This is a genomic window from Saccharopolyspora mangrovi, from assembly GCF_035320975.1.
Classification (GTDB): Bacteria; Actinomycetota; Actinomycetes; order Mycobacteriales; family Pseudonocardiaceae; genus Saccharopolyspora; species Saccharopolyspora mangrovi.
This window is the reverse complement of record NZ_JAWLNX010000013.1, coordinates 1-112936: the sequence shown is the minus strand read 5'-3', so window position 1 is coordinate 112936 and position 112936 is coordinate 1. Positions and strand designations below refer to the sequence as shown.

Annotated in this window: 115 protein-coding genes, 4 tRNA genes and 2 pseudogenes (1 of these 121 cut by a window edge); 72 read left to right on the top strand and 49 right to left on the bottom strand. The window is 68.5% G+C overall.

From position 1 onward, the window contains the following. Window positions 1-177: the 3' portion of an FAD-binding oxidoreductase gene (locus R4I43_RS19325; RefSeq protein ID WP_324267051.1), read on the top strand. It extends 1191 nt beyond the left edge of the window; 177 of the gene's 1368 nt are visible here — the last part of the coding sequence; its start codon lies beyond the left edge, outside the window; the stop codon is at window positions 175-177. 32 nt (window positions 178-209) lie between these two features. On the opposite strand, the gene R4I43_RS19320 is transcribed toward R4I43_RS19325, so the two are convergent. Further along, window positions 210-1301, bottom strand: coding sequence for an EAL domain-containing protein (locus R4I43_RS19320; protein ID WP_324267050.1), 1092 nt, complete (start codon window positions 1299-1301; stop codon window positions 210-212). A 514-nt stretch (window positions 1302-1815) separates the two neighbouring features. On the opposite strand from R4I43_RS19320, the gene R4I43_RS19315 reads away from it, so the two are divergent. Continuing rightward, a complete protein-coding gene (locus tag R4I43_RS19315; RefSeq protein WP_324267049.1) occupies window positions 1816-2541 on the top strand; it encodes an SDR family NAD(P)-dependent oxidoreductase in 726 nt (241 codons plus the stop codon). 94 nt (window positions 2542-2635) lie between these two features. Here R4I43_RS19315 and R4I43_RS19310 read toward each other — a convergent pair. From R4I43_RS19310 to R4I43_RS19300, 3 genes are all read right to left on the bottom strand, one after another. Then, a tRNA-Ser gene (locus R4I43_RS19310) sits at window positions 2636-2721 on the bottom strand. An 88-nt stretch (window positions 2722-2809) separates the two neighbouring features. Continuing rightward, window positions 2810-3301 carry a nucleoside deaminase gene (locus R4I43_RS19305; protein WP_324267048.1) on the bottom strand — a complete coding sequence of 164 codons (492 nt, stop codon included), beginning with the start codon at window positions 3299-3301 and terminating at the stop codon, window positions 2810-2812. After that, entirely contained in the window at window positions 3298-3786 is a 489-nt protein-coding gene (locus tag R4I43_RS19300; RefSeq protein ID WP_324267047.1) for a tRNA adenosine deaminase-associated protein, read from the bottom strand. Before R4I43_RS19300 ends, R4I43_RS19305 begins: the two co-directional genes overlap by 4 nt. A 122-nt stretch (window positions 3787-3908) precedes the next feature. On the opposite strand from R4I43_RS19300, the gene R4I43_RS19295 reads away from it, so the two are divergent. Beyond that, complete coding sequence (locus tag R4I43_RS19295) at window positions 3909-4880, top strand: prephenate dehydrogenase (RefSeq protein ID WP_324267046.1); 972 nt, start codon at window positions 3909-3911, stop codon at window positions 4878-4880. A 203-nt stretch (window positions 4881-5083) separates the two neighbouring features. Here R4I43_RS19295 and R4I43_RS19290 read toward each other — a convergent pair whose 3' ends face one another. After that, complete coding sequence (locus R4I43_RS19290) at window positions 5084-5284, bottom strand: antitoxin (protein WP_324267045.1); 201 nt, start codon at window positions 5282-5284, stop codon at window positions 5084-5086. 213 nt (window positions 5285-5497) lie between these two features. Here R4I43_RS19290 and R4I43_RS19285 point away from each other — a divergent pair, with 213 nt between their 5' ends. The 4 genes from R4I43_RS19285 (at window position 5498) to R4I43_RS19270 (ending at window position 8405) form a co-directional block, all read left to right on the top strand. Then, on the top strand, window positions 5498-6181 hold the full coding sequence (locus R4I43_RS19285; protein ID WP_324267044.1) for a TetR/AcrR family transcriptional regulator: 684 nt from the start codon (window positions 5498-5500) through the stop codon (window positions 6179-6181). A 26-nt stretch (window positions 6182-6207) separates the two neighbouring features. Next, window positions 6208-7386, top strand: a complete 1179-nt coding sequence (locus tag R4I43_RS19280; RefSeq protein ID WP_324267043.1) for a cytochrome P450 — start codon at window positions 6208-6210, stop codon at window positions 7384-7386. 45 nt (window positions 7387-7431) lie between these two features. Further along, window positions 7432-7902, top strand: a complete 471-nt coding sequence (locus tag R4I43_RS19275; RefSeq protein ID WP_324267042.1) for a YbaK/EbsC family protein — start codon at window positions 7432-7434, stop codon at window positions 7900-7902. Between the two features lie 311 nt (window positions 7903-8213). Continuing rightward, on the top strand, window positions 8214-8405 hold the full coding sequence (locus R4I43_RS19270; RefSeq protein ID WP_324267041.1) for a hypothetical protein: 192 nt from the start codon (window positions 8214-8216) through the stop codon (window positions 8403-8405). Window positions 8406-8469: 64 nt separating this feature from the next. Here the strand turns inward: R4I43_RS19270 and R4I43_RS19265 are convergent, their stop codons facing one another. Further along, window positions 8470-9456, bottom strand: a complete 987-nt coding sequence (locus R4I43_RS19265; protein WP_324267040.1) for a GlxA family transcriptional regulator — start codon at window positions 9454-9456, stop codon at window positions 8470-8472. 43 nt (window positions 9457-9499) lie between these two features. Between R4I43_RS19265 and R4I43_RS19260 the strand changes: the two genes are divergently transcribed. Beyond that, a complete protein-coding gene (locus R4I43_RS19260) occupies window positions 9500-10756 on the top strand; it encodes an MFS transporter (RefSeq protein ID WP_324267039.1) in 1257 nt (418 codons plus the stop codon). 112 nt (window positions 10757-10868) lie between these two features. On the opposite strand, the gene R4I43_RS19255 is transcribed toward R4I43_RS19260, so the two are convergent. Continuing rightward, window positions 10869-11666 carry a DUF3800 domain-containing protein gene (locus R4I43_RS19255; RefSeq protein ID WP_324267038.1) on the bottom strand — a complete coding sequence of 266 codons (798 nt, stop codon included), beginning with the start codon at window positions 11664-11666 and terminating at the stop codon, window positions 10869-10871. Between the two features lie 114 nt (window positions 11667-11780). Continuing rightward, entirely contained in the window at window positions 11781-12572 is a 792-nt protein-coding gene (locus R4I43_RS19250; protein WP_324267037.1) for an SDR family NAD(P)-dependent oxidoreductase, read from the bottom strand. Here R4I43_RS19250 and R4I43_RS19245 point away from each other — a divergent pair. Beyond that, window positions 12571-12879 carry a hypothetical protein gene (locus R4I43_RS19245; protein ID WP_324267036.1) on the top strand — a complete coding sequence of 103 codons (309 nt, stop codon included), beginning with the start codon at window positions 12571-12573 and terminating at the stop codon, window positions 12877-12879. The genes R4I43_RS19250 and R4I43_RS19245 overlap by 2 nt on opposite strands. Before the next feature lie 212 nt (window positions 12880-13091). Here R4I43_RS19245 and R4I43_RS19240 read toward each other — a convergent pair whose 3' ends face one another. Further along, window positions 13092-13937 (bottom strand): PhzF family phenazine biosynthesis protein, encoded by an 846-nt coding sequence (locus R4I43_RS19240; RefSeq protein WP_324267035.1) that lies wholly within the window; start codon window positions 13935-13937, stop codon window positions 13092-13094. Between the two features lie 83 nt (window positions 13938-14020). Here R4I43_RS19240 and R4I43_RS19235 point away from each other — a divergent pair, with 83 nt between their 5' ends. The 5 genes from R4I43_RS19235 to R4I43_RS19215 all read left to right on the top strand — a co-directional run bounded on the left by R4I43_RS19235 (window position 14021) and on the right by R4I43_RS19215 (window position 19897). Then, window positions 14021-14905: a LysR family transcriptional regulator gene (locus tag R4I43_RS19235; protein ID WP_324267034.1), complete on the top strand. Its 885-nt coding sequence runs from the start codon at window positions 14021-14023 to the stop codon at window positions 14903-14905. Window positions 14906-14960: 55 nt separating this feature from the next. Further along, a complete protein-coding gene (locus tag R4I43_RS19230; RefSeq protein WP_324267033.1) occupies window positions 14961-15596 on the top strand; it encodes a DinB family protein in 636 nt (211 codons plus the stop codon). An 809-nt stretch (window positions 15597-16405) separates the two neighbouring features. After that, window positions 16406-17590 (top strand): hypothetical protein, encoded by a 1185-nt coding sequence (locus R4I43_RS19225; protein ID WP_324267032.1) that lies wholly within the window; start codon window positions 16406-16408, stop codon window positions 17588-17590. A gap of 452 nt (window positions 17591-18042) precedes the next feature. Continuing rightward, window positions 18043-19347 (top strand): hypothetical protein, encoded by a 1305-nt coding sequence (locus R4I43_RS19220; protein WP_324267031.1) that lies wholly within the window; start codon window positions 18043-18045, stop codon window positions 19345-19347. Window positions 19348-19705: 358 nt separating this feature from the next. After that, a complete protein-coding gene (locus R4I43_RS19215; protein WP_324267030.1) occupies window positions 19706-19897 on the top strand; it encodes a helix-turn-helix domain-containing protein in 192 nt (63 codons plus the stop codon). A gap of 68 nt (window positions 19898-19965) precedes the next feature. On the opposite strand, the gene R4I43_RS19210 is transcribed toward R4I43_RS19215, so the two are convergent. After that, window positions 19966-20871 carry a glycosyltransferase gene (locus tag R4I43_RS19210; RefSeq protein ID WP_324267029.1) on the bottom strand — a complete coding sequence of 302 codons (906 nt, stop codon included), beginning with the start codon at window positions 20869-20871 and terminating at the stop codon, window positions 19966-19968. Then, complete coding sequence (locus tag R4I43_RS19205; protein ID WP_324267028.1) at window positions 20868-21719, bottom strand: GntR family transcriptional regulator; 852 nt, start codon at window positions 21717-21719, stop codon at window positions 20868-20870. The genes R4I43_RS19210 and R4I43_RS19205 overlap by 4 nt, the downstream gene beginning before the upstream one ends. Before the next feature lie 133 nt (window positions 21720-21852). Here R4I43_RS19205 and R4I43_RS19200 point away from each other — a divergent pair, with 133 nt between their 5' ends. From R4I43_RS19200 to R4I43_RS19145, 12 genes are all read left to right on the top strand, one after another. Continuing rightward, window positions 21853-22224 carry a hypothetical protein gene (locus R4I43_RS19200; protein WP_324267027.1) on the top strand — a complete coding sequence of 124 codons (372 nt, stop codon included), beginning with the start codon at window positions 21853-21855 and terminating at the stop codon, window positions 22222-22224. A gap of 201 nt (window positions 22225-22425) precedes the next feature. Next, the gene (locus R4I43_RS19195) at window positions 22426-22845 is read left to right on the top strand and encodes a hypothetical protein (protein ID WP_324267026.1); all 420 of its coding nucleotides are present in this window, start codon (window positions 22426-22428) and stop codon (window positions 22843-22845) included. Window positions 22846-22933: 88 nt separating this feature from the next. After that, window positions 22934-23167, top strand: coding sequence for a hypothetical protein (locus R4I43_RS19190; RefSeq protein ID WP_324267025.1), 234 nt, complete (start codon window positions 22934-22936; stop codon window positions 23165-23167). Window positions 23168-23270: 103 nt separating this feature from the next. Then, window positions 23271-23519: a hypothetical protein gene (locus R4I43_RS19185; protein ID WP_324267024.1), complete on the top strand. Its 249-nt coding sequence runs from the start codon at window positions 23271-23273 to the stop codon at window positions 23517-23519. Next, window positions 23519-23698 (top strand): hypothetical protein, encoded by a 180-nt coding sequence (locus R4I43_RS19180; RefSeq protein WP_324267023.1) that lies wholly within the window; start codon window positions 23519-23521, stop codon window positions 23696-23698. The genes R4I43_RS19185 and R4I43_RS19180 overlap by 1 nt, the downstream gene beginning before the upstream one ends. Before the next feature lie 96 nt (window positions 23699-23794). After that, window positions 23795-25261 carry an FtsK/SpoIIIE domain-containing protein gene (locus tag R4I43_RS19175; RefSeq protein ID WP_324267022.1) on the top strand — a complete coding sequence of 489 codons (1467 nt, stop codon included), beginning with the start codon at window positions 23795-23797 and terminating at the stop codon, window positions 25259-25261. 140 nt (window positions 25262-25401) lie between these two features. Beyond that, window positions 25402-25929 (top strand): GGDEF domain-containing protein, encoded by a 528-nt coding sequence (locus R4I43_RS19170; RefSeq protein WP_324267021.1) that lies wholly within the window; start codon window positions 25402-25404, stop codon window positions 25927-25929. A gap of 11 nt (window positions 25930-25940) precedes the next feature. After that, complete coding sequence (locus R4I43_RS19165) at window positions 25941-26129, top strand: hypothetical protein (RefSeq protein ID WP_324267020.1); 189 nt, start codon at window positions 25941-25943, stop codon at window positions 26127-26129. A gap of 11 nt (window positions 26130-26140) precedes the next feature. After that, window positions 26141-27004: a hypothetical protein gene (locus tag R4I43_RS19160; RefSeq protein WP_324267019.1), complete on the top strand. Its 864-nt coding sequence runs from the start codon at window positions 26141-26143 to the stop codon at window positions 27002-27004. A gap of 115 nt (window positions 27005-27119) precedes the next feature. After that, complete coding sequence (locus tag R4I43_RS19155) at window positions 27120-28493, top strand: replication initiator (protein ID WP_324267018.1); 1374 nt, start codon at window positions 27120-27122, stop codon at window positions 28491-28493. Between the two features lie 2 nt (window positions 28494-28495). Then, complete coding sequence (locus R4I43_RS19150; RefSeq protein ID WP_407691270.1) at window positions 28496-28678, top strand: helix-turn-helix domain-containing protein; 183 nt, start codon at window positions 28496-28498, stop codon at window positions 28676-28678. 1 nt (window position 28679) lies between these two features. Then, window positions 28680-29873 carry a tyrosine-type recombinase/integrase gene (locus R4I43_RS19145; protein WP_324267017.1) on the top strand — a complete coding sequence of 398 codons (1194 nt, stop codon included), beginning with the start codon at window positions 28680-28682 and terminating at the stop codon, window positions 29871-29873. A 104-nt stretch (window positions 29874-29977) separates the two neighbouring features. On the opposite strand, the gene R4I43_RS19140 is transcribed toward R4I43_RS19145, so the two are convergent. The 4 genes from R4I43_RS19140 to R4I43_RS19125 form a co-directional block, all read right to left on the bottom strand. Continuing rightward, window positions 29978-30050: transfer RNA gene (locus R4I43_RS19140), tRNA-Arg, on the bottom strand. A 40-nt stretch (window positions 30051-30090) separates the two neighbouring features. Next, window positions 30091-30180, bottom strand: a tRNA-Ser gene (locus R4I43_RS19135). Between the two features lie 80 nt (window positions 30181-30260). Continuing rightward, complete coding sequence (locus R4I43_RS19130) at window positions 30261-32237, bottom strand: acetoacetate--CoA ligase (protein ID WP_324267016.1); 1977 nt, start codon at window positions 32235-32237, stop codon at window positions 30261-30263. Between the two features lie 66 nt (window positions 32238-32303). Beyond that, window positions 32304-32990 carry a dienelactone hydrolase family protein gene (locus R4I43_RS19125; RefSeq protein WP_324267015.1) on the bottom strand — a complete coding sequence of 229 codons (687 nt, stop codon included), beginning with the start codon at window positions 32988-32990 and terminating at the stop codon, window positions 32304-32306. Window positions 32991-33306: 316 nt separating this feature from the next. On the opposite strand from R4I43_RS19125, the gene hisC reads away from it, so the two are divergent. Beyond that, the gene (gene hisC / locus R4I43_RS19120; protein ID WP_324267014.1) at window positions 33307-34356 is read left to right on the top strand and encodes a histidinol-phosphate transaminase; all 1050 of its coding nucleotides are present in this window, start codon (window positions 33307-33309) and stop codon (window positions 34354-34356) included. Between the two features lie 224 nt (window positions 34357-34580). Here hisC and R4I43_RS19115 read toward each other — a convergent pair whose 3' ends face one another. The 4 genes from R4I43_RS19115 to R4I43_RS19100 form a co-directional block, all read right to left on the bottom strand. After that, on the bottom strand, window positions 34581-34946 hold the full coding sequence (locus R4I43_RS19115) for a hypothetical protein (RefSeq protein ID WP_324267013.1): 366 nt from the start codon (window positions 34944-34946) through the stop codon (window positions 34581-34583). Between the two features lie 50 nt (window positions 34947-34996). Then, window positions 34997-35800, bottom strand: coding sequence for a L,D-transpeptidase family protein (locus tag R4I43_RS19110; protein ID WP_324267012.1), 804 nt, complete (start codon window positions 35798-35800; stop codon window positions 34997-34999). A gap of 264 nt (window positions 35801-36064) precedes the next feature. Further along, window positions 36065-36835, bottom strand: coding sequence for an ABC transporter permease (locus tag R4I43_RS19105; protein ID WP_324267011.1), 771 nt, complete (start codon window positions 36833-36835; stop codon window positions 36065-36067). Next, window positions 36832-37803 carry an ABC transporter ATP-binding protein gene (locus R4I43_RS19100; RefSeq protein WP_324267010.1) on the bottom strand — a complete coding sequence of 324 codons (972 nt, stop codon included), beginning with the start codon at window positions 37801-37803 and terminating at the stop codon, window positions 36832-36834. Before R4I43_RS19100 ends, R4I43_RS19105 begins: the two co-directional genes overlap by 4 nt. Before the next feature lie 167 nt (window positions 37804-37970). Between R4I43_RS19100 and R4I43_RS19095 the strand changes: the two genes are divergently transcribed. Together R4I43_RS19095 and R4I43_RS19090 are read left to right on the top strand one after the other, a co-directional pair. After that, window positions 37971-38399, top strand: coding sequence for a MarR family winged helix-turn-helix transcriptional regulator (locus R4I43_RS19095; RefSeq protein WP_324267121.1), 429 nt, complete (start codon window positions 37971-37973; stop codon window positions 38397-38399). 50 nt (window positions 38400-38449) lie between these two features. Then, window positions 38450-38534 (top strand) — tRNA-Ser (locus R4I43_RS19090). Between the two features lie 133 nt (window positions 38535-38667). On the opposite strand, the gene R4I43_RS19085 is transcribed toward R4I43_RS19090, so the two are convergent. Together R4I43_RS19085 and R4I43_RS19080 are read right to left on the bottom strand one after the other, a co-directional pair. After that, the gene (locus R4I43_RS19085; RefSeq protein WP_324267009.1) at window positions 38668-39990 is read right to left on the bottom strand and encodes a glycerophosphodiester phosphodiesterase family protein; all 1323 of its coding nucleotides are present in this window, start codon (window positions 39988-39990) and stop codon (window positions 38668-38670) included. Between the two features lie 346 nt (window positions 39991-40336). Further along, a complete protein-coding gene (locus tag R4I43_RS19080) occupies window positions 40337-42649 on the bottom strand; it encodes an ATP-binding protein (RefSeq protein WP_324267008.1) in 2313 nt (770 codons plus the stop codon). Between the two features lie 720 nt (window positions 42650-43369). On the opposite strand from R4I43_RS19080, the gene R4I43_RS19075 reads away from it, so the two are divergent. Next, window positions 43370-43705, top strand: a complete 336-nt coding sequence (locus R4I43_RS19075) for a hypothetical protein (RefSeq protein WP_324267007.1) — start codon at window positions 43370-43372, stop codon at window positions 43703-43705. Window positions 43706-43786: 81 nt separating this feature from the next. Here R4I43_RS19075 and R4I43_RS19070 read toward each other — a convergent pair whose 3' ends face one another. Further along, window positions 43787-44266: a hypothetical protein gene (locus R4I43_RS19070; protein ID WP_324267006.1), complete on the bottom strand. Its 480-nt coding sequence runs from the start codon at window positions 44264-44266 to the stop codon at window positions 43787-43789. Window positions 44267-44391: 125 nt separating this feature from the next. Then, entirely contained in the window at window positions 44392-44505 is a 114-nt protein-coding gene (locus R4I43_RS34325) for a ribbon-helix-helix protein, CopG family (RefSeq protein ID WP_407691274.1), read from the bottom strand. 399 nt (window positions 44506-44904) lie between these two features. Here R4I43_RS34325 and R4I43_RS19065 point away from each other — a divergent pair, with 399 nt between their 5' ends. From R4I43_RS19065 to R4I43_RS19040, 6 genes and pseudogenes are all read left to right on the top strand, one after another. After that, window positions 44905-45531: a maleylpyruvate isomerase family mycothiol-dependent enzyme gene (locus R4I43_RS19065; RefSeq protein WP_324267005.1), complete on the top strand. Its 627-nt coding sequence runs from the start codon at window positions 44905-44907 to the stop codon at window positions 45529-45531. Between the two features lie 1377 nt (window positions 45532-46908). Further along, entirely contained in the window at window positions 46909-47217 is a 309-nt protein-coding gene (locus R4I43_RS19060; protein WP_324267004.1) for a hypothetical protein, read from the top strand. A 265-nt stretch (window positions 47218-47482) separates the two neighbouring features. Then, a complete protein-coding gene (locus R4I43_RS19055) occupies window positions 47483-48100 on the top strand; it encodes a pentapeptide repeat-containing protein (protein ID WP_324267003.1) in 618 nt (205 codons plus the stop codon). 3 nt (window positions 48101-48103) lie between these two features. Beyond that, window positions 48104-48601: a YunG family protein gene (locus R4I43_RS34570; RefSeq protein WP_456115129.1), complete on the top strand. Its 498-nt coding sequence runs from the start codon at window positions 48104-48106 to the stop codon at window positions 48599-48601. A gap of 158 nt (window positions 48602-48759) precedes the next feature. Further along, window positions 48760-49308: pseudogene (locus R4I43_RS34565) on the top strand (MFS transporter); the annotation flags it as partial. Window positions 49309-49402: 94 nt separating this feature from the next. Continuing rightward, on the top strand, window positions 49403-49960 hold the full coding sequence (locus tag R4I43_RS19040; RefSeq protein ID WP_324267000.1) for an MFS transporter: 558 nt from the start codon (window positions 49403-49405) through the stop codon (window positions 49958-49960). Window positions 49961-50385: 425 nt separating this feature from the next. On the opposite strand, the pseudogene R4I43_RS34315 reads toward R4I43_RS19040, so the two are convergent. The 3 genes and pseudogenes from R4I43_RS34315 to R4I43_RS19025 form a co-directional block, all read right to left on the bottom strand. Next, window positions 50386-50820 (bottom strand): annotated as a pseudogene (locus R4I43_RS34315) (GNAT family N-acetyltransferase); the annotation flags it as partial. Continuing rightward, window positions 50817-51503: a helix-turn-helix domain-containing protein gene (locus R4I43_RS19030; RefSeq protein ID WP_324266998.1), complete on the bottom strand. Its 687-nt coding sequence runs from the start codon at window positions 51501-51503 to the stop codon at window positions 50817-50819. The gene R4I43_RS19030 and the pseudogene R4I43_RS34315, both read right to left, overlap by 4 nt. A 72-nt stretch (window positions 51504-51575) precedes the next feature. Then, window positions 51576-52349: a sporulation protein gene (locus tag R4I43_RS19025; RefSeq protein ID WP_324266997.1), complete on the bottom strand. Its 774-nt coding sequence runs from the start codon at window positions 52347-52349 to the stop codon at window positions 51576-51578. A 183-nt stretch (window positions 52350-52532) separates the two neighbouring features. On the opposite strand from R4I43_RS19025, the gene R4I43_RS19020 reads away from it, so the two are divergent. The 4 genes from R4I43_RS19020 to R4I43_RS19005 all read left to right on the top strand — a co-directional run bounded on the left by R4I43_RS19020 (window position 52533) and on the right by R4I43_RS19005 (window position 54786). After that, entirely contained in the window at window positions 52533-53420 is an 888-nt protein-coding gene (locus R4I43_RS19020; RefSeq protein ID WP_324266996.1) for an LLM class F420-dependent oxidoreductase, read from the top strand. Window positions 53421-53471: 51 nt separating this feature from the next. Next, window positions 53472-53690, top strand: coding sequence for a helix-turn-helix domain-containing protein (locus R4I43_RS19015; RefSeq protein WP_324266995.1), 219 nt, complete (start codon window positions 53472-53474; stop codon window positions 53688-53690). Between the two features lie 81 nt (window positions 53691-53771). After that, window positions 53772-53960 (top strand): hypothetical protein, encoded by a 189-nt coding sequence (locus R4I43_RS19010; RefSeq protein WP_324266994.1) that lies wholly within the window; start codon window positions 53772-53774, stop codon window positions 53958-53960. Between the two features lie 181 nt (window positions 53961-54141). Further along, complete coding sequence (locus tag R4I43_RS19005) at window positions 54142-54786, top strand: dihydrofolate reductase family protein (RefSeq protein WP_324266993.1); 645 nt, start codon at window positions 54142-54144, stop codon at window positions 54784-54786. A gap of 1 nt (window position 54787) precedes the next feature. On the opposite strand, the gene R4I43_RS19000 is transcribed toward R4I43_RS19005, so the two are convergent. Beyond that, window positions 54788-55468: a TetR/AcrR family transcriptional regulator gene (locus R4I43_RS19000; protein WP_324266992.1), complete on the bottom strand. Its 681-nt coding sequence runs from the start codon at window positions 55466-55468 to the stop codon at window positions 54788-54790. A gap of 228 nt (window positions 55469-55696) precedes the next feature. Between R4I43_RS19000 and R4I43_RS18995 the strand changes: the two genes are divergently transcribed. The 3 genes from R4I43_RS18995 to R4I43_RS18985 all read left to right on the top strand — a co-directional run bounded on the left by R4I43_RS18995 (window position 55697) and on the right by R4I43_RS18985 (window position 56781). Beyond that, window positions 55697-56017: a hypothetical protein gene (locus R4I43_RS18995; protein WP_324266991.1), complete on the top strand. Its 321-nt coding sequence runs from the start codon at window positions 55697-55699 to the stop codon at window positions 56015-56017. A 159-nt stretch (window positions 56018-56176) separates the two neighbouring features. After that, window positions 56177-56584 (top strand): hypothetical protein, encoded by a 408-nt coding sequence (locus R4I43_RS18990; protein WP_324266990.1) that lies wholly within the window; start codon window positions 56177-56179, stop codon window positions 56582-56584. Then, window positions 56554-56781 (top strand): hypothetical protein, encoded by a 228-nt coding sequence (locus R4I43_RS18985; protein WP_324266989.1) that lies wholly within the window; start codon window positions 56554-56556, stop codon window positions 56779-56781. Before R4I43_RS18990 ends, R4I43_RS18985 begins: the two co-directional genes overlap by 31 nt. Before the next feature lie 55 nt (window positions 56782-56836). On the opposite strand, the gene R4I43_RS18980 is transcribed toward R4I43_RS18985, so the two are convergent. After that, window positions 56837-58348, bottom strand: a complete 1512-nt coding sequence (locus tag R4I43_RS18980) for a M28 family metallopeptidase (RefSeq protein ID WP_324266988.1) — start codon at window positions 58346-58348, stop codon at window positions 56837-56839. Window positions 58349-58498: 150 nt separating this feature from the next. Between R4I43_RS18980 and R4I43_RS18975 the strand changes: the two genes are divergently transcribed. Then, entirely contained in the window at window positions 58499-59476 is a 978-nt protein-coding gene (locus R4I43_RS18975; protein ID WP_324266987.1) for an NAD(P)H-quinone oxidoreductase, read from the top strand. A gap of 170 nt (window positions 59477-59646) precedes the next feature. Here the strand turns inward: R4I43_RS18975 and R4I43_RS18970 are convergent, their stop codons facing one another. Continuing rightward, window positions 59647-60846 carry a cysteine desulfurase-like protein gene (locus tag R4I43_RS18970; RefSeq protein ID WP_324266986.1) on the bottom strand — a complete coding sequence of 400 codons (1200 nt, stop codon included), beginning with the start codon at window positions 60844-60846 and terminating at the stop codon, window positions 59647-59649. Window positions 60847-60991: 145 nt separating this feature from the next. Between R4I43_RS18970 and R4I43_RS18965 the strand changes: the two genes are divergently transcribed. The 5 genes from R4I43_RS18965 to R4I43_RS18945 all read left to right on the top strand — a co-directional run bounded on the left by R4I43_RS18965 (window position 60992) and on the right by R4I43_RS18945 (window position 67751). Next, window positions 60992-61519 (top strand): bacterial proteasome activator family protein, encoded by a 528-nt coding sequence (locus R4I43_RS18965; protein ID WP_324266985.1) that lies wholly within the window; start codon window positions 60992-60994, stop codon window positions 61517-61519. 106 nt (window positions 61520-61625) lie between these two features. After that, window positions 61626-62489 (top strand): galactan export ABC transporter permease subunit Wzm/RfbD, encoded by an 864-nt coding sequence (gene wzm / locus R4I43_RS18960; RefSeq protein WP_324266984.1) that lies wholly within the window; start codon window positions 61626-61628, stop codon window positions 62487-62489. Window positions 62490-62506: 17 nt separating this feature from the next. Further along, a complete protein-coding gene (wzt, locus tag R4I43_RS18955; protein WP_324266983.1) occupies window positions 62507-63325 on the top strand; it encodes a galactan export ABC transporter ATP-binding subunit Wzt/RfbE in 819 nt (272 codons plus the stop codon). Then, window positions 63322-64233, top strand: a complete 912-nt coding sequence (glfT1, locus tag R4I43_RS18950; protein WP_324266982.1) for a galactofuranosyltransferase GlfT1 — start codon at window positions 63322-63324, stop codon at window positions 64231-64233. Before wzt ends, glfT1 begins: the two co-directional genes overlap by 4 nt. 215 nt (window positions 64234-64448) lie before the next feature. Beyond that, window positions 64449-67751: an arabinosyltransferase domain-containing protein gene (locus tag R4I43_RS18945; RefSeq protein WP_324266981.1), complete on the top strand. Its 3303-nt coding sequence runs from the start codon at window positions 64449-64451 to the stop codon at window positions 67749-67751. Between the two features lie 327 nt (window positions 67752-68078). Here R4I43_RS18945 and R4I43_RS18940 read toward each other — a convergent pair whose 3' ends face one another. Next, on the bottom strand, window positions 68079-68516 hold the full coding sequence (locus R4I43_RS18940; protein ID WP_324266980.1) for a GtrA family protein: 438 nt from the start codon (window positions 68514-68516) through the stop codon (window positions 68079-68081). Between the two features lie 175 nt (window positions 68517-68691). Here R4I43_RS18940 and R4I43_RS18935 point away from each other — a divergent pair, with 175 nt between their 5' ends. From R4I43_RS18935 to R4I43_RS18895, 9 genes are all read left to right on the top strand, one after another. Beyond that, entirely contained in the window at window positions 68692-69006 is a 315-nt protein-coding gene (locus R4I43_RS18935) for a hypothetical protein (RefSeq protein ID WP_324266979.1), read from the top strand. Between the two features lie 8 nt (window positions 69007-69014). Continuing rightward, window positions 69015-70367, top strand: a complete 1353-nt coding sequence (locus R4I43_RS18930) for an FAD-binding oxidoreductase (RefSeq protein WP_324267120.1) — start codon at window positions 69015-69017, stop codon at window positions 70365-70367. Further along, entirely contained in the window at window positions 70364-71125 is a 762-nt protein-coding gene (locus R4I43_RS18925) for a decaprenylphospho-beta-D-erythro-pentofuranosid-2-ulose 2-reductase (RefSeq protein WP_324266978.1), read from the top strand. The genes R4I43_RS18930 and R4I43_RS18925 overlap by 4 nt, the downstream gene beginning before the upstream one ends. Window positions 71126-71558: 433 nt before the next feature. Beyond that, window positions 71559-72383: a class I SAM-dependent methyltransferase gene (locus R4I43_RS18920; protein WP_324266977.1), complete on the top strand. Its 825-nt coding sequence runs from the start codon at window positions 71559-71561 to the stop codon at window positions 72381-72383. A 109-nt stretch (window positions 72384-72492) separates the two neighbouring features. After that, window positions 72493-75669, top strand: a complete 3177-nt coding sequence (locus R4I43_RS18915) for an arabinosyltransferase domain-containing protein (protein ID WP_324266976.1) — start codon at window positions 72493-72495, stop codon at window positions 75667-75669. A 135-nt stretch (window positions 75670-75804) separates the two neighbouring features. After that, entirely contained in the window at window positions 75805-78792 is a 2988-nt protein-coding gene (locus R4I43_RS18910; RefSeq protein WP_324266975.1) for an arabinosyltransferase domain-containing protein, read from the top strand. A 2-nt stretch (window positions 78793-78794) separates the two neighbouring features. Beyond that, the gene (locus R4I43_RS18905) at window positions 78795-79811 is read left to right on the top strand and encodes a glycosyltransferase family 2 protein (protein WP_324266974.1); all 1017 of its coding nucleotides are present in this window, start codon (window positions 78795-78797) and stop codon (window positions 79809-79811) included. Then, window positions 79798-80196: a GtrA family protein gene (locus R4I43_RS18900; RefSeq protein WP_324266973.1), complete on the top strand. Its 399-nt coding sequence runs from the start codon at window positions 79798-79800 to the stop codon at window positions 80194-80196. The genes R4I43_RS18905 and R4I43_RS18900 overlap by 14 nt, the downstream gene beginning before the upstream one ends. Next, entirely contained in the window at window positions 80193-81488 is a 1296-nt protein-coding gene (locus R4I43_RS18895; RefSeq protein WP_324266972.1) for an NAD(P)/FAD-dependent oxidoreductase, read from the top strand. The genes R4I43_RS18900 and R4I43_RS18895 overlap by 4 nt, the downstream gene beginning before the upstream one ends. Window positions 81489-81563: 75 nt before the next feature. Here the strand turns inward: R4I43_RS18895 and R4I43_RS18890 are convergent, their stop codons facing one another. From R4I43_RS18890 to glf, 5 genes are all read right to left on the bottom strand, one after another. Further along, on the bottom strand, window positions 81564-83138 hold the full coding sequence (locus R4I43_RS18890) for an alkaline phosphatase D family protein (RefSeq protein ID WP_324266971.1): 1575 nt from the start codon (window positions 83136-83138) through the stop codon (window positions 81564-81566). A 142-nt stretch (window positions 83139-83280) separates the two neighbouring features. Then, window positions 83281-84351, bottom strand: coding sequence for a decaprenyl-phosphate phosphoribosyltransferase (locus tag R4I43_RS18885; protein ID WP_324266970.1), 1071 nt, complete (start codon window positions 84349-84351; stop codon window positions 83281-83283). Beyond that, entirely contained in the window at window positions 84344-84916 is a 573-nt protein-coding gene (locus R4I43_RS18880) for a phosphatase PAP2 family protein (RefSeq protein WP_324266969.1), read from the bottom strand. Before R4I43_RS18880 ends, R4I43_RS18885 begins: the two co-directional genes overlap by 8 nt. 22 nt (window positions 84917-84938) lie before the next feature. Next, window positions 84939-86894, bottom strand: coding sequence for a glycosyltransferase (locus tag R4I43_RS18875; RefSeq protein ID WP_324266968.1), 1956 nt, complete (start codon window positions 86892-86894; stop codon window positions 84939-84941). A gap of 1 nt (window position 86895) precedes the next feature. Further along, window positions 86896-88086: a UDP-galactopyranose mutase gene (gene glf / locus R4I43_RS18870; protein WP_324266967.1), complete on the bottom strand. Its 1191-nt coding sequence runs from the start codon at window positions 88084-88086 to the stop codon at window positions 86896-86898. Between the two features lie 310 nt (window positions 88087-88396). Here glf and R4I43_RS18865 point away from each other — a divergent pair, with 310 nt between their 5' ends. Both R4I43_RS18865 and R4I43_RS18860 read left to right on the top strand, forming a co-directional pair. Beyond that, window positions 88397-89638 (top strand): glycosyltransferase 87 family protein, encoded by a 1242-nt coding sequence (locus R4I43_RS18865; RefSeq protein WP_324266966.1) that lies wholly within the window; start codon window positions 88397-88399, stop codon window positions 89636-89638. Window positions 89639-89771: 133 nt separating this feature from the next. Next, window positions 89772-90830 carry a peptidoglycan recognition protein family protein gene (locus R4I43_RS18860; RefSeq protein ID WP_324266965.1) on the top strand — a complete coding sequence of 353 codons (1059 nt, stop codon included), beginning with the start codon at window positions 89772-89774 and terminating at the stop codon, window positions 90828-90830. Window positions 90831-90881: 51 nt separating this feature from the next. On the opposite strand, the gene R4I43_RS18855 is transcribed toward R4I43_RS18860, so the two are convergent. Continuing rightward, a complete protein-coding gene (locus tag R4I43_RS18855) occupies window positions 90882-91694 on the bottom strand; it encodes an HAD family hydrolase (RefSeq protein WP_324266964.1) in 813 nt (270 codons plus the stop codon). A 118-nt stretch (window positions 91695-91812) separates the two neighbouring features. On the opposite strand from R4I43_RS18855, the gene R4I43_RS18850 reads away from it, so the two are divergent. Both R4I43_RS18850 and R4I43_RS18845 read left to right on the top strand, forming a co-directional pair. Next, window positions 91813-92685, top strand: a complete 873-nt coding sequence (locus tag R4I43_RS18850) for an LLM class flavin-dependent oxidoreductase (protein WP_324266963.1) — start codon at window positions 91813-91815, stop codon at window positions 92683-92685. 57 nt (window positions 92686-92742) lie between these two features. Further along, the gene (locus tag R4I43_RS18845) at window positions 92743-93369 is read left to right on the top strand and encodes an endonuclease (protein ID WP_324266962.1); all 627 of its coding nucleotides are present in this window, start codon (window positions 92743-92745) and stop codon (window positions 93367-93369) included. Between the two features lie 99 nt (window positions 93370-93468). On the opposite strand, the gene serS is transcribed toward R4I43_RS18845, so the two are convergent. Genes serS through R4I43_RS18830 form a run of 3 tightly spaced genes read right to left on the bottom strand, consistent with a single transcriptional unit; the run spans window position 93469 to window position 96605 of the window. Continuing rightward, window positions 93469-94731, bottom strand: coding sequence for a serine--tRNA ligase (serS, locus tag R4I43_RS18840; protein ID WP_324266961.1), 1263 nt, complete (start codon window positions 94729-94731; stop codon window positions 93469-93471). Window positions 94732-94780: 49 nt separating this feature from the next. Next, on the bottom strand, window positions 94781-95947 hold the full coding sequence (locus R4I43_RS18835; RefSeq protein WP_324266960.1) for a glutathionylspermidine synthase family protein: 1167 nt from the start codon (window positions 95945-95947) through the stop codon (window positions 94781-94783). Window positions 95948-95951: 4 nt separating this feature from the next. After that, window positions 95952-96605, bottom strand: a complete 654-nt coding sequence (locus R4I43_RS18830; RefSeq protein WP_324266959.1) for a hypothetical protein — start codon at window positions 96603-96605, stop codon at window positions 95952-95954. A gap of 148 nt (window positions 96606-96753) precedes the next feature. Here R4I43_RS18830 and R4I43_RS18825 point away from each other — a divergent pair, with 148 nt between their 5' ends. Both R4I43_RS18825 and R4I43_RS18820 read left to right on the top strand, forming a co-directional pair. Beyond that, window positions 96754-97755: a septum formation family protein gene (locus R4I43_RS18825; RefSeq protein ID WP_324266958.1), complete on the top strand. Its 1002-nt coding sequence runs from the start codon at window positions 96754-96756 to the stop codon at window positions 97753-97755. Window position 97756: 1 nt separating this feature from the next. Then, window positions 97757-98107, top strand: coding sequence for a metallopeptidase family protein (locus tag R4I43_RS18820; protein ID WP_324266957.1), 351 nt, complete (start codon window positions 97757-97759; stop codon window positions 98105-98107). Here the strand turns inward: R4I43_RS18820 and R4I43_RS18815 are convergent. From R4I43_RS18815 to pheA, 3 genes are all read right to left on the bottom strand, one after another. Further along, window positions 98104-98682 (bottom strand): TIGR03086 family metal-binding protein, encoded by a 579-nt coding sequence (locus R4I43_RS18815; RefSeq protein ID WP_324266956.1) that lies wholly within the window; start codon window positions 98680-98682, stop codon window positions 98104-98106. The two genes, R4I43_RS18820 and R4I43_RS18815, sit on opposite strands and share 4 nt — an antisense overlap. Window positions 98683-98811: 129 nt before the next feature. Further along, on the bottom strand, window positions 98812-99459 hold the full coding sequence (locus R4I43_RS18810; protein WP_324266955.1) for a histidine phosphatase family protein: 648 nt from the start codon (window positions 99457-99459) through the stop codon (window positions 98812-98814). Further along, entirely contained in the window at window positions 99456-100379 is a 924-nt protein-coding gene (gene pheA / locus R4I43_RS18805) for a prephenate dehydratase (RefSeq protein WP_324266954.1), read from the bottom strand. Before pheA ends, R4I43_RS18810 begins: the two co-directional genes overlap by 4 nt. A gap of 174 nt (window positions 100380-100553) precedes the next feature. Here pheA and R4I43_RS18800 point away from each other — a divergent pair, with 174 nt between their 5' ends. The 3 genes from R4I43_RS18800 (at window position 100554) to R4I43_RS18790 (ending at window position 102431) form a co-directional block, all read left to right on the top strand. Next, window positions 100554-101168, top strand: a complete 615-nt coding sequence (locus R4I43_RS18800) for a macro domain-containing protein (protein WP_324266953.1) — start codon at window positions 100554-100556, stop codon at window positions 101166-101168. A gap of 76 nt (window positions 101169-101244) precedes the next feature. Then, window positions 101245-101736, top strand: coding sequence for a DoxX family protein (locus tag R4I43_RS18795; protein WP_324266952.1), 492 nt, complete (start codon window positions 101245-101247; stop codon window positions 101734-101736). Between the two features lie 56 nt (window positions 101737-101792). Further along, window positions 101793-102431, top strand: coding sequence for a response regulator transcription factor (locus tag R4I43_RS18790; protein WP_324266951.1), 639 nt, complete (start codon window positions 101793-101795; stop codon window positions 102429-102431). A gap of 187 nt (window positions 102432-102618) precedes the next feature. Here R4I43_RS18790 and rsrA read toward each other — a convergent pair whose 3' ends face one another. Next, window positions 102619-102939 carry a mycothiol system anti-sigma-R factor gene (gene rsrA, locus R4I43_RS18785; RefSeq protein ID WP_324266950.1) on the bottom strand — a complete coding sequence of 107 codons (321 nt, stop codon included), beginning with the start codon at window positions 102937-102939 and terminating at the stop codon, window positions 102619-102621. Next, window positions 102936-103607, bottom strand: a complete 672-nt coding sequence (locus tag R4I43_RS18780) for a sigma-70 family RNA polymerase sigma factor (RefSeq protein WP_324266949.1) — start codon at window positions 103605-103607, stop codon at window positions 102936-102938. The genes rsrA and R4I43_RS18780 overlap by 4 nt, the downstream gene beginning before the upstream one ends. Before the next feature lie 226 nt (window positions 103608-103833). Between R4I43_RS18780 and ybaK the strand changes: the two genes are divergently transcribed. Further along, window positions 103834-104310: a Cys-tRNA(Pro) deacylase gene (gene ybaK / locus R4I43_RS18775; RefSeq protein WP_324266948.1), complete on the top strand. Its 477-nt coding sequence runs from the start codon at window positions 103834-103836 to the stop codon at window positions 104308-104310. Window positions 104311-104592: 282 nt separating this feature from the next. Here ybaK and R4I43_RS18770 read toward each other — a convergent pair whose 3' ends face one another. From R4I43_RS18770 to R4I43_RS18760, 3 genes are read right to left on the bottom strand one after another with little or no spacing between them, the layout of a single operon-like run. Then, entirely contained in the window at window positions 104593-105204 is a 612-nt protein-coding gene (locus R4I43_RS18770) for an alpha/beta hydrolase family protein (protein WP_324266947.1), read from the bottom strand. Then, window positions 105201-105917 carry an SOS response-associated peptidase gene (locus R4I43_RS18765; RefSeq protein WP_324266946.1) on the bottom strand — a complete coding sequence of 239 codons (717 nt, stop codon included), beginning with the start codon at window positions 105915-105917 and terminating at the stop codon, window positions 105201-105203. The genes R4I43_RS18770 and R4I43_RS18765 overlap by 4 nt, the downstream gene beginning before the upstream one ends. 20 nt (window positions 105918-105937) lie before the next feature. Beyond that, the gene (locus R4I43_RS18760; RefSeq protein ID WP_324266945.1) at window positions 105938-106693 is read right to left on the bottom strand and encodes an SOS response-associated peptidase; all 756 of its coding nucleotides are present in this window, start codon (window positions 106691-106693) and stop codon (window positions 105938-105940) included. Between the two features lie 128 nt (window positions 106694-106821). On the opposite strand from R4I43_RS18760, the gene aroA reads away from it, so the two are divergent. From aroA to R4I43_RS18745, 3 genes are all read left to right on the top strand, one after another. Then, window positions 106822-108090: a 3-phosphoshikimate 1-carboxyvinyltransferase gene (gene aroA / locus R4I43_RS18755; RefSeq protein WP_324266944.1), complete on the top strand. Its 1269-nt coding sequence runs from the start codon at window positions 106822-106824 to the stop codon at window positions 108088-108090. Between the two features lie 16 nt (window positions 108091-108106). Further along, window positions 108107-109114, top strand: coding sequence for a ribosome small subunit-dependent GTPase A (gene rsgA, locus R4I43_RS18750; protein ID WP_324266943.1), 1008 nt, complete (start codon window positions 108107-108109; stop codon window positions 109112-109114). A gap of 131 nt (window positions 109115-109245) precedes the next feature. Beyond that, entirely contained in the window at window positions 109246-110103 is an 858-nt protein-coding gene (locus R4I43_RS18745; protein ID WP_324266942.1) for a hypothetical protein, read from the top strand. 4 nt (window positions 110104-110107) lie between these two features. Here R4I43_RS18745 and R4I43_RS18740 read toward each other — a convergent pair whose 3' ends face one another. Then, the gene (locus tag R4I43_RS18740) at window positions 110108-110605 is read right to left on the bottom strand and encodes a DUF6912 family protein (protein ID WP_324266941.1); all 498 of its coding nucleotides are present in this window, start codon (window positions 110603-110605) and stop codon (window positions 110108-110110) included. Further along, complete coding sequence (locus R4I43_RS18735; RefSeq protein ID WP_324266940.1) at window positions 110602-112038, bottom strand: WS/DGAT/MGAT family O-acyltransferase; 1437 nt, start codon at window positions 112036-112038, stop codon at window positions 110602-110604. The genes R4I43_RS18740 and R4I43_RS18735 overlap by 4 nt, the downstream gene beginning before the upstream one ends. An 81-nt stretch (window positions 112039-112119) precedes the next feature. Here R4I43_RS18735 and R4I43_RS18730 point away from each other — a divergent pair, with 81 nt between their 5' ends. Then, entirely contained in the window at window positions 112120-112881 is a 762-nt protein-coding gene (locus R4I43_RS18730; protein ID WP_324266939.1) for a TrmH family RNA methyltransferase, read from the top strand. Window positions 112882-112936: the final 55 nt, after the last annotated feature.

Sequence of the window (112936 nt, the reverse complement as noted above, 5' to 3'; positions counted from 1 at the left end):
TACTACGCCGAGACCGCTCCGCACTCCGAGGAAGGCGGCTACATCAACTTCATGGCCGCCGACGACCAGGGGCGCGTCAAGGCCAACTACCGGCAGAACTACGACCGCCTCGCCGAGACCAAGCGGCGCTACGACCCGGACAACCTGTTCCGCCTGAACCAGAACATCGTCCCCTGACCCCGGTCGACGCGACCGGGCGAGTGAAGCGCTCAGGTGCGCGGGCGGAACTCGCCGCGGGTTCCGAGCACCGCTCGGAACTCCTGCTCGGGTACTGCGGGCGAGAAGAGGAAGCCCTGGTAGTGGTCAACACCCAGGGCGGCCAGGACTCCCAGCTGTTCCCGCGTTTCCACGCCCTCGGCCGTGCACACCATCCCCATCGCGTGAGCCATGGTCGTCACGGCCTGCGCCACGGCGTGGTCGGCGGCATCCGCCGCGATGCTGGTGACGAATCGGCGGTCGATCTTGATGATCTGGGCCGGCAGGTCCCGCAGACGGGCCAGCGATGAGTAGCCCGTGCCGAAGTCGTCGATGGCGAACCGGGCCCCCCGTTCGACGAGGAGCTCCATCGCCGCCTGGTGGTGCGGCCGCAGATCGACCAGGTCCGTCTCGACGAGCTCCAGCACCACCCGGTTCCAGTCGAGCCCGGACTCGGTCACCGCCTCGTCGACGGCCTCCACGAAGTTCTCGTCGCCGGGCACCAATCCCGACAGGTTGATGCTGACCGGCAGTGGGCGGCCGCCCACGAGCGGCCAGTCGGCGACCTCCCGCAACGCCGTGCTCAGCACCCACCGGTCGAGGTCGGGCAGCAATCCGCCACGGCGTGCCGCGGGCAGGAAGTGACCGGGTCCGAGCAGGCCGAACCGGGGGTGCTGCCACCGCGCGAGAGCCTCCGCATGATGGACGGCGCCGTCGGCCGTGACGATCGGCTGGTAGTGCAAGACCACCAGGCGCACGATCCGGAACTGGTACTCCACGGGAACGGGATCGCGCTGCTCGGCGAGCGGTGCCAGCGAAGCGCGCACCACCTCGCGATCTTCGGGGAGCACCGCGTCGACGTAGTCCTCCAGCGTCAACATCCGACCTGCGGGAACACCGAGCAGCTCGTGCGAGACCTCCGACAACGCGACCAGGTCGGTGGCCGGGTCCCACTCCCACGTCCCGATGCGGGCAGCGCGCTGCACCTCCTGGAGGGAAGAGGCTTCGACGCGAGCGGCGCTCTCCGTGTCGGCCAGCGCCGTGAGCCGGGCGTCGGCGGACTCCGCGCCCGCCACCTCATCGGACACGTCGAGCAACGCGGTCACGAGGAACGCCCGGTCTTGGTCATGCGGCCAACTCAGGCACCGCACCCTGGCCGCACCCGGCCCCGCAGGCACAGCACCGGCCCCTGCCGCACCGCCAACTCCCCACCAGCACCGACGCGGGCTGATCGAACAGCTCCGCCGCCTGCTGCGTGACGTGGACGATGTGCCCATCCGCGTCCGTCAACACCGCCGGAGCCTCCGGGAGCGGCAGCGACTGCTTCTGGATGCGCTCGCTCATCTCTTCGCGGTCGTCTCCCCATGCGCCAAGACGTGCACAGCGATGTGCGTGAGGTCAGCGGCGGCACCAGGCCGCCTCATCTGCGGGCCCCGATCGCGTGAGCGGGAACAACCGCAACCCGCCCCAGCCTAGCCGCGAGGAACTACCACCGCTTTCGACCACGGAGGACGTGACCCTTCGGAGAAGACGGCACATCGGCGTCGGGAGCGCTGGACACCGGTACTGCCTCTCGGTAATATCCTTTAGACCTAAAGGATTCTGATGAGGAGATCAACTGTGGGTCGAATCGTGCTCGTCACCGGCGGCGGGAGCGGACTGGGCAAGGCGGTGGCCGCACGGTTCCGCGCGAGCGGTGACACCGTGATCATCACCGGGCGGAACGCCGACCGGCTCGCCCGGACGGCAGCCGAGATCGACGTCCGGCCGATCACCTGCGACGCAGCGGACCCCTCGCAGGTGGCGCAGATGGCGGACGAGCTGGGCCCGGACCTCGACGTGCTGGTCAACATGGCGGGCGGCAACACCGACCTGGACCGGCCCGAAGCGCAGAACCCCTCGCTCGAGCAGGTGATGACCGCGTGGCGGGCGAACCTGGACGCCAACGTGCTCACCGCGGTGCTCACCACCACGGCCGTCCTCGACAAGCTTCGACCCGGTGGCTCCGTCATCACCGTCGGTTCCATCGGCGCCGAGCACGCGGCGAGCTCGTACGGTGCGGCGAAAGCGGCGCTGGCGGCGTGGACCGCAGGGCTGTCGTCGGAAGTGGGCCCCCAGGGGCTGACGGCCAACTCGATCGCCCCCGGCTACATCGCCGAGACCGACTTCTTCCGGGGAAAGCTCAGCGAGCAGCGGCGGACCGCGCTGATCGACGCGACCCACAACGGGCGAGCAGGGCACCCGAGCGACATCGCTGAGACGACCTTCTTCCTGGCCTCCGAGGGCGCGCGCCACATCACAGGGCAGACCTTGCACGTCAACGGGGGCGCCCACACCACCCGGTGAGCCGCCACCAGACGCGCTCGAACACAGCGGGGGTTTGGAAGTCCGACGCACGCAAAAGGGCCGGCTCCCGAACGGGAACCGGCCCTTTGCCGAGCGGTAGCGGTGGGATTCGAACCCACGGTGGCTGTTAACCACACGCGCTTTCGAGGCGCGCTCCTTAGGCCGCTCGGACACGCTACCGCCGATAAGGCTACCGGCCGCCTGCTCGATCCCTGCAAAGGGGGTCCACCTCGGCCCGGCGAGGAACGTCTTCCCTGGTCACCGGCGCTCAGGCGCCGGGAGGGGTGGAGCGGTGGGTGGTGAAGAACGATTCCAGGAGGGCTGCGGACTCGTCGGCGAGGACGCCGCCAACGACCTCCGGGCGGTGGTTGAGGCGGTTGTCGCGGACGACGTCCCAGAGCGACCCGACTGCTCCGGTGCGGGGTTCCCAGACGCCGAAGACGACTCGCGCCACGCGGGACAGCACCAGCGCCCCGGCGCACATGGTGCACGGTTCGACGGTGACCGCGAGCGTGCAGTTCTCCAGCCGCCAGCCGTCGCCGTGGGCCTTGGCCGCGGCGCGCAGGGCGAGGATCTCGGCGTGCGCGGTGGGATCGCCGTCGGCTTCGCGCTGGTTGCAGGCCTCGGCGAGGACCTGGCCGTCGGCGTCGGCGACGACGGCTCCGATGGGCACATCCCCTGTGGACGGTGCGTGCGCGGCCACCCGCAACGCGGCCCGCACCAGCTCGACGTCGCCGGCGCGGGCCTCGGTGGTGTTCACCGGTACATCTTCTCCAACAGCTTCGAGAAGTCGTCGCCGAACCCGCAGCGCTGGGCGATCATCTCCAGCTGCTCGTCCGGGTAGAGGTCGACCTCCTCGATGATGACCAGCAGCTCGCCCTCGGGAAGGCCCAGGTCGGACAGGACCGCGAGGTTGCCCTCCGGCCAGACCTCCTCGTCGTCCTCATCGGGAGGATCGATGCGCAGCAGGTCGAGCACGTCCGCGGCGATGTCGTAGTCCAGCGCCGCGGCGGCGTCGGACAGCAGCAGGTCCACACCTCCGGGAACCGGCCTGATCAGCACGAAGAACTCGTCGTCCACATTGCACATTCCGAACACCGCGCCGGTGGAACGCAGCTCGCGCAACGCCGTGATCGAGGCGTCCAGGCCGGTCAGCACCGAGTTGTCCATCGCGCTGCACCGCCACCGCCCGTCCTCGCGCACCACGGCGACGGCGAAGCCTGCGACCGGCTCCTGCACCGTCATGGAGACACCGTAAAGCGTACGAAGGCCACCCGAAAGCACTATTGCGGTTGTCGTAACCATCTGGGGTCGGATTGCGCTCAACCGGGTGCGTGCGAAGCGGCTTCGTCGGGCAGGATGGACGGATGCGTGCCGTGTGCGTGATCGGACTGGGACTCATCGGCGGATCCGTGCTGCGGGCCGCGTCCGGAGCCGGGCGCCCCGCGTGGGGTGCCACCGCGTCGGAGGCGGATGCCGCAGCAGCTCGCGACGAGGGTTTCGAGGTGCTCGAAACCGGCGCCGCGCTGCGACGGGCAAAGCAGGAGGACGCGTTGGTGGTGATCGCGGTGCCGCTGACGGCGGTCCGCGAGGTGCTGCGGGCGATCGCCGAGAACCACCCGGGTGCCTGGCTCACCGATGTGGTCAGCGTGAAGGACCCGGTCGATTTCGAGGTCCGCAAGCTCACCCCGAACGCCCGCTACGCCGGAGGTCATCCGATGGCGGGAACTTCGGCCTCCGGTTTCGCGGCCGGCTCGGCCGAGCTGTTCCAGGGCGCGGCCTGGGCGGTGACGATCGAGGAGGCCACGACGATCGAGGCGTGGCGCGAGGCGGCGCAGCTGGCGCTGGACTGCGGCGCCCACGTCGTGCCGACCGGCGCGGCCGCCCACGACGACTCGGTGGCCCGGATCTCGCACCTGCCGCACCTGTTCGCGGCCATCCTCGCGACGGTCGGCGCGGACGGCGGCCCGCTGGCGCTGTCGCTGGCGGCGGGCTCGTTCCGGGACGGAACCCGAGTGGCGGGCAGCGACCCGGAGCTGGTCCGCGCCATGACCGAGGGCAACAAGGCGGCGCTGCTCGACGCGGTCGACGACGCCCTCGGCCGGCTGGGCGCCACGCGCGGTTCCCTCGCCTCCACCGGCGGCCTGAAGTCCACACTGGATTCCGGCCACGAAGCCCGCGAGCGCCTCGACGCGCTCACCACCGGCGAAGGCACCACCACCTCCACGGTCCGCCTCCGCCCAGAAGCCCTCCCGCGCCTCCGGGACCTCGGCGAACTCGGCGGCCGAGTGACCGGGATCGAAGAGGACCAGGCAACAACCCAAATCCCCATCACCTGACCAACCTCAGGCGAGCACCGGAGGTGCTTTCGCAGCACCCCACCTGAGCCGCTGACACCGCCAAGAGCACCCGAAACGCAAAGAAGAGGTCGCCCTGTGCGTTGGGGCGACCTCTTCTATGCTGCGCTGCGACCACTGGTGGGGACGGCTCTCGCCTGGTCCCGCCGCCAGCCTCGGCCGGAGCGCCGGTGTCTTGAGTTGTCCTACTGGCCGGGTTCCGGCGGGGGCTGCTCCTCGCCTCCGCCGACGAAGCCCTTGCCCTTCTCCACCGCCTGGTCGACCTGGTCTTCGTGACCGAACTTGTCCTTGGCCATGTCGCCGGCCTTGTCCATGCCCTGCTCGACCTTGTCGCCGTGTTCTTCGCCCAGGCCCTGCAGCTTGTCCTTGAAGTCTCCGAAGCCCATCATGCTCCTTCCCAGGCCTTGTGGAAAAGGCTTGTCGCCTGCTCCCGGCGAAGCTAAGCCCCCTCGCCCGTTCCTGCTCAGCGCAACGCCCCGCCGAGGCACATCCCTTGACTCCTTCGAGTGATGTCTTGTGCGCGCGCCTCCACGGGGCTACCTTGAAGTGACCCGGTGACCAGATTTGCAATTCTGGTCAAGGAGTCACGGAGGACGCCCATGACGCAGCCAGCCGACCGAGCCGACCGCATCCTCGACGCGGCGGCCGAGCTCATGGTCCGGCTGGGCTACCGCAAGGTCACCATCGACGACATCGCCCGCCGCGCCGAGATCGGCAAGGGCACCGTCTACCTGCACTGGCGCACCAAGGAGCAGCTCTTCGAGGCGCTGATCATGCGCGAGTCGATCGGCGTGCTGACCGAGCTGACGGAGGCGATGCGGGCCGACCGCACCGAGGTGCTGCCGCACCGGTTCTTCCGCCGCAGCTTCCTGCTCGCCATGCGCGACCCGCTGATGAAGGCCCTGGTCACCGGCGACACCGAGCTGCTCGGCAGCGTCAAGCGGTCCGCGCACCTCGGGCAGACCCAGCGCTTCAGCGACCGCTACCGCGAGCTCATCTTCAAGCACCGGCTGCTGCGCGATGACGTGCCGGACGTGTACCTGGCCGTCACCGCGACCGCGACCGGTTTCCACCTCACCGACAACATCAACCCGGACTTCGCCGCCCTCGACGTCGAGGCCAAGGCTGACGCGCTGGAGCACACGATCCGCAGCGCGTTCGAACCGGACGGCGATCCCGATCCCGAATCGCTGGCCACCGTCGCCGACGAGATCGGGAGCCTCTTCGACGAGCTCAACGCGCAGTTCCGGGAGTGGATCTACACACCACCGCGCAGCGGCTGAGATCCGGCCGCGATTGGGGGCACGACATGACCGCACTGGCCGACACCTGGGGGATCAACGCGGCGCAGTTCTGGCTGCGCGGCGAACGACCCGACCGCGAGGTCCGCTACGACGAGACGACCGGCATGTGGGAGGTCCACGGGTACCCGGAGATCCTGCGGGCGCTCAGCGACCCGGCGACGTTCTCCTCCCACACGCAGCGGCTGATCCCGGAGGCGAGCGGGTTCACCGAGGGCAACCTGACCCAGCTCGACCCGCCGGACCACCAGAAGCTGCGGAAGGTGGTCAGCCACGCCTTCACGCCCAAGGTAGTCGCCGACCTGGAACCGCGGATCGCCGAGCTCACCCGCGAGCTGATGGACCGGATGCAGGGGCGCGCGGAGCTGGTCGTCGACCTGGCCTACCCGCTGCCGGTGACCGTGATCGCCGAGCTGCTCGGGGTGCCCGCGAGCGACCGCGATCAGTTCAAGCGGTGGGTGGACGGGATGTTCAACTCCACCAACAAGGTCTCGATCAAGGACCGCTCCCCGGAGGACGAGGAGTACTTCGCCGAGGCGATGGCGCAGGTCGGCGAGCTCACCGCCTACCTGGCCGGGCACGTCCGCGAGCGCCGCGCGAAGCCGCGCGAGGACCTGCTGACCAAGCTGGTGGAGGCCGAGGTGGACGGCGTGCGGCTCGGCGACGCCGAGATCACCAACTTCGGCATGGTCCTGCTGGTCGCCGGGCACATCACGACCACGATGCTGCTGGGCAACACGCTGCTGTGCCTGGACGCGCACCCGGACCAGTTCGAACGGGTGCGGGACGACTGGTCGCTGGTGCCCTCGGCGATCGAGGAATCGCTGCGGTTCCTCAGCCCGTTCGCGGCCGTGTCGCGGGTGACCGACGAGGAGACCGAGCTCGGCGGGGTCCGCATTCCCGCCGATCAGCTGCTCCTGCTGTGGATCGCGGCCGCGAACCGGGACCCGCGGCAGTTCGCCGAGCCGAACGCCTTCGACGTCACCCGCGACCCGAACCCGCAGCTCGGCTTCGGCCGCGGCATCCACTTCTGCCTCGGCGCTCCCCTGGCCCGCCTGGAGGGCAAGATCGCCCTGAACCTCCTGCTGGACCGCTTCCCGCGACTGCGCACCGACCCGGACGACACCCCGCAGTTCCTCCCCAGCCCCAACATGACCGGCGTCAGCAAGCTCCCCCTGCTGCTGTAGGAAACCGCTGGCCGTCGTGCCGCGCGGATCAATAGTCTGCGCGGCATGAGCAACACCACGGATGCGTTCACCGCTCGGTTGCGCGAGCTCGGGGCCCACGGCGAGGTCGTCGAGTTCGAGGTCGAGCTGCCCACGGCTGCGGCGGCGGCCGAGGAGTTGGGCTGCGAGGTCGGGGCGATCGCCAACAGCCTGGTGTTCACCGCGGACGGCGAGCCGCTGCTGGTGATCGCCAGCGGTGCGCACCGAGTGGACACGCGCGGGCTGGAGCGGTCGCTCGGGATCCGCAAGATCCGGCGGGCCAGCCCGGAGTTCGTCGTGGAGGCGACCGGGCAGCCGGTCGGCGGGGTCGGCCCGGTGGGGCATCCGCAACTGATCCGGACGGTGGTGGACCGCGGGCTGGCCTCGCACCCGACGGTCTGGGCCGGGGCCGGGGCCAAGCACGCGATGTTCCCGACGAACTTCGACGAGCTGCTGCGGATCACCGGCGGATCCCCGGCCGACGTCGGCCGATCCTGAACGCCACCGTCAGGGGACGCTCTGGACCTCGTGTGCACGCGAATCGGCCGACACGCCGGTGGGTGCAGGTCCAAACCACCCGTTCGGATTCCGAATTCACCACTCGTTGTGACAGTACATTAAGATCTTCCATCCGCCAGTCGGATTAAGCTGCGGAAAACTACAATTCGGCCCGCGAACACTTTTCGGTGACGTCCAGGCGATGAATCTGCGGCCGCCGAGGATGGCAGGTAAAAATTGATCTGCCTGGCTACGGGTCAGCCAGATCCGTGATTCATGCCAGATAATCCGATCCGGAAGGACACACAATTATGCGTTCGCTGTCTCGCACCATTGTTGTCGGAGCCCTCTCCCTGCCCCTCGCCTTCGCCGGCGTCGGCCTCGCGGCCGCCGAGGACGACACGTCGAACTGCGACGACTTCTCCTGCGCCTATGTCTCGGACACGGACACTTCAGTGGAGGACGACTCCACCTCCAGCCTCAACTTCGGCATCGCGGGCTGAGCTCTTCGAGACTGAGGTCCCGCCGGCCACACCCGGCGGGACCTCACCACGTTCTCTCACCGGATTATCCTCGGAAAGCCGCGCGATAAGAACTCGGAGACACCCCGAGCCCGGCTTGCAGGTGCTGGCGGAGTGAAGCTGCGGCTCCGAAGCCGGTTTCTGCGGCAATTTTCTCGACCGGCAGGTCTGTTTCCTCCAATAGTTGCCGCGCGCGCTCCACCCGTTGCCGGGTCAGCCATTGCAGCGGAGAAATGCCGACTTCTTCTCGGAAACGGCGGGTGAAAGTGCGCACGCTCAGCGAGTCCTGCGCTGCGAGTTCACGAAGCGTGAGCGGCCGGTCGAGGTGTTCTATCGCCCACGCGCGCGCCCGCGCGGTCGTCGAGACCTGCGGCTCCGGAACCGGGCGGCGGATGTACTGCGCCTGGCCGCCCTCCCGGTGCGGTGGGACGACCGTGGTGCGCGCGACCTCGTTGGCCACCGCGGCGCCGTGATCGCGCCGGATCAGGTGCAGGCACAGATCGATGCCGGAAGCCTCGCCCGCCGAGGTCAGCACGTCCCCGTCGTCGGTGTAGAGCACGTCCGGCTCCAGCTCGACCTGCGGGAACAGCCGGCGGAAGTGGTCGCAGGACTTCCAGTGCGTGGTCGCCCGCCTGCCGTCGAGCAGCCCGGCGGCGGCCAGCACGAACGCCCCGGTGCAGATCGACGCGATCCGCGCGCCGTTCGGGATGCGGGCCAGCGCTGCGGCGAGGTCCGGCGGGAGGCGCCCTTCGGTCTCGGTCTCGTCCGGCTCGTGGCTGGCGGGCAGGACCACGGTGCGCGCGTCGGCGAGCGCCTCCGGCCCGCGTTCGACGTGGATCGGGAAGTCCGCGTCGGTCCGGATCATCCCGGGGACGAGCGCGCAGGTCACGACCTCGTACAGCGGTTCACCGGTCGAGGACCGGGCACTGCCGAACAGCTGGTGCACCAGGCCGAGCTCCATCGGCATCACGCCGTCGCGGACCAGCACCGCCACCCTCGTCGTCATGGCCCGATCCTTGCACATGTTGGCCATCGGGCCACTCGTGCCCGCCGGCGCCGAACCGCAGGGTGGGGCCATGCCTTTTCATCGAGCCTCGTGGGTCGCCGCCGTGACCGCCCTGGTGATCATCGGAGCCGGCGCCTGCGCCACGACCGCGGGACTGCTGGTGACGCCGCTGCACCACGAGTTCGGCTGGCCGCACGGCGCGATCAGCGCGGCTGCCTCGGTGAACCTCGTGCTGTACGGCTTGACGGCGCCGTTCGGCGTCGCCGCGATGGACCGCTTCGGCATGCGCCGGGTGGTCGCCGCCGCCCTGCTGCTGATCGCCTCCGGCGCGGCGCTGACGACGCTGATGGCCGCGCCCTGGCAGTTCGTCCTGGGCTGGGGAGTTCTCGTCGGGACCGGGTGCGGCGCACTGGCGACGACCTTCGCCGCGCTGGTGGCGGACCGCTGGTTCGCCGCCCGGCGCGGCCTGGTCGCGGGCGTGCTCACGGCCGCGACGGTGTTCGGCCAGTTCGCGCTGCTGCCGGTGTTCTCGCTGCTGGTCGACGTCGACTGGCGCGCGGCGACCGGTGCGCTGGTCGCGGTCTCGCTGCTGGTCGCGCCGCTGGCCTGGGCGGTGTTGCGGGACCGTCCCGCCGACGTCGGCCTGCTGCCCTACGGCGCGACTCGCCCGGAACCGCCAGCCGCATCCCCGTCGGTGGCTCGCGCGGTGCGGGCCGTCCCGCTGCGCAGCGGCGCGTTCTGGCTGATCGCAGGCACTTTCGCTATCTGCGGCGCGTCCACCAACGGCATCATGTGGACCCACTTCACCCCGGCTGCCCACGACCACGGCATGCCGACCGGGGTCGCGTCCTCGCTGCTGGCGGTCATCGGCGTGGTCAACGTGCTCGGCACGGTCGGGTCGGGCTGGCTCACCGATCGCCTCGACCCGCGCCTGCTGCTGACCGGCTGCTACGCGCTGCGCGGCATCTCTCTGGCGCTGCTGCCCGGCCTGTTCGGGCCCTCCGCGCATCCCGGGATGCTCGCGTTCGTCGTGGTGTTCGGCCTGCTCGACGTGGCCACGGTCCCGCCGACGATCGCCCTGTGCCGGGAGCTCTACGGCTCCGACGGCCCGATCGCCTTCGGCTGGATCAGCGTCGCCCACCAGCTCGGCGCCGGAACCCTGGCGCTCCTCGGCGGCCTCACCCGAGACCTCACCGGTACCTACACCCTCCTCTGGCCCGCCGCAGCCACCCTGTGCCTGGCTGCAGCGGCGCTCGCCACCCGGATCCCCCACCCCGCCGAACCCCCCGCTCGGGCGACCTGCGCGCCTAGCCCAATCGGGCGGTGAAGACGTGGAGCGCGAAAGGGGCTCGACCGGAGCGCCCGAGGGCGGCTACAGTGCTGGTATCGGCTCTTCAAGAGCTTGCCAAGGATTGCCCGCGGTGCTGCCACCGCTCTCCTTAAGTGGATCGGCCCTTGGAAGCTCTTGGGGAGCCGATCTCTTTGCTGCAGCCCGTGCACGGGAACCAGTCGTTCGTCCGGACGAGCTCGTATCGGGGCATACTCCTGATCCCCATCGGGATCGCGCACGAATCACGCTTTCGGATCTGAGGCCAGATCTTCAGCAGGTACGCGGACTCGACGTAGCCGAACTCACCAGCAGGCCAAGTGGCCGCCTTGAGGAAGCCCCCGTACAGGTCCGCTGCCTGACTTTCGACGTAGCTGCGAGCAGAAACCCAGCGAAGCCCCTGCTCCAAGTGAAACGGGACGCGCTCATCCTTCGTCGCTTCTCGCCGGATGTCAGCGTCGGTCGTCCGGTGGTCGTGCCCCTTGACGTGCCCGAAACGCGTCCACACCCGCGGATTTCCCTTCCAGTCACGTGCGGCCCACAGCACGGACTTGTACGTCTGGTAGGCGACGTAGTTGTAGAACAGCGTGGGATCGTCACGGTAGGTGCCCGGCCAGAGCTCACCTTTGATCGCGTACACGTAGCAGACGCGCAGGCCTTCGACAGCACCGAGAACTTCTGCCGCTCGCCGCCGCCGATCATGGGTCTTGACGTGATCCTTCCACGACATCACCGCAGACTCCGGCACTCTGAAGTCACGCCTGAGCAGCCCGATCGCCTCGCGCGCGTTGGCAACGCCGTCGTCATCCAGAACGATCGCGGCCATGCCGAAGATCGGACTGGAACTCGCTGATGCGCCCCGGTCGCCGGTCTCGTCGATGTAGGCATGAACACGGGGCGCACTCGACATGGACGCAAGGATACGATCAATATCACTGTGCGTGATCACCTCTGTTCGAGTGATCTTGAACCGAACGACGGGGCGATGCGAGCGCCCGGTGCGGGGCCCGCATCGCCGTTGTGGTCAGGCGGCCTTGTTCATGCCGCCGTCGATGATGTGGTCGGCGCCGGTGATGTTCGCCGCGCGCGGTGACGCCAGGAACGCGACGAGGTCGGCGATCTCCTCCGGTTCGCTGACCCGGCCGCTGGAGATCGACATCATCTCCGGCAGCAGCCGATCCATCACGTCCTCCCGCGTGGTGCTCGCCTGATCGGCGAACACGTCCGCGAACGCGCCCGGGTCCGTCCACATCGGAGTGCGCACGGGACCGGGAGAGACCGTGTTGACGCGGATGGCGGGTGCGAGCTCCTCGGCCACGGCCTTGGTGAAGTTGCCCAGCGCTGCCTTCGCCGCGCAGTACGGCGCGATCATGCCCGCGGGCAGCCTGGTGTTCAGCGAGCCGATCGTGACGATCGCGGCTCCTGGACGACCGCGCATGGCGGGCACGGCGCTGCGCACGGCCCGCACCGCGCTGAACAGGGTCACGTCGAAGATCCGCTGCCACTGCTCGTCGCTGAACTCGTTGATCGACGCGGCGGGTTCGCTCGCGCCCACGTTGTTCACCAGGACGTCCACCCCGCCGTACCGGTCGACCGCGACGTCGATCAGCTCGGCGGCTCCGCCCGGCGAGGCGAGGTCGACCGGGACGAACGTCACCGAGCGCTCGGCGCACAGCCGCTCCAGCTCCTTCGTGGTGTTCCGCGCTCCCACCACGACGTGCGCCCCCTCGGCCGCCAGCGCGGATGCGGTGGCGAGTCCGATCCCCTTGCTGCCGCCGGTGATCACGCAGACCTTCTCATGCATGTTCAGCTCCATGACCACCACTGTGCGGTTCCGCGAACCCGACCGCTGGCGGATTTCGGGCATGACGGTCGGCTCCTTTTCCGCGCGTGGCATGACGCATCGCCGGTCTCGCCCGTATCGTCCAGTTATGCGTAACTCGAAACTCCGGATCGTCACGGCCGTCGCCGGCGCCGTCTTCGCGCTCGGCGCGACCGCCGGCTGCGACTTCGCCCAAGGCCCGCAGCAGGAGGACCAGCAGGAGCAGCAGGACGGCGACCAGCAGCAAGATGGCGACCAGCAGCAGGACGGCGAACAAGAGGGCGGCGAAGACGACAACTGACCGAGCCGGTGCGGAGGACCCGCAGTTCGCGGGTCCTCCGCGCCCCCCCGCGGGCCCCCCAGCCAGGGGCCCCGGCGCACCCCCCCCCCCCCCCCCCCCCCCGCGCCCCCCCCCCCCCCCCGCCCGCCCCCCCCCCCCCCCCGCCGCTCGTCGCGCCCAGCTCGTGCCCGCGTCGACCACGCGGTCGCCGCCGGGACGTCGGGCGTGCGAGGTCAGCTCGACGGGATCGGCACGGCTCCGCCGATCACCGTGACTCGCGGGTCGTCGGGGCTGACCTGCGCGGTGATTTCGCTCCGGCGCCCCATGTCCTCGCCCTGGATGATCGTCAGCCGCCGCGGTTCGGTCACGCGACCGAGGGCGCGCAGGTAGCCGCCGAGGGCCGCCGCCGCAGCTCCGGTCGCCGGATCCTCCACCACGCCTCCGACCGGGAAGGGGTTGCGGGCGTGGAAGGTCTGGTCGTCCTGCCGCCAAACCAGTTGCAGCGTGGTCCAATTCCGCTCGAGCATGAGCGCTTTGAGCACGTCGAAGTCGTAGTCCAGCTCCGCCAGGCGTTCCCGGTCGCGCACGACCAGCACCAGGTGCTCGTTGCCGCCGAAGGAGACGTGCGGCGGGAAGGTGCTGTCGAGGCCTTCGGCGCTCCACCGCAGCGCTTTGAGCGCATCCCGGACTTCGACGTCGGTGGCGGGACGGCTCGTGGTGGGGACGCTGCGCAGACCGGCCTGGACCGCACCGGAGGAGCCGGTGGTGGTGCTGATCGCGATCTCCCCCGCCGGGGTGTCGAAGAACAGGTCCCCGACGGTCGTGCGTTCAGCGAGCGCGACGGCGGTGGCGATGGTGGCGTGGCCGCAGAAGGCCACCTCGGCGAGCGGGCTGAAGAAGCGGAGGTCGAACCGTCGCGGCCCGGTGGGCAGGGCGAACGCCGTCTCCGAGTAACCGACTTCTGCGGCGATCTGCTGCATCCGGGTTTCGTCCAGATCCCTCGCGTCCAGCACGACCCCGGCTGGGTTGCCGCCGGTGGGGGTCGTGGTGAACGCGGCGTAGCGGTGGATTTCAGCCATGCACCCACTCTCCACCGGACGCGGCATTCACACAAACGATGACTTTCGATGCCACCGATCGAAGATGTCGATAAGCTCTCCCGGTGGACACAGACCTGCTGCGTACCTTCCTCGCGGTGGCGCGCCACGAGAGCTTCACCGCCGCAGCGACCGAGCTGAACCTGGTCCAGTCGACGGTGACCAGCCGGATCAAGGGGCTGGAGAAGGCGCTCGGCACCCGCCTGCTCGACCGCCTCCCGGACGGGGCCCGGCTCACCGAAGCCGGACGTCGCGCAGCTGACCACGCGCACGCCGTCCTCGACGCCGAACGCCGCCTGGTCGAGGACACCGCCTTCTCCGAGCCCGCCGGCGAGGTCGTCGTGGGCGCGCCCGAATCGGTCTGCGCCTACCGGCTTCCGCGAGCCGTTGCCGCGCTGCGCCAGCAGCACCCCGGCATCGCGGTCCACCTGGTCCCGGCCGGAACCCGCGAGACCTTCCGGGGAGTCCTGGACGGGAGCTTCGGGCTCGGACTGATCCTCGACCAGGCCGCGGCCCCGAACCCGCTCACCCTGCGACGAGTCGGCGCCGAGCCGATCGCGCTCGTCGCCGCCCCGGACCACCCGAGCACCCGCGAGGACATGACCTGGCCGAAACTGGCCGAGCAGTCCTACTTCCTGCTCGAAGAGGGGTGCAGCTACACCGACGACTTCGTGCGCGAACTCGAGCGGCGCGGTGGAACCCGGCCACAGATCACCAGGTTCGGCAGCATCGAAGCCGCTCGCTCGTGCGTCGAGGCAGGTCTCGGTCTCTCGGTCCTCCCGGAGGTCTCGTGCGCCGACGCCCTCCAGGGCCACCGCCTGCGGTCCCTCCCCCACCCACCGCGCCCCGACGCGCCGCTGGCGTTCGTCCTCGACGAGCGGAGGTGGCGATCCCCGGCGGTGGAGGCGATCACCCGGACCATCACCGAGTCCTTCCGCACCGACCGTTGAGCACCGGCGCAGGAATTCGATCGCGCTGATCCGGTGGTGGTGGGAACATCCGGGCATGCCGGTCGCGAGGGTTGCACTGCTGCTTCGCCAGCTCGACATCACGTGGGCGCTGTTCGAGCACCACGCCGAGGGCCTCGACGACGCGCAGTGCCTGTGGGTGCCCGCCGATCACCACTGGACGGTCCGGCCTGACGAGAGCGGCAACTGGATCGCCGATTTCGCCGAGACGGAGCCGGATCCGGTTCCCGCGGTCACGATCGGCTGGATCACCTGGCACATCGGGTACTGGTGGTCGACCGTGCTGGAATGCCTCGCCGGAGATGTTCAAGCGATGCGCGCCGTCAAGCACTGGCCCGGCAACGCGCGCGCCGCGGTGCAGTGGCTGCGCGACCTCCACGACCGGTGGCGGGAACACCTGGGTGGCCTGACCGACTCGGACCTCGACTCAACGGACCTGACCGCCCAACTCCCGTGGGGCGCAGGCATGACCCTCGGCGAGGTGGCCCGGTTGGGTCAACGTCGAGCTCACCAAGAACGTCGCCGAGATCGGCACCCTGCGAATCCTCCAAGGCGCGCGGCAAGCTCCCTGACCCCCGGGAGATCGCCGCGGGGAAATGCCAGGGACCCCGGACAGCAAGAAACCCCCTGCGAGAGGGGGTTTCTGCTGTCTCGACCAGACGTGCGCCCGTAGGGATTCGAACCCCAAACCTTCTGATATCCAATCGGCCCACATCCCACCTTTTTCGTCATTTCTCACTGGCTACCAAAGACTGGCCGTTACCAGCACAGATGCATGATCCACAATCATCCTGGAAGGACCGAAGTTTGCCGTCTTTTTCGGTCCACTTCGGTTGATTAGTGGCAATAAGGTGGCATTCGAGCTAGGACCCATTTATCGGGGCGAGACCGCATTGGCGGGGACCAGCTGAGTGACCACCAGACCGGGCTTGCCCGATCGGTTAGTCAGCTCGAAGGTGGCTAGCGCCCACCAGTCCCCGACGCAGGTCTGGTGCCAAGCTAGCAGGACGCCGGGGACGGTGGCGGCGACGTTGCTGCCGGCCGCTCGTACGCGGAGCGGAGTGTTGCCGTAGCCGACGCCGCGTTGCGGTGGGAGCACTTGAATCAGGCGGACCCAGATGGGTTGCGGGGTGTCCGGCCGTCGCCGTGTGCCCTGCCAACCGTCGCCACCCTCGTTCGCCACCTGGTGCCCGCTCCGACGTGAAGTTTGGTTGGGTCGGCCAGAGAGGTGCAGCGACCGACCCACGCCGAGCCTTCTGGATCTTCCCCAGCCTCCAGCCCGACACCCAGAGGGTAGAACACACGTGCGAATGATCGCCAGTGTGTCACCGGCCTTGGCTGCAAGCGATGGTTTCCGGTTCACATGCACGTGATGCGCCAGTTGGGTGAATTCTCGTTCGTGGTCAACGAAGAAGTACGAAATTCGCCCACCGCCGTGAGCTCCGACAGTAACATCGCGCGCGAGGGTAGAGGAGTCGCGGCTTGCAGGTATTTTTTCAGTTTTTAAATGCAGTTTGGAATGGTCTGGGGTTTCTAACTGTTCTGGCAGTTGTAAATTTCTTTGTTCTGTTTTTCATTGCCATAGGCGTAGCGTCGGATCGGTATTCCAAAAATAAGTTAGATAAGGTTCTCGATCGGGCGTTAGCTGCGGCTTTGGCTATTGGGGCGCCGATAGCTTCATGGATAGTTGTGTTTCCGGCAATTCAGGGGGTTAAGGCGACGCCTGTGAGTGAGGTGAGACCTTGGATCGGGGCGCTCGGGTTCGCGTTCGCGTTGATCTGCGCGGAGGTGTACATGATTACAATCGCCATAAGCTGGAACCGGTCCATTATTCATCATGATTCCCAGCTTCGTCTGTGGATCGAGCCGCAGAATGAGAAGGAAGCCAAAGTAAAAATCGGACAGCTCCTGCGAGTCTCTTTTTTGCTGCGAAACTCGTGGGTGCCCTTTGCTTTGGCCTCCGCCCAAATGGGTATCATTTTTCTAGTCCTGCGATACGGTCGGCCAGCCACCGAGCTTACCAAGCTGGCCCTTATGTCGATCGTCCTGCTGGGTCTAGTGGCTGCCATTTCCTTGCCGCGACTTTTGGCTACAATAAGCCCGTCCGAAGGGGTGGCCAGCCATTGCCTAGCGTACTTCGTTGGAAAGTTGCCGAAGCCGTTGCTGTTCGAAATGTCGCCTGTAGGAGCATCGAGGTGGCGCACGTCAAACCACAAACATGGATTCTATTCGGCGAAATACCTGCTTCGTTCATTAAATGGGATCCGGAACAAGATCCCTCAGGAGATTTTCGGCGAACTCGATGACACGTACAGAAAGATTGGAAATAGACTTGCAGTAGAGTCATTGATTCTCGGCGACGGCGCGGTTAACAAAAAGTATGGAGACATGTGTGCGTCGCTTCTTGCGTTGGTTGCAAATTCCAATCTTGTGGAAACTCGCGACGCAGCTGCCCGTTTGGTGACTGTTGATGATGTAAAACTCAGCAAGCCTGCTTCGCGATTCTCGAAGGTGGCCGTGAAGCTGGATGGTTTTATGCAGCGTCATTCGCGAGTGCTAATGGCCGCCCTGGGGGTTGTCGTGGTTATGGGTTTGTTGGCGACTGGGAAGCTTGGAGAAGTACTTAACTTCGGGCGCGATTTGGTACTTCAGTCTGGCGCCAAATAGTCTAAAGTTTTCATGTTCTAGTAGATCTGTAAGAACGGGACCACAAGCCGGTGAGCGCCTTCGGGGCTGGCACTTTTGTGCTTGCTGGAGTAGTGAGGCGACCAGCTCGGCAGCGCGCCCAGCACTGTGCTCTGAGTTTGCCCAGGTGAACGATGGCCTGTGGTTGGGAACCGCGGTTGCGTTGGCACTGCTTCGGGCGTGCTCCTGCGGGGTCGCCTGCCACCGCTGGCGCCAGGGTGCGGCTGCCGACCTTTCCGCTCGCGCCCGGCCGCCGCCGCCTGGCCGGGACCGGCGAAGCCGCACGCCCGGTCAGGCGGCCGGCCTGGCCGGGCTCGCATACAGGAAGGTCGGCAGCTGCACCTTGGCTCGCATACAGCGGCAGGCGGCCCCGCAGGGGCCGCCCTTGATGAAGTAGAGAAAGTCTAAACACGCTGGAACACGCTGGCCGCAGCATGGGCTCGAAGTACCTGCGCCTGGGCCTTGGAGGGCAGCGCGTCCCCAAGCATGGACTCGTCCACCCGAGTGAACTCGTTCTCCCTGAGACTGCAGGCGCGGAAGTACCAGTATTGTTTCACGCGGTTTGGCCGGGAAAAGAGGAGCGGATTCACCAAGTGCATCATGCAAGTCTTGCAGTTTCGATTATCTTCTTCTACTCCGCCTTGTTTGCATGCAACTACGCTGTTCTATCGACGTTGGCCGAGTGGTCGGGACGCGCTCTTGTTCGGGATGGACTTGGCGGATGGGCACGCCGGATTCCGCCAGTTCGGGAAATTGCACTGGTACTCGCTATGGGTGCTTGCCCTGCCGTTATATTTCTTCAAATCTTGGTCGTTCGCTACCCGTCTCGCGAGGTATTAGTTGGCGCTGGCGTTACCGCCCTTCTATTTCTGATCGCATTCCCGTTTGATGCTGCATATCTTACGCCATTGCGGGAATTCAGAGCTGGTCAATGGAACTCCAAAGCATGGGAATATTGGCTTGATGGATCGAAGCGCGACAAAGCTATTCGATGTGTTCGTGACGCTATTGTGTGGAGGCATGTAGGGCGGTGCAATTTTCTGGCACTCTGCGCACTGGCGGTACCAGTAGCCGCCCCCTACATTACAGGTTCGCGCAGTTTTTCCCTGGATCGGAAGCTTTTATTGAGTGACGATGGTGTGAGGATTGTCGGAGAAATACTTCTATTTTGGATAGCATCGATGCTGGTGAGGAGAGTTGCAGCTGAAAAGCGACTGGCCGAAGCATGCCTCTATCGCCCGGATCCGCCGACTGAAGACGAGCCTCCATTGGTCGGCGTATCTAGGTGGCGCTTGCCGAATCAGGAACAGTCATTTTTGGTTGCTACTCTGCTGGAGCGACTTCTTCCCCGCCTTCAGCCCTTCTATTCAACTGGGCACTTCCAAGAGATTTCGGTAGCCTACTTGAATTTGGCAACACACTTGCGTGAGGAGTCGTCCAGAGCTCCCCAACAGATAGTTCGCACAGACATGCTGCGTATGATGGCAATCACGATCGTCACGAACGAGAACCTTCTGGGGACAGCCCGCCGCATATCTCGACTGACGCCTTGCTATCACGAAGAATTTTCCCCTGTTTCAAGGTTCGCACGGTTCGTTAACCGAGTAAATTCGACGCTTGAGCAAAACGCAAAATCTATTGGATTGCTCCTCGTCTTGATCGTCGTTGCATATTATTTGGCGACCGGCCAGGGAACGCAACTCGTAGACTTCCTGAAATCACTCGCCAGCATATCGTGAACGTCACATAGACGGCTTCCGTCTTCTACTGTGCAGATATCGACGTGCCGATCTTATTTTTCAGGTCGTTGTGCGGAGTAGGCGAGTGCGATCGTGTGTGTGTTCTCGACGTGCCAGGCCATACAATCGAGTCCAATAGAACCGAGGCTCGCCAGCACAAGACCACAGCGTCGTCCGCCGATGGGACATGTCCACCATGTACGGCCGTCTACGACGGCTCCGTCAAGTTCGAGCTCCCAGCCCCCAACGTGGATGTGCGGCACGCGGCAATCGTACGTAAACGCGACATTCGTGGGTATATGTAGTCAGGCGCGGCATTCGACTGGCTTAGCGGCTAAACTGCGGCGAATGTAGGCGAGTGGCCTCTAACTACGTCTCGACCGGCGAAGCGGCGAAGGCGATCGGTGTTGACCGTCGGACGCTTCAACGCTGGGCGGCCGAGGGTGCTGTCGAACCCGCGCTGGTGACGAACGGAGGGCACCAGCGATGGGATGTAGAGGACCTGAAGGAGCAGCTACGGCAGAAGCGGCGGAGTTCCCTGCAGGAGTAGATCCGGCTCCGAAGTAGCAAAACGGCGCCGTTCGAGAGCGAACGACGCCGTTTCATGTTGGTCGGCGACTACCCCGCCGTGTTCCCCTCCAGGCCTCGGCGAAGCTCATCGAGTGACCTCTTGAGCAGCGCACGTTCGAAGTCCTGCGGATCGTCCTCGTCCGGCTTGTACTCAGCCATCGCGTGGTGGACGTTCTCGTACCACTGCCGGAGCGTGTCTGCTCGCTCGTCGGCAAGACGACCATCGGCCACGGCGTGCCGGATGACCACCTCGAGTTCCTGGCCCATGAGGTCCGGCTTCGGGCGCTGTGGGTTGACCCAGTCGTCGGCGAGAACCGGGCGCAGCCTCGTCGCGTGGCGATTCCAGTGGAACAGCAGCTCCAGGTCCACTGTGAAGTCATCCGGAAGCTCGCCTGGCCAAAGCTCCCGCACGGCAGCACGTTGCCCCGACCACGGCGTCGAGCCGACTCGCGGAAGGATCTCCGGAAACAGGGCACCGGCCACCGGAGCGAAGAACCCGTGGAGCCAGAGCTGCGGGTACAGGGGACGCCAGTACAGGTCCGAGACCACGGCGTCGGCGAGGCCGTGCAGCACCGGCTTCGCAAGTAGCGCTCCCAGCGGTGGATCTCCGAAGTACTGAAGATCGCCATCGATGAGGCAGATGACATCGCCGTCCGTGGCCTTGATGCCGGCCGAAATGGCGGCACCCTTCCCCGCTGGCGACTCAACGACCTTGGCTCCCGCCTTGGCTGCCAGGTCCGCGGTTTGATCGGTGCATCCGCTCGCGCTGACAGTGACATCGCCGTTCACTCCGAGAACGTCGAGACCGGCGAAGGAGTCGGCCACCACTTGGGCGATCGTGGCCTCTTCGTTGTGGGCAGGGATCAGGACGCTCACGCTCATGTCGCGCTTGGACAGCGTGCGCTCCTCGACCAGCTCAATGCCGAGAGCCGGGTCGATCGAAGGTCGATTCATGCGTCACCTGCCGCTTTGAGCTGTTCGGGTGTCCAGGGCTTCAGCTCCTCGGTGATCGTGAGCTCGGTGGTGTCGGCCGGATACCGGGCCTCGGAGTACTCGGCCACGCGGTCCTGAGTATCGATCGATCGGCTCAGTACGTGCAGCATCGGCGTCCCTGGATTCATCCCCCACGCGGCTCGTTCACTCGGTGTCGGCTGCACTGAGAACACCGTCCGTGTGAACCGAGCCAGCTCGATCCCAACCGTGTACAGCTGGTGCTGGTGCCCGCCGGGCCACGGCTCGTTCTTGGCGTCAAGCAGTGCGGGATTGCCCTCGATCAACGCCTTGGGGATGTACGACACGCTCCAGGAAACCCGGAGCCCGGTCTGGTTGTGCACCATTTCGTACACGCGCTGGATCAACGGGGTGCCCGGCTCGACGCCCAAGATCTCCGCTTGCTCTGCGTCGGCCTCCACCTCTGTGTACGTGGCGCGAGAGTCCGTCTCGTCAATCGAGATGCCGGCCGTTAGTTCGATGGCGCCCGTCTCGCGGCGTTCCGCCTCGGGCCGCAGGACCAATTCCTTCTGCTGCTGCGTCCACCCGTCCGACAGGTAGATGTTGTGGCGCTTCTTAGGCGCCTGGACGGTCGCAGGCTTGCCGCGCCCACCGGGAACGACCAAGCCCTCATCGCGCAGGAGCGCCAACGCAGCCTCGGCGGTCGCCTTGGCCACGTCCCACTCCGACGAGATCACGCTGAGGCTCGGCAGCGCATCGCCTGGTTTGAGCTCTCCTGACTGGATCGCCGATCGCAGCTGGTCGGCGATGCGGTCCCGTACTGGGACAAAACCGCTGGTCTCTGGGGGCATGCGGCCATTAGACCACACCTCTTCATAGTTTCCTAGGAAACCCCCTTGCGGATCGCTTGGAGGTGGGGTTAGAGTGGTCGCAACGTTCCTAGGAAACTAGGAACCTAGGACATCAACCAGTGGAGGCATAGAGATGCTGAAGAACATTCCGGTGAACATGCAGGGCCACAGCCTGATGGTGAGCCAGCCCCCGGCGCTGAAGATGCGGGTGAACGAGCAGACCGGACAGACGGAGGCCGCCGTCGATTACCAGGGCAACAGGCAGTTCGTGGTGTCCCTGATCGCCCGACCCAAGCCGAAGCCCGGCGAGTTCGAGCGCAAGGGTGAGGAGATCCGGGTGACTCTGACCGCCGACCCCGGCGAGGGTTTCACTCCGGGGAAGTTCGTCGAGCTGATCGACGCGATGGTCAGCCACTGGGAGCGCAACGGCCGCTCGGGCCTCTCGTTCAAGGCTGCTGGCCTGAAGCCGGTCGACGCTGAGGTCGCGGTCGAACCGGCCGCCTGATCTTCAGTCTGATTCACCGCTCAATCTGATTTCTTTCAAGCCTTTTCTGGCTGCCTGTTGTTTGAGAATTCCATAGTGGGCCGAGCTATGCCCGAAACCGGTGGAAATTGCCACCGGGAGGGCCTTATTGACCCCCGGCCGTCTGCGGATGCTCCGGGGGTCTTTATGGCCTTTTGTTCAACGGGCGACACCGAAAGGGGCGTGAAGTACATGGGTGAAGATCTGGTTCGACTTGAGTTTCCGAGAGGCACCGTTGAGCGGGCAGAGGAGGTGTTCTGCTGGTACCAGGAGATGTTCTACGAGACGCTCACATCGGATTCGGCCGAGGTGCGAGAGGCGTTTGAGCAGGGGTGGCAGCTGACTCAGCGACTGTTCCGAATTGCGGCAGTTGAGTTGTTTTATGCCCGTCCGTGCGATTGTCAGGGCGAGTGTCCGCCGTTTGTGGCGGCCCTTGAGTTTCCGAGGTCCTGGGTGGACCAGGTGATGAGATTTTCTGACTGCGAGCCGCGCAACGAGGAATTCCGGCGGGTTTGGCGGCTGTCAGCCGCAGAGATGTTCAAAGCAATTCGGGCGCGAGTGGCGTCCGGGATTTCTGAAAGGGAGCGTACGGAATGTCTTTGAAGTATTGCCCGGCGTGCCACTGCGACAAGTGGCTCTACCGGCACACGCACGATCAGTACTGCTCGGATCGGTCCTGGGCGGTGTGGCTGTGAACAAGGTTCTGCGAGACGCAGCTCTGGAAGATCTGCGGCGGCTGTCCACCGAGCTTACGGAGGCGTTCGCGACTGCCGGAGATGTGGCCTACGCGGTGGATGTTCCGGGTGGTCCGAGTTCCTGTGGGGCTGCGCTGCATGAGGTGACCAAGCAGCTCTACGACTCGCTGCACACCGTCACGACCGTGATCCGCAGGGTTGAGGAACAGGGGGATGAGTCCGATGAGTGAGCTGTTCAACGCGTCGATGGGTTTTCACGGTTCGGGCTGCGTCGGCGGCCGGTGACCAGGTTTTCCCGGGACGGTCCCGGGTGAAAGGGAAGGGTGATTGCTGGTGGAGATTTCGAAGCAGCTGTTCCGGCGTAATTCGCGCGGGGTCAAGCGGCTGTCGGCGATTGGTTCGCTGATGGATCAGCTGAACCAGGACGTGAACAAGATCGAATTCCTCGATGGCGAGTTCGTCGAGGACCGGCATTACGCGGAGGCCCAGGAGTTGGCCGCTGCGGTGGCGAAGGCGGCAGATGCGGTGCGTGAAGGCATCGCCGAGCACGGTGGATCGAGTGTTGCGAAGGAGTACAAGTAATGGCCAACGGAGACGGTGTGACCGGCACGGTGCGCGAGATCGACGCGACGATGCTGGAGCTGACCAAGACGGTGACCAACTTCGGCGTTCCGAAGGGCCTCGGAGGTCCGCTGAACACGCTCAAGCGGGCGGTGGGCGACCTGGTGGCTCACCTGGAGATGTCGCAGCGCAGAAGCTAACTGAACAACCCCAAGCACGGCAGGGCACCGGATTCCCACGGCGGGAGTCCGGTGCCCTTCTTCATGAAAGGGCACACAGCCATGCGGGATACACGAGTGGGCACGGAGAAGACCCCGGCGCGGGTGGTCGGCGGCTGGATGTGGCGGCATCCCCGCACGATGGGCACCACGGCGGTGCTGACCCCGACGGGTGTGATGGTCGGCTACCAGACGATGTTGTGGGCCGCTGGGATCGCGGTGCTGATGGGTGTGTCCTGGCGCCTGCTGGATGCCCCGACCTTCGACCGCTTCGCCGGTCGGCTGCTGCGGGCCTGGTGGAGACGCTGGGTGATCTACCAGCGCCAATGGATGCGCGTGGTCGCCTCCTGCGGGCTGGTCACCTCCGATCACCGAGGTGATCAGCTGGTGCCGAAGCTGGTCGGGGTGCGCTCGAACTGGGTGTGGGACTCGCTGCACATCCGCATGGCCAAGGGCCAGGAACCCGAGGACTACGGCCAAGCCCTCGATCGGCTGGCGAACTCCTTCAAGGCGCACGCGGCCTCGATGCGCATCCTCAAGCCCGGCAAGATCGCCCTGGACTTCCAGCGGCGCGAGCCGTTCAACGAGATGGCGATCCCGCTCCCGGCCATGCCGGAATCGATCGATGCGGTGGACCTGCGCAAGCTGGAGATCGGCCGGGATGAATTCGGCCGGCCGTTCCACCTCGACCTACTCAAGCGCGACATCCACGTCCTGCTGGCCGGGGAGACCGGCGCGGGCAAGGGCTCGTGGCTGTGGGGCATCCAGCGGGCGCTGGCTCCGCTGATCCGGGCTGGTCACGTCCGGCTGTGGGTGATCGACCCCAAGGGCGGCATGGAGTTCGGCGGCGGACGCGAGATGTTCCATGACTTCGCCGAGTCCGACCGCGAAGGGCTTGAGCTCATGCGCAGGTACGTTGCCGAGCTCGAGAAGCGCAAGTTCGACCTCGGTCGCCAGGGCATCCGCGACACCACCCCGTCGCGGGAAACACCGCTGGACGTGCTGATCTGCGATGAGCTGGCCGCGATGACCGCCTACAGCGACCGGGACATCCGGGTGGAGTTCCACCAGCTGCTGTCCAAGGGCCTCACGCAGTACCGGGCGGTGGGCGGCCGGATCATCGGCGCGACGCAGGAGCCCACCAAGGACGTCGTTCCGATGCGCGGGCTGTTCCCGACCAAGATCGCGCTGCGGGTCGATGCGGCCTCGTATGTCGACATGTGCCTCGGCGAGGGGATGCGGGACCTCGGCGCGTTCGCCGACAAGATCCCTGCCTACCTGGCCGGTGTCGCCTACGCCAAGACCGACGGCCGCAAGGAACCCCGGCGAGTGCGGGCGGCCTTCAGCACCGATGACGACATCGCCGAGCTGGTGGCCTTCTGCACCGAACTGGGCAACGTCACGCCGATCCGGCCGGAAGTCAAGCTGCCGGACGGCACGGTCACCAACCCCTACCAGGTCGACTTCGAGGACTTCGAAGACGACGAGTTCGAAGAGATCGAGCAGTTCGAAGGCGAAGACGACGGCGACGAAGAAATCGCCTGATGAGGCTTCAACAGCCTTGATGACCAGGATTTTTTGCGGCCCGCCCGAGAACTCTTGGCGGAGTCGGGCGGGCCTTACCTCGAATGGAGGCAAGACCCATGCTGGCACAACTCGCTTTGGGCGTCACGACAGTGACCACGGTGGCGGCCACCGGCTACGCCTGGCGCTACCGGCAACGCACCCTCACCGACCCGCTCACGGGGCTGGCCAACCGAGCGGCCCTGCAGATGGCCTTCCGGCGGCATCGCCGCACAGGACCGGTTGCTGTCGCTGTGGGTGACATGAACGGGTTCAAGGCGTTCAACGACACCCACGGACACCGCTTCGGCGACCAGGTGCTCATCGAGGTCGCCCGCGTGCTGGCACGGGAAACAAGCCGCGGCGAACTGCCCGTCCGGCTGCACGGTGACGAGTTCGCCGTCCTGATCCCCGGAGTCAAGGACCAGGCCACGGCCGAACACCGGGTGCGGCAGCTCCAAGACGCCATCGCGCAGATCACGACCATCGACGGGCAGCCGGTCGAGGTCTCGATGGCGCTGGGCGTGATGACGATGCCGGCCGAATCGGCAGACCTCAGCCGCCTGCTCGGGTCGGCTGATGACCGGATGTACGGCGACAAACACATCAACCGCTCGCGCACTGAGATTGCGATTCCTCAACCACAGTAAGGATATTCACCATGCACATCATCCACGTTGAACTGACCGGCAAAGGCGTCCTGATCAGCCTCGGTCTGCTTGCCTTCGTACTCGCCGTGCTGGCACTCGTGTGGCTGGTGTTCAGCCCGGCCGTCGCGATCGGCATCGGGATCGGCTTAGTCCTGCTGGTTAAGGGCCTCATCGCGCTGTTCAGCCCTGCGAAGCAGTAGGAGGCACCACCATGCCTGAACCCGAACAGCCCGAGACCGAGGACTCCGGCCACGACGGGCGGACACGGCGAGTACGCAAGCTCGGCGACCGGATCTCCGAGGCCCGCCGCCTGCGGGGCCTGATCCGCGACCCGGACCTTCAGGCCGTGGAGATGGAGCGCAACGGGCGGCGGACCCTCGCCGGTCTGTGGTTCTTCCTGGCGCTGGGGCTGGTGTTCACCACCACGGGTGTGCAGCAGTTCCTCGCTGGGAAGGCCACACCGGCTGATCCTCTGTGGTGGGCGGCATGGACGGTGGAGCCGATGTTCGCCGGGCTGCTGATCGTGCTGCTCAACTTCGAGGCGGTCATCCTCGCCCACGGTGTTTCACCTGATCACCAATGGTGGTCGCGGCTCAAGCGGGTGTTGCTGACCTCGACGCTGTTGATGAACGTCATCCCGCAAGTGCTTCCGCTGCTGCGGGGCCGGTGGGCGGAGTTCAACGCGGGTTCGGCGGTCGTGCACGCGATCATCCCGGTGATCGTCTACGGCATCGCCGAAGTCATCCCGGTCATCCAGGCCCGGCAACGGCAGGTCATCTTGGCCGCCTACGCAGCCACCGACCCACCCGTTCCGGAACGCCCAGAACGACCGGTCAGTACGGCCGTCGCACCGTCGGCTCCGGCTGCTCCTGCGGCGACAACCCCGGTTGTCCGGAAGCCGCTGAACCTTCCGGCGGACATGGTGGCCGAGATCAAGCAGGCCTGGAGCCAGGCAGCGGAACAGGGCCGGGAGCTCACCGCGACCGATGTCCGCAAGACCCTGCGGGTCCCGGAACCGGTGGCCGAACAGATCCTGACCGAACTCAAGACCAACAACGGGCACGCCTTCACCTGAACGGCGTTGCCCCACAACTGAACACCCGATCCTGCTCAACCCGTGCTCGGCGAAGGTCTCTCCGAGCTGCGGGTTCGCCGGGCCTTCGCCGGGCACCTGCCTCGTGGAGGTCGCCTTGGCATTGCCCGAAGTACCGAGCATCGACCGCCTGCAACGGCGGCTTCAGGCCACCGACTACTCCCGGTGGCGCTCCATGGTGGAAGCCACCGGCGGATGCGCCCACCCGGTCCGGCTGTCCGGACACTGGATGATCACCGACAAGACCACCGGAACGGTCCTGACCAGCCCGGACGGCAACCCGGCGATGAGGTCCGGACACCTCTTCGCCCCCTGCGGCAACCGCCGCGAGAGCGTCTGCCCCGCCTGCTCCGACCGCTACGCCGCCGACGCCTTCCACCTCGTGCGAGCCGGGATGACCGGCGGCACCAAGGGCGTGCCGGACACCGTGGCCGACAAACCGCGGTTGTTCGTCACCCTGACCGCCCCGAGCTTCGGGCCGGTCCACAACCGCCGCACCTCGGCCAACGGCAAGCAGGTTCCGTGCCGCTGCGGGCGCTACCACCACGAGCACGACCCGGCCATCGGCCAGCCCATCGACGCTGCCGCCTACGACTACACCGGGCACGTCCTCTGGCAAGCCCATGCCGGGAAGCTGTGGAATCGCTTCACCATCTACCTCCGGCGGCATCTCGCCCGCGCGGCCGGCATCTCCGTCAAGGAGTTCAAGGACCACGCCCGGCTGTCGTATGCCAAGGTCGCCGAATTCCAGCGGCGCGGAATCATCCACTTCCACGCCGTGATCCGCCTCGACGGACCCGAAGGCGCCTCTGACGCCACCCCGACGTGGGCCACGCCGGAACTGCTCACCGATGCCATCCACGCCGCGCATGCTGCGACTGCCGTGGAGGCTCCGGAGATCGGCGGGCGTGACCGTCTGCTGGTCTGGGGCGAGCAAATCGACATCCGCCCCATCCGCGCGGTGGACGCCGACCAGGTCGAAGACGACCACGGGACGATCACCGATGACCGGCTCTCGTCCTACGTGGCCAAGTACGCCACGAAGGGCACGGGCAAGTCCGAGGCCGCCGACCGGCCGATCCGCTCCCGCGAGCACATCGAGCTCCTGACCGCCAGCGAGCACCACAAGCAGATCATGCGCACCGCGTGGGACCTCGGTGACCTCGAAGAACTCGACGGCCTCAACCTGCGGCGCTGGTGCCACATGCTCGCGTTCCGAGGGCACTTCCTGTCCAAGTCGCAGCGCTACTCCACCACGTTCAAGCAGATCCGCGGCGACCGCCAGACCTGGCGGCTGGAACAGAACCTCGACGAGCTGGGCGTGACCGCCGACAGCATCGCGGTCGTCAACAACTGGGAGATGACCGGCGTCGGCCACCACAGCCCCGAAGAGAAGGAGCTCGCGCTGGCGATCGCCGAACGCAAGCGCCAAGCCCGACAAGACCGCTACGCCAACGAGAGGAAGGACTGACCATGATGCGCAACCTGTGGGGGCCTGAAGACGTCGCGAACTACCTCGGCGTTCCGCTGAACACCGTCTACCAGTGGCGTTGCCGGGGCTACGGTCCGGCTGGCCGCAAGATCGGCAAGTACGTCCGGTACAAGCCCGAGGACGTCGAGCGATGGTTCGAGTCGATGGCAGAGGGGGTGATCTGAGATGGGACGGCTGGCGCTGCCGCTGGGCAGCATGGGCGAGATCCGGGTCAAGGCCTCTGGCGCGGGGTGGACGGCGCGCTGCAAGTACCGGCACGAAGATGGCTCGTACTCCGACGTCCGGCGCACGCGGAAGAACAAGGAGCAGGCGAAGCAGGCTGTGCGAGACGCCGTGAAGAACATCACCTCGCGGTCCCTGAGTGCTCAGATCACCGCACAGTCCTTGTTCTCCGACGTCGCGGACCTGTGGCTCGAGGAGTTCCGGACGGATGCTGAGAACGGGATCTACTCGCTGTCGTCTGTGGACACCTACAGCGATACCTACCGCAACCACGTCAAGCCGCAGCTGGGAAACCTCCGGCTGTTCGAGGTCAAGACCCCGGTGGTCAATTCCCTGTGCCAAGCCAAGCTCAAGGCCAACAGCCTGAGCCTGGCCAAGCACGTCAAGGCGGTCATCAGCAACGTCATGACCTACGCGGTCCAGGCCGGTGCTGTCGACGAGAACCCGGTGCGGCAAATCGCTCCGCTGACAGAACGCCGAGCGAAGACCAAGAAGAAGAAGCCACGTGCGCTCACTGCTGACGAGTTGGTGGACTTCCTCGGCAAGCTCGACGCGGACGAACAAGCCCGGGGCAAGGACCTTCCCGACCTGGTGCGCTTCGTCACCGCGACCGGCGAACGTGCCGGTGAAGCCCTCGGGGCGCACTGGGAGGACTTCGACGCTGAGGCTCAGAAGCTGCGGATGGGCGGCAACCTCATCCAGGCACGCGGCAAGGGAGCTGTCCGGAACAAGGGCAAGAGCGAATCGTCGGCCGAGCGCGACATTCCGCTGCCTAGCTGGGCGGTGGCGATGCTCGCCGAGCGACGCGCCAAGCTGGGAGAGGTCGATCCGGGCAAGCCGATCTTCACCAACTCCCGGGGCGGCTACCTCAACTTCGCCAACCTCACCAACCGCGTGTGGCTGCCCTTCCGCAAACGAGCGGGCTACGAGTGGGTCACCTTCCACACCCTGCGGAAGACGTTCGCGACGCTCCTTGACGGGGCTGGACTGACCGCCCGCGAGATCGCCGATCTCCTGGGCCACTCGAACCCGTGGACCACGCTCAACACCTACATGGGCCGCGGTCAGGAGTCGCGCCGCAGCGCCGAAGTGCTCGACGAGCTCGTTCGCTCGGACGACGAGCAAAAGTGGCAATAATGTGGCACCGGGGGTTGCGGCGAGATCATCACGCCACCCCCACAGGCCCTCGAGTAGCAAGAAACCCCCAGGTAACTGGGGGTTTCTGCTGTCTCGACCAGACGTGCGCCCGTAGGGATTCGAACCCCAAACCTTCTGATCCGTAGTCAGATGCTCTATCCGTTGAGCTACGGGCGCTTGTTCAATTGTCGGGTCCCACCCTAGGGTAGGGCCCTTGCGGAGGCTCCGGGATTTGAACCCGGGAGGGGGCGTAACCCCCAACCGCATTAGCAGTGCGGCGCCATAGACCAGACTAGGCGAAGCCTCCCGGCGTCCTTCGCGGCCACCGGAGAAAACTTTACACACCCCCTCAACGCCCTCGAACAGGGGGGTCCCTTAATCGTCCGTTCACCCCTCCGCGGTGTTGCTGAGCTGCACAAACGGATCCAGCGCCGACGGGTTCTGCAGGGCGTCGCGGCTGACGGCCCGTTCCGGCGGGGTGCCGGCGAGGATCTTCTTCACCGGGACCTCCAGCTTCTTGCCGTTCAGGGTGCGCGGGACCTCGTCGACGACGATGAAGCGGTTCGGGACGTGGCGCGGCGACAGCTCGGTGCGCAGGGCGTCCTTGAGGTCCCCGACCACCTCGTTCAGCTCCACCCCCTCGGCCAGGACCAGGAAGCACAGCAGTTCGCCGTCGGTCTCGCCCGCACCGGAGGTGTCGATCACCAGCGAGTCGGCGATCTGCTCGAAGCCCTCCACGACCCGGTAGAACTCGGCGGTGCCCATCCGGATGCCGCCGCGGTTGAGAGTTGAATCACTCCGCCCGTAGATCACCAGCGAGCCGCGGTCGGTCATCCGGACCCAGTCGCCGTGGCGCCAGACGCCCGGGAAGGTGTCGAAGTAGGCCTCGCGCAGGCGGCTTCCGTCCGGGTCGTTCCAGAAGAACACCGGCATCGTCGGCATCGGCTTGGTCAGCACCAGCTCGCCGACCTCCTCGTGCAGCTCCTCGCCGAACTCGTCGTAGGAGGCCGCCGCCGCGCCCAGCAGCGGGCAGGAGATCTCGCCCAGCCACACCGGGACGTCCGGGCTCGCACCGACGAACGCCGTGCACAGGTCCGTGCCGCCGGACACGCTGGCGATCTGCACGTCCGCGCCGACTGCGTCGGCGATCCAGCGGAAGCCGTCGGTGGTCAGCGGAGCGCCCGTGGAGCCGACCGCGCGCAGGGCCGAGAGGTCGAAGTCGTCCTTCGGGCGCAGCTCCCGCTTCAGGCAGCTCTGGATGAACGGGGCCGACGTGCCGAAGAAGTTCACCCGGTAGCGGGCGGCCAGCTCCCACAGCGCCGACAGCGACGGGTATCCCGGGCTGCCATCGAACAGCACCAGCGTGGTGCCCGTCAGCAGGCCGCCGACCAGGAAGTTCCACATCATCCAGCCGGTGGTGGTGAACCAGAAGAACCGGTCCCCCGGCCCCAGGTCGCAGTGCAGGCCGATGGCCTTGAGGTGCTCCAGGACCATGCCGCCGTGCCCGTGCACGATGCCCTTCGGCAGTCCCGTCGTGCCCGACGAGTACAGGATCCACAGCGGGTGGTCGAACGGCACCGGGGTGAACTCCAGCGCCGCGCCCCGGTGGTGGACCAGCAGCTCCGACCAGTCCAGCGCGCCCGGCAGGCCGTGCTCCTCGCCGAGGTAGTCGATCAGGACCGTCGCGGCCAGGCCGGGCATCTCCGAGCGCAGCTGGTCGACGGTTTCGCGGACGTCGAAGCGGCGCCCGCCGTAGCAGTAGCCGTCGACGGCGATGAGGACCTTCGGCTCGATCTGCACGAAGCGGTCGGCGACCGCGCGGGCGCCGAAGTCCGGGGAGCACGACGACCAGGTGGCGCCCAGGCTCGCGGCGGCCAGGAACGCCACCAACGTCTCCGGGCTGTTCGGGGCCAGCGCGGCGACCCGATCACCCGCACCGACGCCCAGCTCGGCCAGGGCGAAGCGGGCGGCGGCGACCCGGTTGCGGAGCCCGCCGTAGGTGATCTCCTCGCTGCGGCCGTCCTCGCGGACGAAGACCACCGCCAGGTCCTCGTCGGCCTTGCCCTCGCCGTCGCGGAGCGCGTGCTCCGCGTAGTTCAGCGTCGCGCCCGGGAACCAGCGGGCGCCCGGCATGACCTCCTCCGGCAGCACCTGCTCGGCGCGGTCGTGAAAGGTGACGTCGAAGAACTCGGCGATCGCCGACCAGAAGCCGGGCAGGTCGGCCACCGACCACTCCCACAGGGCGCGGTAGTCCGGCAGGTCGAGCCCGCGCTCGTCACGCAGCCAAGTGCGGAAGGCGGCCATCCCGCTGGCGGCCACTCGTTCCGGACTCGGTTCCCACAACAGCTCCGGTGCGGTCGTCATGGGCTACTTCCTAACCCACCGGAGGCCCTCCCTGCCAGGGCGGACGTCACCCGTGATCACGACGTTTCAGCGGAGGTGCAGGTCGAACCAGTTCCGCGCGCGGCGCCACGCCTCAGCGGCGGCATCGGCGTCGAGGTCGAAGCGGTGCCCGGCGCCCGGGTAGCGGAAGACGTCGGTGGCGACCTCGGCCGCGTCGGTGACCTCGCGGAGCTTGTCGACCTCACCGGTCTCGACGTCGTCGCCGTAGAGGCCCAGCCACGGGCACGCCAGCTCACCGGCGACCTCCACCAGCGGCGGGAGCGCAGCCGACAGCGGGTCGAGGATGCCGGAGCCGCCGACGCTGACCGCGGCGCCGAGCGAACGGCTGGACGCGACCACCAGAGCCGCGGAGCCACCGATGTCGAAGCCCATGATCCCCTGCCGGTCGGCAGGAACGCCCCGGTCGGTGAGCCAGAGGAACGCGGCGTCGGTGTCGGCGAGGACCGATTCGCCGGAGAGCTTGCGCACCTGCTCGTGCTCGCACTGATCGTCGGCGAGCTCGTCGGTGCCGTCGCGGTGGTAGAGGTGCGGGGCGACGGTGAGCCAGCCCTCCTCGGCCAGCGAGCTGCAGAGCTTGCGCACCCGCTCCGTGATTCCGCGCGCCTCGTGCAGGAAGACGAGACCGCCGCGCACCACGTTGTCGGGCTCGGCGACGGTCAGCCGCAGCCCCGTGCCGTCGGTCAGCGCGATCGTCTCGGTACGGGTTTGGATCATGTCCGCAGGTAACCACAGGTAAGTGAACACCCGGCAACAGCGTCATCCATACGGACCAACACGTGCCCGAAGGGAGTCGCGCTCCCGGCGAACGATGACAACGAGCATTGGCATCGGGCAGTTCTGGTCAAGAACCGCACCGTGATCGATGTCCCCTTCGCCCGGTCAGCTCTCACCGAACCGCCCCTCCTGGGCGTCCGCTCACCGGGGCGCGCTCTGCGCTGCGGCGACCGAGGCGGGAAGGGGACAGCGGTGGTGTGGCGGCGGAGGACGTCGGGTTAACGTCCTCGGTGACGGATCGAGGTAGGAGATTTCGATGAGCGTGCGCACCCGTGCCGACCTGGAGCAGTTGCCGCCCTACGTGGCCGGCCGAACCGTGCCGGGGTCGATCAAGCTGGCCAGCAACGAGGTCTCCGAGGGCCCGCTGCCCAGCGCGGTGGCTGCGATCAACCAGGCCGCGACGGAGGTCCACCGCTACCCCGACATGGGGGTGAGCGCGCTGACCGAGGCGCTCGCCGCGCACTACGACGTCGCGCCCGAGCAGGTCGCGGTCGGCTGCGGCTCGGTCGCGCTGTGCGAGCAGCTGGTGCAGGCGACCTGCACCGCCGACGACGAGGTCGTCTTCCCGTGGCGGTCGTTCGAGGCCTACCCGATCATCACCCAGGTCGTCGGGGCCAGGCAGGTGAAGGTGCCGCTGACCGGCGAGCACGCCCTGGACCTCGAAGCGATGCTGGCGGCGATCACCCCGGCGACCCGGCTGATGTTCGTGTGCACCCCGAACAACCCCACCGGCACCCTTGTGCGCAAGGCCGAGCTGGACGCGTTCCTGGACCGCGTGCCCGGTGACGTGCTGGTGGTCCTCGACGAGGCCTACTTCGAGTTCGTCGACGACCCGGACGCGCCGGACGGCGTGGAGATCACCCGCGTCCGCGACAACGTCGTGTCGATGCGGACCTTCTCGAAGGCCTACGGCCTGGCCGGGCTGCGCGCCGGTTACGCGATCGGGCCGGTGAACGTCGTCGAGGCGCTGCGCAAGGTCACGATCCCGTTCAGCGTCAACGCGCTCGCCCAGACCGCCGCGATCGCCTCGCTGCAGGCCCAGGACGAGCTCCGCCGCCGCTGCGCCGACGTGATGTCCGAGCGGGCGCGGGTGCACCGCGAGCTGGTCGCGATGGGCTACGAGGCCCCGGAGACGCAGGCCAACTTCGTGTGGCTGCCGTTGGGTGAGCGCACCAGCGCGTTCAACGAGCACTGCCTGGAGAACCGGGTCGTGGTGCGGGCTTTCGCCGGTGACGGTGCCCGCGTGACCATCGGGCGGCCGGACGAGAACGACGTGTTCCTGGCTGCGGCGAAGTCCTTCGGCTGACGAAAGCGCTTCTCCCAGAAAGAGCAACGGTGGTGACCGGCGAAGAGAGGGGGAGTACTTCGCCAGCCACCACCGCTGCGATCGTGGTCGCTTGAGCCGAAACGACCACTGTTACGCGTAGCGATCTACGCAGCACCGGAATGTAGTGGCGGGCCGGGTCTGCCGCTACAAAAGCGACAGGGGTCCACCCGTTCAGGTGGCCGACCCAGCCATCCGGGTGTAGTTCAGCCAGTCACCGCGTGGTGGCCCTGGACCGCGACCGGGGCCGGGGCCTCGGGCAGCGACTTGCTGGAATCCACGGACGGCTCCTCGGCCGGGGATTCGTCGGTGGGCGGCTCCTCGCCCGGGCCCTCCTGGATCGGGGCGTTCGCCGAGCACACCACGTTCTGCGGGGACGCGACCGGCACGACGGCACCGAGGATCGCGATGTTGTTGCCGCACAGCTGGATCGGCAGCACGCTCGCGTTGTTGTCGTTGCCGATGTTGATGCCGTCGTTGTCGGTGCTGTCGGCGAAGGCCTGAGAACCGCCGAGGACCATGCTCGCGGTGCCCACGGCCAGCGCGCCCGCCATGTAAGCCGATTTGCGCATAGATCGCTTCCTCTTCCTTGTTTCTCGGGGGAACTCCACCAGCGGCGGGGTCACCGCAGGTGGACGAGCGTGCCCAGTGGCAGCGTCGCCAGCAGGCGCAGCGCGTCGGCGGGGACGCGGACGCAGCCGTCGCTGCTGGCCTGGCCGAAGACCGCGGGGTCGGGCCAGGTGTGCAGCGCGACCGTGCCCGGTCCGCCTCCGTACGTGCTGAAGGTGTTGGAGTGGATGCCCAGCGGCAGGATGATCGGGCTGAACTTGGTGACGGTCTCCTCGATCGCCGCCATGATGTAGGTCCGGCCGCGCGGCGTCGGCGAATCCGACGCCCCGACACCGACCACCCACTGCCCGATCACGCCGCCGTCGCGGCGCACCGTGAGCCGCCGCGCGTCGACCTCGACGTCGACCGCGTAGGGCGTGCGAGCGCGCTGGGTCTGCTCGTCCTCCAGCACCCAGCCGGTGGTGCCGTTGGGCCGGGAGGGCAGCAGGACCTGCGCCCACTTGCCGCGCTCGGCGATGACCGGCACCCACGTGGGGTTGTTGAGCTGCTTGGCGGGCAGCTTCGCGAACACCGGCCCGTCAGGCGACTGGTGCACCGCCACGTCCGAGAGCACCCGCAGCACCACTCCCTCGGTGTCCCCGCCAGGTGCGGGATCGGCGGGAGCGGTGGGGAATTCCGTGAACGTGGTGGCGTCGGCCTGCATGCCGAGGTCGGCCTTCGCCATCGCGTACGGAGGCCGTTCGGTGGGAGCGGTGCCCGCGCACCCGGTCAGCGCGACGCACGCCAGGCCCAGCGCGGCGGCCGTGAGGGCCCGCACGACGCGGGCGGTGCCGCCGGCTGTGCGACGTAGGCTCATCATCGGCTCCTGGCCCGTTGGCGCTGTGGTCCTCCGGGCCGAAACGCCTTGGAGCGCCCGGAGGTGGGCAGCTGATCCGAGAGATCAAATGCCGACGGGAAGCTATCCGGGCGTCCTCGCACCACCGAACCGACCCGGGTCCGCCACTGGACCCCGTTTCGGTCTCTGATCAGGGAAAACAGGTTCTCCGTGCCGTCGACCGGAGGTCGTTACTGATACCTGATCACCTGATCGTGTGGATCTTTTCCCTCGGCCGAGCGATGCCTAGTCGAGTGCGCGGCGCAGGAAGAACCGAATTCCCAGCGCTCCGAACAGCGCCGTCGCGAACAGCAGCGCCAGCACGCACACCCACGGAGCCATGTGCGGGATGCCCGGCAGCAGCGCCCCGCGCATGCCCTCGCTGACGTAGGTCAGCGGGTTGATCGCGCACAGCACCTGGAACCAGCGCAGGTGCTCCAGCTGCGCCCACGGGAACTGGGTGGCGCCGGTGAACATCAGCGGCGCCAGGATCACCGCGAACATGATGTTGATGCGCCGCGGCGGCACCGCTGCTCCCACCGTCAACCCGACGGCCGCGCCCGAGGCCGAACCGAGCACCATGCACAGCAGCGCGAACGGCACACCGCCCAGTTCCCAGTCGATCCTGCCGAGCATCCACATCCCCATCGGCACCATCAGCACCGCCGCGAACAGGCCGCGCAGCGCGCCGAAGAGCATCTTCTCCACCGCAACCCAGCTGATCGGCAGCGGCGCCAGCAGCCGGTCCTCGATCTCCCGCGAGTACGAGAAGTCCAGCACCAGCGGGAACGAGGTGTTCTGCAGCGACACCAGGAACGCGTTGAGCGCGATCATGCCGGGCAGCAGCACCTGCGCGTAGCCGGGCTGGGTGTAGCCGAGCTCGCCGAGGACCTTGCCGAAGATGAACAGCAGCGCCACCGGCTGCACCAGCACCTGCGCCAGGAAGCTGGGCAGCTCCCTGCCGGTGACGAAGACGTCCCGCCCGAGGACGGCGAGGAACGCGCGGACCGAGCTCATCGCAACTCCCGGCCGGTCAGGTCGATGAAGACGTCTTCGAGCGTCGCCGAACCCAGCGAGAGGTCGCTGACCGGGATCCGGCGCTCGTGCAGGGTCTGCGCGATCGGCCCCACCAGCCCGGCTGGCTCGGACCCGACGTAGAGCCGCAGCCGCAGCTCGGCGGCGTCCTCGGGGCTGATGACCTCGACCCGCTCGACGCCTGCGATCTCGGCGAGCAGGTCGGAGATCTTCTCGGGTTCGTTGCCGTCGGGACGCACCGTGGCGTCGAGGGTGCCGCTGCCCGGCAGCGAGCGGATCAGCGCCTCCGGGGTGTCCAGCGTCAGCAGCTTGCCGTGGTCGACGACGCCGACGCGGTCCGACAGCTTCTCGGCCTCGTCCATGTCATGCGTGGTGAGGACCACCGTGACCCCCTCGGCCCGCAGGTCGTTGATCCGGTCGTGGACGAACAGCCGGGCCTGCGGGTCCAGGCCGGTGGAGGGTTCGTCGAGGAACAGCACCTCGGGTTTGTGGATCAGCGCGCGGGCGATCATCAGCCGCTGCGCCTGACCACCGGAGAGGTCGTCGACGCGGGCCTTGGCCTTGTCGGTCAGGCCCATCCGGTCCAGCAGCTCGTCGGCCAGCCGATGCCGTTCGGGACGCGGAACGCCGTGGTAGGTGGCGTGCCAGACCAGGTTCTGCCGCGAGTTGAGCGAGCGGTCGAGGTTCACCCGCTGCGGCACGACGGCGACCTTGCTGCGCGCGGCAACCGGGTCCGCGGCCACGTCCACCCCGGCGACGACGGCCTTCCCGCTGGTCAGCTGCACCCTGGTGGTGAGGACGCCGACCGTGGTGGTCTTGCCCGCCCCGTTGGGCCCGAGCAGCCCGAACACCTCGCCCGCGCGCACCTGGAAGGAGAGGCCGTCGACCGCGTTGGACCTGCTCTTGGGATACCGCTTGACCAGCTCGCTGACCTCGACCGCGACCAACACATCGACCCCCTGGCTCGGTGTTCGATGCTAGTCGCGCGAAGTGGAGGACCGGCAATCGATTTTTGTCCAGAGGTTTCCGTCACGGCCCGCAACTCGTCCGACCTCGGTAACCTGACCGGGTGAGCGAGGCGACCGAGCAGTTGACCCCTTGGCTGGGCGAGACGGAGATGACGGCCTGGCGCGCCTACATCGTGGGCAGTGCGCTGCTGGAGCACCGCCTCAACAGAGAATTGGCGATCACCCACGGCCTGTCGATCGCCGACTACGAGATCCTGGTCTCGCTGTCGGAGGCCCCGGACATGCAGATGCGGATGAGCGAGCTGGCCAACTGCATCGCCCACTCCAAGAGCCGCATGTCGCACCAGATCCGCCGGTTGGAGAAGGAAGGCCTGGTCCGCCGCCAGGAATGCCCGGAGGACGGCCGAGGCGTCCTCGCGGTCCTCACCGAGGACGGCCTGGCGAAGCTGCGCGGAGCCGCCCCGGACCACGTCAAGGGCGTCCGCGAGCACATGATCGACCTCCTGGACCCGGACGAGCAGAAGACCCTCGCCTCGGTCTTCAGCCGCCTCACCGCCCACCTCCGCAGCCTCGAATGACCCCGGCCCGGCTGTAGGCCGACCATCCGGAGTTGGCTACGCTGCGGCGTGGAAGCGTGGCAGAGCGGCCGAATGCACTCGCCTTGAAAGCGAGCGTCGCGAGAGCGACCGCGGGTTCGAATCCCGCCGCTTCCGCTCAGCTGACCAGCACGAACAGGACCCGGCGGGGATCTTTCCCGCCGGGTCCTGTTGGCCGTGGTAGCAGTTTTGGTAGCAGTTGCGCCCTGTCAGGCCGTCCGGAAGGCCGGCCTTTCGTTGTGGCCTCGGCTTACTTGAGGTCGAATTGGAAGAGGTCGAGGTTGAAGTTCGGCGCGACGTTCTGGTCGATCTTCACGACGAACTCGTGCTTGCCTGCTTCGAAGTGGCGAGTCTGTATCGGTTGCAGGTCGAATGCCCGGCGCGCGTCTGTGGTGTTGCCGATGTCGTAGTCGTCCGTGGCTCCGTTCGCCCAGGTCATCGCGATGCGTCCGGCGGGGACGCCGCTGGAGGCCAGTCGTGCGGAGACCTCGTAGCTTCCGGGCCTGGGAATGTCGACTGTGTATTTGATCCACTCGCCGGGCTGAATGGAGCTCACCGCGATCGCGCCTTCGATGTCGCAGACGTCGACATCGCCTTCCGTGCCGCAGGTGTTCGGGTCGAGGTCGTGGTAGCCGACGCCCTCACCGCCGGGCGCGTGATCCTCCGCCTGGACCCGCACCGTGCGGTTTCCAGGTTGGGCTTCCCAGCGGCGCATGTCACCGCCGTTGCGCCAGTAGTGCAAGCCTTCGATCTCGTCGGTCTGGATCATCGACGCGTCGTATTCGCTGACCACTGTCTCCCAGCCGAGCCTCGCGTCCCGCCGGGAGTCCTCGTCTGTGCTCTGAGCGGCGAGATCGTTCCACATCGTGTTGATCCACACGCGGCTGTCCCGCTGGATCTTCTCCAGCAGGCCGGGCTGGACCTGAGGATCGGTGGGCTGGTCGAACACGATCTCGTAGGCCACCGGCTGACGGCCGGGGAACGTCCCGACGACGTTCGCGTTTTCGTCCTTGAGGATGTGCATGTAGAGGATCTCGGGGTCCTTGGCCATGAAGTCGGCCGCTTCCTGCACGGTCGGACTGCCCTTGAAGAGGCCGTGATTGACCGTGCCGGTGGCTTTGAGCACCCGGTACATGTCCTCGTGGATGCTCCAGCCCTTGTCCAGGTTGACCATCGCGCGGCCCTTGACCGCGAGCATGGCCTCTTCCAGGGTCGGGACCGCGTGCGAGGTCAGGGCGGTCTGCTCCCCGCCCAGGTGTTCCTTCAGCCGTAGCTGCTTGATCTGCGCCAGCGTGAGATCGGAGACCTTGCCCGATCCGTTCGTCGTGCGATCGACCGTCTCGTCGTGCATCAGCACCAGGTGACCGTCGGCCGTCTTGCGCACGTCGATCTCGACGATCTCGGCGCCATCGCGGACGGCCTCGTCGATCGCGGCGAGGGAGTTCTCGGGGTAGTCACGCCAGGCTCCGCGGTGAGCGGCCGCCATCAACGGCGCGTCGGCGGAATGATTCAGCAAGTCCCGGTGGATCCGCTCGATCGGCGCGGTCTGGCTCGCCGAGGACGGTGCAGCCACCACGGATCCGGTGGGGACGATGATGCTAAGCGCGACGGCGCCTAGCGCCACACGGTGACGGGCGGACGAAGTGCCCACGGAAAGCTCCAATCTGACGAAAGCGGAGCAACCCTTTACCGAGCAAGTAAACGTATCCTGAACGACTTTGGCTGAATACTCCGCACATAAATGAACAGTGAGCCTTTTTCCGCTTGCCGGGAAAAGGCTTTCTGGCTAGACGGACTGGCTGCGGAGATGAGTAGAGCGCTCGTTAGACGAATGACTAGATCAACTCTGTCAACACAACAGGCACCGGCGGGGATCTTTCCCGCCGGTGCCTGTTGGTCGTGGTAGCAGTTGCGCCCTGTCAGGCCGTCCGGGACCGTGCGACTGTCTCTCCGCCCGAGCCAGAATCGTCGGCCGCCGGCTTCCACAGCAGCCCCCCGACGCTGTGGGCCACGTCGCGGCGGATCGCAGCGGTCACGTGTTGGTACCTGGCCGCCATCGCGGTGTTGGACCACCCCATGACCGTCCGCTCCGGGACTCCGAGCACTTTCGTGGGTTCATCGAGGGCTGCCAGCTGTTGCTGCACGCGGTCGGCGTCGCCGGTTCGATATTGCTTGTGGTAGAGCGTGAGGGCTAGCTGCCAGCTGTGTCGTGCTTGATCGTGGGTGCCCATAGCTGTCTGGGCCTGGCCGAGGCGATCGAGCACGTCGCTTTCTGCGTAGGTGTGGTTGAGTTCCTGGAATCGCATGAGCGCTTGTTCGTAGCGTTTGATGGCCTGGCTGTGGTCGCCACTGTGGTGGGCGATGTAGCCGAGGCTCTCCAGCGTGTGCGCCTCGCCGAGGCGCTCGTTTCCGCGGCGGAACAACGTGAGGGCGGCTTCGCAGTGGGCGTGGGCCTGGTCGTGGTGGCCAAGTCGAGCGTGGAAGTAGCCCACCAAGTTGAGCGCTGGGGCTTCCTCATTCGAACCCTGGATGGTTTGGACGAGTTCGAGCGCTTCGCCGGCGTGCTCCAAGGCTTGCTGGTAATTGCCTTGCTGTCCCCATGCCCACGCCAACACGCGATGGATGTTCGACCGCTCACCGATGTCACTGGTAAGGGCCAGGCCTTGCTGGAGATGGCCGATAGCTTCTGCCGATCTGTCCACGCGTGTGCACGCGTTACCGAGAACTCGCCGGACTCGGGCTTGCACAGCTGGATCCCGCAATTCGTCGGCAGCGGTCAGCGACGCGCGCCATGCAGCGAGCTGGTCATGACGGTGCCCGCGCCTGTAATGGAAAGTTGCCAGCGTCCACGCGACTTGGCACACGGCCGTGTGCCAACCGCGGTTGAGGGCCAGTTGTTGCATCTCAAGTAGACAGTGGTGCTCAGTCTCCAGCCATGTCCAGGCTGTCGCGTCATCTCGGAGTGTCTCGGAAGCGGAACCGGAAGCGGGCGGTGCGATCTCGATTTGGGTGCGTCCAGGCTTGATTCTCTGGTCGGCGGCGTGCGCGGTATGCAGGTAGAACTCGACCAGCCGCTTTAGCTCCAGTTCGCAATTGTCATGGAACTGATGGGCTTGTTCGGCTGCGTACAGGCGAATGAAGTCGTGCATCGTGTAGCGGCCAGGGCGGTGTTGCTGAACGAGGGACACTCGCTCCAACGCCTTGAGGTGGGCACTGGTTTGGCGTGTGGTGAGACCGGTGAGGTTGGCGGCGGCGGGCAGGCTGATGTCCTGGCCGGGGACTACGCCGAGCAGCCGGAATACGGTCGCCTGCTCTGACGTGAGCGCAGCGTAGGACCAGGACAGCACTGCGCGCGGGCTTATGGCCGGGTCGCCTTCATCGAGGGCATCCAGTCTGTTGGCGCTCTCCTCGAGTTCCGTTGTGAGGACCTCTAATGGCATCTGCGGTTCGAGAGCGGCGCGGCTCGCAACAATGCTCAAGGCAAGGGGTGACCCGCCACAGTAGGTAATCAGCTCGTCGACCACATCCTGTGGTTCGGCAGCCAGCCGCTGCTGGCCGAGACGATGGGCCAAGAGATCCTGTGCTTGTTGCTCATCCAGCACATCCACTGCGACTGGTCGGGCGCCATGCGCGATGACCAAGCCTGCAAGCCGATCACGGCTGGTTACGAGCACAGTGCAGGTCGCGCTTCCAGGCAGCAACGGAGCGACCTGACTGGCGTCGCGGGCATTGTCCAGCACGATCAGTATGCGGCGTCCAGCGACAAGGCTGCGGTAGAGAGCTCCCTGGCCGTCGATCCCCATGGGAATTGCAGCTGGTTCCACCCCCAGAGCGTCGAGGAAGCCTCGCACAGCGACTGCCGGGGGCATAGGCGTGCCCGAGGGAGCGAATCCCCGCAGGTCGACGAACAGCTGACCATCGGGAAAGGAATCGGCATTCAAGTGGGCCCAGCGCAGTGCGAGGGAAGTCTTGCCGATGCCGCCGGCTCCGCTGATCACGGAGATCGCAGCCGTTGCCGGGCGATCGGTGGTACTTCCGAGTGCGTTGGTCAGCGCGTCGAGTTCGGACGAGCGCCCGCTGAATACCCAAGGCGCGGCAGGGAGCTGGAGCGGGATGCCCCGTTTAGGGGCTGCTGGATTGAAATGGACGTCGCCGTGAATGGTGTCGGCCTGCACGATTCCGTGAGCGACGGTGTCGCTCAGCTGGTTGTGGACGCCATACCTACCAGACATGACGATCAGTGTGACGTGCAATAGCCTGGACCAGCCACCGCTTCAGACGAAACAGCGAAGCCGAAAATTATGGCCCAGTCCGCTCGGTGAGCGGCGCAGTAGGTCAGATACAACGTCGTGCGGCCTGCGTAGACCCTGATCGTGTTCGGTGAGTCCCGACCCGTCAGACCTACCAGGAACGCGGTCGCCTCGACATGGATGTCGTAGGACTCGGCGTTCACCACGACCCAGTTGACTGAGCTGTCTGCGGCCACTGCCCGCGCCGCGTGAAAGATCACGACGAAGGTCTACCGCGCGATCAGTGCCTCACAGCTCCCGGATACTTACCTGCCACACGACCGGGACACCAAGATCGCTCATGTGGCTGAGGCCAGAACCGACCTCCAGATAACGAAACTGATCACACCGTTCCAAAGAGCCTTCACAGCGCCAGCCTGCGCCCAGCCCACCAGCCTCAGCCAAGGCCTTTCGCCCCTTCACCCAGCCACTCACCTCCGTTGAGGCTGGTTCGGGCCTGCCTGGGCGGGCGGAAGGGCGGCCAGGCCTCTGGCCGCTCACCAGTCCACTGACATCGACGATGACCCGCCCCCAGGCAGGCCCATTCAACAGCGAAGAAAAGCTCACCGGCCGAGCTGCGGAACTCGAAGGCCGCCACTAATCCGGGGCGACACGTACCCCCATGAGCAACCTCCGGTGGCGGTGGCGCGAGAAGATTGCTGCATGATCTCAACGAACCTGATCGACACCGAGCGCGCGGCACTCGATCGGGCCGCGCAGCGCCAAACCACCAAAGCGCTTGCTGAGACGCTGGCCGAGGCCGACCGGTTGGGACTGCCACCCCTGACCTGGACCATCTCGCCGGGCCTGTCCCGCACACTGGCTGGTCGTGTACCGGACGTCGACCCCGACCCGCACGCGACCCTGCGGGCATGGGCGGCCTTCGGCGACCTGGGGATGCCGAAACCGCACCCCGCGGTCGGTCACTGCCCGCACGACGAAGAGGTCGTCATCTCGGTCGCGTACGACCCCGAGATCCAGGACCCATCGCAGCGCTGATCCCCGGCCGATTCCGCCGGCGAGCTGCGCTCACCTCCACACCGGTCGGTGCAGAGGCAAAGCGCTCGCCGGGTCAGGAGGTCACGGGGTCCAGGGCTTGGCGTAGGTGTTGTAGCGATGCCGGAAAGCACCGGCGAGGCGGATGGACACGGCCCGGACCTGTTCTGCCCAGGCGTCGAACACCTGCAGCGGCGAGGTGCTGGTGTGCTCGTTCCACAGGCCCACCACGGACTCGCGCGCGATGATCTCGCTTAGCACCGACCGGACGGGCTCGCTGCAGCCGGCGGCGACGTTGAAGGCGATGAGCGGCAGGTCCATCGCGTCGCCGAAGGCATCGCTGTTCACGTACGGCTCCTCCAGCCATTCGCCAGCGCCGGCGATGTGCTGACCCAGCCCGTGTAGTGCGAGTCGCTCCTCGGCGGCATCCAAGGCCTTCTTCTGGTCCTCGGTGTGATGCCGCACCCCGCACTTGTTGTCGTCCTCAGACCAGACCAACAAGCTGGCCAGGTCAATCAGCTGCGTCAGGTCGGTGCGCACGTCGTGCCTGGTTCCAAGATCCATATGCAGAGCGTAACCCTGATAGGTGACACTCCGTGGCGGTTTCCGTCGTACCCCGGGACACCCGCTGTCTCAGCAACGCTCTCCACAGCCGGTGTCGCCTTGGCATTCGCGCTGTGGGGCTGAGGTCAGTGGCGGGCGACGTACTCCTCCAGCGCCTCGCGAACCACCTCGGATTCCGGGCGGCCTTGGCGACGAGCTGCGGCCAGGAGGCTTTTCTTGAGCGAGTGACCCACCCGCACGTCCACGCGAGGGGACCGCACTCCGGGCCCGGAAAGCGAAGGGCGACCGCGGGGGAGAACTCCGCGCGCGTGTCGTCGAGCTGCGCGTCATCGCGTTCGACCTCGGCGACGGCGGCCTCGACGTAGTCCTCATCGATGCGCCGGCCCTGGCTGTCGAAGCGCGTCAAGGCCGCGGTTGCGCTTGCCCCTTTGCCTCGGCGAGAGCTTGGGCTGTCTGCCGCGCAGCTTGCCCTTCCTTCAATGGCGCACGGCTTCCGGGGGCCATGGCGGTCTGGACTGCACCGCTCGAACTTGGCGGCTGGTACGTACCAGAAGCCGAGGAAGCAGCTCTTGCGATGAGTTCCCGCGTTACCGCGAGTCTGCATCTGGCGGAGACGCCTGCCACCGAAGGAGGAGATCGTGGGCGATGATGTCTGGTCGATCGTGCACGCGGAGCGTGCGGCGCTGATCGACGACCTCGAGAACCTCAACGACGAACGGTGGGACGAGGCGTCGCTGTGCGAGGACTGGAGCGTGCACGACGTGGCCGCCCATCTGGTCAGCTCAGCCCGGACGACGCGGCTCGGTTTCGTGGTTAACCTAGCTCGGGCGCGATTCGACTTTCACCGCCAGAATGCCCGCGGTGTCGAACGTGAGCGCGGTGCCTCACCGCAGGAGACGCTGGAGCGGCTTCGTCAGGTGGCATCGCGGAGGTCGACCCCACCCGGGCCCGTCGACAGCCGGCTTGTCGAACAGGTCGTGCACGGCGAGGACATTCGCCGACCTCTGGGGCTCACCCGCTCCTACCCGAAGGAGGCCGTCGTCAGATCGCTGCGCCTGCAGGCTCGCACCCCAGCCTTCTTCGGCGGCGCCAAGGAACTCGTGGCCCGCGCGCGGCTGACAGCAACGGACGCCGACGTGTCATGCGGCGATGGTCCGGAGGTGAGAGGTCCCACGCTGCCACTGCTCCTGGCCATTTCCGGGCGGCGGGTGGCATTGGACTACCTCGACGGACCGGGAGTAGACGAGCTAGCCGCCGCGATCTGACTATCCGCGCCGGCCACACCGCCCGGAGCGGGGACTGTGCGCGCTACGACATGTCCCGTTGGGGTAGCGAGCGTCATCTGGTCGAGGTGATGGTTCACAGACATCAGGCTCCAAAACAGCAGCCCGATCCCAAGCTGGTACCAGCCCGACCAGCTGCCGGGGGTGCACAGTAGATCACCGACGATCATGCTCGCCCCTGCCAACAGCAAGGCTAGAGTCAATGCCTGGCCTGGCATTCGCTTCACGGGGTTCTCCCAACATCGAGCTACTCCACTTAGTGGCAGGAACAGGCTGGCGAGCGGGCATGATTCAGGGCTGAATTGGCGATGAGAGCGTCTTCAGACGCTGATCGAACGGTCCGGCGTATGGCCGCGAAGTGCGTGTGCGGCTTGTCCCAACGCGGGCCTGCCGGCGGGGCGGGTCATCGTCTGGATCGTCGACTGGCGGACCACCGTAAGCTGGCGCGTTCGGCAGCCCTTCCGTCCGCGCGAGCAGGCGAGATCAGCTTCCGGCGCCGCAGGTCGGCGACGCAGGGGCAAAAGACCCAGGTGCGGCGTCAGCGGAGCTGTCTCCGCTACTTCGCGACCCCGCGGTCGAATGGCCGTGGGGTCCGCTCATGTTCTGGGACGGGTCTGGCCGCCACACCGCAGGGTGCGGGCCTTATGCGCGGGTCTAATCCGCGCCCCAAATCAACCATGAACCACCCCCAGGCCGGGCGGGCTGCTGGCACGGTGTTGACCATGAAAACGCCACGCCGCCCCAAGGCCGGACCGGGCCGCCGACGGCGCCGGAATCCGACACGCTGAAAACCCGTCGCAACCTCGCTCACTGGCGAGGCGAGTCGGGGAATGCGGCGGGCGCTACCGCCGCGTTAGAAGACTTACTGGCCGACTTCCTGCGGGTGCTCGGCGCCGATCACCCCGAGACACTGATCACCCGCCACAGCCTCGCTCACTGGCGGGGGCACTTTCAGTAGCCCTCTAACAACTTCTTCTCACTGCCGACGGGTGTGCACGTGCAGACGACCACGAAGATCACCTTCGCATCAACAGCCGGGGCAGTGGAGTCCCTCAGCAACTGGCCGACTCTCACAACACGACCTACGGGCAATGCACGGGCAATGACGGCCATAGGGAACGCACGCCACTGACCTTACCTGCGCAAATACCCGCACACTGCCCAGCTCTCCCTAAAGCTGGCGTCAGAGCTTGACACAGCTACGCCACGACGGAAACTGGCGATCTTTCGAACGCACGTTCTAAGATGCTTGCAAGTCGGGTTGGGACGATGGGGAAGATCTCCCGGCTCGATGCGGGCCGGTCGACCTGCACCCCATTTCGACCGGCCCGCCCTACGGGCACTCCAGGCGGGCACCACATGACGCACAAGGACGGGGACTGGCAGGGCACGCGGCGACGACCAGACGCCCCAGTCCCCATCTGGATCAAGCTCGCCTACGTCCTGCCACCCAGCCCCCGCCCCCGCGGCCTAGACGGTGCCCCGCTCCGCGTCCGCGCCGCCGGCATCGACATCACCAAAACCGTCCCCGGCGTCCTACACGCCTGGCACCAAACCATCACCGGCGACTGGTGGGCACTCGCCACCTTCGAACTCACCAACCGCTCAGGAAAGCCCGGGATCGTGGTCAACCAGCTCGTGTCTGCCAAGGCCGTCCGGCCTCGTTGACCCGCCGGTCTACGTCTGGCCCCTGACAGGCGCATGTACGAATCTGGTCGATCAAGGTCAAAGTGCACACCGTAGATGGAAGACTCATGATCATGGGTCGACTCAAAGGGCTAATCGGCTGGCTCAAGGGACGGGGCCGCCAACTGAAGCCGCAACAACCGGCGGCTTATAGAGTTCTTTCCCAGCGCACCATTACCATCTGGGCTATCGGAATTGCCCGCGATCGCACTCGGTACGCTCTGGGCGATGCTGCACTATTTCGGGAATGATAACCCCGCCAGCAAAAACCAACTCGAAGCGATCCGTATCGCAAGCACAATCGTCGTTGGCACCGGCGGGGCCGCCGCCCTACTTCTCGCTGCACGCCGTCAACGCTTTACTGAACTTGACGGAACTGAACGCCGCATCATGCGAACTCATAGGAACAAGGTTCTGCGGAGAGACTTCTTTTCAAGCCTCACGCATTCGACACGTCAACTTCCTTGAAGCACGTTTCGACTCGTACGTCGACTTTGACCACGCCTGCTTCGAGGAAGCGGTCTTCCAAGAATCGCTCTTCTACGGACGAGCACGATTCACCTTCACGCAATTCGCGAGTTTCGATGGAGAGTCGCCATCATTTGGGCAAAACGCAACGTTTGAATACGCGAAGTTCTACAGAAGCGCGGATTTCGATTGCTCGCAATTCGGCATCGAAAGCGCACCTCTGCGTGAAGATGCCTTGCCGTCGGCCAAGTACGGGATAAAAGCATTCGAGTCCGGCGGAGTCACATTCAGTAAGGTTAAATTCTTCGACTCATCCGAACTGGCGTTCTCAGAGCTTGAAAGCGAGCGTCGCGAGAGCGACCGCGGGGTTCTAATCCCGCCGCTTCCGCTCGGTTGACCAGTGCGAACGCGGCCCGGTGGGGATCTTCCCCGCCGAGCCGCGTTGCTGCTCGTCTCAGTTGCCCCTCAGCGGCTACGCCAGGCTTTCGATGTCGGTGGCCTCCGGAAAGCTGCGGCGCATGATCCTCAGATCCTTGACCGATGTGGAACGTGCGGTCCGAGCTTCGTGGGCGCTGACACCTGCGCGCCGGAAGACGTTCCCGACTGGCACCCAGGCAATCCCGCTCGTGGCCAATGCGGCACCACGGCTCTCGTCCTCAACGACCTCCTCGGTGGCGATCTCGTGCGAGGAGAGGTTCACCGCGACGGCGAGTGGGTCGACTACCACTGGTGGAACCGCCTCGGCGACGGACTGGAACTGGACCTGACCCGAGAGCAGTTCGCCGCGAACGAGGTCGTCGGCCACGGGGAGGTCCTCCCCCGCCCGACCGGCGGTGGACGTCTCGACGCGGAGTACGAAACCCTCCGGGAACGAGTTCCCGAAAACCTCGAGCGCTAACTTTCCCCGGTAACCGCGAACCGCCCGACACCGAGCAGCCCGGCGTTACCGTCACCGTCGAAGCGCCGCGTCCGAGATCCGGTCGGAAGGCGCACGGCTGGGGAAGGGGACCGTTGTTCGGTTCGGGGTTGATCGGCGCTGACTTCCGGCGATTATGGGTGGCTGACGGGCTCAGCCAGATCGGTTCTCGGATCAGCTTCGTGGCGCTTCCGCTGCTGGCCATCAGTCAGCTGGGCGCTTCTCCGTTCCAGGTCTCGATGCTGGCCGTGCTGGAGACGGCCGCGTTCCTGGTGCTGGGGCTGCCGGTCGGGGCGTGGTGCGACGGCTGGCGCAACCGCCCCGTGCTGTTGATCGCCGACGTGGGCCGGGCGCTGGCGCTGGGATCGCTGCCAGCGGCGGCCGCGTTCGGCTCGCTCACGCTCTGGCACCTGTACGCGGCCGTGGCGGTGATCGGCGTCCTGACCGTGTTCTTCGACGTGGCCCACCAGTCCTACCTGCCCCGGCTGGTGGACCGATCGCACCTGGTGGAGGGGAATTCGAAGCTCCAGGCGAACATGTCGATCGCCGAGGTCACCGGTCCTGCCGCTGGTGGGTTCCTGGTGCAGTGGCTGACCGCGCCCCTGGCGATCGTCGTCGACGCGGTGAGCTTCCTGTGGTCGGCCGGCTGGCTGCGCTCGATCACGACCGCGGAACCCCGGCGGGAACGCCGCACCCGCAGCTTGGTGCCCGAGATTCGGGAAGGACTGCGGTTCGTCTTCGGCCACCCGTTCTGCGGGCGATCCCTGCAGCGGGGCCAGCGTCGTGTTCTTCCAGTCCGCGAGCATCGCGATCACGATCGCGTTCCTGTCGCTCGAAATCGGGCTGACACCGGGAGAAGTCGGCCTGCTCAGCAGCATCGGCCCGCTCGGCGCTGTGACGGCAGCGCTGACCACCAGTGCCATCGCGCGCCGGATCGGGCAAGCCCGGCTGATGCTGCTGGGCGTCGTCGGCCTCGGGGCCGGGATGCTGCTGGTGCCGTTGACGCGGCCCGGACCGCACCTCGCGTGGTTCGCCGTTGGCGGCTTGATCAGCGGGTTCTGCCTCATCTCGGTGAACATCGTGGAGGCCAGCTTCCGCCAGGCGCTGTGCCCGGACCACCTGCTGGGCCGGATGAACGCCACGATGCGCTTCATGCTCCGCGCCACCGCCCCGTTCGGTGCCCTGCTGGGTGGTGTCAGCAGCACTCACCTCGGCATGCGCGCCACCCTGTGGATCGCGGACCTCGGCGTCCTGGCCTCCTCGGCGTGGCTGCTCAGCTCACCCCTCCGCCACACCCGCGACCTCCTCCTGGGCGCGTCCTCGTCGACTGCGCGGGGTTGAGCTGGGGTTCAGGTTCGGGACCGGGAGCTTCGGGAGGTCGGGCCGCGCAGGCCCAGGGTGCGGCGGACGGTCCTGCGGGCTTCGCCGAGCATGATGCGCACCGGGTCGAACGCCACCACGAGCACGATGGCGTCGCGCGGGCCGAGGATCGTCTCGAACCACTCGTCGACGTCGGCGCGGTCGGACGTGGGGCGGCTCGTCCACAGCCCGGTTTCGGTGTCGTCGTAGGCATCGGTGATGACCAACGTGCGGCGGTCCAGGCGCTCCGCTTGCCCGAGGTCGGCGGCGACGTCGGCCGCGATGCGCTGGACGTGCTCCGGGACCTCGGCGCCCGGGGCGGGCCACGTGGCGTCGCTCCTGCCGGTGGCCGACGACCACGCGCCGTAGACCAGCGGGTTGCCCGTGCGCATCACCGCGTACAGCTTGTGCGGTGCGGCCTTGACGATCGCGGAGCGCAGCAGCGCCCGCCAGATCGTGCTGGAGAGACCGGCGCCCTGGTGGTCCGGGTGCACGCCCGCCGAGTTGGCGTAGAAGCACCTGCGCCCGCCGAACCGCCTTTCGTTGCTGGCCACCCACGCCACCGGCAGACCGGCGGAGTCGACCACGACGACGAGACCCGACAAGCGGTCCAGGTTCTCGTCGGAGAGCCAGTTCTGCCAGTACTGCTCGGTCGTGGCGGTGAACGCCCGCACCGCGACCGGCGGGAGCGTGGCGCGCAGGTGCTGCCGGGCCGGTGCGGACAGCTGCGCCCGCACGTCCGTCCAGAGCAGGCCGGTCAAGCCGTGCCCGACGGAGACCTCCTTCGCTCCCCGGCGGAGTTCGGGAGGGCGTTGCGAGGACTGGGATCCGGTGTTGGTCATGTCGTCTTTCGATCCGTGTGAGTCGTTCCCTGCGAGCTGATCCGCCTCGGCGGCTCGAGGTCGAGAACCGCGCGCACGGCGGCCGCGAGGCGCGTTCGCAGATCAGCGGGTACCTGCACCGCCCCTCCCGGGGCGGGCTGGGTCAGCGCTCGGCGCAGGAGGGCGGTCGGCAGATCCACCACGCAGCTGGTGATCACCTCGATGCTCGGACCGTCCCGCCGCCCCCACATCGCCATCGCCAAGCGGCACAGCACGTCCGAGACCAGCCGCCGGTCCAGTCCGAGCAGCGAATCGGCGAGCTCCTCGGGGAGGTCGGGCCCGAGCAGCTGCTCCCGGCGAACCGTCATCAGCATCCGAGCCGCGGCCGGACGTCGCGCGGCCAACTCCGCCGGTGCGTCGGCGGCGACGACCACCGCGTTCCTGGCGTCCTCGGGCCCCGGTGCCGCGCCCAGGGCGTCATCGATGAGGGCCGTCTGCAGGTCCAGGAACTCGACGGCGGCGCGCAGCCACATCCGTCCGCGCAGCGCGCCCAGCGAACCGAAGGCGTGGTAGATCGCGCCGTTGGGCACGCCGCTCTCCGCGGCGAGCTTGCGCACGGTGAGCCGCTCCGGTCCTGCGTCGACGACGAGCTGCTCGGCGACGTCGAGCACTCGGTCGAGGTCATGCACACGCGGTCTGGGCACGCCCGAACGATAATGGAGCACCCGCTCCAGAACAAGTGGCGACGAGATCGCCGCAGCTCGGCCCGGATCCCGCTAGAGCCAGCCGCCGGACATCCGGGAGAGGTGGTTGTGGAGCTCCGCCGCCCAGTCGACCTGGGGAACCGCCTGGTAGTCGACGTTGAGGACGTTGGTCAGATCCCGGCCGCTGCTGAGCAGGCCCGCCTTCTTGTCCCCTTCGATGATCACGTCGAGGCCGTCGTGACCCGCTATGAAGGTGACCTCGAGTTGCTTGAGGCGCGGGTAGTTCGGTGAGCCGTGGAACTCGATCTCCTGGTAGAACGGCAGCGTCTGGCGGGTTCCGCGCAGGTGACCGGCCTCGCAGTCGACCCGGTGCAGGTGGAAGCCGAGGTGTTCCACCGCCTCCAGCAGGACGTGCTGGGCGGGCAGGGCGCCGATGCCGATCGGATCGGTGTCGGTGGCGTCGACGGCGCCGCTGATCTCCAGCCTCGTGCGGACCGCGACCTCGCCGCCCGGGAGGTGGCGGCCGTCGTAGAAGGTGATCGGGGTTTCCCACGGTGCCGCCACCTGGAACGGCAGCTCCAGGACCTGACCGGGCTGCAGCGCGACGGCCTCCCCCACCCGCTGCCGGCCGAAGCCGCGCTGGGACTCGACCTCGTCGTCGTTGACCTCGCGCTCGACGCGGGTGACGAACTCGATCGACACCCCGTCCAGCTGCTGCGGGACCTCACCGCCGCGCAACCGGACGACGCCCTGCACCGGGCCACCCGGCTGGACGCCCGGCGTGCGCAGCTCGGTCTCCACTTCAGCGCCGCCGACACCCACCGCGGCCAGTAGCTTCTTGAACATGCCCCCAGTCTTGCGCCTGCGCGCGCTGCGCGGAGCCGATTCCGGCGATCACGCGAGCAGTTCGCGGGCCCGGAGGCTCGTGCCGCTGGTCGAGGGGCAGCGCCCCTCGGGCGCGCGGAACGCGTTCACCCGTCGCGGTTTTCGCGAGGTGTTCCGAGCCGATCGCGGGTATAGCGTCGGGGCATGGCTCAGATCGATTTCCAGTCCCGTGTCGGTGTGTGGTGGACCAGCGATGCCTGGGGCATCCAGGACGTGCAGTCCCGGGCGAAGGAGTTGGAGGGGCTCGGCTACGGCTCCCTGTTCTACGGCGAGGCGTTCGGCAAGGAGACGTTGACGCAGGCCGGGGCGCTGCTGGGGGCCACCGAACGGCTCGTCGTCGGCACCGGCATCGCCAACATCCACGCCCGCGACCCCAAGGCCGCCGAAGCCGGTGGCCGCACGCTCAGCGCGCTGCACCGCGGGCGGTTCGTGCTCGGGCTCGGCGTCAGCCACGCTCCCCTCGTCGAGGGCAACGCCGGCACCTACGCCAAGCCGCTGGCCACCATGCGCGACTACCTGCAGCGCATGGACGAGCTGTCCGACAAGGTCGAGCCCGGGGCGCCTCGCCCGACCCGGCTGCTGGCCGCCCTCGGACCGAAGATGATCGAGCTGTCCGGCACGGCGGGCGACGGCGCGCACCCCTACCTGATCACCCCGGAGCAGACCGCGACCACGCGCGAGCTGCTCGGACCCGACAAGTGGGTGGTCAGCGAGCAGGCCGTCGCGCTGACCACCGACCGGGAGGTGGGGCTGCGCCGGGCGCACCAGCACCTGCACATGTACTCGCAGCTGCCGAACTACCGGAATTCCTGGCTGCGGCAGGGTTTCGACGAATCCGACCTGGTCGTGGACGGGTCGGACAAGCTCGCCGAGCGCCTGGTGGCCATCGGTGACGCCGAGTCGATCGCGGCCCACGTGCGGCGCCACCTCGACGCGGGGGCCGATCACGTGGTCATCCAGGTCCTCGGGGACGGTCTCTCCGACGACCCGCTGCCCGCGCTGCGCGAGATCGCACCCGCGCTCGATCTGTGAGCCTGACGTCAGGTTGATGGGTCGGTGATCTTCGGTCGTTAGGGTCGGCGCGTGAGTGGAACCGAGCAAGAACACCCCCACGACACCGAGGACCTGATCCGCCTGGTGCTCCTCACGCGCCAGGAGCTGGGCTGGGACCAGGCGAGGCTCGCCGCGTCGGCCGGGATCCGCGAGTCCGACGTGGCGCGCTTCGAGGCGCAGCAGATCGTCCCGGCCAAGCCGCTGGCGCTGCGGTTCCTGGAGGCGATGGGCGTCGTCGTGCAGGCGTGAACGCGCTCGTCATCCGGCGTTCAACCGCTTGACGGAGGCCTCGGGGAACGACGTTGGCCGCGGGCTGCGAGCATGGTGTCCGTGGATGAGACACAGGACCTGCAGGCCCGGCAGAAGCCCACCGGCGCCGCTGTGTGCGCGCACCTCGGGATCGGGGTCGACGACGAACAGGCGAAGCTGGCCCGCGACCGCCTCAACAAGTCGCTGGCCCACTACCGGGTGGCCCTGCTGGCGGGCGAACGCGCCGACTCCGAGGTCGTCGGCGCCTGACCCTCCGGGCGGGGACACCGCCGTCGGTGGGGCGAGAACGGCGGTATTCGTCAGTGCGAACACCGCGGTTTTCGCCCCACCGACCGCGCGTGCGCGGACTGCGCAAGATCGGAGAAGACCCGGGCCCGTCGAGTCCTCTAGGTTGGTGAAACCAGGCGATCATCGACGAAATGGACAGGGCATGGGGCAACGCGTTCGGGTTCACTGCATGACGGTTTCCCGCGACGGCATCGGCGCCGGTCATGCGCAGAGCTTGGAGCAGCCGTTCGGGCACGCGGTTGATCCCGGGGAGCTGTTCTCCTGGGCCGGTGCGACGGCCAGCTGGCCGCACCGGGCCGAGGGCGGCACGCGCGGTTTCGAGGACTACATCTCGCGCGACTTCACCCGCAACATCGGCGCCGAGATCATGGGGCGCAACAAGTTCGGCCCGCAGCGAGGCCCGTGGCAGGACCACGAGTGGCAGGGCTGGTGGGGCGACGAGCCGCCGTTCCACACGCCGGTCTTCGTCCTCACCCACCACGTGCGGCCGTCCTTCACGCTCTCCGACACCACGTTCCACTTCGTCGACGTGACACCGCAGGAGGCCGTCGAGAAGGCCAAGGCCGCCGCGGACGGCGAGGACGTGCGCATCGGCGGCGGCATCACGACGCTGCGCGAGTTCATCGACGCCGACCTCGTCGACGAGATGCACATCGGGGTCGTCCCGATCGAGCTCGGCGACGGCATCCGCCTCTGGGACAGCCCCGAGGAGCTGACCGACCGCTACCACCTGGAGCGCATCACCGCGCCGAGCGGCGTCGAGCACCACTTCTTCTGGCGCCGGTGAGTCAGCTGGCCGGGAGGTGCTGCGCCTTCGCCCGCTCCTCGGTCGCCCGGTCGTGGCCGAGGAACGGGGCGATGACGCAGTAGAGCAGGTCGGGCAGGAGGTCCGGGAGGTCGCCGGCCTCGCCTCGCTGGACCCGGTTGTAGAGGACTTCGAGCACCGCTCCGACGATGGTTTCGGCGGTGAAGCTCGCACCCGGAGCGGCCTGCGGCAGGTCTCGCGTCTGCTCGGTGATCAGCTCGGTCAGCTTGCGGATGATCTCGCTGCGGCGCCGCAGCGCTTCCGGTCCCGCGGCGAAGACCTCGACGATGCCCAGCATCGCCGCGTCCGGGTCGGCGGCGAGTTCGCGCAGCGTGCACTCGAGCGCGTCGCGGGCGCTGGCGACGTAGTCGTCGTGGGCCGAGTAGGCGTTGCGGATCGCGGTGACCACCCGTTCGGCGACCTGGTCGTAGGCGGTCAGGAACGCGGCCTGCTTGTTGCCGAAGTGCTGGTAGAAGGTCTTGCGGGACACCCCGGCGCGGCTGGTGAAGTCCTCGACCGTGGCATCGGCGTAGCCGCGTTCGCCGACGGCGGCCACGACCGCGGCGATGATGCGTCCGCGCTGGTCATCGGCGACCTGGTCGGCCGGGATCCCGTGCCGGCCGGGTGGCAGCTTCCGCTGATCGCGGGGAGCCCTGGCGCCCACCTGTCCGCTACCTCGCTCGTGGTCGTCGTTGCGATTCGCCGGGAGAAGATCTTCAAATGAAGCTTACCGGCCCGCTAACGTGCCCGCGTGCACATTTCGGGGAGCAAAGGTGACCACGCGCCTTCGAATTCGGCGAACTCGTTCACCGAGGCGGTCGAGGCGTGGCATCTCGCCTGCCGGCGGGCTTGCTGGGAGAACCAGAACTGCCTGGATCGATACGGCGCGGTGGTGGACGCGCTGATCACCTGGCTGGCCGAGCACCCGGCCGCCGCGCGGCTGTACTTCGGCGACTGCGGGCAGGCGGAACATCCCCGCCTGACGGCCTACAGCCGAGCCGCGAGGAACCGCCTGACCAGGTCGATCGTCGAGTTGAGCACGTCGTGCGGGACGCCCGAGGACGAGACGAAGATCGAGTTCGTGGCCGGTGCGGTCCGCCAGCTCGTTCGCGAGGAATTACGCGGGGAATTCGTCGACCACACTCGTTTGGCTCATCGGCTCACCCGTTTCACCCCGCTCTTCCGCGCACATCATCGCGGAACGCGAGAATGATGATCGAATTCTTCGTTGCCATTTAGAAACATTCGTGTTTCTATAAGTGTTCCCCCGGGCGACGCCTCGAATTCACCACCACTCCTGAGATCCACTCCACGACGCGAATTCCGCGCGCCGCTGGAGCGGCGAGGCATGCCCCGATGACAGGAGGTCATGATGCGCACAGCACGACGCAGGATGGCGGGCGTGGCGCTGATCGCCGCGTTCTCGCTCGGCGGCGCCGCAGCGGCGCAGGCAGCCACCGCCCAGGCCGTGCAGTGGAATCCACAGAACACCGTCGAACCGATCACGCTGGCCAGCGGTACGCAGCTGGTCATGCGGTCCAACACCGGCGTCGAAGTCAGGTGCAACACCGTCCGCGGCAACGTGCTGGCCCCCACCGGCGGCAACCCGGCGGTCGCCGGCACCGTCGACTCCTCGGGCGCACCCGCGGCGCCCACCATCACCGACTGCACCAACACGCTGGCCCCGTCAACGACGACCACCGTCACCGCCACCGGTCAGTGGCTGGCCACCGCGACCAGCACAGCAGCGTGGACATCAGCCAGGCCAGCGCGACGGTGAACATCAGCGGCGTCTGCTCCATCCAGGTCGACAACGCCGCGGTGCCGGCCAACGGCTGGGACAACGGGACGCACCAGCTCACCGCCAACTCCAACGCCTCGTTCCCGATCAACGAGAGCGGCCTGCTGTGCGACGGCGGGACCAGCGCGACCCTCAGCGGCGTGCTGCAACTCCCGGCCGAGGTCACCATCTCCTGACCCGGACGTGCGGGAGCGGGGTGCGGAAGACCTCCGCACCCCGCTCCTGCGCTGGTCAGCTCGCGTTGTGGCCGTGCGGGACCGCCGGACCCCTGGTGCGCTCGGCGAAGGTGGCGAACTGCGCCTGGCGGAGGCGAGCCCGCTCGTCGCGGGCCTGCGTCCCGTTGACGCCCTCGGTGCTGCGCGAGTAGCCCTCGATGACGTTGGCCAGTCCCCTGGCGTTGCGCTCCAGGGCCACCTTGTCGATGTTGCCGAGGTCGTCGCCCGCCTGGTGGTAGTTCGGGTCGTAGGCGACGCCCGCGGTGCCGCCCCACTTGGCGGCCTGCGCCTCGGTCTTGACCCCTTCGGCGCCGGTGAACAGGCCACCGGCCGGGATGCCGTTGGCGATGAACTCGCCGTAGTCGGAGCGGCCGTCGAAGTCCGTGCCCTCCAGCTCCACGCCCTGCGAGGCCATCGCGGCCGCGAAGTCCTGCTCGATCTGCGCCGAGCCCTGCGGACCGGGGCCCGCGCCCACCGCGTCGGAGTCGTCGCCGTCGTAGGCGAAGTAGGCGGCGTTCGGCGAACCGATCATGTCGAAGTTCAGGTACAGCGCGATGTCGAGCTTCTGCTCGAAGGTCAGGCCCTGCACGTACTTCGTGGAACCGACCAGCCCCGACTCCTCCGCGCCCCACCAGGCGAAGCGGACCGCGTTCTCGGTCTGCGGGCTGCCGCCCATGCGCAGCGCGGTCTCCAGCAGTCCGGCGCTGCCGCTGCCGTTGTCGTTGATGCCCGCGCCTTCCGGAACGCTGTCCAGGTGCGCGCCCGCCATCACGACGTTGTCGGGTCGACCGGTGCGGGTCTGGGCGACGACGTTGCGGGTGGTCACCGACTCCAGCCGCGACTGCACGTCCAGCTTCACCTCGGCGCCGGTCTGCCCGGCCAGGGCCTGGCCGACCTGCATGGTCACGCCGGCGCTGGGGATGCGCGCGTCGGCGGGGTCGCCGAGCGTTCCGTTGAGCGGGCCCTCGACGTTGTTGTAGATGATCACGCCCGCAGCGCCCAGGTCGGCCGCGACCTGCTGCTTCTGCGCGAACGTGCAGGACCCGCGCTGGATCAGCACGACCGAGCCCGCGACGCCGGGCGGGAAGTCGGTGGCCTCGCAGCCCGGTGTGTCGTCGACGGCCGCGACCGACAGCGGCGCGGTGATCCCGCCCTGCGGGGTGGCCGGGGAGTACTCCAGCGCGCCGCCCTCGGTGGGCTGGCCGGCGACCGCGAGGCTGAAGGAGTCCAGGTAGTAGGCGTCGTAGGTGAACTCCGGGGTGGTCACGTCGAAGCCCGCGCCGCGCAGCTTGCCCGCGACGTAGTCCACGCTCGCCTCGTAACCCGGCAGCCCGGACGCGCGGTTGCCGTCGTTGACCTCGGCGATCCGCTGCAGCGCGATCAGGTGGCGGTTCACCGCGTCGCCGGTGATCCGGTCGCCGAGACCGGCGGGCGCAGCGGAGGCCGGGGCGATGGCGACCAGGGCGGCCGCGCAGGTGGCGGCCAGCGCGGTTGCCGCGCGTCTGGGTGTGATGGTTCGCGAACTCATCATGCTCCCCGTTTTGAGTGGAATGGGTGAATGTCCGATCCAGTCAAGCGAACCCGGCTGGAGTTCAGAAGCGGGAATCTTTCCCGTTTTTCCCGACTCGCACCGCGTTCTCGGTTTTCGCGCCGCCCGCGGCTGGCTACCGTCACGGGCATGTATGGGATTTCAATCAGCGAGCCCGGCGACCCCGACGTTCTGGTGTGGACCGAGCACCCGGACCCGAAACCCGCACCGGGTGAGGTGGTCATCGACGTCGCCGCCAGCGCGGTCAACCGCGCTGACCTCGCACAGCGCCAAGGCAACTACCCGCCGCCCCCAGGCGCAAGCGACATCCCCGGACTGGAGTGTTCCGGCACGATCGCCGAGATCGGCGAGGGCGTGACCGGCTGGAACGTCGGCGACGAGGTGTGCGCGCTGCTCGCCGGCGGCGGGTACGCCGAACGGGTCGCGGTCCCGGCCGCGCAGGTGCTGCCCAAGCCCGAAGGCGTGGAACTGGTGGAGGCCGCCGGGATTCCCGAGGTCGCGTGCACCGTCTGGTCGAACGTCGTGATGGAGGCCGGACTCCGCGAAGGGCACCTGTTCCTGGTGCACGGCGGCGCGGGCGGCATCGGCACCTGCGCGATCCAGGTCGCCAAGGCGCTGGGCGCGCGGGTCGCGGCGACCGCGGGTTCGGCGGAGAGCCGCGCGCTGTGCGCGGAACTGGGCGCCGACCCGGTGATCTCCTACCGCGACGAGGACTTCGTCGAGGTCGTCAAGGGCCTCGGCGGGGCGAACGTCATCCTGGACAACATGGGTGCGTCCTACTTGGACCGCAACCTCTCGGCCCTGGCACCCGACGGGTTCCTGGCCGTGATCGGCATGCAGGGCGGCGCCAAGGCCGAGCTGAACATGGGCAAGATGCTGATGAAGCGGCTGCGGATGTCGATGCTCGGCCTGCGCGGACGGCCCGTCGACGGCCCCAACGGCAAGGGCCGCATCGTCGCCGACGTGCGCGAACGCCTCTGGCCGCTGATCGAGCGGGGCGAGGTCCGGATGCCGGTGCACGCCCGCATCCCGATGGCCGAGGCCTCCCGCGCCCACGCCACCCTCGAAGCCGGCGACGTCCGGGGCAAGCTCGTCCTCGTGCGGTGAGAGCGGGATTCGAATTTCGCGCGAAGTTCGAGTCCCGAAGTCCGAGGTCGAATTTCGCGCGCAATTAGAAAAACCCACCCCGGCCGGTGCGGGGGTTCCTATTCCCCCGCCATGTCGCCGCCCCGAAGTCCGAGGTCGAATTTCGCGCGAAATTCGAATCCCCCACCCGGTCAGGTGAGGTCGGCGACCGCCTGGAGGAGTTGGTCGACCTCGGTGGCGTTGGTGTAGTGCGCGAGGCCGACGCGGATGGCTCCGCCGACCTCGGCCGCGCCGAGGGCCGCGAAGACGCCGTGGGTGCCCGGGTCGGCGAAGGCGCAGATGCCCTGGTCGGCGAGGTGCGACACGGCGTCTTCGGCCTTCACCCCGTTGACGGTGAAGGCGATCGAGGGGATCCGGCGCATCGCGTCACCGATGAGCATCACGTCGGGCAGCTTGCGCAGGCCGTTGGTGAGGTTGGTCAGCAGCCCGGCCTGGTAGGACTTCACCGCGCGCAGCGAGGTCAGCAGCCGCTCGCGGCGCGGTCCGATGGCCGCGTCGTCGAGGTCGGCCAGGTAGTCGACCGAGGCGACCAGGCCCGCCAGCAGCGGCAACGCGTGCGGCCCCATCTCCAGGCGCTCCGGGCCGCGGGCGCTGTGGTCCAGCGACACCGACGGCAGGTGGTCGAGCATCGCCGGGTCGCGGAACGCCAGCGCGCCCACCTGCGGCCCGCCCCACGCGGAGGCGTTGACCGCCACGACGTCGGCGCCGAGCTCGGTGATGTCCAGCGGCACGAAGGGCGCGGCCGCCGAGGCGTCGACGACCAGCAGCGCGTCGTGCTCGTCGGCGGCCTCCGCCGCCGGGCGGATGTCCGGCCGGGTGCCGACCGCGCCGGAGGCGGCGGTGACCGCCACGACCTTGGTGCGCGGGGTGACCAGCTCGCTGTACTGCCAGGTCGGCAGCTCGCAGGTCTCGATGTCGATCTCGGCCCAGCGCACGGTGGAGCCGGAGCGCTGCGCGGCGCGCTGCCACGGGTCGACGTTGTCCGGCGAGTCCAACCGGGAGACGACGACGTCGTCGCCGATCATCCAGCCGTCGCCCAGGGCGTCGGCGAGCCGCCCGAGCAGCACGGCCGAGTTCGGCCCGAGCACCACTCCGGAGGGCTTGGCACCTACGAGATCCGCGATCGCGCGACGAGCGGCCTCCACGATCGCCTCGGCGCGCTGCGAAGCGGGGAAGTTCCCGCCCGGACCGGAAACCGGGGCCCGCAGCGCGGTCGAAGCCGCCGTGGCCACCTGTTCGGGAACCTGCATGCCAGCCGGGGCGTCCAGGTGCACCCACCCGTCGCCGAGCGCGGGGAAGAGTCCGCGAACCGCCGCGACGTCGAACGCCATGCCCGGAACATTACGCAAGCGCTGGTCACGATCACGTCTCCGGGTGGCCAACAGCGCAGGATTTCAAGATCCATTTCCGCAGCGCTGCGGGCGAGTCGGCACGACCGGTCCCACGTCCGCCCGGCAAACTGGAAGCATGGGAGCCATGAACGAGCAACAGCGTCCGCAGGTGTTCGTGGTCGGTGAGGACGGCAACCCCGTGGGCGCCGGCGCGGCCGAGGCGGCGGGCGACGAAGCCCAGGAGCACGGTGAGGACATCAACGGCCTGGTGGAGCAGCCGGCCAAGGTGATGCGCATCGGCACGATGATCAAGCAGCTGCTGGAGGAGGTCCGCCAGGCGCCGCTGGACGAGGCGAGCCGCAGCAGGCTCAAGGAGATCCACCAGTCCTCGATCCGCGAGCTGGAGCAGGGGCTGGCACCGGAGCTCATCGAGGAGCTGGAGCGGCTGTCGCTGCCGTTCGCGCAGGAGAGCACGCCGTCGGACGCCGAACTGCGGATCGCCCAGGCGCAGCTGGTCGGCTGGCTGGAGGGCCTGTTCCACGGCCTGCAGACCGCGCTGTTCGCCCAGCAGATGGCCGCCCGGGCCCAGCTGGAGCAGATGCGACGGGGGCTGCCCGCCGGATCCGGCGAACCGGACATGGGCCCGACCAAGGGCACCGGGCAGTACCTCTAACCGCCCACGCGGTAACGGTAGGTAGCGCCCGACGTCAAGCGGGCGCTACCCCTTCGAGTGACGCCCAGCCCGAAAGTGCGCTGGCGTGGTCGGTACTCTTTCGCTCGTGCATGCTACGAGCACGCTAGACCGACCCCCGGCGCCTGCTGAGATCTCGCCGCGGTCCTGGCGAAAAGCGTTCAAGGACATCACTGACGCCCTCAGCCAGCGCCAGCTGTGGGCACACCTGGGCTGGCAGGACATCAAGCAGCGCTACCGGCGCTCCGTCATCGGCCCGCTGTGGATCACCATCAGCATGGCCGTCACGGTCACGGCGCTCGGTCTGCTCTACTCGCAGCTGTTCGGGCAGCCGCTGGCGGAGCACCTGCCATACCTCGCCGTGGGCTTCATCGTCTGGGGCTTCATCGGCAACTGCGTCAACGACGGCTCCGAGGTCTTCATCTCCAACGAGGGCCTGATCAAGCAGCTCCCGGCGCCGGTCAGCATTCACGTGCTGCGGCTGCTGTGGCGGCAGGTGCTGTTCTTCGCGCACAACCTGGTCGTCTACTTCGTGCTGATGCTGATCTTCCCGCACCCGCTGAGCTGGGCGGCGCTGCTGGCGATCCCGGCGTTCGCGCTGATCGCGATCAACGGCGGCTGGGTGATCCTGGTGGTCGGCACCATCTCCACCCGGTTCCGCGACATCCCGCCGGTCACCCAGAGCATGGTCCAGCTGATGTTCTTCATGACGCCGATCGTGTGGAACTACGACCAGTTCAAGTCGAGCCCGAACCCCGCCATCGCGGAGCGCGCGAAGCTCGCCGAGATCAACCCGTTCATGCACTTCCTGGAGATCATCCGGCAGCCCATGCTCGGCAGCCCCATCGCCTGGCACCACTGGCTGGTGTGCGGCGTGATCACCGTCGTGGGCTGGATCGTGGCGCTGGTCGTGCTGCGCAACTACCGTGCCCGTGTCTCCTACTGGGTCTGAGTGAGGCCGAGAAACCTATGGTCAGCATCGACGTCTGGAACGCGGCGGTCGACTTCCCGATCTTCGACGCGAAGTCCCGCTCGCTGAAGAAGGCCGTTCTCGGCAGGGCGGGCGGCAAGATCGGCACCGAGGGCCGCGTCCCGATCATCGAGGCGCTGCACGACATCAACATGTCGCTGCGCGAAGGTGACCGGGTGGCGCTGGTCGGCCACAACGGCGCGGGCAAGTCCACGCTGCTGCGGCTGCTGTCGGGCATCTACGAGCCGACCCGGGGCAGCGCTCGCGTGGTCGGCAAGGTCGCGCCGGTCTTCGACCTCGGCGTGGGCATGGACCCGGAGATCTCCGGCTACGAGAACATCATCATCCGCGGCCTCTTCCTGGGCATGTCCCGCAGGGAGATGGAGAAGCGGATCGACGACATCGCCGAGTTCACCGAATTGGGTGACTACCTGGCGATGCCGCTGCGCACCTACTCCACCGGCATGCGGGTCCGGCTCGCGCTGGGCGTGGTGACCTCGATCGACCCCGAGATCCTGATCCTGGACGAGGGCATCGGCGCGGTCGACGCAGAGTTCCTGGAGAAGGCCCGGGACCGCCTCAACGACCTCGTCAAGCGGTCCGGCATGCTTGTCTTCGCCTCGCACTCCGACGAGTTCCTCGTCGAGCTGTGCAGCACCGCCATCTGGATGGACGAGGGCGGAATCCGCGAGCAGGGCTCGCTGCGCGAGGTCCTGACGCACTACAAGGGGTACGACCCCTTCAAGAACCTCAGTGACGAAACCCTGGCCCGAATCGGTGAAACTCGGGCCACGATCGGGAGCAAAGAAGGCTCATGAGCACCGACTCCGCACAGCAGCTGCCCGCCGGATCCGTAGTCGCGGTCATCGTCACCAGGCACCGTCGCGAGCTGCTGGCCGAGTCCTTGAAGGTCATCGCGAGCCAGACTCGTCTGCCGGATCACCTGGTCGTGGTCGACAACGGCCCGGACCAGCCGGCTTCCGACGTCGTCGACGACTGCCCGGTGCCCTCCACCTACATCGCCTCGCAGCGCAACCTCGGTGGTGCCGGTGGTTTCGCGCTGGGCATGCTGACCGCGCTGTCGCTGGGCGCGGAGTGGGTGTGGCTGGGTGACGACGACGGCCGCCCGTCCGACGAGCACGCGCTGGCCACGCTGCTGGAGGTCGCCGAGAAGCGCCGGCTGGCAGCCGTCTCGCCGGTGGTGGTCAACATCGACACCCCGGACACGCTGGCGTTCCCGCTGCGCCGGGGCCTGACCTGGAAGCGCCAGGTCAGCGAGCTGCCGGAGGACTTCCTGCCAGGCATCGCCTCGCTGTTCAACGGCGCGCTGTTCCGCGCCACCACGCTCGACGTCGTCGGCGTGCCGGACTACCGGCTGTTCTTCCGGGGCGACGAGGTGGAGATCCACCGCCGCCTGGTGCGCTCCGGCCTGCCGTTCGGCACCACGTTCCGCACGAAGTTCCTGCACCCGGACGGTTCGGCCGAGTTCAAGCCGATGCTGGGCGGCCGGTTCCACGCGCAGGACCCCTCGGACGACAACAAGCGCTACTACACCTACCGCAACCGCGGGTACCTGCTCTCGCAGCCGGGCATGCGCAAGATCGGCGCGCTGGAGGTCGTCCGGTTCGGCCTGTACTTCGTGGTGCAGCGCAAGGACCCCAAGGCCTTCCGCGAGTGGCTGCGCCTGGTGATCCAGGGACGCAAGGAGCGGTTCTTCCGCCGCTGAAACCAGCTTCGACCGAGCGGTCGCCCGAAACCCGGCGGCCGCTCGCTCTTTTACGCGGGCTTCACAGCGGACTCGATAACTGGAAGATCACGGAACGCTTAGAACGGCCTGAGACCGAGCTGAGTTCGCAGCTCACGGCGTTACTTCTGGTGTCGATTCGCACACCGCCGGAATGCCGCGAAAGCGCCCGGACCAGCAACTACTATTCTCCCTTCGTGCTCAGTGGCCAGGAAGACAGCCGCCGAACGGACGACCCTTCGGCAGACAACGGGACCGACCGCGCTCGACCGTCGGCCAGGCGGCTGAAGCTGTTCGCCTCCGTTCTGGGCCTGCTGGGCTCGGTGCTCGCGTTGGCGGTGCCGTTCCTTCCCGTCAACCACGACGTCACGACCCTGAAGTGGCCGACGTCGGAGGGCACCAAGCCGGTGTCGGCCCCGCTGGTCGGCTACTCGCCGCTGTGGCTCGACGCGCAGGTGCCCTGCGTCTCGGCGCGCAGCCTCGACGCGCGCACCGCCGGCCCGGCCGTGCTGCTGAGCACCAACCCGCCCTCGTCGGACTACGGCAAGCTGACCGGTCTGACGCTGCAGGTCGACAACGGCCAGCTGACGCTGCTGACCAAGGGGCAGCAGGTCGGCACGGCCGCGGTGCCCGCCGGGGACTGCTCGATCGCGCTGCACTCCGACGGCTTCGGCAGCACCGCCAGCGTCGGCGACCAGTCGATCGCCAACCTGCGCGGTGACCAGCGCCCGCAGCTGACCGGCATCTACTCCGACATCGACGACCACCTCGACGACGTGAGCGGCCTGTCGTTCGAGGCCCGCGTGGACACCCGCTACGAGAGCCAGGCGACGCCGCTGAAGCTGGCCGCGATCGCGCTGGCCGTGCTGGCCTTCATCGGGTCGGTGGTCTGCCTGCGGCGCCTGGACGTGCGCTCGGGCAGGCGGCCCCCGAAGTGGCTGGCGATCGGCTGGTGGAAGCCGACGTTCCGCGACGTCGCGGTCATCGGCTCGCTGCTGGTGTGGTGGGTCATCGGAGCGATGACCTCCGACGACGGCTACATCATGAACATCGCGCGGACGCGCGAGAGCTTCGGCTACATCAGCAACTACTACCGCTGGTTCGGCGTCCCGGAGGCGCCGTTCGGCTGGTTCTACGAGCTGTACTCGGTGTGGGTGCAGATCTCCACGGCCACGCCGTGGGTGCGACTGCCCGCGCTGCTGATGGGCATCGTCAGCTGGCTGCTGATCTCCCGCGAGGTGCTGCCCCGGCTGGGACAGCAGGTGCGGCGCTCCAACGCCGCCGGCTGGGCCGCCGCCGCGGTGTTCCTGGCGTTCTGGCTGCCCTACAACAACGGCCTGCGTCCCGAGCCGGTCGTGGTGCTGTTCTCGCTGCTGGCGCTGTGCGCCGTCGAGCGCGCCGTGGCCACCGGCCGGCTGATGCCCGCCGCGCTGGGCCTCGTGGTCGCCGCCCTGTCGGTGGGCGCGAACCCGCACGGCATGGTGTCCGTGCTGCCGTTCGTGGCCGCCCTCAAACCGCTGTTCCGGCTGGTCCGCAAGCGGGCGCAGGAGTTCGGCTGGCTGCCCGTGCTGGCACCGATCGCCTCCTCCGGGTTCGTGATCCTGACGCTGGTGTTCGCCGACCAGACCTGGCAGTCGGTCATGGACGCCACCGAGCTGCGCACCGACATCGGCCCCAGCCAGAGCTGGTACGAGGAGCTCAGCCGCTACAACCTGCTGTTCAGCCCCACGCCGGACGGTTCGATGACGCGTCGCTTCCCGGTGCTGCTGGTCATCCTGTGCCTGGCGACCTGCGCCGTGGTGCTGCTGCGCCGCGGCCGGATCCGCGGTGCGGCGCTGGGCCCGAGCCGGCGGCTGCTGGCGATCGCCGCGATGTCCTTCGGCGTGCTGGTGCTGACCCCCACCAAGTGGTCGCACCACTTCGGCATCTTCGCCGCCACCGGCGGTGCGCTGGCCGCGCTGACCGCGCTGGCCACCAGCAGCACCGTGCTGCGCTCCAAGCGCAACCGGGCGGCGTTCTTCGCCGGGCTGATGGTCATCCTCGCCTTCGCCGCCACCGGCCCGAACGGCTGGTGGTACGTCTCGGGCTGGGGTGTGCCCTGGTACAACATGCCGCCGCAGTTCAAGGCCCGGCACCTGAGCACGGTGCTGCTGATCCTCGCCTTCATCGCGCTGGTCGTGGCGTTCGTCGAACACCTGCGCATCGACGAGCACAACCCGAAGGTCGTCGACGAGCGCTTCAACCGCGAGGAGAAGCGCAACCTCGCGCTGCGCTGGGGCACCGCGCCGCTGTCGATCATCTGCGCGCTGCTGGTGCTGTTCGAGCTGGCGAACTTCGGCAAGGTCATCCAGAAGCAGTGGGGCAGCTACAGCCTCGGCGCGGACAACATCAAGCAGATCGTGGGCACCAGCTGCGGTTTGTCGGACTACATCTACGTCGAGACGAACCCGCAGTCCGGGATGTTGCGGGTGTCCGGGGACCAGCCGTCGGTGGCGGCGCCGTCCGAGGACAAGGAGATCGGCGTCCCGCCCAAGCGCCTGCAGGACAAGGAAGACGCCAACCAGTACATGCGGGCGAAGCTGTCCGGCTTCAACCGGCCGGGCCTGCCGCCGGGCGACGGCACCGACCCGCAGGAACCCAACTGGAAACCGCCGCACCAGTTCGGCAACGACAACGCGCCCGTGTGGGGCAGCTACGACGCCGCCGCGGTCGGCACCGGTGAGCTGCGCACCCAGTGGTACGACCTGCCCGAGCGCGCGGCCAAGGGCGAGGTGCCGGTGGTGCTGTCGCTGGCCGGCGCCGAGCTGGGCGCGAACTCGGTGGCGCTGGAGTTCGGGCACGACACCCCGAACGGCTTCCAGATCACCGAGCGCAAGTACGTGGTGCAGCAGGAGGGCGGCCCGAACTGGCGGGACTTCCGCTACACGCTGGGCGGCAAGTCCGAGGGCGCCACGAAGATGCGCGTGGTCGCGGTCGACAACGCGCTCGGCCCGAACGGCTGGGTCGCGGTCAGCGCCCCGCGCGCACCGCAGCTGGTGAACATGACCGACTTCGTCGGTGACCAGCCCACGTTCGTGGAGTGGACGGCCGCGCTGGTGCACCCGTGCCTGCAGCTGCCGGGCGTGCACCACGGCGTCGCCGAGATCCCGAAGTTCCGGGTCGCGGCGGGTGCCGAGGTGCGCGACATCGGCCAGGGCTGGTCGTCGCCGGACGCCGGCGGACCGTTCGGCTGGCTGAACGTGGCGACGAGCATGCGCGAGCTGCCGACGTACATGAAGAACAACATCCACCGGGACTGGGGCTCGCTGTACGCCGTCGACCCCTACGACGCCGACGCGGTGCCCGCTCAGACCGCGATGGACGTCCACACGGAGACCCACTGGGGCAACTGGACCCCCGGACCGCTGCCGAAGACGCTGCAGCTCCCGGGCGACGTCCCCAGCTCCGACGACCGCAACGACGTCAAGGGCTTCGAAGCCCCCGAGGAATCGGACCAGTAACCGACCCCGGACCCCCAACGAGCGCCCCTCCCACCGGGCCGGACACCCCTGGTGCCCGCCCACCGGGAGGGGCGCTCGCACGTCCGGGGAAGCCACCCCGGCAAGACCGCACCGCACCACCAAGCCCCCACGCCGGAGCCACCACACCACCTCCGGAGCCACTCCAGCCCCGCAGGTGCTCACCCGTTGCGGGGTGGATTCGAATTTCGCGCGAAATTCGAGTCCTGGAGTTCGAGGTCGAACTTCGCGCGAAATTCGAACGGCCGTGACGCGAGGAGGGCGCCCGGCCGTGGTGGCCGAGCGCCCTCCGGGAAGAGTTCGCGTTGGTCAGTCGCGGAAGATGAGGAGCTTGAGCATGATGAAGTTGATCATCGTTCCGAGTCCCTGGGCGATGACCCAGAACAGGGTGAACTGCCAGGGCTCCTGAGCGTTGAACAGCACGCACAGCACCTGGTTGGAGCCCATGTTCACGAAGAACGTCGTGGTGTAGAGCACCGCGAAGGCGCCGGCCTTCGCGGTGGTGTTGCCCTGGCCCGCGCCCTGGAAGGTGAACTTCCGGTTGATCACGTAGGACGCCGTGGTGCCCAGGATGAACGAGATGGACTTGGACAACCAGATCGGCCAGCCGAGCACGCCCAGCAGCAGCGAGTAGGTGCCGAAGTCGATGACGGCGCATCCGCCACCGATGATGATGAACCGCATCAGCTGGGCGAGCACGCCCAGCTTCTTGGGCTCGGTGTTAGCTGCGGTATCGGCCACTGTCACAAGTTCACCTTCAAGAAACGACGGCAGGACCAGACGCCCAGGACCGTCCGCGTCCAGGATGCCCGGACCGCGGCACACACGTCCCCCGCGAGTGTAGCGATGACGCTTCGCGGTCCACCGGGGACCGCTCGTACCCGGCGGTAGAACAACCCGATGCGCGGATAGACTCAGCTGGGTGGGATCGGTAAAGGGTGAGCTACGAACGCTGAGGAGCCTGGCGCGCAACGCGCCTGCCAGGGCAGACCTCGGCCGCGTCCTGGACCACCACTGGCAGGGAGGCTTCGGCGGTCACCTCCGGTCGCCGGACCTGCTCAACGCGGACGGCGGGGTCCGCGCCCACGAGCCCGGGAGTGAGACCTCGGAGCTGTTCCGGACGACCGTCGGCAGCATGGACTCGACCGGCGGCCTCCCGGACGCCATCACCAAGTTCGAGCACGTCGAGAACGTGCAGAAGAATAAACTCGACCTTTCGCGAAGGCTGGGCCTGTGACCGCAGCAATGGAGTACCGCACGCTGACCGGTTGGGCACGGACCGCGCCGTCCCGGGCGCGCGTGCTCAGCACGACCGACGTCGACGCCATCGCCGAGGCGGTGCGCACCGCCGACGAGCGGGGCGTCATCGCCCGCGGCTTGGGCCGCAGCTACGGCGACGTCGCGCAGAACGCCGGTGGCGTGGTCGTCGACATGACCGCGCTCAACCGCGTTCACGACATCAACCCGGACACCGCCATCGTCGACGTCGACGCGGGCGTGAGCCTGGAAGAGCTGATGAAGGCCGCGCTGCCCTACGGCCTGTGGGTCCCGGTGCTGCCGGGAACCCGGCAGGTCACGGTGGGTGGCGCGATCGCCAACGACATCCACGGCAAAAACCACCACAGCGCCGGCAGCTTCGGCAACCACGTGGTGGCGATGGACCTGCTGACCGCCGACGGCGAGATCCGCACCATCACGCCGAACGGCCCGGACGCCGACCTGTTCTGGGCGACGGTGGCCGGCATCGGCCTGACCGGCATCATCCTGCGCGCCTCGATCCGGATGACCCGGACCGAGACCGCGTACTTCATCGCCGACGCCGACCGGACCGCGAACCTCGACGAGACCATCGAGCTGTTCAACGACGGTTCGGACGACAAGTACACCTACTCGTCGGCGTGGTTCGACTCGATGTCCACCGGCCCGAAGCTGGGTCGCGCCGCGTTCGGCCGCGGCTCGCTGGCCACGCTCGACCAGCTGCCGCCGAAGCTGCGGGCCGACCCGCTGAAGTTCGACGCGCCGCAGCTGCTGACGCTGCCGGACATCTTCCCGCCGCGGTTGGCCAACAAGCTGACCTTCGGCACCATCGGCGAGCTGTACTACTGGAAGACGCCGAAGCGCGGCCGCGACCTGATCCAGAACCTGACCGCCTTCTACCACCCGCTGGACCTGATCGGCGAGTGGAGCCGGGCCTACGGTTCGCAGGGCTTCCTGCAGTACCAGTTCTCGCTGCCCTACGGCAAGGACGAGGACCTCAAGCGGATCATCCGCAAGGTCGCCGAGTCCGGCCACGTGTCGTTCCTCAACGTCATCAAGAAGATGGGCGAGGGCAACCGGGCGCCGCTGTCCTACCCGCACCCGGGCTGGTTGGTCTGCCTGGACTTCCCGATCGTGGACGGCCTCGGCCGCTTCTGCACGGAGCTGGACGAGGAGGTCCTGGCCCTCGGCGGCCGGCTCTACACCGCGAAGGACTCCCGGACCACGGCCGAGAACTTCCACAAGATGTACCCGCGGGTCGACGAGTTCAAGAAGATCCGCCAGAACATTGACCCCGAAGGCAAATTCGCCTCAGACATGAGCCGGAGGCTTGAGCTGTGATCGACGCTGTTGGCAACCCCCAATCCCTGCTGGTGCTCGGTGGCACCTCGGACATCGCGCTGACCACCGCGAAGCAGTACGCGCAGACGCAGGCGCTGCGCATCGTGCTGGCCGACCGCCCCGAGGAGGCCGACCGGCTCAACGCCGCCGCCGAGGAGCTGCGCAAGACCGGTAGCACGGTATCGATCCTGCACTTCGACGCCCGCAAGCCGGAGACGCACGCCGAGGTCATCGACAAGGCCTTCGCCGACGGCGACATCGACGTCACCCTGATCGCCTTCGGCATCCAGGGCGACAACGAGAAGGGCTGGACGGACTTCGAGGCCGCCCGCGCCGTCGCCGACATCAACTACGTCGCCCCGGTGGGCCTGGGCGTGCTGCTGGCCAACAAGCTCAAGAAGCAGGGCCACGGCAGCATCGCGGTGATGGCCTCCCCGGCCGGTGAGCGCGCTCGCCGCTCGAACTTCGTCTACGGCTCCTCCAAGGGCGGCCTGGACATCTTCTACACCGGTCTCACCTACGCGCTGGAGGAGCACGGTGTGAAGGTCACCGTGATCCGCCCGAACTTCGTGCACACGAAGCTGACCGCGGGCATGAAGCCGCCGCCCATGTCGCAGACCCCGGACCAGGTCGCCGCGTCGATCATCGACGGCGTCCGCAAGGGCAAGGAAGAGGTCTACGCGCCCGGCCAGATGCGCTGGGTCATGTTCGTGCTCAAGCACGTTCCGCGCTTCATCTTCAAGAAGCTGCCGTTCTGATCGAACGATCGAATCGGGGCCGTCGGGTGAATCCCGGCGGCCCCGTTCCTCTTCGCGGCCACCACCGGCGAATTTCGATCTTGGGATAAGTTGTGCGTCGCGGTGGGCAACGTTTCACCCCCGCGCAGCGATCAGTAACTGTGCGGGAGTTGCGCTGCCCGCCAGGCTTCCAGACGCGCAGCGCGCATCAGGAAGCGCGGATGCCCGGAGAAGTGGGGTTCCCCAGGCATCCGCGTCCGTGGGTCCTCCGCCTGCCCTCGAGTTTCCGGAGGACCCACGGAACGTCCGTGAGACGTTCCGGGCACTTCGCGGGTTTCCGGCCGGAATGCGGAATCGGTCGTGCTGGAATGTTTTTCGCCCGTTCGGCCGATCAAGGATGAATTCGCCGGGACTGCGTGTGGCGGGGTGGACGCCCGCAGTAGCCTCATCGTTCGTGGACGACTTCGAGACGGCCATCGCCGAGTACTACCGGCTCGGACCGGAGCGGGATCGCCTCAGCACGTGGGGATACCTGGAAGCGCTGCGCACCGCTGAACTGCTGGGCAGGCACCTGCCGCCGGCACCTGGCGTCGTCTACGACATCGGCGGCGCGGAAGGCGCCTACGCCCTGCCGCTGGCCCGCGACGGCTACGAGGTGCACCTGGTCGACGCGTGGGAACCGCACGTGACGTCCGCGGCCGAGGCCTCCGCCGCCCAGCCGGCCGCACCGCTGGCGAGCTGCACCGTCGGGGACGCGCGGGACCTGTCCTTCGACGACGGCACCGCCGACGCCGTGCTGCTCCTCGGACCCCTCTACCACCTGCTGGAACGCGCCGACCGGTTGCGCGCGCTGCGCGAGGCGCACCGGGTGCTCAAGCCCGGCGGCGTCCTGCTCGCGGCGGCGGTGTCCCGGTACGCGTCGACCTTCGACGGCATCTCGGTGGGCGACATCGCCGACGCGCACTTCCAGGAGCTCATCGAGGGCGCCCTGCAGGACGGGCTGCACCGCAACACCGAACCGGACCAGAACCCGCGCTGGTTCACCCTCACCTACTTCCACCGCCCCTCCGACCTGCGCGACGAGGTCGCCGACGCGGGTTTCCGCGCGATCGAACTGGTGGCGGTGGAGAGCGCGGCCGCGTGGGCGACCGACACCCGCAGGCTCGGCGACCCGGAGCACCGGGACGCGGTGCTGCAGGCGATCCGCCGCGTCGAGTCGGCTCCGGAACTGCTGGGGGCGAGCCCGCATCTCATGGCGATCGCGCGCAGGTCCCACTGACGTCTCTTCGCGGGCATTCCGGCGCGTCGGGCAACCTCCCGCGCAGCGCCGGTCGTGAAAGTGCAAGAGACTCAAGGCAGTTCCCACCGGTACCCGGGAGATCCACAGGGTGAAGCACCTGACGAGCACGGCACCGGTCGAAGCACCCGCCGAACCGCACCTCGACGAAGGGCCTCGGCGTCCGGGCCTCGAACGGTGGCTGGCGCACGTCATCGCGCTGTGCCTGGGCGTCGCGGGTTTGTGCTGCGCGCTCGCGCTCCCGCTGGCACCGGTCCTGCTGGACCGCACCGAGGTGCACTGGCCGGTCGCGACGGACGAGAACCCCACCACGACGGCGTTCCTCACGCCCTACCGGCCCGCCGAGTTCACCGCGACCGTGCCGTGCGCGACGATGCGCGCCGCGCTGGCACGCCCGGAACCCACGACGGTGCTGAGCACGTTACCGCCGGGCAGCGACCGCGAAGGCATGGTGCTGTCCACCCAGGACGGAAAACCCCGGCTGCTGCTGGGCGAACGCGAAGTGCGGCTGCCCGACGGGTCCTGCGGCCTGACGGTGCGCGGCGACGACGTGAACTCGCAGGTCCAACCGGCAGGAAGCGCGCCGATCGCGCTGCCCGGGGTGCCCGCACCGGAGGTGTTCACCTTCGCCACGGCGCTGGAACCCGAGCAGCTGCGCGGGTTTTCGGTCACCGCCCGCACCTACTCGTGGGCCGACACCGCGCCGACCGAGACCAAGCGGAACCTGATCGAGGCGTCGCTGCTGCTGGCGGCCTGCTCGCTGCTGCTGCTGTTCGCGCACACCCCGCCGGTGCTGCGCGATTTCCGGGTGCGCCCGCTGCTGTGGCCGGTCGACGCCGGGGTGGCGGCGGTGATCTGGACGTGGCTGTTCGTCGGACCGCTCACCGACGACGACGGCTTCGCGATGATGACGGTCCGCAACTACGCCGAGTCCGGCGACGTCGGCAACTACTACCGCTGGTTCAACGCCTCCGAAGCGCCTTTCACCCTGGTGCAGCACTTCATGCGCTGGTGGTCGGCCGACGGCCTGGAGCCGTTCTGGCTGCGGATGCCCAGCGCCATCGCGGGTCTGCTGACCTGGCTGGTGGTCAGCCGCGGCATCGTCGCCCCGATCTGCCGCGGCAGCAGACGACTCCCGCTGCACCTGGTCACCGCCGTGTTCTTCCTGGCGTGCTGGCTGCCCTACGGGCTGGGCGTCCGCCCGGAACCGTTCCTGGCGCTGGGCACCTCGGTCCTGGTCGCATCGCTGCTGCGGGCCTGGCGCAGCAGCGCGCCGTTCGGCTGGCTGGGCGTGGCGGCGCTGACCTGCGGGCTGACGGTGTCCATCACGCCGACCGGGGTGAGCGCGGCGCTGATGGTGCTGGTGTTCGCGCCGCGCATCTGGTCGGTGCTGGTGCGGCCGGGTGCGCTGCCGCGCTGGGCCCTGGTGCCGGTGCGCCTCGCGCTGCTGGCGAGCCTGGGTTCGGTGGGCCTGGTAACGATGTTCGCCGACTCGTCCTGGAACGGCGTGCGCGGCGCGACCGGGGTGCACGACGAGTTCGGGCCGAGCCTGGGCTGGTACCAGGAGATCGACCGCTACTCGAAGCTGCTCGGCACCACCATGTGGGGCACGGCCGGCAAGCGCCTGGTGGTGTTCCTGGTGGTCACGGCCGTGCTGATCAGCGCGGGGTGCGCGATGCGGCGGCTGCACCGGGCGACCGGCGTGCAGGACCTGGCGGTGCTGCTGGGTTCGGTGGTCTCGGTGCTGGCGGCGCTGTGGCTGACACCGTCGAAGTGGACGCACCACTTCGGCGCGCTGATCGGGGTCGGCCCGGCGCTGGTGGCGGTGACCGCGGTGCTGCTGCTGCGGGTCGGCAAGCTCGCCGAGGCGCGGCGGGAAGCCCGGCTGCTGGGCGTTTTCGGCACGGTGGCGGCCTCGGTGGCGGCAGGTCTGGCGTTCATGGGACCGAACGCCTGGCCGTGGCAGTCGAACCTGGCGATGCCGTGGTCGGACACCCCGGTGCAGCCGGACCTGCCGCTGGACAACCCGGTGTTCTGGATGCTCGCCGGCCTGCTGGTCGGGCTGGTGACGCTGGTCGGGCTGCTGATCCGGATGCGGCTGCGGTCCCGCCCCCTCGGGGGTCTGATGTGGACGGTCGCGCCCGCGTCGGTGCTGGCCGGGTCCGCGCTGGCGATGGCGCTGGTGCTGCTGAGCTCGTTCCTGTCGGTGCCGGAGACGATGGGCGACCGGTTCTCGGTGGCCCGGATGAACCGGCTCAGCCACGAGGCGTCCAGCTGCGGCCTGGAGGACGAGGTGCAGGCCATGCCGATCGCCGAGCCCCTCGCACCGGTCGACCCCGACGACACCGGGCGGCTGGACGGCTTCACCGCCGGTGGAACCCCGCCGCAGGAACCCGACCTCCGCCTGGAAGCACCCGGTGAGCAGCTGCGGCGACCCGAGCCCACCGACCCGGACGATCCCCGCGCCGACGAGCCGACGGCCCGTTCGGCCAGCGAGTACGCCTGGACCAGCCAGGACGGCGGTCCGCAGAACACCGGAACGCTGATCACCCCGTGGTTCGGCCTGCCCCGGGTGAGCGCCGAGCAGACCCTGTCGCTGTGGGTGTCCGGCCGGCCGGAGCAGGGCAACTCGCTGGTCCTGGAGTTCGCCGCCGGGCAGCGCCCGGCGGGCCGGACCGAGCTCCGCGACCCGCCGCCGACCGACCTGCCGTTCGAGGACCCCCGGCACGGCCGCGAGGAGGACTGGCGCGACTTCACCGGCTGGCGGTCGATGACCGTCGAACCCGGCGACATCCCCGCCGGTGCCGACCGGGTTCGCGTGCTGGCCACCGACCGCAGCACCGACCGGCAGGGATGGCTGACCTTCAGCGGCCCGGTCGTGCGCGACGTGGTCGGGCTGCGGCAGGCGCTCGACGCGCAGGGACCGCTGCTGATCGACTGGCCGATGACCTTCGTGTTCCCCTGCCGCAGCGACTACCCGCAGGTCGGGCACGGTGTCGCGGCGAGCCCCCGGATGCTGATCACGCCCCCGGAGGGCGAGTACTCGATGGCCACCGACCCGAACCTCGGCGGCGTGTTCGCCGGGGTGCCGATGCTCTCGCGGCGGATGGAGCTGCCCACCCGGTTGCGCGGCGCTCCGGGCTACGACTGGGGTCACCTGCAGGTGGTCCGCTACGAACGCGAAAGCGATTCCTACACCACGACTCGCCAGCGCGAACGCGTCGGCGGAGCCGACGGGGACGGCTCCTACCCCTTCGAGCAGGAATGATCGTGTGTGCGGAGCGCCGGAGGATGCCTGAAACTGACGTTCCCGGGGCCGATTGCCGGTCCGCCCGCTGAACGCCGCTGAGCTGGGGGAACGTTGCTGGACGGGATCGAGCGAACTGCGGATGCCCAGCCGCCGATGCCAGCCGCACCGTCCCCGCGTCGCCGCCTCGCCCACGCGCTGGGCCTGGTCGTCGGCGTCCTGGCGGTGCTGGCTGCGCTCGCCGTGCCGTTCGCGCCGGTGATCGGCGAGCGGGTCGCGGTCACCTGGCCGATGGCCGGTCAGCCACCGGAGAGCACGCTCGCGTTCGTCGTGCCCTACCACCCGGACCAGGTGCACGTCCGGGTCCCGTGCGAGGTCGTGCGCGCAGGTCAGGAGCGGGGCGAGTCGACGACGCTGGTGTCGTCCCGGCCGCCCGGGCAGCCCACCGAGGGCTTCGCGGTCACCACCTCTCAGGACCACGTGATCGCGCTGGTCGCGGGTCGGGAGGCGTTGCGCGCGCCGATCGGCGAGGCCTGCGACGTGGCCATCGACGGCGGCCCGTCCGGCTCGACCGCCCGCATCGGCGACCGGACCGCCTCGGTTCCGGCCGGGATGCGCGACATCGTCGCGTTCACCACCGACCTCTCCCCCGCCGAAGCCACCGGAACGCGGGTCGAGGTGGTCACCGCGAACTGGTTCGAAACGTCCCCCACGCAGGGGAAACTGCTGCTCGTCGGGCTCCAGTTGCTGCTGGTGGCGGCCGGTTTCGCGATCTTGGCCCAGCTGGACCGCAAGCGGCAACGGGACGTCGAACGCCCGGTGCAGCGGCTGCTGCACCGGCTGATCGGCTACGGGTTCGACCTGGTGCTGCTGGGCGTGCTGGCGGGCTGGTGGCTGCTGGGGCCGAACAGCCCGGACGACTCGTTCGCCTCGGTGACCGTGCAAAACGGGCTGCGCACCGGCGACATCGGCAACTACTACCGCTGGGAGAACGCCTCCGAAGCCCCGTTCACGCTGGTCCAGCAGCTGCTGATGCCGGTGGCCGAGTGGAACCAGAACCCGCTGGCCATGCGCATCCCCAGCATCCTGGCCGCCGTGCTGACCTGGCTGTTCCTGAGCCGGGGCGTGCTCGGCGCGGCGATTCCCGGCCAGCACCACCGGCCGCTGGTGCGCGGGCTGGCCGCGCTGGCGTTCCTGACCTGGTGGCTGCCGTTCGGGATGGGCGTGCGGCCCGAGGCGTTCGAGGCGCTGGGCCTGACGGCCGTGCTCGCGGCGGTGCTGCAGGCCGCGCGGACCGAGCGGCGGGTGTGGCTGGGCGTGGCCGCGCTGGCCGCGGGCCTGTCGATCGCGGTCAACCCGATGGGCATCACCGCGATCGCCCCGTTCCTGGTCCTCGCCCCGCGCCTGTGGCGGCTGGCCGGGCCCGGCGTGATCGCCCTGATGGCCGGAATGGCCTCGGTGGGGCTGGTCGCGATGTTCGTCGACCAGTCCCTGTTCGGCGCGGCCAAGGCCACCGACCTGCACGGCTACTACGGGCCGAACGTCTCGTGGTTCCAGGAGGTCATGCGCTGGCAGTACCTGCTGGGCTTCGACCTCCAGGGCGACATCGCGCGCCGGGCCGCCGTCCTGCTCACGCTGGTCGTCGCGGCGTTCAGCGTGGTGGTGCTGCTGCGCGGCGCCGGACGCGCCCCAGGACTGCGGCTCGCGCACGTCCCGGCAGCATCGTTGCTGGTCAGCATGGCTTTGATGACCTTGACGCCGTCGAAGTGGACGCACTACTTCGGCGCGCTCGCGGGCCTCGGAGCCGCTACGCTGACCGCGGGTGCGGTGCTGATAGGCGTCGCCGCGGTCACCGCGAGCCGGGACCGCGTGGTCTTGGTCGCCGGACTGGTGTCCACCCTGCTCGCCGGGGGTGCGGCCGCACTGGTCTTCTCCGGCAAGAACAACTGGTTCCTGCACTCCCAGTACGGGGTGCTCTGGGGCGAAGGCCCGGTTCGGCCGCTGCACAACCCGCTGTGCTGGCTGCTGATCGCAGGGCTGCTGCTGGCCGGATCCGCACTGGTCCGGCGAAGTGATGACCGGGTGCGGCGCGCGCTGATCCGCACGCCCGCACTGGTCTGCGTCACGGCGATGGGGGTAGCGGTGACGATCGTGCTCGGCTCGTTCGCGGCCGCACCGATCAGGCAGGGCGACGGCGCCTACTCGATCGGCGCGCAGGGCATCGCCGCCGCGCGCGGCGGCAGCTGCGGCATCGCGGACCAGGTCGTGGTCACCCCGGACATCGCCGGGCTGCGCGGCGGTGACGGCGCGGAGATGGCCGGGTTCACCGAAGGCAGCGGGTTCGCACCGGGTTTCACCCCGCCCGCCGACGTCCCGACCTGGGGCAGCCTGACCGGCGGGCAGATCAACACCGGCACCCTGACCACCGGCTGGTTCCCGCTGCCCGCACTCGCCCCCGACCAGGAACTGGCGGTCGGGGTCGCCGGGCGCAGCGGCGACGGCAACCGGGTCGCGCTGGAGTTCTCGGGGCCGGGCGGAACCCGCGAGGTCGTGCTCGACGACACCTGGCTGGACTCCGACGAGAGCGAGACATACCCGACCGACCACGTGGTCGAGGACGAGCCGCAGGACCACCCCGGCTGGCGGGACCTGCACCTCTCCCCCGCGCAGATCCCGCCCGGCGCCGAGCGGGTGCGCATCACTGCCAGCGACACCACCACCGACCCGGCCGGGTGGGTGGCGGTCAGCGGGCCCCGGCTGCGCGAAGTCGTCCCGCTGACCGAGTACATGCGCGACAAGGCCCCCACCTACGTCGACTGGTCGATGACCTGGAACGTGCCCTGCCTGCGGGATCTTCCGAAGGTCGAGGACGGCCTGGTCGAGCCGCCCGCCTACCTGATCACCCCGCCGAACTCGATGGGATTCGGCGGAACCGCCGCGTTCGAACGCGGGATCGGTGGCGCTTTCGCCGGTGTGCGCGACGTCGGTGTCCAAGAAGAGATCCCGACAAGGCTCAACGGATACGAGAAAACACCCGAATATTCCGAGTGGGGTCACCTCATCGAGGTCCAATACCCCTACCCGGGCAACCGATTCGACGTCCAACGCGTTGAGGGTCCACGGTGGGGTTGGCGAGGGGAGTGAGCATGGCCGACACGATTCGCCAGCACGAGGTCGGAATACCGGTACCGCAGCAGAAGCGAACCTCCGACGCCGAGGAGGCTCCGCAGCTGATCTCCTACGTGCTGCCGGTTTACAACGAGGCCGAGGGAATCAAGCACTTCCACACCGAGCTGACCTCGGCGGTCGCCCAACGCCCCGAATTCGCCTACGAGTTCGTCTACGTCAACGACGGTTCCGCGGACGGATCGCTGCGCATCCTGCAGGACATCGCCAAGAACGACCCGCGGGTGCGGGTGGTCGACTTCGCGCGCAACTTCGGCCACCAGATCGCCATCACCGCGGGGCTCGACCTCGCCTCGGGTGACGCGGTGATCGTCATGGACACCGACCTGCAGGACCCGCCGGAGGTCAGCCTGCAGATGATCGACGCGTGGCTGGCCGGCGCGGAGATCGTGCAGGCGCGCCGCCGGACCCGGCGCGACACCCCGTTCAAGCGCGCCACCGCGCACGCCTACTACCGGTTGCTGCGCAGCTGCTCCGACGTCGAGATCCCCGTCGACACCGGCGATTTCCGGTTGCTCAACCGGCGCGCGGCCGAGGAGCTGCGGACGTTCCGGGAACGCAGCCGGTTCATCCGCGGCATGGTCGCCTCGATGGGCTTCCAACAGCAGGAACTGCTCTTCGACCGGGACGAGCGCGTCGCCGGCGAGACCAAGTACCCGATGCGCAAGATGCTGCGGCTGGCCGCCGACGGTGTCACCGGGTTCTCCACCGCGCCGCTCAAGCTGATCACCCGGATGGGGTTCTTGAGCTTGGCGCTGGCGATGGTGGGGATCATCTACTCGATAACGCTGCGGCTGTTCTTCCCCGAGATCACCGTCTCGGGGTGGACGATGTTGATGGTCGTGATGCTGTTCCTGGGCGGGTTGCAGATGCTGTCGCTGGGGGTCATCGGCAGCTACATCGGCCGCATCTACAGCGAAGTGCAGCGACGACCCCTCTACACCGTCCGGGATGTGATCCGGCATGACGAAACTTGAGCCGCGCTCCCGGCTGATCAGCCGGGAACTGCTGCTCTACGCGGTGATCGGCGCCAGCGGTGTGCTGCTCGACTACCTGCTCTTCCTGGTGCTGTTCAACTACTTCGGGATGCACCACCAGGTAGCCAACGCGATCAGCACGACCGCCGGGATCACCAACAACTTCGTGCTCAACTCGCTGTTCAACTTCCGCAAGACCGACCGGATCCTGGTGCGGTTCCTGCGCTTCTACGCGGTGGGCATCGCCGGGATCGTGCTGACGTTCCTGCTGCTCGCGGTGTTCTCGACCTGGCTCGGCATCGACGCGAACCTGGTCAAGCTCGCCAGCCTGCCGGTGGTGCTGCTGTTCCAGTACACGATCAACAAGAGGTGGAGTTTCGCATGAGAGTGGGGATCGTCGGCGCCGGCGCGACCGGGCTGACCGCGGCCTTCGACGCGGTGCGCGCCGGACACGACGTCACGGTGCTGGAGGCCTCCGCCGAACTCGGCGGGCTCGCGGCCTCGATCGAGGTCGGCGGCACCCCGCTGGAGCGCTTCTACCACCACAGCTTCGCCAGCGACACGGCGATGATCGAGCTCATCGACGACCTCGGGCTCAGCGACAAGCTGCAGTTCCACAAGCCCACCACCGGGGTGTACCTGGACGGGAAGCTGCACGATTTCGGCACCCCGGTGGAGATGCTGAAGTTCCCCGAGTTCTCGATGCTCGACCGGTTCCGGTTCGGCGCCACCGCGGCCGCGCTGAAGGTGATCCGCAACGGCGCCCGCTTCAACGAGGTGCGGGCGCTGGACTGGATGCGCCGCTGGGCCGGGCCGAAGGTCACCTCGACGATCTGGGAACCGCTGCTGCAGGGCAAGTTCGGCGAGCACGCCGAGGAGATCTCGATGGCGTGGCTGTGGGCCAGGATCCACTGCCGCACGTTCGAGCTCGGTTACCTGCACGGCGGTTTCGACCAGGTCTACCGCGCGCTGACCGACGCGGTGACCGAACGCGGCGGGAAGATCGAGTTCGACAAGCCGGTCTCGTCGATCACCCAGCCCGCGGAGAAGGTGCTGGTGCGGGCGTCGGACGGCAGCAGCTACGAGTTCGACCACCTCATCGTCACGGTCCCGCAGCCCGCCTTCGCCAAGGCGGCCGACATCGAGTCCGACGACGTGCTGTGGCGCAACCAGTACCTGGGCGCGACCTGCTTCATCCTCGAGGTCGACCGCAGCGTCATCCCGCACTACTGGCTCAACATCAACGACCCGGAGTTCCCGTTCCTGGCGGTCGTGGAGCACACGAACATGGTGGACCGGCAGGAGTACGGCGGGAACCACGTCGTCTACGTCGGCAACTACGTGCCGCGCGACGACTGGCGCTTCACCACCGATCCGGCGGAGCTGCTGCGGACCTACATCCCGTGGCTGCAGCGGCTCAACCCCGACTTCGACGAGTCGTGGATCCGCAACTGGCACTTCTCCAAGGCCGGGTTCGCCCAGCCCATCGTGACGCCCACCTACCGCTCCCTGATCCCGCCGCACACCACGCACCTGCCCAACGTCACGCTGGCCACGATGTCCCAGATCTACCCGCAGGACCGGGGCCAGTCCTACGCCATCCAGATGGCCCACGAGGTGACCGAGAAGCTCGGCCTCCGCCCGGAGAAGGCGACCTCGGACCACGCGACCAGGTGACGGATTCGAATTTCGCGCGAAGTCCGAACCCCGAACTTCGGGGTCGAACTTCGCGCGAAATTCGAAAAGGGCTGGTCACGCGGGGTTCAGGCCCGGGGTGCCGTCCTGGATGGTGAAGGTGGCGAGGTCCTCGACCGGGGCTCCGGGCTTGGAGACGTAGGGCAGGACCTTGTAGGTGGCGGTCATCTCCGTCTCGGTGATCTTGGTGGAGATGTAGCCGCGCTGGTTGCTGTAGAGCCGGACGTGGGGGTTCTCGGCCAGGTAGGCCTTCTCCTTGTCGGTCAGCTCGGCCGAGCCGTCGCCGCCGCTGGTGATCGAGGTGGCGGTGAGCTCGGTGGCCACCACGTCCTGCCCGTCGTGGATCTCGTTCGCCCAGTGCGTGTGCACGTCACCGGTCAGCACCACCGGGTTGCGGGTCCCGGCCTGCTTCCAGCCCTCGATGACCCGCTGGCGCGAGCCGACGTAGCCGTCCCAGGCGTCGGGGTTGTAGGCCTTGTCGTCGCCGTTGAGGTAGTCGATCTCGGCGAACATGACCTGCTGGCCCAGCACGTCCCAGCGGGCGCGCGACGAGCGCAGGCCCTGCAGCAGCCAGCGCTCCTGCTCGGCGCCGGTGAGGCTGCGCTTGGGGTCCAGCCGGGCCGGGTCCTGGGTCGGGAACTTGTCGTTGCCGACCTGGTCGTCGCGGTACTGGCGGGTGTCGAGCATGTGGAACGTCGCCAGCGAACCCCACTCGATCCGGCGGAACAGGCGCAGGTCGATGCCCTGCGGGACCTGGGCGCGGCGCAGCGGCATGTTCTCGTAGTAGGCCTTGAACGCGGCCTTGCGGCGCTCCAGGAAGTTCGGCTGCGGCTCCTCGGGGTGCTCGTAGACCTCGTCAGCCCAGTTGTTGTCCAGCTCGTGGTCGTCCCACACGACCACCCACGGCGCCGAGGCGTGCGCGTGCTGCAGGTCGGCGTCGGACTTGTACTGGGCATGCCGCTGCCGGTAGTTGGCCAGCGTCTCGGTCTCCGGTCCGGCGTGGTCGCGCGGGTTGCCGCCCGGCGCCACGTAGTCGTTGGCCTTGTACTCGTACTGGTAGTCGCCCAGGTGCAGGACCAGGTCCGGCCGCTCGTCACCGAGGTGGCGGTAGGCGGTGAAGAAACCGTGCTCGAACTGGGAGCAGGAGGCGAAGGCCATCGACAGCTCGCCCATCGTGCCCGGCAGCGGCGCGGTCCGGGTCCGCCCGGCGGGCGAGACCGAACCCTCGGCGCGGAACCGGTAGAAGTAGTCGCGGCCGGGCCGCAGGCCCTGCAGCTCGACGTGCACGCTGTGGCCCATCTCGGGCGCGGCCGGCTCCTCGCCCCGGCGCACCACGCGGGTGAAGTTCTCGTCCTCGGCGACCTCCCACTGCACCGGGACGGTCTTGTTCGGCATGCCGCCCATGCCGTCCTCGGCCAGCGGGTCGGCGGCCAGCCGCGTCCACAGCACGAAACCGTCCGGCAGCGGGTCACCCGAGGCCACGCCCAGGCTGAACACCTCACCGCGCCGGGCCGCACCGGCGCCGGGCAGCGACAGCGCGGACGGCGCACCGGCGACGGTCAGCGCGGCGGCACCGGCGGCACCGCTCAGCAGCACGTGGCGCCGCGAGAACTTCGAAACGGACTTGTCCATGTGGGTCGGTCCTCCATCGATTCGGGAACGAACCCACTCTCACCCGACCGGGTGAACGCGCCGATGATCGTCGATGAATAAACCGTGCAGAACGACGAAGCCCCCGGCCACTGGGGACCGGGGGCTTCGAGGAAGGCTCAGCTCACAGGTAGAACGCCAGGAACAGGCAGCCGGCGAGGATCACGCCGAGCACCATCAGGACCTTGTCCTTGAGGACCACTTCCTCCGGCTCACCGGCGACGCCCTTGTCGATGTCCACCGCGTACCGCAGGATCGCGATCACCATCGGCACGATGGAGATCAGGCCCCAGCGCGACATCTCGAACTCGCGGATGTCGTAGGCCCACAGCGAGTAGGTCATGATCGTGATCGCGGCCGCGATCGCCCACACGAACCGCAGGTACGACGGCGAGTACGCCTTCAGCGACTTGCGGATCTTCGCGCCGGTCTCGGCGGCCAACTTCACCTCGGCATAGCGCTTGCCCGCCACCATGAACAGCGAGCCGAACGCCACGATCAGGTAGAACCACTGGGTGATCACCAGGTTCGCCGCCGCACCACCGGCGATGGCGCGCAGCAGGAACCCGGAGGCCACGATGCACAGGTCGATCACCGGCTGGTGCTTGAGGCCGAAGCAGTAGCCCAGCTGCACCGCGATGTAGAGCGCCATCACCGCCAGCAGCGGCATGGACGTCAGACCCGAGATCAGCAGCGAACCACCCAGCAGCAGCACGCACACCACGTAGGCGATCGGCACCGGGATCAGGCCGGCGGCGATCGGGCGGTTGCGCTTGGTCGGGTGCTGCCGGTCCGCCTCGACGTCGATCGCGTCGTTGACGAAGTAGATGCCCGAAGCGGCCATCGAGAACACCACGAACGCGATCACCGCGTCGAGCAGGATGGCCGGGTCCAGGATCTCGCCCGCCGCGAACGGCACGGCCAGCACCAGGACGTTCTTCACCCACTGCTTCGGGCGCAGTTCCTTGATCAGACCGGTCACCAGCCCGGCCGGCGTACCGGCCTTGGCGGTCACCTTCGCGTGGTACGCGTCCGACGACTTGTCCTTCTCGTCGTCGGTCTTGGTCGGCTCGCCCTCCAGCACCTCGTCGCCGAACTCGGCGCCGATGGTGCCTTCCGCGTCGGACTCGACCTCGGACTTCTTGGCCTCGGGAGCCTCCGCCACTTCAGCCGAAGCTTGCTTGTTGTCAGGCACGGTTCCTCCGCCGTCTCATGAATCGCCGGGTGACCAGTGCCACGGCACCGCCGAGCACCGATCCGGCGACCACATCGCTCGGGTAATGAACCCCCAGGACAAGACGGCTGACCATCATCGGCGGCACGAGCGCCGGGGTCAGCTTCTTGCCGGTCAACCCGCCGTAGAGCACCGCGGCGGCCGTCGTGGACGTCGCGTGCGAGGACGGGAAGCTCAGCTGGCTCGGCGTACCGACCAGCACCTGGATCTCGGGGTCTTTCGGACGCGGGCGGCGGACCACCCGCTTGACGGCGATCGACGCCGCGTGCGCGGCGGCGACCCCGGCGGCCGCGGTGACCCACTCACCGCGGCGCTTGCGATCGGCCAGCGCCCCGACAGCACCGATGGCCAGCCAGCCGGCGGCGTGCTCGCCGAACAGCGACATCGCGTGCGCCGTCTTGACGACCGCGGGCTTGGCCAGCGCACCCTGCACCTTGCGCAGCGCGATGGTCTCGGCCGTGACCTCCTCGTCCTGCTTGAGGTCGGTCACGTCCTCGGGGGCGATCAGCGTAGTCAGCTCTGCCACTTCGTCTCCGGGAAAGTCGGCGTCATTTCGGATCAAAGACTTGCTTCCAGGACTCCGCGCTGGTCAGCTCCGGCAGCGCCGCCCGGTACTCCTCGCGCAGCCGCGCCCACTCCTGACCCAGCCGCTTGTAGTTGGCCAGCGCCTGCAGGCCCAGCCGGCGGAAGGTCTCCGGGTCGCGGCGGCGGAACGCCACCCCGCTGCCGTCGGCGTTGGACACCGTGGCGCTGTCGAGGTTGCCCAGCAGGAACCAGCGGGCGGCAGCGGCCGGAACGTTGAGCTGCGGCCGGTCCGACGCGTCGTGCGCGGGCTCCTTGAGGTTGTGCAGCAGCGCCTTGGAGGCGCGGGCCGCGATCACCGCCGGGTTCACCGGCGGGTTGAGCAGGCCCTCGGCCATGATCGGGTCCGCGCTCGGCGGCGGGAACTCCCGCGCCGAGGGCAGCGTCTTGGCGTCGTCGTAGTCCTTGCGCAGCTCGCGGACCTCGGGCAGCGCCGTGCGCAGGCTGTCGAACAGGCCCGACGGGCCCTTCAGGAAGTCCTCGATCGCCTTCTGCTGCACGGCGACCGTGGAGTACTCCATCGACAGCAGGTGCCGCAGCGTGAGCTTGAGGCCCTGCTTGACGATGTTGTTCTTGACCTCTTCCGGGCTGTGCAGCGCGGCCAGAATCAGCCGGTTGCGGGTGTGGAAGTAGGCGGTCCAGTCCGTGGCGTCGTTCTTGTCGGTCCACGGCATGTGCCAGATCGCCGCACCCGGCAGCGTCACCGTCGGGTAGCCGTGGCCGCCCGCGCGCAGCGAGTACTCCGAGTCGTCGTGCTTGATGAACAGCGGCAGCGGCAGCCCGGTGCGCTCGATGATCTCGCGCGGGAACAGGCACATCCACCAGCCGTTGTAGGTGGAGTGCACGCGCTGGTGCAGCTTCTTGGTCTTGCGCAGCGGCTTCTTGGCGAAGTCGTGGTCGGTGACCGCGCCCGGCGCGGCACGCCAGATGCCCTGGCCGAGGTCGACGACCTCGCCCATCGTGTGCAGTCGCGAACGCGCCTGCAGGTTGAGCATCTGACCGCCGACGATGACTGGCTGGGTGGCGGCGCGGGCGAAGGCGTTGGCCCGCAGCACGCCGTCCGGCTCCAGGGCGATGTCGTCGTCGAGGACCATCACCTGGGCGGCGTTCGAGTTGTGGATGCCCTCGTACATGACCCGGCCGAAACCGCCGGACCCGCCGAGGTTGTCCTGCTCGATGACGTGCAGCTTGTCGCCGATGGCCTTGGCGGCCTCGTCGAAGCCCTCGACCTCGTGGATCTTCTGCGGGCCCTGGTCGGCGACGATGACCCGCTCCACCACGGCCATGACCTGCGGGTCTTCCCCGAGAGTCTTCAGCGCCTCGATGCACTCCGAGGGGCGGATGGTGGTGGTGCCGACCACGACCTGCTGCTTGGGCATCGGCTGCTCGGTCGTCCAGGCGCCTTCGCTGACCTCCAGCTCGGCGTCGTTGGTGAACAGGTCGAACCAGATCCAGCCGCCGTCCTCGAACGGCTGCAGCGACACCTTGAACTCCAGCGACGTCCAGCCCTCGCTGGACACCGGGGAGCCCTGCAGGTGAACGCTGTCGCCGTTGGACTTCGAGCGGTAGACGTCGAGCCGACCGGACCCCCTGACCCGCAGCCGGAGCACGACCTCCTCGATCTTCGTCCAACGCTTCCAGTAGCTGGCCGGGAAGGCGTTGAAGTAGGACGCGAGCGAGATCTTGCTGTGCGCGGGGACGCGCAGGTGGCGGCGGGACACCACGGTGGCGGTGCTGGCCAGCGCCTCCGGCTCGTCGATGTAGAGCGGACGCACGTCCAGCGGGTCCTCACCGCGCGGGAACACGATCCGCTGCAGCACCTGCTCAGGCGCCGCGTCCGAGGTCCCGGCGCGCACCGAAGTGACGTCGCTGAGCTTGCTCTCACCAGCGGCGTTGAGCTCTCGGGGGGTCCGGTCGGTCACGTCAGTCCTCCAGCGAGCCGTCCAGCGAACGACCCTCGGTGAAGTATGGAGCGATCTTGTTGTCGAACATGCTCAGGGCCGAGCCGATGGCCATGTGCATGTCCAGGTACTTGTAGGTGCCGAGTCGACCACCGAAGATGACCTTGCGCTCCTTGGCCTCCTTCTTGGCCAGTTCGCGGTAGGCCTCCAGCTTGCGCCGGTCCTCCGGGGTGTTGATCGGGTAGTAGGGCTCGTCCCCGCTCTCCGCCGACCGCGAGTACTCGCGCACGACCACGGTCTTGTCCGACGGGTAGTAGTCCCGCTCGGGGTGGAAGTGCCGGAACTCGTGGATCCGCGTGTAGGGCACCTCTTCGTCGGCGTAGTTCATCACCGACGTGCCCTGGAAGTCGCCGGTGTTGACGACCTCGGTCTCGAAGTCCAGGGTGCGCCAGCCCAGCTCGCCCTCGGCGTAGTCGAAGTACTGGTCCAGCGGACCGGTGTAGACGACCGGGACGTCGGTGGGCAGCTCACCGCGGACGTCGAAGAAGTCGGCGGCCAGCTGCACCTCGATGTTGGGGTGCTCGGCCATCTTCTCCAGCCACGCGGTGTAGCCCTCGACCGGCAGACCCTCGTAGGTGTCGTTGAAGTACCGGTTGTTGAGGTTGTACCGAACCGGCAGCCGGCTGATGATCGCCGCGGGCAGTTCCTTCGGGTCGGTCTGCCACTGCTTGGCCGTGTAACCGCGCACGAACGCCTCGTACAGCGGGCGGCCGATCAGGGAGATCGCCTTCTCCTCGAGGTTCTGGGCGTCCGCGGTGTCGATCTCGGACGCCTGCTCGGCGACCAGCGCCTTCGCCTCGTCCGGGGTGAACGCGCGGCCGAAGAACTGGGACAGCAGGCCCAAGTTCATCGGGAACGAGTAAATCTGCCCCTGGTGCTTGGTGAACACCCGGTGCTGATAGTTGGTGAATTCGGTGAACTGGTTTACGTAATCCCACACGCGTTTGTTCGACGTGTGAAAAAGGTGCGCGCCGTAGCGATGCACCTCGATACCGGTTTCGGGCTCCGCCTCCGAGTAGGCGTTGCCCCCGATGTGGTCACGACGGTCCAGCACCAGCACCCGCTTGTCCAGCTGGGTGGCGGCGCGCTCTGCGATCGTGAGGCCGAAGAATCCGGAACCAACAACGATCAGGTCATAGCCTGCGAAGCTCACAGTCGTCGAGGGTAGCTGCAGCGGGATGCCACCCCGAAACCGCGTTGACGTTATTGGCTACATATGACCACGAAGAGTGTCGATATCACTGCCGAAGCCCGCTCAATCCTCGTTGTCCAGGCATTTCGTCACCCACTGGGGGTGAGGGACGCGCCACCGACGGCGACTAATCGTGGCTGTTAATACCCGTTAGGCGACCCTCCCGGCGCGTCGTGCGGCGGCTACCATCGCGCCGTACCGACGCGCCGGTGAAAACCTTTCACGCAGGTCCGAGGCTCCGGGACGGGCGCGCAACGCTGGGTGGTGAGCTGTGGGGTCGACACGCGCCCGTGACGGGCGTCACTTGCTGGTCGCGGCAATTCTGCTCGAAGTGCTGGTGGTCTGGTTCGTCCACTGGATCGACACCCGCGGCTACATGGACACCGAGATTTACCGGCTTGGTGCGCGTGCGTGGCTCAACGGTTACCAGGTCTACGGCGACGACCTGACCCCGGAGAGCCCGGACTCCGCGACGTTGCCGTTCATCTACCCGCCGTTCGCCGCGCTGCTGTTCATCCCGCTGACCTGGATGTCCGAGACGGCGGCCGTCGTGGCGGTCGCGCTGTGCTCGCACCTGGCGATCCTGCTGACCTCGTACTCGCTGGCGCGCTCGTCGCGCCACTTCGCACCCCGCGCCGGCGAGGTCGCGGTCGCGACCGCGCTGCTGATGCCGTGGCTGACGCTGATCGAACCGGCGCGCGAGACCCTCAACTACGGGCAGATCAACCTGGTGCTGATGGGCCTGGTCGCCGCCGACTGCCTGCTGCCGCGCACCCGCTGGCCGCGCGGGATGCTGGTCGGCATCGCCGCCGCGATCAAGCTGACCCCGCTGGGCTTCCTGCTGTTCTTCCTGCTGCGCAGGGACTACCGGGCGATGTCGATCACCGGCGTCACCTTCTCCGCCACCGTCTTCGCGGGCTTCCTGGCCGCGCCGCGCGACTCGGCGGACTGGTGGCTGGACAAGATGCTGTCCACCGGCGACTCCTTCGGCACCGTCTACGCCGGGAACCTGACGCTGCGCAGCCTGCTGGCCAAGCAGGAGCTGACCGGGTTCGCGCTGAACTCGCTGTGGATCACCGGCTCGCTGGTGTTGCTGGTGCTGGCCGTGCTGGGCATGCGCTACGCGCTCAGCGCCCGCGACCTGCCGCTGGCGCTGGTGCTCAACGCGGTGTGGATCCTGCTGGTCTCGCCGATCTCCTGGTCGCACCACTGGGTGTGGGCGGGCCCCGCGCTGGCGCTGGTGTTCATGATGTCGCTGCGCAACCGCTGGCACGGGATGACGATCGCGGTGGTGATCTCGGCGATCACCGTGCTGGCCGGACCGCAGTGGTATCTGCCCAACACCGATGATCGCGAACTCGACTGGACTTTCTCGCAGCAGATCGTGGGCAACGCCTACACGCTGATCGGGATCGGTTTCCTGGTGTGCGCGGCGGTCGCTTATGTGCGATTCGCTCGGCGTCCGGTGAATTCCCCGGAATTCATGAACACCCCTCTGATTCCAGGGCGCTGATACCGGCTCGCGGATTCGGACATAACGGAGTTCCGGACGGCGAATGATCGCTTCCGGACTCATACTCGTTCATCGTCAGGAAGCGGGTGTCGAGAAAGGACACCCGCCCTCCAGCCGAAGCGAGGTATCGCCCATGCGTTTTCGGTCCACACGCCCGCGGCTGGCAGCCGTCGCGCTGCTGACCCTGGCCGTCCTACCGATCTCCGGGCCTTCCGGCACCGCCGGACCGACGCCCGAGCAGCCCGGGACGCAGAGCGTTCGCATCCCGCTGCGCGACGTGGCCCGCGACCGGTCCGCGGTCCGCGAGGTCCACAGCGAAAAGCCCTTCGACCTGGTCGGTCTCACCTGGCAGGGCCAGGCGCCGGACCGCATCGAGGTGCGCGTGCGCACCGCCGAGGGCTGGGGGCCGTGGACCCAGCTGGAAGCCGAGGACGGTGGCAGCGAACCGATGTGGACCGGGCGCAGCAACGACGCGCAGGTCCACGCCAGCGCTCAGGGCCAGGACATCACCGACCAGCTGCAGTTCATCGGCATCGACCCCGCCGCGCAGGTCACCCCGCCGCGAATCGCTGCACCGCAGTCCGACATCCCGCCGGTGGTCACCCGCGCGCAGTGGGGCGCCGACGAGTCGAAGATGACCTGGCCGGTCGAGCCGACCACCACCAAGGCCGCCGTGGTGCACCACACCGCGGGCACCAACAACTACACCTGCGACCAGTCGGCCGAGCTCGTGCGCGGCATCTACCAGTACCACGCGGTCGAGCTGGGCTGGGGAGACATCGGCTACCACGCCCTGGTCGACAAGTGCGGCACCGTCTTCGAGGGCCGCACCGGCGGTCTGGCGGGCAACGTGATCGGCGGGCACGTGCGCGGGTTCAACCGCCACACCTTCGGCATCTCGATGATGGGCAACTACGACGGTCTCGCGCCGTCAGCGGCAACGGTGCGCTCGGTGGCGAACATGGCCGCCTGGAAGCTGGGCACCGCCGGCGTTCCCGCCGACCGCACCACGCGCCTGGTCTCCGAAGCGCCCGAGGGCTCGAAGTTCCCGCCCGGCGCGGAGGTCACGCTGCCGACGATCTTCGGCCACCGCGACGCCTCCTACACGGCCTGCCCGGGCAAGCGCGGCTACGACCGGCTCGGAGCCATCCGCTCCCAGGCCGCCGACGCGCAGCGCGCCGGCCGTCCTTGAGGTGAGGGAGGCGGTTTCAGCCACGACGTCCGGCGCTGGCTGGAACCGCCCTCACCACCAGCGTTCGAGGACCTGGGCGACGCCGTCCTCGGCGTTGGTGGTGGTGACCTCGTCCGCCGCCGCGAGGGCGTCGGGGTGCGCGTTGCGCATGGCCACGCCGTGACCCGCCCAGCCGAGCATCGGGACGTCGTTGGGCATGTCGCCGAAGGCGATCACCTCCGACCGCGCGATCCCGAGCTCGGCGGCCACGGCGGCCAGCCCGGACGCCTTGTCCACCCCGGGCGCGGACAGCTCGATCAACCCGGAGTCCGTCGAGTAGGTCGACTGCAGCTGATCGCCGATGATCTCCGCGGTCGCCGCCGCCAGCTCACCGCTGTTCAGACCGGGGTGCACCACCAGTAGCTTCATCGCGGGCTTGCCCGTCAGCTCATCGGTCGGGGCGACGCGGATGTCGGTGTTCATCCAGTTGCGGTGGAAGTCGGCCTCGGCGAGGAACTGCTCCCGCAGGTCGTCCCGGGCGCTGCGGGTCGCCCGCTCCACGGCGAACGCGCAGCCGCCCAGCTCGTGCCGCAGCTCCCGCACCACGTCGTGCAGCGTCACGGGATCGATGTCGTGGCTGCGCAGCACGCGGTCGGCGGCGGTGTCGTAGGTGACCGCGCCGTTGGCGCACACCGCGATGCCGGACACCCCGAGCGCGGCGACCACGCGCGGCATCCACCTCGGCGGACGGCCGGTGACCAGCACGAACGGCGTACCGGACGCGGCCACCCGGCCGGCTGTGGCCGCGGTCCTGGCGGAGACCTCCTCCATCGGGTCGAGCAGGGTTCCGTCCACGTCTGATGCCACCAGGCCAGGTTCACGCACGCCGACCATCATGCCCGCCGCGCCGGGGATCCGGACGTCCTCGCTGGTAAGACCACGAAGGGACGTTCGTCACCTGATCGGGTCGAAACGCGTCCGGCGCGACCAGTACCGTCTACCCGTGCGCGTTGGGATCGTGATCTTGCCCGAACACCGGTGGTGGGCGGCCGAACCGCTCTGGCGGATGGCCGAGGAGTACGGCTTCGCCCACGCCTGGACCTACGACCACCTCGGCTGGCGCTCCCTTGTGGACAAGGCCTGGTACGACGCGGTGCCCACGCTGACCGCCGCCGCCACCGTCACCTCGACGATCCGGCTCGGCACGCTGGTCGCGTCCCCGAACTTCCGGCACCCGGTGCACTTCGCCCGCGAGCTGACCGCCCTGGACGACATCGCCGACGGCCGCATCACCCTCGGCGTCGGAGCCGGCGGCACCGGTTTCGACACGACGGTCCTCGGCCGGCCCGAGCTGTCACCGCCGGAGCGCTCCGACCGGTTCGCCGAGTTCGTCGAGCTGCTCGACCACGTGCTGCGCTTCGACGTCACCGACTACGACGGCACCTATTTCTCGGCCGTGCAGGCGCGCCGCGCGCCCGGCTGCGTGCAGCTGCCGCGGGTGCCGTTCGTGGTGGCCGCCAACGGCACCCGGTCGATGGAGCTGGCCGCCCAGTTCGGCCAGGGCTGGGTGACCACCGGCCGCGGCGGCGACGACCTGGAGAGCTGGTGGCGCGCGGTCGCGGAGCTGTCGCTGCGCTTCACCGACCTCTGCCACCAGCAGGGCCGCGACCCGATCAAGGTCGACCGCTACCTGCAGGTCGACGCCGCGCCGGAGTTCTCGCTGTCCAGTGTGGAGCACTTCCGCGACGTGGTCGGCCGCGCCGACGAACTCGGCTTCACCGACATCATCACGCACTGGCCCCGCGCGGACGGCCCCTACGCGGGCAAGGAGTCGACGGTCGAGGAGATCGCCACCGAGGTCCTGCCCGAGCTGTAGGTGCAGGTGTGCCACCGCGCCGACGCGGGTATCCGTCGTCGGCAGGAGGTGGTTGCCATGTCCGCTGAGGAGAAGGTGCGGACCCTGCTCGACGAAGCGGGGACGAGCTACGCGAGCGAGGCCGGGATCAAGCTGGCCGACAAGCCCTCACCGCTGTACCGGCTGGTGGTGCTCGCGGTGCTGCTGTCGACCCGGATCAAGGCGGACATCGCGGTGGACGCCGCCCGCGAGCTGGCGCAGTGGAGCAGTCCGCAGAAGATGTTCGACGCCACCTGGCAGCAGCGGGTCGACGCCCTCGGCCGCGCGCACTACCGGCGCTACGACGAGAGCACCGCGACCGCGTTGGGCCGGGGCGCCGAGCTGATCATCGACCGCTACCACGGTGACCTGCGGAAACTGCGCTCCAAGGCCGACGGTGATCCGGAGGAGGTGCGCAGGCTCCTGATGGACCTGCCGCGGCTGGGCCCGGTCGGCGCCGACATCTTCTGCCGCGAAGCCCAGCTCGTCTGGCCGGAGCTGCGGCCCTACTTCGACTCCAAGGCCCTCTCCGGTGCGAAGAAGCTCGGCCTGCCCACCGACCCTGACAAGCTCGCTGATCTCGTCGAGGGCCACGACCTCGCAAGGCTCGCCGCGGCCCTGGTGCGCACCACCCTCGACCGCGACGTCGCCGCCGCGGTCCGGTGAGCGGTTCCAGCTGGAGCTCCGCCACCCCGAGAAAGACGAGAGACCCCAGGTGAACTGGGGTCTCTTCGCGCGTGGGGAGTTCTCAGCTGGAACTCCGCGTCACTTGGGTTCGAGGACCTCGAGGCCGCCGAGGAACGGGCGCATGGCCTCCGGAACCCGCACGGAACCGTCGGCCTGCTGGTGGTTCTCGAGGATCGCCACGATCCAGCGGGTGGTCGCCAGCGTGCCGTTGAGGGTCGCCGCGAAGCGGGTCTTGCCGTCGGCGTCCCGGTAGCGGGTGTTGAGCCGCCGCGCCTGGAACGTGGTGCAGTTCGAGGTCGAGGTCAGCTCGCGGTAGGTCTGCTGGCTGGGCACCCAGGCCTCGCAGTCGAACTTGCGGGCCGCGCTGGAACCGAGGTCACCGGCCGCGGTGTCGATCACCCGGTAGGGCACCTCGATCTTGGCCAGCATCTCCTCCTCCCAGGCCAGCAGGCGCTGGTGCTCGTCGCGGGCGTCCTCTTCCCGGCAGTAGACGAACATCTCCAGCTTGTTGAACTGGTGCACGCGGATGATGCCGCGGGTGTCCTTGCCGTAGGAGCCGGCCTCCCGGCGGAAGCACGTCGACCAGCCCGCGTAGCGCGCGGGACCGTCGGTGAAGTCCAGGATCTCGCCCGAGTGGTAGCCCGCCAGCGGCACCTCGGAGGTGCCGACCAGGTAGGCGTCGTCCTCCTCCAGCCGGTACACCTCGCTGGAGTGGGCGCCGAGGAAACCGGTGCCGTCCATGATCTCCGGGCGCACCAGGACCGGCGGCACGACCAGCGTGAACCCGGCGGCGGTGGCCTGCGCGGCGGCCATGTTCAGCAGCGCCAGCTCCAGCTGCGCGCCGATGCCGGTGAGGAAGTAGAAGCGGGCGCCGGAGACCTTCGCCCCGCGCTCCATGTCGAACGCGCCGAGCCCGTTGCCCAGCTCCAGGTGGTCGGCGACCTCGAAGCCGAACTCGGTCGGCACGCCCACGTGCTTGAGCACCGCGAAGTCGTCCTCGCCGCCCGGCGGCACGTCCGGCTCGACGACGTTGGAGACGGCCTTCTGCAGCCGCAGCAATTCGGCGTCGGTCTCGGACTGCTCGGCCTCGGCCTCCTTGACCTGCGCGGCCAGCTCCTTGCCCCGAGCCAGCAGCGCGTCCCGCTCCTCGCCCTGGGCCTTGCCGACCTGCTTGCCGAGCTGCTTCTGCTCGGCGCGCAGGTTGTCCGCACGGGACACTGCGGACCTGCGACGCTCGTCGGCGGACAGCAGCGCGTCCACCAGGGACGCGTCCTCACCACGTGCGCGCTGCGAAGCGCGCACCGCTTCCGGATCATCGCGTAGCGTCTTCAGGTCGATCACAGCTGGTCAGCGTAGCCGCATCGATACCCCGGCCACGCGCCGGGTCCGGCTACCCCTGCGGGATCCGGTGGGGCACGAAGGCGGCGCCGTCGTCGGTGATCAGACCTGCTGTTTCCCGGATCCCCAGCCCGGCCGACTCGTCCCCGACGATCCACGCGCCCAGCGCGGGCCGCATCCCGTCGAACTCGGGCAGCGGGTCGAAGGCCTGGTAGACGTAGCCCTCTTCGCCGTAGAACCCGCCGGTCTCGGTCTCCCAGCCAGGCGCGGCGATGGTGATGTTGTTGCCCTCGCGCCCGAGCCGCGGCTTGCGCACGTACTCGGTCAGCAGCCCGGGCTGGTCCAGGTAGGTGGGCAGCAGGTTGGGGTGGCCAGGGTGCATCTCCCAGAGGATCGCCAGCAGCGCCTTGTTGGACAGCAGCATCTTCCACAGCGGCTCGATCCACTGCGTGGCCGGCAGCGTGTTGATGGCGTGCTTGCCGAACTCGTCGTCGACCATCCACTCCCAGGGGTAGATCTTGGTGACGGAGTTCATCGGCGCCTCTTCGAGGTCGACGAAGCGCTCCAGCAGGCTCTCCCAGCCGATCTCCTCGATGGCCAGCCCGACGGTGTTCAGGCCCGCCTCGGCGGCGGTCTCCTGCAGGTAGGCGGCGGTGATGTTGTCCTCACCGGTGGGCTCCTGCCCGGACCAGGTGAAGTGCACCTCGTTCGTGGCCAGCTGCGGCTTGATCTCGGCCCAGCGCTCGACGAGCTTCTCGTGGATGGAGTTCCACTGGTCGTCGCCGTCGTGGACCTCGGTGAGCCAGTGCCACTGCACGACCGCGGCCTCCAGCAGCGAGGTCGGCGTGTCGGCGTTGTACTCCAGCAGCTTGGCCGGCCCGGACCCGTCGTAGCGCAGGTCGAAGCGGCCGTAGAGGTGCGGGTCGCGGCGGCGCCAGGACTCGGCGATGTGCGGCCACACCCACTCGGGGATGCCGAAGTCCTTGTACCGCTCGGTGGTGATCACGTGGTCGACGGCGTCCAGGCACATCGAGTGCAGCAGTTCGACGTCGGCCTCCAGCGAGAGGACCTCGTCGAGGCTGAACTCGTAGTGCACGCCCTCGTCCCAGTAGGGCCGCTCGCTGCCGTCGGCCGCGCGCGCCGGGGTCCCGAAGACGAGCCCGAGCTCTTCGATCTTCTGCTGCCAGTCCGGACGCCGGGCCCCGGTCTTGCGCTTCACTCGTTCAGCTCCCGCTGCCGCCGGTCTTGCTGGAGATCCCGAACCCACCGCGCTGGACGGTCGAGCCCTTGGTGTTCTTCACGGTGCTTCCGGAGGGCTTGTTGAAGGTCGATCCGGCCGCCGGGGCCCCGACCGGGGGCGCCGACACACCGGCTGGCGTGTACGCGTACCGGTACGAGTGGTAGCCGCCGATGCCGCCACCGGGCAGGAAGATCGGCATGAAGAACATGCCGCCGCTGACGTGGCCGCCGTGGCTGTTGACGTAGTTCTCGTCGCAGTACTCGTCCAGGTCGCGGTTGCCCGGCTGACCGCTCTGGTCGGTCGCGCAGTACTCAGTCGCGGCGTTGGCCTGGGCGCTGACCTCCGACGCCGAGTACATCGCCGCGACCAGCGCGACGACGCCGACGGTCGCACCGCCGCCGATCAGCACCTTCCGGCGCTTGGCCGTCTTCGCCGCGGCCGCGGCCTGCTCGGCCCGCTCGGCCTCGGCGCGGCGCTGCTCGGCCATCTGCCGGGCCTTCTGCTCCGCGAGCGTGGGCTCGCGCGGCGTCGTGTTCTGCGGGTCCTGGTAGCGGATCCGACCCTGGTCGCCCACAGGCATCTGCTGGGTCGGCTCCTCGGGGGTGGAGTCCCCCTGCGGCCGCTCGTTGTCAGACACTGGCTTGCCACTCTCCGTCATCGCCCCAACTCCCACACGCCACACTACTCAATGTATGGACGCGCACGGCAACGAATGAGTTCCTTTCCTCTCCGTTTCCGGCGCGGACTGCGCGCAGGCCACACGTGCGCCAGGCATCATGTGTTCGATGGTCCCGCCCGAACGCACCCCCGAATCCGGCCGCAAGAAGCCGCCCAACGCCAAGCTGGTGATGGTCGCGGCCGCGATCGGCGCCCTGCTGATCCTGACGGTCAGCATCCTGCTGAACTGGCCGATGGAGTCCGGGAAGGTCGGCGGCCCCGCCGGGGTCGGCGAGGCACCCGCGCCGAAGGTCGTCTTCGAGACGCGGGCGGGCGAGTGCCTGCACTGGACCGAACCGGACGCGGCCGACATCCGCAAGGTCACCTGCGACGAGCCGCACCTGTTCGAGGTCACCGGCCCGTACGACCTGCGCGAGTTCCCGCCGAACGCGCCGTTCCCGAGCAACGAGCAGTGGCAGGAGATCAAGCAGCAACGCTGCATCGAGGTCTCCGACCAGTACCTGGGCGGCCGGTTCGACAAGGAGGGCCGCTTCACCGTCGGCGCCTTCACCCCGAGCCAGGACGGCTGGGCCAACGGCGACCGCACGCTGCACTGCGGCCTGCAGCAGCCGGGACCGTCCGGCAAGTTGTTCCCGATCACCGGCGAGGCGTCGAAGATGGACCAGTCGAACGTCTACCCGGCCGGCCGCTGCCTGGGCATCAGCGGCACCCAGGTGTGGGACCCGGTGGACTGCTCCCGCCCGCACGCGGTGGAGCTGTCGGCCGTGATCAACCTGGCCGACCAGTTCCAGGGCAACTTCCCGTCGGAGAGCGACCAGGACGGCTTCCTGGCCACCAAGTGCGAGGAGCTGACCTCGGCCTACGCCGGTGGCCCGACGGTCGCCAGGGACAAGGGCCTGATCGTCTACTGGGACACCCTCTCCGAGGGGAGCTGGGCGGCCGGTTCGCGGCAGGTCAACTGCAAGCTGAGCGCGCAACTGCCCGACGGCAGCGGCCTGGCCCCGGTGACCGGCGGCGTCAAGGGCCAGGTGCAGGTCGGCAGGTCCCCGGCCGGCGAGAACACGGCACCGTCCGAACCGGGCGCGCCCGCGACCGAGCAGCCGCGCTGACATGCCCGTGGAGATGACCCGCGCCCGGTTCGACGAGCTGGTCGGCGACGCCCTGGACCGGCTCCCACCGGAGTTCGCGTCGGCGATGAACAACGTGGTCGTGCTGGTCGAGGACTCCCACCCCGAGGACGCGGAGCTGCTGGGCCTCTACGAGGGCATCGCCCTCACCGAACGGGACCACACCTACAGCGGCGTCCTGCCGGACACGATCACGATCTTCCGCGAGCCGCTGCTGGCGATGTGCGAGGACGAGGAGGAGGTCGTCGACGAGGTGGCGGTCACCGTCGTGCACGAGATCGCCCACCACTTCGGAATCGACGACGACAAGCTCCACGAACTCGGCTGGAGCTAGCTGACCGAGCGACCCAGGTAGGCCATCAGGCGGTCCGTGTCGCCGGCGCCTTCGGGTGGGGTCGTGGCCGGGCCGAACGCGCCGGGTCGGCGCATCATCTGCTCCGGCACGGAGTCGATGAGGGCCTGGCAGAACTCGCGCAGCCCCTCGGGCAGCTCGGCTCGGCGGCCGCAGCTGCGGTGCAGGTCCCAGGCGTGCATGGCCAGGTCGGCCATCGGGAACGCCAGCGCCTCGTGCAGCGGCATCTCCCCAGCGGGCGAGGGCCGCGGCGCCTCCAGGTCGGCGTTCGGCAGCGCCCGCTCGATCCGGCCGCCGATCTCGCGGAGCTTCGCGGCCGGGTCGTCGCACACCCAGTCGGCGGGCTCGGACGGGGTGCCCCAGGTCTGACCGCCTTCCAGCAGCACGGCGATCTTGGTCGCGCTGCCGGTGACGTGCCCGACGAGCTCGCGCACGCTCCACTCGCCGAGGTTGGACGGCTCGTCCCAGCTCCCGGCCGGCACCCGCTCCACCGCGTCGACGAAGAACCCCAGGGCCTCGGTGGCCAGCGCGCCGATCCGCGCGTTCGTCTCGGTCATGCCGCGAACCGTAGACCGGACCCCCGACGCCCGCCGGTTCCCCGGAGCACGCGAACCGCCCGGCTCGTCCGCACAGCTTCGACCGCGTTGCCGCGAACACCGCGCACGGCAGGTGGCGCTGATCCAGCGCTAGAGCAGGCCGTCCCAGGTCACGCAGCGCCAGCCGGTGCGGGTCGCCGGGTCGGACTCGATCACGATCAGCCCCGTGTTGGGCAGGTGCAGCGAATCGGCCTCCGCGCCGGTGACCTCGTCGACCAGCACGCCGGCGACCAGCCGCAGCATCGCGCCGTGGCTGACCATCACCACCGCACCCGCCGACACGCCCGACAGGGCGCTGCGGGCCCCGGCGAGGAACCGGGTGATCGCGTCCCGCCCGGACTCGCCGCCACCGGGCATCGGCACGTCGAGGTCGCGGCCGTGCCAGCGGGCGTAGACGTCGTCGAAGATCTCCAGCGCCGGGCCGCCCAGCCCCTCCAGCTCCCCGACGAACACCTCGTGCGTGCCCTCGACCAGCTGCAACGGCAACCCGAGCCGCCGCGCGACGGGTTCGGCCGTCTCCTGCGCGCGCCGCGCGTGGCTGGCGCGCACCGAGACGATCTTGTCCTCGCCCGCGGCGAGCCGCTCGGCCAGCGCCTCGGCCTGCTGCGCGCCGAGCTCGGTCAGCCCCGGGCCGGGCGGCACGGTGTCGAGCAGCTTGGCGACGTTCGCCGGCGTCTGCCCGTGCCGCGCCAGCACCAACCGGACCCCGGTCGGGGCCGACAACTCGAATTCGCTCACGCCAACCTCCCCGCGCGCACTGCCGCCAACCACTCCGCCGAGTTCCGGAACGCCTGCTCCGAGGATCCCGGCCGCACCGACGCGGGCGCCCGGTCCGCCTTCGGGTACGAGCCCAGGAACCGCACCGAGTCGCAGCGCCGCTGCAGCGCGGCCAGCGCCTCCCCGATCCGCGCGTCGGCCACGTGCCCGTCGAAGTCCAGGTAGAAGCGGTAGTGCCCGAAGCTGTCCTTGACCGGCCGGGACTCGATGCGGCTCAGGTTGATGCCGCGCAGCGACAGCTCGGCCAGCATGTCCGCGAGCGTGCCGACCTCGTGGCTGATCACCGCGCAGATCGACGTCCGGTCCGCGCCGGTCGGCTCCGGCAGCGTGCCCGGCCTGCGGACCAGCAAGAACCGGGTGACCGCGTCGCGGACGTCGGCGATGCCGGTCTCCAGCCGCTGCAACGACGAGTAGTGCTCGCCGGCCACCGGAGCGGAGATCGCCGCGTCGAACTCGCCCTCCGCCACGGCGGCCGCCGCAGCAGCGGTCGAGCTGACCGCGCGCACGTCGGCCTTGGGCAGGTTCTCGGTCAGCCAGCCGCGCACCTGCGCCAGCGCGTGCGGATGGCTGGCGACGGTCTCGACCCGATCGAGGGCCATCCCCGGCTGCGCGAACACGTCGAACTGGACCGGGATCACCGCTTCCTTGACCGCGACCAGCGGATCGCCGATGGTCAGCGCGTCGAGGGTCGCCGGGACCGAGCCCTCCACGGAGTTCTCCACCGGGACCCCGGCGGCCAGCACCTCCCCCGATCGCACAGCGGCCAGCGCGACCGGCACGGTTTCGCAGGGCAGGAGTTCGGCGTCGAAGTCCGCGGTCAGCAGCCGGGTCGCTTGCTCGGTGAAGGTTCCGGGCGGGCCGAGGTAGGCGATTTCTGGCACCCGCCCAGGTTACGGGCCGCGCAAACCCCGTTGCGGCGGGCCACGTGAAGGTCTTTCACCGGCTACTGAACGGTTTCCACGCTCCGTGATCGTTCGGACCCGGTCGTTTCCGGATAAACGGCACGTCGCCGCCGATGTGACCTACCCAATGCCACTACGCGGTGCATTCCTGCGATGCTGTGTGGCGTGACCGCAGATTCGGGGCGCTCATCGGCAGAAGGAGCGGAGCCGGAGCTGCAGCTCGTCCTCTGCGCGCTGGACGAGCCGCTGGCCGCGGCCTGGCAGGAGATCGCGGAAAGCCGGCCCGGCATTTCCGTTCATCAAGGCTCGGTTCTCGACGTCCAGGTGGACGCCGTCGTCAGCCCGGCCAACTCCTACGGCTGGATGCGCGGCGGCATCGACGCCGTGTACGCCCGCGCCTTCCCGGAAGTCGAGGAGCAGGTGCGCAGCGCCGTGCTCGCCTACCACGGCGGTGAGCTGCCGGTGGGCGAAGCGCTGCTGGTCCCCACCGGTGTGCCCAGCCCGATCTGGCTGATCAGCGCGCCGACGATGCGCGAACCGGGCGAAGCCCTGCCCGCCGACACCGTGCACCCCTACCTCGCGGCCCGCGCCGTGCTGCGCCTGTGGTCCAGCGCGGTCCTCGACAACGGCGCCCCGGTGCACCGCGTGGTGCACTCCATCGCGATGCCCGGCCTGGGCACCGGCATCGGAGGCACCGCACCGCAGCTGTGCGCCCGCCAGGTCGCCGCCGCCTGGGACGAGGTCTTCGCCCAGGTCGACCTGCACTGAGGTTTCGTTGCCAGGCGGGCCGGGGACCGAGTAAGTACCGTCGGTCACGGACTACCCACTCATGGAGGTTCCCCCGATGCTGATTCGCCGTTTGGCGCGCCCGATGCTCGCTTCGATCTTCATCTGGGGCGGGATCGGCGCCCTCAAGGACACCTCGAACCACGCCAAGGCCGTCACCCCGCTGCTGGACAAGGCCGGTCCGATCAAGGAGTCGCTGCCCGAGCAGGTGCCGACCGACCCCGAGACGCTGGTGCGCATCGACGCCGCCGTGAAGATCGGCGCGGGCGCGATGCTGGCGCTGGGCAAGTTCCCGCGCATGGCGTCGCTGCTGCTGGCCGGCAGCATCGTGCCGACCACGCTGGCCGCGCACCGCTTCTGGGAGCACGAGGACCCGCAGCAGCGCGTCGAGCAGCAGATCCACTTCCTGAAGAACCTCGGCCTGCTCGGCGGGGTCCTGCTCGCCTCGGTCGACACCGGCGGCAAGCCCAGCGTCGGCTACCGCGCGCGCAAGAGCGCCCGCGAGGGGAGCAAGAAGGCGAAGAAGACCGCCAAGAAGGCGAAGAAGTAACCGCCAACCGGGATCTGGTGCGCGAACCGTCCGGAGCGCCCACTAGCGTGGTCGACGTGGCAGTCAGGGTGCTGTTGGTCGATGATCACGAGGTGGTCCGGAGGGGTCTGCGCGACCTGCTGGACACCGAATCCGATGTCGAGGTCGTGGCCGAGGCCGGCGGCGTCGGCGAAGCGCTGGCGCGCGCTCAGGCCACCACGCCGGACGTCGCGGTCATCGACATGCGACTGCCCGACGGCGACGGGCTGGAGCTGTGCCGCAAGCTGCGCGAACGTCCGGACGCGCCGTACTGCCTGGTCCTGACCGCTTTCGACGACGAGCAGGCGCTGGTCGGCGCGATCAACGCGGGCGCCTCGGGTTACCTGCTCAAGCAGGTGCGCGGGCAGGACCTGGTCAACGCGGTCCGCGAGGTGGCCGCGGGCAGGTCGCTGCTGGACCCGGTCACCACCGGGCGGGTGCTCGACCACCTGCGGCAGTCCAGCAGCCCGGAACCGGACGAGCTGGCCGCGCTCACCGAACGGGAGCGCAAGGTGCTGGAGCTGATCGGCGAGGGCCTGACCAACCGCCAGATCGCCGAGCGCCTGTTCCTGGCCGAGAAGACCGTCAAGAACTACGTGACGTCGGTGCTGGCCAAGCTCGGCATGGAGCGGCGGACCCAGGCCGCGGCCTGGGTCGCCCGCCGCGAGAAGTCCTGATCGGAGTCAGCCAAGCGGTGAAGCCGCCTTCTCTTTACCCCACCCTCGCAACTGGCACCGCTGCGGGTTCTGAGCGGTGCTGTGGCGAGCACGCCGCGACGCCGTGTGGCCATACATCAGGAGTGGCCCGCGGAGTCCACAGCGCCGCTCAGGTTCCGCTACCCGCACCGCTGAGCAAGGTGACCACTCACTTCTTGGTCCGGACCTCGACCGAGGTTCCGTCCGGGCCGTGTTCGACGGTGATCTCGGCCTTGCTCAGGACCGCTTCGCGGATGGAGGAGCGCAGCCGATCCTTGAGCTCGGTCGGCGCGTGCTCGCCGCTGCACTTGCGCTGCAGCAACGCCTTCAGGTGCTCCTCGATGCCGAAGTGCTCCAGGCACGTTCCACAACCGTCGAGGTGACGCTGCACGGCTTCGCGCCGCGCCTGGTCGCACTCGTTGTCCAGGAACAGCCACACCTCGGCGAGCGCGTCCTGGCAGGAGGCCTCATCGGGCTCACCGCAATTCATGAAGTGCTCACCTCCTGCTGGGTCTCCCGCAAGAAGCCTCGATCACGGGCGACGTCGGTGAGCATCTCACGCAGCTGCCTGCGACCACGGTGCAGCCTCGACATGACGGTGCCGATGGGAGTGCCCATGATCTCGGCGATCTCCTTGTAGGCGAAACCTTCCACGTCCGCCAGGTACACGACCATGCGGAACTCCTCGGCCAGCAGCTGCAGCGCGGCCTTCACGTCGGTGTCGGGCAGCCGGTCCAGCGCTTCGACCTCGGCCGAGCGCAGACCCGTCGACGTGTGGTTCTCGGCCTGGGCGAGCTGCCAGTCGGCGATCTCATCGGTCGGCTGCTGCTGCGGCTGGCGCTGCCGCTTGCGGTAGCCGTTGATGTAGGTGTTGGTGAGGATCCGGTACAGCCAGGCCTTCAGGTTCGTGCCCTGGGTGAAGGACTTGAACGCCGAGAACGCCTTCAGGTAGGTCTCCTGGACCAGGTCCTCGGCGTCCTGCGCGTTGCGGGTCATCCGCAGCGCGGCACCGTAGAGCTGGTCCAGCAGCGGCATGGCGTCCCGCTCGAAGCGGGCCGCGCGCTGCTCGTCGGTCTCCTCCGCGGTCTCGACCTCCTGGTCGAGCTGCGCGGTGTTGGCGGAGTCCGCGGTGTTCGAGTCCTTTGGGGTGCTAGGCACCAGGCTCCTTTCCCGCCGCCCGGACGATGTGGCGGCAGACGACGAACCCATGCACTCCTTCGCATGGTCCGTGTTCGAGGATACCCGCGCTGTCCTGCTATTACCGGTTGGCAACAGCTGCGGGCGCGGTGGGCGGTCCAGCACGCAGGTGTTCGTCGAATCCATCGTCACGCTCGGTTCAACACGCCCTCCTGATGACCTATTCCGGCCTTCTAGAGTGACGTGCGTGGCAGGCAAGGGAACTCCAGCGACCGCGCTGTTGACCAAGAAGGGCGTCACGCACCGCGTGCACGCCTACGACCACGACCCGCGCGCCGAATCGTTCGGCCTCGAAGCCGCCGAAGCACTCGGGCAGTCGCCCGGTCGGGTGTTCAAGACGCTGGTCGCGGACGTCGACGGCACCCTCACCGTGGGCGTGGTGCCCGTCACCGGCCAGCTCGACCTGAAAGCGCTGGCCGCCGCCGCGGGCGGCAAGAAGGCCAAGATGGCCGAGGTCGCCGCAGCCGAACGAGCCACCGGCTACGTTGCCGGCGGCATCTCACCGCTGGGCCAGAAGAAGCGCCTCCCGGTCGTCATCGACCGCTCCGCCCAGGACTTCGACACGATCTACTGCAGCGCGGGCCGCCGGGGACTGGAGATCGAACTGTCCCCGCAGGACCTCGCGGACCTCCTGGGTGCGACGTTCGCCGGCATCGCGAGCTGATGACCGGGGGGAGCGACCTGTGCAGACCGCTCCCCCCGGTGCTCGGTGCCGCTGCCGCGCAACAGCCGCACCCCGCGCCGGACAGGAACGGAGGAATCGCCCTGCCCGGTTTGCAAGACCGCTCGGGGGCCCAGCGCCGACTGATCCTGCGGGCATCGAACGAGCAGGGGCAATGCGGGGAATTTCAAATGGTGATCGAACCTCGACGCGAACGCTCCCACCTGCGAGAACGACAAGCGGAACGGCTCTCGCCGGTTCCGAAGGCCATCCGAGCGAGCGACCTCAGTCGATGAGCCGCAGCACCCTGGCCAGCCACTCCGAGGTCGCCCGGTGCACGGCGTCGACGTCGGCCTTGAGCGAGTGGTCCCCGGCGACCAGCACCACCTCGCGGTTGTGGGCGGGCTCCGGACGCCCGAACGCGTCCCGCTCGCCCTGCACGACCAGCACCGGGTTCTCCACCGCGTCGATCTCGGCGGCCCGCGACTTCTCCGGCTTGCCCGGCGGGTGCAGCGGGAACGCGAGGCACAGCACCGCCTGCGCCTCGCCCGCCTCGGCCGTGCGGCAGGCCACCCGCGCACCCGAGGAGCGCCCGCCGAAGATCAGCGGCAGGTCGGCGAACCAGCGCTCGCCCAGGTCCTCGGCGACCGCCAGCCACGCCGCGTCCAGCTGCTTGGCCGGAGCGGGCGCCTTCCGCCCGGCGACCCGGTAGGGCTGCTCGACCAGCGCCACGTGCACCCCGGCATCGGTGGCCGCGCGCGTCGCCGACACCAGGTCGGGCGCGTTGAACCCACCACCGGCGCCGTGCCCCAGCAGCAGCGCGGCACGACCTTCCTCAGCGCAGTGCAGCTCGGCCCGCGCCGGGCCGTGCGGGGTCTCGACCTCGATGCGGGTCATGACTCGAACAACGCCGCTTGCTCGGCCGGCTCGGGCACCGGATCGGCAGGTTTCAGCAGGTCAGGATGGTTGTTGCGCATGCTGTTCACCTCTGTCGACACGGTGTGGAGCGCCAGCTCGCCGAGCACGCCCGGCTCGGGACGCAGCAGTTCGTCGATCTCGCTCCGCGTAGGGTCCAGCCAGTCCGCCCAGCAGTCCTCGGGCAGCACCAGCGGCATCCGGTGGTGCACGTCGGCGAGCTCCCCGACCGCATCGGTGGTCACCACCGCGCAGGTCACCAGCGGCTGACCAGCGGAGTTGGGGTCCCACCAGGCGGAGAACACCGCGGCCATCGCCATGCTCCGGCCGTCCCGGCGGCGGCACAGGTAGGGCTGACGGCGCTTGTCACCGGGCTTCCACTCGTACCACCCGGTCGCCGGCATCAAGCAGCGGCGCCGCCGCGCGGACTCGGCGTAGGCCGGTTTGGTGGTGATCGTCTCCGCGCGCGCGTTGATCATCGGCGGACCACCGTCGGCCTCCTTGGCCCAGGTCGGCACCAGGCCCCAACGGACCGGACGGACGCTGCGCTCGGCACCGCGCTGCACGACGATCGGCACCGTCTTGGTGGGCGTGATGTTGAAGTCCGCGCCGGTCGCGCCCCCGGTCCGATCAGCCGCCGCGAACTCCTCGGCCAGCGCCGCCGGATCCCGCTGCACGGCGTACCGACCACACATCCGCATCTCACCTCGACTCGCTACTTCTCCGCGTCCAAACCTACCGCCTCTTCGCGCGGGTCGAGAGACACGCGTTCGAGCAGTTCCGCGCCGTTGTTGCGGACGTTGTTGACCGCCGTGGAAACCGGCCTGACCTCCAACGATTCCGCGACGTCCAGGGACGGTGGCCGCAGCAGGTCCGACACGTCCGGCTGATCGGGATCCAGCCAGTGCGACCACGCGCCCTCCGGCAGCAGCAGCGGCATCCGGTCGTGCACCTCGGTCAGCTGCCCGACCGCCGCCGCGGTCAGCACCGAGCAGGTCACCAACGGCTCGGCTTCGTCGCTCTCCCGCCACGTGGAGTAGATCCCGGCCAACGCCAGGCTCGACCCGTCCGGCGGGGTCATGAAGAACGGCTGCTTCTTGCCGCCCTCGCGCTTCCACTCGTACCAACCGTCGGCCGGCACCAGGCACCGGTAGCGCTTGATCGAACTGCGGAACGCGGGCTTGCTGGTGACCGTCTCCGACTTGGCGTTGATCATCCGGCTGCCGATGGACTTGTCCTTCGCCCAGAACGGCACCAAACCCCACCGCATCACCCGGATCGACCGCTCGGTGCTCTCCAGGTCGGCCTCACCGGTCTCGTCCTGCGGATGCCGCTGCACCACGGTCAGCACCCGCTTGGTCGGGGCGACGTTGAAGTCCGCGCCCGGCGCCGCACCACCGGTGGCGTCCAAGGCCGCGAACTCGGCGGCGAGCTTGCCGGGATCCTTGCTGGAGGCGTATCTGCCGCACATCCGGTGTCCAACCTCCCGCGGGCCGAGGGCGTGGGTCCACTTCATCCTGGCAGTCCAATTCGTCCCAGGCGAGCGTCCTGACCGCCCCGGCGCTGAAATACCCGGGTGGAATGCGGGATCATTGGGCCATGACCCAGCTCTGGCCCGCTCCCGTCGCCACCGGAACCGTGCGCGCGACGGTCCCGCTGCCCGGTTCGAAGTCGATCACCAACCGGGCGCTGGTGCTCGCCGCGCTCGCCGACGGGCCCTCCGCGCTGCGCGCACCGCTGCGCAGCCGGGACACCGAGCTGATGGCCTCCGCGCTGCGCTCGCTGGGCGCCACGATCACCGACGGACCAGATGGCTCCTGGCACATCACCCCCGCTGACCTGCGCGGACCCGCCGACGTCGACTGCGGGCTGGCCGGAACCGTGATGCGCTTCGTGCCCCCGGTCGCCGCGCTCGCCGTCGGCCGGATCTCCTTCGACGGCGACCCGCAGGCCCGCAAGCGACCGCTCGGCACCGTGCTCGACGCGCTGCGCGAGCTGGGCGCCGACATCACCGGCAACTCGCTGCCCTTCGACGTGCACGGCACCGGCCACCTGACCGGCGGCGTGGTCACCATCGACGCCTCGGCGTCCTCCCAGTTCGTCTCCGGGCTCCTGCTGTCCGCGCCGCGCTTCGAGAAGGGCGTGACCGTCCGGCACTCCGGCCCGCCCGTGCCGTCGCTGCCGCACATCGAGATGACCGTCGAGATGCTGCGCGACGCCGGAGTCGTCGTCGACTCCTCGCAGCGCAACACCTGGCGCGTCGAACCGGGCCCGATCCGCGCGCTGGACTCCGACGTCGAACCCGACCTGTCCAACGCCACCCCGTTCCTGGCCGCCGCGGCCGTCACCGGCGGCAGCGTCACCGTGCCCGGCTGGCCGTCCCGCACCACCCAGCCCGGCGACGCGATCCGCGAGATCCTCGCCCGGATGGGCGCCGACGTCCGCCTCGACTCCGACGGGCTGACCGTCACCGGACCCGACGAGCTCGCACCCGTCGACATCGACCTGCGCGCCGTCGGCGAACTCACCCCCACCGTCGCCGCCCTCGCCGCGCTCGCCGCCGGCCAGTCGCGGCTGCGCGGCATCGCGCACCTGCGCGGCCACGAGACCGACCGGCTCGCCGCCCTCGAGGCGGAGCTCAACAAGCTCGGCGGCCAGGTCCAGCAGACCGAAGACGGCCTGATCATCGACGCCGTGCCGCTGACCGGCGCCGAATGGCACTCCTACGCCGACCACCGGATGGCCACCGCCGGCGCGATCCTCGGCCTCAAGGTGCCCGGCGTGGCGGTCGAGGACATCGCCACCACCAGCAAGACCATCCCGGACTTCCCCGGGATGTGGGCCGCGATGCTGGGGGAGACCGCGTGATCCCGGGAGCCCACTGATGAGCAAGCGCGGCTGGCGGAACCTCGACGAATCCGACGTGCGGGTGCGCCCCGGACGGGGCAGCAGGCCGCGCAGCAAGCAGCGCCCCAAGCACGCCGACGCCGCCGAGGCGATGGTCATCGCCGTCGACCGCGGCCGCTGGACCGTGGCCCTCGACGGCGACCCGGACCGGCTCGTCACGGCCATGCGCGCCCGCGAGCTCGGCCGCACCCCCGTCGTCGTCGGCGACCTGGTGGGCGTGGTCGGCGACGTCTCCGGCAAGCCCGACACGCTCGCGCGCATCGTCCGCGTCGCCGACCGCAGCAGCGTGCTGCGCCGCACCGCCGACGACACCGACCCCTACGAGCGGGTGGTCGTCGCCAACGCCGAGCAGCTGATCATCGTCACGGCGCTCGCCGACCCGCCGCCGCGCCCCGGTTTCATCGACCGCTGCCTGGTCGCCGCCTACGCGGGCGGGCTGTCACCCGTGCTGTGCCTGACCAAGGCCGACCTGGCCGACCCGGGCGAGTGGATCACCAGCTACGCCTGGCTGGACATGCCGATCACCGTCACCAGGCTCGACGACGAGCCCGACGAGCTGCGCGAGCTGCTCGCCGACCGGGTCTCGGCACTCGTCGGGCACTCCGGCGTCGGCAAGTCGACGCTGGTCAACCGGCTGGTCCCGGACGCCGAACGCGCCACCGGCGAGGTCAGCGGCGTCGGCAAGGGCCGGCACACCTCCACCTCCGCGGTCGCCCTGGCCCTGCCGGGCGGCGGGTGGGTCGTCGACACGCCCGGCATCCGCTCGTTCGGCCTCGCGCACGTCACCGCCGACGACGTGATCGCCCCGTTCGAGGGATTCGCCGAAGCGGCCGAGGAGTGCCCGCCGAACTGCGGCCACCTCGGTGGCACCGACGACCCCGACTGCTACCTGGACACCTACGCGGAGAAGGAGGGCGGCAACGCCGACCAGCTCGCCTCCCTCCGCCGCCTGCTGCGCTCCCGAGCCGGCTTGGAAGAGGCCTGATCCACCGCAATCGGTGATCTTGGGGCGTCCCCCGAACGGGGAGGCGCGTCCCGGGTGGGGTCCTGGGTTCGTTGCTAGCGTTGGCCAGCGAAATCCGAGCCTTTCCGCCACCCGCCCGAGGAGCGCGCCCGATGCCCCGAGCCCGCACCAGGACTGCGGTGTTGTCCGCCGGTCTCGCCCTGACCGCAACACTCGGTGCCTGCACCAGCGAGCCCCAACCCCACGCGGCTGTTCCCAGGGCCGCCGCCCGCCCAGACCCGCGCCCGGTGGCCGAGGCGATGCTCGCCGACACCATCAACAAGATCAACCAGACCGGCACCGCGCACACCACGATGACCGGAAGCCTCGGCGTGGTCGGGCAGCTCAACGCCGACGGAGCGGTCCGCTACCGGGGTCCGCAAGCCGATCTCGCGCTCGACGGCAAGACCCGCAACACGAGAACCGAGAAGCTCGCGGTGTCGATCGTGGACGACGTCGGCTACCTCAACACCCCGCTGGCCAGGCCGAACGCGAGCACGCCGTGGCTGAAGATCTCCCAGGACAGCTCGGACTTCGGGTCGAAGCTGCTCAGCCCCGCCCTGGACCAGCTGCACGAATCCGTCGACCCGCGCGCCACCTTCAGCGGCGTCGAGCAGGCCACCCGGATCCAGAACTCCGCCCCGGACACCGTCGACGGACGGCCCACCACCCGCTACGAGCTGCGGATCCTCACCACCAAGGCAGCCGAGATCGCCCGCGACGAGCAGCAGCGCGAACGCTTCCAGCAGGCCGCCGACGACGGTGAGCACGAGCTCGGCTACCAGCTCTGGCTCGACGAGCGGGGACTGCCCGCGAAGTTCGCCGCCACCACCCAGGTCGCCCAGGCCGGCGAGGTCTCGCTGACCTCCACCTACCGCGACTGGGGAACCCCGGTGGACATCCACCTGCCCCCGGCCCACGAGGTCGGGGTGTTCGAAGACCTCCCGCCGATGGCCCAGCCCCCGCGCTGACGCCTCACATCAGTTCGAGCAGGAACGGCACTTCCTGCGGCGCGTACCAGGCCAGCTCGTGGTCCTCGGCGTCACCGAGCGCGAACTCCGCGTCCGGGTCGCCGAGGTCGGCGGCGTCGATGACCTCGACCGCCGCGCGCACCGCGTCCTCGGCCTCGGTCGTGTCGACGTGCACCGCCGCGAGCTGCTTCCAGCTCACCGGCCCGGACACCTTCACCACCGCGTGGTCCAAGTCCGGCCGCAGCGTCACCTCGTCCACGTCGGCGGAGATCACCACCCGGCGCTGCTCGATCTTGCCTTCCTCATCGGCGGCGAGGAGCCGCAGCGACGCGCGGGCGGCCTCCCGCATCGCCGCGTACTCCAGCTCTTCGGTGTCGCCGGTGGCGTAGGACTCGCGAAGCGCCGGAGTCAACGCGAAAGCCGTCCCGCCGAGCGGCTGCAGCTGCTTGTCCGCCACCAGTTGCTGCAGCATCGGCAGCGTGGCGGGCAGGTAAATCCTCATGCGTCGACCGTCCCGATCATCTCGTCTACTGCTTCACCGATCATCGCCGCCAGCACGCCGACGTCGGGCATCGCGTCCCGATCCGCGTTCAACCCGAAGTACACCGCGCCGTTGTACGAGGTCACCCCCACCGACAGCGACTGGTTCTTCGCCAGCGGCACCACCGGGAACATCTCCATCATCCTCGCCCCGGCCGCGTACAGCGGCACCTGCGGCCCGGGCACGTTGGTGACCAGCACGTTGAACAAGCGGTCCGAGAACTGGTTGGCGACCCGGGCGCCCAGCGCGTGCAGCGTCGGCGGCGCGAAACCGCTGACCTTCACCAACGCGTCCGCCGCCACCGATTGACCCGACTCGACGTGCGCCCGCATGGCATGGCTGACCTGGTGCAACCGCATCGTCGGGTTGCCCTCGCCCACCGGCAGATCCACCAGATAGGCGGAAACCTTGCTGCCCGCGGTACCGACCGGCAGGCTCGCCGTGTCCTGGTAGGCCGCGTCGGCCTCGGCGTCGTCGGAGCGGACCGAGACCGGCACCATCGCGCGCAACGTCGTCGACGGCGTGACGACCTCGCCGCGCGACAGCAACCAGTTCCGCAGCGCACCCGCCACCACGGCCAGGACCACGTCGTTGACCGTGCTGCCGTGCGCCTGCCGCACCGCGCGGAGGTCGTCCAACTTCGCCTTCGCCACGGCGAACCGGCGCTGCGTCGACGTCGGGGCGTTCAGCGGACCGCTCGGCGCCGGCACCACCGCAGCCCGAACCGCCGAGGCGACGCCCCCGAGCGCGCGCGTCACCTTCTGCACCGTCGCGGAGGCGTCGACCACCGCGGCGCGCACGTTCTCCACCACCTCGCCCGGGCGCTGCACCGCGTCCGTCGCGGCCTCCACGAGCAGCTGCGCCACGGTCGGCTGCGGGCGCGGCATCCACAGCGCGTCCGGGTCCTCGATCTCGCGGTTGCGCTGCACGTCGAAGATGACCTGCCCGATGTCGATCGCGCCGATCCCGTCGATCATCGCCTGGTGGGTCTTGGTGATGATCGCGACCCGGTTCTTCGACAAGCCCTCCACCAGGTACAGCTCCCACAGCGGGCGGGTGTGGTCGAGCTTGCGCGACATCAGCCGCGCCACCAGGTCGTGCAGCTGATCGTCGTTGCCCGGCTTCGGCAGCGCCGACCGCCGCACGTGGTAGGTGAGGTCGAAGTCCTGGTCATCCACCCACACCGGACGCGCGAGACTGCCCGGGACCTCCATCACGCGCTGCCGGTAGCGCGGCACGAGCCCGAGCCGGCGATCGACCATCGACAGCAGGTGCTCGTAGTCGAAATCGCTTCGCGGCCGCCGAAAGACCGCGACGCCACCGACGTGCATCGGCGTCGTGTAGTCCTCCAGGTAGAGGAAGGAGGCGTCGACGGCGGAAAGACGATCGGGCATGCCGAGATCCTGGCACACATCGCACCGGGTCCGAGGGGTTCACCCGCCGGCGGCCAACACGGGCATGTGACACTTCATGGTGTGACCAGCGAAGTTTCCCCGAAGGACCGATTCGTCACCGTCTACGGCCGCAAGCCGGTGCTGGAGGCGTTGGCCGACTACGACCTGCGGGTCGACAAGGTGATCGTCGCGGAAGGGCTCCGGGGTGGGGCCATCGCGGAGATCGAGGAGGCCGCGGCCGACCGCGCGGTGAAGGTGCAGCGCGCCAGCGCGCACCGGGTGAAGGTCCTCGCCGGGAACGGCCGTCACGACCAGGGCGTGGTGGCCGACGTCGTCGCCCGCAAGATGCGACCGCTCGTCGACGCGCTCGCCGACCCCGCGACCGCACCGCGCACCATCCTGCTGCTGGACGGGCTCACCACGCCCGCCAACGTCGGCATGGTCCTGCGCACCGCGACCGCCTCCGGCATCGACGGCATCGTCGTCCCGCACCGCGGGGTCGCCGGGCTGGACCCGCTGGTCATCAAGGCCTCCGCCGGTGTGGCGTTCCACGCCCCGGTGCTGCGCAGCCGCACGGCCGCCGAAGCCGCCGAGCTCCTCACCGAAGCCGGGTACCCGCTCTACGCCCTGGATGCCGATGCCGGGCACAGCCTCTACGACACCGAATTCGGTGACCGCGCGGTGTTCGTCCTGGGCAGCGAGACCGCTGGCCTCTCGGCCGAGGTCGAGGAGCGCATCGCCCAACCGCTGTCCATCCCGATGGCCGGAGGGGTCGAGTCGTTGAACGTCGCCAGCGCAGCGGCGGTCCTCTGCTTCGAACTCCGCCGCCGAACCCTCAGCTGAACCCGCGTCAAGGGCTGGGGGCATTTCACGCGAAATGTCCCCAGCCCCGCTGCAA

Bases quoted from the DNA above. Each gene is read 5' to 3' on its own strand.
- R4I43_RS19295 (WP_324267046.1), top strand. From the start codon at position 3,909: ATGCGTGCCGTGTGCGTGATCGGACTGGGACTCATCGGCGGATCCGTG.
- rsgA (WP_324266943.1), top strand. From the start codon at position 108,107: ATGAGCAAGCGCGGCTGGCGGAACCTCGACGAATCCGACGTGCGGGTG.
- R4I43_RS19110 (WP_324267012.1), bottom strand. From the start codon at position 35,800: ATGAGCCTACGTCGCACAGCCGGCGGCACCGCCCGCGTCGTGCGGGCC.
- R4I43_RS19105 (WP_324267011.1), bottom strand. From the start codon at position 36,835: ATGAGCTCGGTCCGCGCGTTCCTCGCCGTCCTCGGGCGGGACGTCTTC.
- R4I43_RS18800 (WP_324266953.1), top strand. From the start codon at position 100,554: ATGCTGTGTGGCGTGACCGCAGATTCGGGGCGCTCATCGGCAGAAGGA.
- R4I43_RS18860 (WP_324266965.1), top strand. From the start codon at position 89,772: ATGCGTTTTCGGTCCACACGCCCGCGGCTGGCAGCCGTCGCGCTGCTG.
- R4I43_RS18905 (WP_324266974.1), top strand. From the start codon at position 78,795: ATGGCCGACACGATTCGCCAGCACGAGGTCGGAATACCGGTACCGCAG.
- R4I43_RS18845 (WP_324266962.1), top strand. From the start codon at position 92,743: ATGTCCGCTGAGGAGAAGGTGCGGACCCTGCTCGACGAAGCGGGGACG.
- hisC (WP_324267014.1), top strand. From the start codon at position 33,307: ATGAGCGTGCGCACCCGTGCCGACCTGGAGCAGTTGCCGCCCTACGTG.
- R4I43_RS19125 (WP_324267015.1), bottom strand. From the start codon at position 32,990: ATGATCCAAACCCGTACCGAGACGATCGCGCTGACCGACGGCACGGGG.
- R4I43_RS19200 (WP_324267027.1), top strand. From the start codon at position 21,853: ATGCTGAAGAACATTCCGGTGAACATGCAGGGCCACAGCCTGATGGTG.
- R4I43_RS18910 (WP_324266975.1), top strand. From the start codon at position 75,805: ATGCCAGCCGCACCGTCCCCGCGTCGCCGCCTCGCCCACGCGCTGGGC.
- wzt (WP_324266983.1), top strand. From the start codon at position 62,507: ATGGTCAGCATCGACGTCTGGAACGCGGCGGTCGACTTCCCGATCTTC.
- R4I43_RS18740 (WP_324266941.1), bottom strand. From the start codon at position 110,605: ATGAGGATTTACCTGCCCGCCACGCTGCCGATGCTGCAGCAACTGGTG.
- R4I43_RS19075 (WP_324267007.1), top strand. From the start codon at position 43,370: ATGATCTCAACGAACCTGATCGACACCGAGCGCGCGGCACTCGATCGG.
- R4I43_RS19245 (WP_324267036.1), top strand. From the start codon at position 12,571: ATGACCACCACTGTGCGGTTCCGCGAACCCGACCGCTGGCGGATTTCG.
- R4I43_RS18970 (WP_324266986.1), bottom strand. From the start codon at position 60,846: ATGGCGTTCGACGTCGCGGCGGTTCGCGGACTCTTCCCCGCGCTCGGC.
- R4I43_RS18765 (WP_324266946.1), bottom strand. From the start codon at position 105,917: ATGTGTGGTCGGTACGCCGTGCAGCGGGATCCGGCGGCGCTGGCCGAG.
- R4I43_RS19160 (WP_324267019.1), top strand. From the start codon at position 26,141: ATGCCTGAACCCGAACAGCCCGAGACCGAGGACTCCGGCCACGACGGG.
- R4I43_RS18990 (WP_324266990.1), top strand. From the start codon at position 56,177: ATGCGCACAGCACGACGCAGGATGGCGGGCGTGGCGCTGATCGCCGCG.
- R4I43_RS19265 (WP_324267040.1), bottom strand. From the start codon at position 9,456: ATGGCCAACATGTGCAAGGATCGGGCCATGACGACGAGGGTGGCGGTG.
- R4I43_RS19255 (WP_324267038.1), bottom strand. From the start codon at position 11,666: ATGTCGAGTGCGCCCCGTGTTCATGCCTACATCGACGAGACCGGCGAC.
- R4I43_RS19270 (WP_324267041.1), top strand. From the start codon at position 8,214: ATGCGTTCGCTGTCTCGCACCATTGTTGTCGGAGCCCTCTCCCTGCCC.
- R4I43_RS19130 (WP_324267016.1), bottom strand. From the start codon at position 32,237: ATGACGACCGCACCGGAGCTGTTGTGGGAACCGAGTCCGGAACGAGTG.
- R4I43_RS18795 (WP_324266952.1), top strand. From the start codon at position 101,245: ATGCTGATTCGCCGTTTGGCGCGCCCGATGCTCGCTTCGATCTTCATC.
- R4I43_RS19180 (WP_324267023.1), top strand. From the start codon at position 23,519: ATGGCCAACGGAGACGGTGTGACCGGCACGGTGCGCGAGATCGACGCG.
- R4I43_RS18965 (WP_324266985.1), top strand. From the start codon at position 60,992: ATGAACGAGCAACAGCGTCCGCAGGTGTTCGTGGTCGGTGAGGACGGC.
- R4I43_RS19300 (WP_324267047.1), bottom strand. From the start codon at position 3,786: ATGACGGTGCAGGAGCCGGTCGCAGGCTTCGCCGTCGCCGTGGTGCGC.
- R4I43_RS18820 (WP_324266957.1), top strand. From the start codon at position 97,757: ATGCCCGTGGAGATGACCCGCGCCCGGTTCGACGAGCTGGTCGGCGAC.
- R4I43_RS18900 (WP_324266973.1), top strand. From the start codon at position 79,798: ATGACGAAACTTGAGCCGCGCTCCCGGCTGATCAGCCGGGAACTGCTG.
- R4I43_RS19240 (WP_324267035.1), bottom strand. From the start codon at position 13,937: ATGGCTGAAATCCACCGCTACGCCGCGTTCACCACGACCCCCACCGGC.
- R4I43_RS19005 (WP_324266993.1), top strand. From the start codon at position 54,142: ATGGGGCAACGCGTTCGGGTTCACTGCATGACGGTTTCCCGCGACGGC.
- R4I43_RS19055 (WP_324267003.1), top strand. From the start codon at position 47,483: ATGATAACCCCGCCAGCAAAAACCAACTCGAAGCGATCCGTATCGCAA.
- R4I43_RS19145 (WP_324267017.1), top strand. From the start codon at position 28,680: ATGGGACGGCTGGCGCTGCCGCTGGGCAGCATGGGCGAGATCCGGGTC.
- R4I43_RS19115 (WP_324267013.1), bottom strand. From the start codon at position 34,946: ATGCGCAAATCGGCTTACATGGCGGGCGCGCTGGCCGTGGGCACCGCG.
- R4I43_RS18735 (WP_324266940.1), bottom strand. From the start codon at position 112,038: ATGCCCGATCGTCTTTCCGCCGTCGACGCCTCCTTCCTCTACCTGGAG.
- R4I43_RS19070 (WP_324267006.1), bottom strand. From the start codon at position 44,266: ATGGATCTTGGAACCAGGCACGACGTGCGCACCGACCTGACGCAGCTG.
- R4I43_RS18815 (WP_324266956.1), bottom strand. From the start codon at position 98,682: ATGACCGAGACGAACGCGCGGATCGGCGCGCTGGCCACCGAGGCCCTG.
- R4I43_RS18745 (WP_324266942.1), top strand. From the start codon at position 109,246: ATGCCCCGAGCCCGCACCAGGACTGCGGTGTTGTCCGCCGGTCTCGCC.
- R4I43_RS19250 (WP_324267037.1), bottom strand. From the start codon at position 12,572: ATGGAGCTGAACATGCATGAGAAGGTCTGCGTGATCACCGGCGGCAGC.
- R4I43_RS19280 (WP_324267043.1), top strand. From the start codon at position 6,208: ATGACCGCACTGGCCGACACCTGGGGGATCAACGCGGCGCAGTTCTGG.
- R4I43_RS19220 (WP_324267031.1), top strand. From the start codon at position 18,043: ATGGGCTCGAAGTACCTGCGCCTGGGCCTTGGAGGGCAGCGCGTCCCC.
- R4I43_RS19290 (WP_324267045.1), bottom strand. From the start codon at position 5,284: ATGGGCTTCGGAGACTTCAAGGACAAGCTGCAGGGCCTGGGCGAAGAA.
- R4I43_RS19150 (WP_407691270.1), top strand. From the start codon at position 28,496: ATGATGCGCAACCTGTGGGGGCCTGAAGACGTCGCGAACTACCTCGGC.
- R4I43_RS18980 (WP_324266988.1), bottom strand. From the start codon at position 58,348: ATGAGTTCGCGAACCATCACACCCAGACGCGCGGCAACCGCGCTGGCC.
- R4I43_RS18895 (WP_324266972.1), top strand. From the start codon at position 80,193: ATGAGAGTGGGGATCGTCGGCGCCGGCGCGACCGGGCTGACCGCGGCC.
- R4I43_RS18760 (WP_324266945.1), bottom strand. From the start codon at position 106,693: ATGTGCGGCAGATACGCCTCCAGCAAGGATCCCGGCAAGCTCGCCGCC.
- R4I43_RS19275 (WP_324267042.1), top strand. From the start codon at position 7,432: ATGAGCAACACCACGGATGCGTTCACCGCTCGGTTGCGCGAGCTCGGG.
- R4I43_RS19080 (WP_324267008.1), bottom strand. From the start codon at position 42,649: ATGTCTGGTAGGTATGGCGTCCACAACCAGCTGAGCGACACCGTCGCT.
- R4I43_RS19230 (WP_324267033.1), top strand. From the start codon at position 14,961: ATGCCGGTCGCGAGGGTTGCACTGCTGCTTCGCCAGCTCGACATCACG.
- R4I43_RS19060 (WP_324267004.1), top strand. From the start codon at position 46,909: ATGACGCACAAGGACGGGGACTGGCAGGGCACGCGGCGACGACCAGAC.
- R4I43_RS18770 (WP_324266947.1), bottom strand. From the start codon at position 105,204: ATGACCCGCATCGAGGTCGAGACCCCGCACGGCCCGGCGCGGGCCGAG.
- R4I43_RS19205 (WP_324267028.1), bottom strand. From the start codon at position 21,719: ATGCCCCCAGAGACCAGCGGTTTTGTCCCAGTACGGGACCGCATCGCC.
- R4I43_RS19025 (WP_324266997.1), bottom strand. From the start codon at position 52,349: ATGTTCAAGAAGCTACTGGCCGCGGTGGGTGTCGGCGGCGCTGAAGTG.
- R4I43_RS18975 (WP_324266987.1), top strand. From the start codon at position 58,499: ATGTATGGGATTTCAATCAGCGAGCCCGGCGACCCCGACGTTCTGGTG.
- R4I43_RS19285 (WP_324267044.1), top strand. From the start codon at position 5,498: ATGACGCAGCCAGCCGACCGAGCCGACCGCATCCTCGACGCGGCGGCC.
- R4I43_RS18825 (WP_324266958.1), top strand. From the start codon at position 96,754: ATGGTCCCGCCCGAACGCACCCCCGAATCCGGCCGCAAGAAGCCGCCC.
- R4I43_RS18930 (WP_324267120.1), top strand. From the start codon at position 69,015: ATGGAGTACCGCACGCTGACCGGTTGGGCACGGACCGCGCCGTCCCGG.
- R4I43_RS19165 (WP_324267020.1), top strand. From the start codon at position 25,941: ATGCACATCATCCACGTTGAACTGACCGGCAAAGGCGTCCTGATCAGC.
- R4I43_RS19020 (WP_324266996.1), top strand. From the start codon at position 52,533: ATGGCTCAGATCGATTTCCAGTCCCGTGTCGGTGTGTGGTGGACCAGC.
- R4I43_RS19260 (WP_324267039.1), top strand. From the start codon at position 9,500: ATGCCTTTTCATCGAGCCTCGTGGGTCGCCGCCGTGACCGCCCTGGTG.
- R4I43_RS19095 (WP_324267121.1), top strand. From the start codon at position 37,971: ATGACGGCCTGGCGCGCCTACATCGTGGGCAGTGCGCTGCTGGAGCAC.
- aroA (WP_324266944.1), top strand. From the start codon at position 106,822: ATGACCCAGCTCTGGCCCGCTCCCGTCGCCACCGGAACCGTGCGCGCG.
- R4I43_RS19210 (WP_324267029.1), bottom strand. From the start codon at position 20,871: ATGAATCGACCTTCGATCGACCCGGCTCTCGGCATTGAGCTGGTCGAG.
- glfT1 (WP_324266982.1), top strand. From the start codon at position 63,322: ATGAGCACCGACTCCGCACAGCAGCTGCCCGCCGGATCCGTAGTCGCG.
- rsrA (WP_324266950.1), bottom strand. From the start codon at position 102,939: ATGAATTGCGGTGAGCCCGATGAGGCCTCCTGCCAGGACGCGCTCGCC.
- R4I43_RS18890 (WP_324266971.1), bottom strand. From the start codon at position 83,138: ATGGACAAGTCCGTTTCGAAGTTCTCGCGGCGCCACGTGCTGCTGAGC.